Genomic DNA, 114,557 nt, shown 5'->3' with positions numbered 1-114,557 from the left:
CAGCTGAACTTCCGCTTCTTCCAGTTTGGCGACAAGGCGTTCGCGCTGCCACTGCAGCACTTCCGGCATATGGGCGCGGACTTTCGCCACTTCGGTGCTCACGCCTTCAAGGCGCTGCTCAATCATCGCTTTCAGCGCCTGACCTTCGGTTTCGCGGGCAACGATAAAGTCGTCGAGCGTGCCGTCGAGGGCTGCCAGGATTTCAGCGGCAATGGCATCCAGATCCTGCTCACCGGCGGCCATGACGCCAGGCCAGCGCAGAATATCAACCGGGTTGATTTCACCTTCATCGCTCTGCATTTTGACCCAGTTCGCCGCATTCACGAGCTGTTTCGCCAGTTTTTCGTTGAGGATCAGCTCGCCCTGTGCGCTGGCATCAGGCTCAAAGCGCAGGTTACATTCCACTTTACCGCGCGTCAGACGCGTACGAATACGCTCGCGTACAACAGGCTCAAGGCTGCGGAACTGCTCCGGCATACGGAAATACGTTTCCAGGTAACGCTGGTTTACCGAGCGCATTTCCCATGTGGCGCTACCCCAGCTACCCTTGATTTCACGCCGGGCGTAGGCGGTCATACTGCGGATCATAGACATTCCCGTTTTTAAAGGAGAGATGGGGGGATTATAGCTTTCGGGGGCTTCTCAGGATAGGAATAAGCGTCCTTTATCCGTATAATGCGCAGCCACATTCGTTTCAAGCCGGAGAATCCATCATGCGTCCATCAGGTCGTAGCGCCAACCAGGTGCGTCCCGTCATCCTGACCCGTAACTATACAAAACACGCAGAAGGCTCCGTGCTGGTTGAGTTTGGTGACACTAAAGTGCTGTGCACTGCCTCCATCGAAGAAGGCGTTCCGCGCTTCCTGAAAGGTCAGGGGCAGGGCTGGATCACCGCAGAATACGGCATGCTGCCGCGTGCGACCCATACCCGTAATGCCCGTGAAGCGGCAAAGGGTAAGCAGGGCGGTCGTACCATGGAGATTCAGCGTCTGATCGCGCGCGCGCTTCGCGCTGCCGTTGACCTGAAAATCCTTGGCGAATTCACCATCACTCTCGATTGCGACGTAATTCAGGCAGACGGCGGTACGCGTACCGCATCCATTACCGGTGCCTGCGTGGCGCTGGCGGACGCTCTGAACAAGCTGGTTGCGGCCGGCAAGCTGAAAACCAACCCAATGAAAGGCATGGTTGCGGCGGTTTCTGTCGGTATCGTTAACGGCGAAGCGCTTTGCGATCTGGAATACGTTGAAGATTCCGCAGCCGAAACCGACATGAACGTGGTGATGACCGAAGACGGTCGCATCATTGAAGTACAGGGTACGGCGGAAGGCGAGCCGTTCACCCACGAAGAACTTCTCTCTCTCCTGGCGTTGGCCCGAGGGGGAATCGAATCTATTGTAACGACGCAGAAAGCGGCGTTAGAAAATTGATTTTAAAGGCGACCAATGAGTCGCCTTTTTTTTGCCTGTAAGACAGAAAAACCAAAGGAGCAAATCCATGAAATCGTATCAGCGCCAGTTTATTGAGTTTGCGCTCAACAAGCAGGTACTCAAGTTTGGCGAATTTACGCTGAAATCCGGGCGTAAGAGTCCCTATTTCTTCAACGCCGGGCTGTTTAATACCGGGCGCGATCTGGCATTGTTAGGCCGTTTCTATGCCGAAGCGCTGGTGGATTCCGGGATTGATTTTGACCTGCTGTTTGGCCCGGCCTATAAAGGCATTCCGATTGCGACCACCACCGCGGTGGCGCTGGCGGAACACCATGACCGTGACGTGCCGTACTGCTTTAACCGCAAAGAGGCTAAAACCCACGGTGAAGGCGGGAATCTGGTTGGCAGCCCGCTGCAGGGCCGCGTGATGCTGGTGGACGACGTGATCACCGCGGGTACGGCGATCCGCGAATCAATGGAGATCATTCAGGCCAACGGTGCGACGCTTGCTGGCGTGCTGATTTCTCTGGATCGTCAGGAACGTGGTCGCGGGGAAATTTCCGCTATTCAGGAAGTCGAGCGCGATTACAGCTGCAAAGTGACGTCGATTATCACTCTGAAAGACCTGATTGCGTATCTGGAAGAGAAGCCTGAGATGGCGGACCATCTGGCGGCGGTACGTGCGTACCGGGAAGCGTTCGGGGTGTAGTTAAATTGCCCGGTGGCGCTACGCTTAACGGGCCTGCGCATTTCGTAGGCCCGTTAAGGCGAAGCCGCCACCCGGCAACGGTGTTACTGCAACTGAGCAGCCACTAACGGCCAGCGGGCGTCAAAATCGTCCGTTGGACAGTATTTGAACTCGCTGCGCACAAAGCGAGAGAGCATCCCTTCACAAAACGCCAGAATCTGGCTCGCCAGCAGCGTTTCATCAATGCTGTAACCTTCGCCTTCACGCATTTTCTTTTCGCGCAGTACCTGGCGCAGCTGAGCTTCAATGCGTTCGAAAAGCTGGTTAATGCGGCCCTGCAGTCTGTCCTGCTCAAACATCAGCGCGTGGCCGGTGAGGATACGAGTTAAGCCCGGATTGCGTTCACCGAAGCCCAGGATTAACAGCACAATCAGACGCAGACGCGCTGTGGTGTCTTTTTCGTCTTTCAGAATCAGGTTGATGCGCGTGATCAGGCTGTCTTCAATAAACTCGATCAGGCTGTCGAACATCCGGGTCTTGCTCGGAAAATGACGGTACAGCGCCGCCTCAGACACGCCCACAGAGGCGGCCAGTTTAGCGGTGGTGATGCGTTGACTGCCATCGCTGGATTCAAGCATCAGAGCCAGAGATTGAAGTATTTCTTCGCGACGATTCCTTTTCGCGGTTTGTTTTTCTGCCATGTTACAAAATACCCCTGAAAATAAGCACTTGCCAGGCTGGCATCCACACAGCGACCGCAAACGGGCGTTTGCGGTTTGTTATTGCATTATGACGCTGTGAGATACGTGTCTGTCGGGCCGTTATTTGCGCCCGGAATGGCCGAAGCCGCCTTCGCCGCGGTCGGTGGCGTCAAAGTCTGCCACCAGGTTAAATTCTGCCTGTACCACCGGTACAAAGACCATCTGTGCGATACGCTCACCCGGTTCAATGGTGAAGCTGTCCTGACCACGGTTCCAGACGGAGACCATCAGCTGACCCTGGTAGTCGGAGTCGATCAGGCCGACCAGGTTCCCCAGCACAACGCCATGCTTATGGCCCAGGCCAGAACGCGGCAGGATCACCGCCGCCAGCGACGGGTCAGCAATGTGAATGGCCAGGCCAGTTGGAACCAGGGTAGTGGCACCCGGAGCCAGTTCTACGGCGTCATCGAGACAGGCGCGCAGGTCAAGACCGGCAGAGCCGGAGGTGGCATAGGTTGGCAGCGGGAATTGCTCGCCAACACGCGGGTCCAGAATCTTAACGTCGATTTTTTTCATCATAACGGGTAACGATCTCGTCGAGTAATTGTTGGCCCAGGAGTTCCTTGCGCTCAAGCGGTAAGACTTTATCTCCATCCTGCCAGAAAAGGTGCAGTGCGTTGCTGTCGCTGTTAAATCCTTGTGTGGCCAGCGATACGTCGTTCGCGCAAATCAAATCGAGGTTTTTGCGGGTACGTTTTTGCCGGGCATATTCTTCCACATTATTCGTTTCTGCGGCAAACCCAACAACGTATGGACGGTGGCTTTTTAGTGCGGCGACACCGGCAACAATGTCCGGGTTTTTTACCATTTTTAGTGTTAATTCATCGCCTTGCTTTTTAATTTTAGCCTCGGCGATCGTCTCGGCACGATAATCTGCGACGGCCGCACAGCCGATAAAAATTTGCTGGCTTTGCGCATGAGCCTGTACGGCGGCTTCCATCTCCAGCGCGGTAGTAACGTCAATTCGCTTCACAAACGCAGGGGTAGGCAGCGAGACCGGGCCGCTCACCAGCGTGACGTTCGCGCCACGCTTCGCAGCGGCGGCGGCAATCGCAAAGCCCATTTTACCGGAGCTGTGGTTGGTGATGTAGCGCACCGGATCCAGCGGCTCGCGCGTGGGGCCCGCGGTAATCATGATGTTGAGATGTTGCAGATCGTTGACAGGCGAAAAATGGGCTGCGGCCATATCAACAATCGTCAGCGGGTCAAGCATGCGACCCGGGCCAACATCGCCGCAGGCCTGGCTGCCGCTGTCCGGACCCCAGATAAGCAGGCCGCGTGAGGCCAGCGTCTCCAGATTGTGCTGGGTGGCCGCGTTACGGTACATCTGCTGGTTCATGGCAGGAACGACGGCAACAGGGGCAGGCGTGGCCAGACAAATGGTAGAGACCAGATCGTTTGCCATACCGGCCGCCACCCGGGCGATTAAATCAGCCGTGGCGGGGGCAAGGATAACCAGGTCAGCCCATTTACCCAGCTCAATATGGCCCATCGCGGCTTCGGCGGCCGGATCGAGCAGGCTGTCAGATACCGGGTATCCTGAAACGGCCTGCAGGCTCAGAGGAGTGATAAAGGCTTTACCGCCTTCGGTTATCGCGACCCGCACATCTGCCCCGCGCTCGCGCAGACGACGCACCAGCTCTGGCGCTTTGTAGGCAGCAATGCCGCCGCTCACGCCAAGAACGATTTTTTTACCGGCCAGGCTCATCATGATTCTTTCCTGTTGGGTTTCACCAGAGAGCAGGCATTTTATCACAATCCCCAAAGCGGGGTGATTTTGTCCTTCGACCACTTTGCGAGGCTCTACGCAAGAACGCAACGTGACCGTCGAGCGCCGGATTGGCGTGTGGCAGCATGCGGTTAAAAAAAGGAGAAAGAGCATGGAAGAAGAGGATGAGCAGCTGCTGCCGCGCGAAAAACTGCTGCGCTATGACGTCACCCTGTTAAAAGATGATGAACTGCTGGCGCTCTTTTTACGTACCGGAACGCCCGGAAAAACGGTATTTACGCTGGCAAAAGAGCTGATAGCACGTTTCGGTTCGCTGTACGGTTTACTGACCGCCGATCTGGCGCAGTTTACGCACGTTGAGGGGATCGGCGTGGCGAAATATGCCCAGCTGCGGGCCATTGCCGAACTTGCCCGCCGTTTTTACAATGTCCGCATGGAGAAGGACGATCCGATCCTGACGCCCGCGATGACGCGCGAATTCCTGCAAAGCCAGTTAACCGATATTGAACGCGAGATCTTTATGGTGATCTTTGTTGATAACAGAAATCGGGTGCTGAAACATAGCTGTCTCTTTGCGGGCACTTTGAGCCACGTTGAGGTGCATCCGCGTGAAATTGTGCGGGAAGCGATAAAAGTGAATGCAGCGGGCGTGATCCTCGCGCATAATCACCCCTCTGGCTGTGCAGAACCGAGCAGAGCGGACAAAGAAATCACCGAACGCATTATCAAATGCTGTCAATTCATGGACATTCGTGTGCTGGACCATCTGATAATTGGCCGCGGTGAGTACATTTCTTTCGCAGAACATGGCTGGATTTAGGCTATTTCTCGCGATCCATCGGGATCTTTGTCTGTTCGGGACTTGAGCACACCGCCGAGTCAGCGTATACTACGCCACCTTTGAGAATCTCGGGTTTGGCATTTGGGCCTGGCAATCGAGAGTTCACTTAGAACTATGCGATGACCGGGCTGTAAAGCCTGACGAGGCGCCGATACCCCATACGAAGCTCGAGCTAATTTGATTTTTGGAGAATAGACATGTCCCGAGTCTGCCAAGTTACTGGCAAGCGTCCGGTGACCGGTAACAACCGTTCCCACGCACTGAACGCGACTAAACGCCGTTTCCTGCCGAACCTGCACTCTCACCGTTTCTGGGTTGAGAGCGAGAAGCGTTTTGTCACCCTGCGTGTATCTGCTAAAGGTATGCGTGTAATCGATAAGAAAGGCATCGATACAGTTCTGTCTGAACTGCGTGCCCGTGGCGAAAAGTACTAAGTACTTAAAGAGGAAATAAATCATGGCTAAAGGTATTCGCGAGAAAATCAAGCTGGTTTCTTCTGCTGGTACAGGTCACTTCTACACCACCACGAAGAACAAACGTACTAAGCCGGAAAAACTGGAACTGAAAAAATTCGATCCAGTTGTACGCCAGCACGTACTGTACAAAGAAGCTAAAATCAAATAATTTTAGTCTCCTTGTATCGAAAAACCCCGCAACTGCGGGGTTTTTTGCATTCTGTATCTCAACGGAGGAACCATGCCTGAATTACCTGAGGTAGAAACCAGCCGTCGCGGCATTGAGCCCCATCTGGTCGGCGCGACGATTCTTCACGCGGTTGTCCGTAACGGTCGTCTGCGCTGGCCGGTGTCCGATGAGATCCATGCCCTGAGCGATAAACCCGTCCTTAGCGTACAGCGCCGTGCTAAGTACCTGCTGCTGGAGCTGCCCGACGGCTGGATTATTATCCACCTGGGGATGTCCGGGAGCCTGCGCATTCTTACCGAAGAACTGCCTGCTGAAAAGCACGACCACGTCGATCTGGTGATGAGCAACGGCAAAGTGCTCCGTTACACCGACCCACGGCGCTTTGGCGCGTGGCTGTGGACGAAGGAGCTGGAAGGGCATAACGTGCTGGCACATCTGGGCCCGGAGCCGCTCTCAGACGCGTTTAACGCAGAATACCTCAAGGCGAAGTGCGCGAAGAAGAAAAGCCCGATTAAGCCCTGGCTGATGGATAACAAGCTGGTGGTCGGCGTGGGGAATATCTATGCCAGCGAATCGCTGTTTGCCGCCGGGATCCATCCCGATCGGCTGGCCTCTTCGCTGTCGGCGCAGGAGTGTGAGCTGCTGGTCCGGGTGATTAAAGCCGTATTACTTCGCTCGATTGAGCAGGGCGGGACAACGCTGAAGGACTTCCTGCAAAGTGACGGCAAGCCGGGCTATTTTGCCCAGGAGCTTCAGGTGTATGGCCGTAAGGGCGAACCGTGCAGAGTCTGCGGCACGCCAGTTATTGCCACGAAGCACGCCCAGCGCGCCACGTTCTACTGCCGTCAGTGCCAGAAATAGGGTTACTTTAGCTTTTCCATCAACGCCTGGTGGACGTTAACCGGCAGGAAATGGGTAACGTCCCCGTGATGACGCGCCACCTCTTTCACCAGCGTGGACGAGATAAACGACCACTCTTTGGAGGGCATCAGGAACACGCTCTCCAGCTCCGGCATCAGGTGGCGGTTCATGTGCGCCAGCTGCATCTCATACTCGAAGTCTGCCACCGCGCGTAAACCACGGATCAGAATGTTTGCCTGCTGAGCGCGGGCGAAGTTAGCCATCAGGTCGCTAAATCCGACCACCTCAACATTCGGCAGGTGCGAAATGGCATCGGTGGCAAGCTGCACGCGCTCGTTGAGGTCAAACATCGGCTTTTTGCTGGGGCTGGCGGCTATGGCCAGGATCACCTTGTCGAACATGCACGCCGCACGGGTGATGATATCAAGATGACCGTTGGTGATCGGATCGAAGGTACCCGGATAAATCGCTTTTGTGCTCATGGCTCACGTTTTCTCTGAGTAGCCGCGGCAGAGCGCCCACAGCTCGGTGTATTTGTTGAAAGTATACTGGGCATTCACTACCGCGAGTAACCAGCCCTGCTTACCGTCCAGTACGCCGCCGCGCAGCAGCAGCGTTTTCAGGAACGCGCCCAGCGTGTGGGTAAAGATACCCGTCAGCGAGGCCTTCTTGCCGCGTTGGTGACGCTCCTGCGCCCATGCGGTGGCATAGTTGAGCTGTTTACGCTGGAAGCTGGCGAAATCGCGGCAGGTCAGGTGCAGCAAATCGCCCGTCAGGGGGATCACCTGGGCGTTATCGCAGCTCAGGGATTCATGCACCAGATTATCGTTGTACTGATACCGCTCGCGCTCGTAGAGGCGCATCACGCGGTCAGGATACCAGCCGCTGTGGCGCATAAAACGGCCAAGGAAGTAGTTGCGGCGGGCAATGCTGTATACGGCGCCAGGCTGGGGCGAGGAAAGTACCGCCTGAATGGCCTGCTGAAGTTCTGGCGTAATGCGCTCGTCAGTATCGAGCATCAGGACATACTCACCGGTGGCATACCCCTGCGCGCGCTGGCGCTGGATGCCATAGCCTTGCCAGTCAGCGTCGACAAACACTTTTACCCCCGCTGCCCGGGCAACGTCCACCGTGTTGTCCGTACTTCCGGAGTCAAGAATGACTATCTCGTCAGCCCAGGCAACGGAGGCCAGGCAGTCCGGAAGCAGGTCGGCGGCGTTTTTGGCGATCATCACGACCGACAGACGCGTTGACATTAATGGCTCCGCTGGGGCAGGTAAGGTTGCAGAAGCTGCAGCAGACGGGTCAGGGCGCCCTGGTTCTGGTGCAGCACTTCGACCGCATGGCGCCCGTACCACAGGCGATAATCTTCGTCAGTCAGAAGGGTCGATACCTCTTTGACTACTGAATCTGCATCGGTCACGGTAATCAAACCATCGGCCTGCTGTAATTTCGCGCAGATATCTTTGAAGTTAAACGTGTGCGGCCCCATCAGCACCGGAATGGCGTGGGCTGCCGGCTCCAGCGGGTTATGTCCGCCACGCTCGACCAGGCTGCCACCGACAAACGCGAGGTCAGCAATGCCGTACAGCAGCATCAGTTCGCCCATCGTATCGCCAATCACCACCTGGGTGCTGCCGGAAGGGATCTCACCGCTGCTGCGCAACGTGAAGCTGAAACCGCCTTTCTGCACCATTTCACGGGCATCTTTGAAACGCTCCGGATGGCGGGGCACGAGGATCAGCAGTAAATCAGGGAAGCTTTCCAGCAGCTTGCGGTGAGCCTGCAGGATGATCTCTTCTTCACCGTCATGGGTACTGGTCGCAATCCAGACCTGACGACGCGGGGCCCACTGGCGACGCAGCGTGATCGCACGGGCAGCGAGCTCAGGGGTAACCGAAATATCAAATTTCAGGCTGCCCGTCACCGCGAGCTGGTTGCGTTTGAGGCCCAGAGAGACAAAGCGTGCCGCATCTTCTTCATTCTGCGCGGCGATCAGCGTGATCTTGCTCAGCAGGCGGCGCATAAATTTACCCAGCTTGCCGTAGCCTTTCGCCGAGCGCTCTGACAGGCGCGCGTTGGCAATCACCAGCGGAATTTTGCGGGCATGCAGGGCGGAAATCATGTTCGGCCACAGTTCGGTTTCCATCACAATCACCAGCTTCGGGCGCACGATGTTGAGGAAACGATTCATGGCGCAGGGCAGATCGTAAGGGAGATAGACGTGATGGACGTCTTTGCCAAAAGCGGATAACGCGCGCTCCGAGCCGGTTGGCGTCATCGTCGTGACGGTAATTGGCAGCGACGGGTAGCGGTGACGCAGGGCGCGAACCAGCGGGATTGCCGCCAGCGTTTCACCGACAGAAACGGAATGCAGCAAAATACCGTCCGGAGCGACTTTATTGCGGCAGAAGCCATAGCGTTCAGCCCAGCGTTTACGATACGCAGGCGCTTTACGGCTACGAAGCAACAGCCTCAGCCACACCAGTGGCTGAATGATGTAGAGCAGAGCGGTATACAACAATTCCAAGCGATTATCCGTTTTTTTAGTTTCGGCGGGCAAATTCTAAGCATTTAGGCCAGGTAAAGCTATCTCTTATGCCAGATACCGTTTCAAACGGAAATAACGGCGACCCAGCCGCCAGTGCTGGCGCAGTCCACGGGCATTTTTCCAGATGAGTGCCCAGATACCGCGGTCGAACAGTTCTCGGATGATTTCGCGTTTTTTGCTGAGATCGCCGATGTTGTTAATAGCGTGCAGAATGCCCAGCCCCTCTTTTGCAATTTGCCACCTGCAGGCCGGCACCCGGCGCACGGCCTCCGGGTAGCGCTGGTTGATAACATCCAGCATTTCCAGGATTTTCATGTAGTGACGGGCGTTACGCATACGCGTGTCATCCGTTCCTGGCGTGTGCGAGACGGAGGCGGAATGAATCAGGTAGTCGTAGAACGTTTCGTCAGTGTACTGCACGCGTTTTGCAGTAAGCAGCACTTCAGTGGTCCACGGGATATCCTGATGACGCAGACCATGCTCAAAGGTGAAACCCTGCTCTTTAATAAATGCGTGGCGATAAATATTCAGCCAGGTAACGTGCAGGAATTTACGCGACGCCAGCGCGCGCTGTAGCCACGTTGGGCCATCCAGCACGTCTGTAGATTGCAGTTTGTCGGACGGGAAGATTTTCTTCGACGGCCTGCCGTCATCGTAGATATACGTGCCGTTGCAGGTAGCCACATCGAGATTGTTATTTTTGGCCATTTCAAGCAGTCGCGGATACATGCCCGGATAAATGACATCGTCGATATCCGGGAACGCGACGTACTCGCCTGTCGCTTGCGCCAGACCCGTATTACGGGCCGCCGAGACGCCCTGGTTCGCCTGGTCAATGACCTTGTAGAACGGGAATTCTCCGGCGTACTGCGCAATGATGGCCGAGGAGTTGTCGCTTGACCCGTCGTTCACAACGACCAGTTCCAGACTGTCCAGATGTTGAGCTTTGATACTGTCGAAAAATGCGCTGAGGAATTTTTCACCGTTATAGACGGCGACTACAAGGCTCAATAAAGGTGTGTCGGACATGCTTTCTCCGTTGTGTTCAGGGCAGGCCACCCAATATGGTGATACCATTCGTGCTGTATTATATCTGGTGGATACTAAAAACATATGCCTGGAGGGACAAAGATCCTGCCAGGCGGCAAATTAGCGTCACGCGGACGAGATTCTTAACAGGAAATGTATGCATATTGTTCACACTGAAGCAGACGGTGGCAAAGGCGGACAGCCTCTGCGCATTATCAACGAATCGCTTGGGATGATTCAGCGTGGCCATCAGGTTACTCTCCTTTGTCCGGAAACCGCGCCGCTGCATGCGCTGGCGCGCAATGCCGGATTGACGGTTGTCACGATGCCGTTGAAGCGCAAGAACCTTAAAAATCTGCGGTTGCTGCGTCGCTGGCTGAAGGATAACCGTCAGTCGATTGACGTTATCAACAGTCACAACTCTGCCGATACATGGCTGGTGGCGCTGGCGAATCTGACGCTCGCCAACCCTGTGCCGCTGGTCCGCACCCGTCATGCGTCAGGCGTACCGCGCAACAACTGGACGACCCGCTGGCTGTTCCGCACGGCCTGTGCGCATATCGTGACCACGGGGGAGGCGTTGCGTCATCAGGTGGCAAATATTGGCGTGCCGATGTCCCAGAGTACCTCGGTGCCAAGCGGTGTCGATACGCAGCGTTTTCACCCGGGAGATAAGCACGAAGCCCGCGCGCATTGTGGCCTGTCCGGAGACGATTTCTGGCTGGGCGTGGTGTCGCATTTGCGTCCGAACAAAGGCCATAGCGTACTGTTGCGCGCCCTGGCGAAAATCGACAACCCACACATCAAGCTGGCGATTGTCGGCGAAGGCCCGCACAAGGCGACGCTGGAACAGGAAATCGCCGCGCTGGGATTACAGCAGCGCGTGGTCATGGCGGGACATCAACCCGATCCGGAACGCTGGTTTCCGGCCTTTGATATTGCGCTGAGTCCTTCGCACGATATGGAAGGTGTTCCACAGGGCGTACTGCAATCATTAGCCACCCGTATTGCAACTATTGCGACGGACGCCGGTGGAACGGGAGATGCGGTGATTAACGGGCAGACGGGCATTTTAATCGCGCAGCGCGACGAAAACGCACTGCACGATGCCATAATGAAACTCTATGACGACTCAGCCCTTCGCGAGACGCTCGCGCAACAGGGGTATGACTATCTGAGTACACATTTTACCCGCGAATGTATGCTGGACGCGATGGAGAAGGTCTTCTCCGATGCGGCTCAGCGCAGCAGATCGCGATAAAGTGCCTGCAGCTCTTTCGCCATTCTGTCCAGGGTGAAGGGCTCTGCAGTTGCACGCGCAGCAGCGGAGTAATCGACACCCTGTTCACGGCCTTTCAGCCATTGAGATATGGCCTGCTGGTAGCCTTCGCTGTCAAGCGCATCACGCACCCAGCCGTTTTTACCCTCGTTTATCCACTCCGCCGCACCGCAGCCGTGGCTGGTAAGCAGCGGCAGACCGCAGGCCAGCGCTTCCACGCAGACGTTCGGGAAGGGATCGTAAAGCGTCGGCAGGATCAGAGCATCAGCCGTCCCATAGACTTCGCGCACGTTGGCAACGGGTCCCAGGAACTTCACGCGTGAGGAAACCCCCAGAGCCTGTGCCAGTTTTTCAAACTTCCGCGCATGTTTATCGCGTCCGGCAATTAGCAGCCAGACGTCAGAATGCGGCACAATGGCGCGTAGCGCGGTGGCAACACCTTTACGGCTGAAACCTGACCCAACATACGCCAGTACCGGTGCGTTACGGGGAATGCCCAGTGCATCACGCTGCGAAAGGGCGCGGACCTCAGGGCTAAACTGAACGGTGTCTACGCCGTTGTAGATCACCGTCAGCTTGTCTTCCGACAGCCCGAAGCGACGGGCAATATCATCGCGCACCATCTTCGAATTACAGATCACCTTGCGCAGCTGCGGATGGGTAAACATCTGCGTCTCAGCCTGCAGAATGTAGCGGTGATAGCGGCTCAGATATTGCGCCCAGCGCGCCAGTGGCGAGAGGATGCGGCCATATTGCTCAAGCCAGGCGGCGTGAACCCCGTCCCCGGCCCGGAAAATGGTCGCTCCCGGTATGCGCTCGTGGCTTTGCACAATATCAAACTGCGCAAAATGCGAAGCGGCTTCGGTGGCAAAGCCGGATTCACGGGCGATACGGTTACGGAACGGCGGATTGACCGTCAGCGTTTTCCAGCCGGTGGCGTCTTCCCACTGGCGGGCAATCAGCGTCACGTCCAGGGACGTGTCCTGCGACAGCACGTTAAGCGCGCGCGAGACGAAACGCTCTGCACCACCGTTGGGGTTGTAGGTTTGTCGGACTATCGCCAGCTTCATGCAGGATTTTCCAGGAGCATCGTGTCGATGGCGCTCAGCACCTGCTGTGGGGTGATGGCTGTGATGCAGTCTGAGACACCGCTGTCTCCGCAGCCCGCTTTACCGCACGGCTGGCAGGTAAACCCGGCAACGATTACGCGATAGTTCACCCCCCACGGTGCCCACTTGATGGCGCCGGTAGGGCCAAAGATGGCGACGGTAGGGGTACCGACGGCGCTTGCAAGGTGCATCGGCATGGAGTCCACACCGAAATAGACCCGCGCGTGCTTCATCAGCGCGCCCAGTTCTTTCAGGTTCAACTGACCGCTCAAATCAAAGACCGGCTGGGTGAGCGCAGCGCGCAGCTCGTCCATGTAGGCCTTCTCTTCTTTTGACGGTGCGGCGGAAAGGATAATTGGCAAGCCGCGCGCGGCCAGGTTATCAATGGTCGCTGCCAGCTTTTTGATATCCCAGGCCTTAAACATCCAACGCGAGGTCGGGTGAACCAGAATGTAGGATTTACTCGTGAGCCCAAACCCGGCCAGTTTTTCGGCCACAGAGGCTTCTGCCGCGTCACCAGGCACAAAAAGCGTATGCTTGTCTTCGTCGGACTGCGGATGAATACCAATCCGGCGCAGGGCGTCAAGATTGACCTCCACCATATGGCGGCTGTTGTCCTGAATCGCCGGGTAGAGCGTGGTGAACGACTTCACCCAGCGACGACGTGCCAGGCCCCCGCGTTTATCCGGCTTAAAGCCGACGGAGACGCGCGGTTTCAGGCGACGCGCCAGGCGCGCGCCGTGCCAGTGTTCGGTCAGATTAATCAGCACGTCATACTGACGGCCTTTCAGGGTATTCAGCAGGGTGCGGTAAAGGCGGAATTGTTCGAACCACCCCTTTTTGCGCCAGTTGCGCCCAATAGTATGGACCTGGTCGATATGCGGGTGGCTGGTCAGCATCGCCTGCGTGTCGTCATAGACCAGCGCGTCGACCTCCACGTTGGGCCAGTTCTTTTTCAGCACGGTAAAAACCGGCGAGGTAAGCAGAACGTCACCGTGGTGACGCAGCTTAATAATCAGCACGCGCTTTGGCGGGCGCTCCGCTGAGAAAAAATCAGACATAGGCTCTCTCTGCTGCCAGCAAAGGCTCTAATTGCGCAAATACCGCAGCGGCGCTGAGATCGCTCAGCTGCGATGAGTGTTCCGGGCGGCAGATATACTGATTTTTTCCATAGCCGCCGATCAGGCCCGGGTCCGTTGGGCCGTAAAGCGTGATGTTAGGACGGTCCAGCGCCGCCGTCAGGTGGCTGAGGCCCGTATCCACGGAGACCACAGCCGTAGCGCCTGCCAGCGCCTGAGCGACGCCGTCAAGTTTCATGCGTGGCAGAACGTCCACGTAATCAAACCCTTCTGCCAGACGTTTGGCCCGTGCCTCTTCGTGCGGTGCGCCCCACGGGAGTTTAATACGCAGCCCCGCGCTTGCCAGCAGGCCGATCAGTTCGCGCCAGTACGCTTCCGGCCAGTGCTTGTCATCGCGGGTTGTCGCGTGAAGGAAAATCAAATAAGGGTCGCTTTTCTGCGATGAGGCGTGCAGGAAATGCCGGGAAATTGCATAGTCGCCCTGGGTTTCCGGTTTCGCATAGCCCAGGCTTTTGGCAAACAGCTCGCGGGTACGTTCCACCGCATGCTGTTGCTTTGCGATGTGATGACGACGGTTATAAAACAGGCTCGCCAGCGGTTCGCGGGCGCTGTGCCAGTCCATCCCGTGCTTTACGCCGTGTGCCAGACGCGTGACCAGCGCGGCGCTTTTCACCAGCCCCTGGGCGTCGATGATGGCGTCGTAACGCTGTGCCTGCACCGCCTCACGGAAGGCTTTGCGTTCGGCTTTAATCGGCGCGGAGAACCACGCTTTGCGCCAGCGGCGAATCGCCACCGGGATCACGCGGTCAACCGCTTCATGCCAGGTGGGGATCTGCGCGAAGCCTTCCTCCACCACCCAGTCAAAACGAATACCGGGAATGGCCCGCATGGCGTCCGTCAGTGACGGCAGCGTATGCAGAACATCGCCCATCGAAGAAGTTTTAACGATCAGTACCCGCATTCGTTATCCTTCTTCGCTCAACAGCAGCTCGTTAAGCTCTTCGAGAACGCGCGCTGGCGTAATGTCGATCAGGCTCTGATGGTAGCCTTCTGCGGCATCGCCTTTGCGCACTTTGTGGTAGCCGGTGATCAGGCGGATGACGCGCGCTTTATGAGAAAGCGGGGGCGTGAAGTCCGGGCTACTTGGGCCATACAGCGCCACCAGTGGGCGGTTGAGCGCAGCGGCGACGTGCATCAGGCCAGAGTCGTTAGTGACCACCGCTTTACAGGCGGCAATCAGGATAACAGCCTGTTCAAGCTGTGTTTCTCCCGCCAGATTGCGGCACCAGGCCTGCTGTTCGTTACTGAGCGTGGCGAGAATTTCGTTGCCAGCCTCGTGATCTTTTGCCGAACCGAACAGGACAATCTGGTAGCCTTCGTCAATCAGCTGTTTCGCCAGCTCCGCATAGTGATAGTGCGGCCAGCGTTTTGCCGGGCCGAACTCGGCGCCTGGGCAGAAGCCAATCATCAGGCGTTCAGACGAAAGACCAAACGTGTTGCAGGTCTGGGATTTTTCACCGTCGTTAACCTGAAGCTGTGGCCAGAGCAGCGGCTGCGGCAGATCTTTCGCGCTGCGCATCACGCCTTTGTCATAGGCCAGCGCCACATAGCGCTCCACCATCAGCGGCCAGGCTTCTTTATCCAGCACCCGCGCATCGTTCAGCAGACCGTAGCGCATTTCACCGCGCCAGCCGGTGCGATGTGGGATGCCCGCAAAGAAGGGCACCAGGGCGGATTTAAAGGAGTTTGGCAGGACATACGCGCGATCGTAGCGCTTCTCGCGCAGGCTATGACCGAGCTTGCGGCGTTCGCCGATTTCCAGCGCCCCGTGGCCGAGTGGCATCGGGATGGCTTCATTCACTTCCGGCATACGCGATAACAGCGGACGGCACCATGCGGGTGCCATCACGTCGATTATCGCCTGGGGATAACGCGCCTTGAGCGTGCGATAGAGACTTTGCGACATCATCATGTCGCCCACCCATGACGGGCCGATCACCAGAATTCTCATACTTACGCGTCGCGGTTCAGCCAGGCCATATATTCCGTTACGCCTTCGGCAACGGTCTTGAACGGCTTGTCGTAGCCTGCGGCGCGCAGGTTGGTCAGATCGGCCTGCGTGAACGCCTGATAACGGCCTTTCAGTTTTTCCGGGAACGGAATGTACTCGATGCTGCCTTTTTTGTGATACGCCAGCGTGGCGTCAGCCACTGCCTGGAAGGATTCCGCACGGCCGGTACCGAGGTTGAAGATGCCGGACACGCCGTTTTCCCAGAACCACAGGTTTACGGCCGCCACGTCGCCCACGTAAACGAAGTCGCGCTTAAAGCCGTCGCTGCCTTCGAACAGTTTTGGACTTTCACCGTTATTCAGTTGGGTGTTCAGGTGGAACGCCACGCTTGCCATGCTGCCTTTGTGGCCTTCACGCGGTCCGTAGACGTTGAAGTAGCGGAAACCAACGATCTGCGAGTTCGCTTCTGGCAGAACCTGACGCACGTACTCGTCGAACAGGAATTTAGAATAACCGTAGACGTTCAGCGGCTGCTCATATTCGCGGGATTCGATGAAGTCCGAGGTGCGGCCGCCGTAGGTTGCCGCGGAGGAGGCGTACAGGAACGGAATCTCACGCTCCAGGCAGTAGTGCAGGATCTCTTTAGAGTACTGATAGTTGTTGTCCATCATGTACTTACCATCCCACTCGGTGGTGGAAGAACACGCACCTTCGTGGAAGATGGCTTCGATCTCGCCGAACTCTTCGCCTGCCATAATCTGGATAAGGAAGTCTTCTTTATCCATGTAGTCAGCGATGTTCAGATCCACCAGGTTGACGAACTTAGTGCCATCTTTCAGGTTGTCAACCACCAGGATGTCGGTGATGCCTTTGTCATTGAGAGCCTTAACAATATTACTGCCGATAAAGCCTGCGCCGCCGGTAACGATGATCATAACTGTAACCTTTGAAGTGTGGAGCCCGGGGACAATCCCGGACGCTAATGTCTCTATCATATCATTAGTATGGCTGCCCTTCAGCCATTCACCTTCACAGTGCAGGGGTACGCGTGATTTATGCTGCAAAAACGATAAGAGATGACGTGTCATCTCGTCATGAACTATAGGTTTGGGTAATATGTCCCGAAATTTGCCGAGTCTGGAGAATTGCAATGCGTGGTGATTTTTACAAACAGTTAAACAGCGACCTCGACACCGCACGTGCGGAAGGGTTGTTCAAGGAAGAGCGTATTATCACGTCTGCCCAGCAGGCGGACATCACCGTTGCCGACGGCAGCCATGTGATTAACTTTTGTGCGAACAACTACTTAGGTCTTGCGAATCATCCTGAGCTGATTGCCGCTGCAAAAAACGGCATGGACACCCACGGTTTCGGCATGGCCTCCGTACGCTTTATCTGCGGTACCCAGGACAGCCACAAGCAGCTTGAGCAAAAGCTGGCGAGCTTCCTCGGAATGGAAGACGCGATTCTGTACTCCTCCTGCTTCGATGCCAACGGCGGTCTGTTTGAGACCCTGCTCGGCGCAGAAGATGCGATTATCTCCGACGCCCTGAACCACGCCTCCATCATCGACGGCGTACGCCTGTGTAAAGCGAAGCGTTTCCGCTACGCCAACAACGACATGGTTGAGCTGGAAGCACGCCTGAAAGAGGCTCGTGAAGCGGGTGCCCGCCACGTGCTGATCGCCACCGACGGCGTGTTCTCCATGGACGGTGTGATCGCTAACCTGAAGGGCGTGTGCGACCTGGCAGACAAATACGACGCGCTGGTGATGGTCGATGACTCTCACGCGGTCGGCTTTGTCGGCGAAAACGGCCGCGGTTCCCACGAATACTGTGACGTGATGGGCCGCGTGGACATCATCACCGGTACGCTGGGCAAAGCGCTCGGCGGCGCCTCCGGCGGCTATACCGCCGCGCGTAAAGAAGTGGTTGAGTGGCTGCGCCAGCGCTCCCGACCGTATCTGTTCTCCAACTCCCTGGCGCCGGCGATTGTTGCCGCCTCCATCAAAGTGCTGGAGATGGTGGAGTCTGGCGCTGAGCTGCGCGACCGTCTGTGGTCCAACGCCCGTCTGTTCCGTGAAAAAATGAGCGCCGCAGGTTTCACCCTGGCCGGTGCTGACCACGCGATCATTCCGGTGATGCTGGGTGATGCGGTCGTCGCGCAGCAATTTGCCCGCGAACTGCAGAAAGAAGGTATTTACGTCACCGGGTTCTTCTTCCCGGTGGTGCCAAAAGGTCAGGCGCGTATCCGCACCCAGATGTCTGCGGCGCATACGCCTGAACAAATTGAACGTGCGGTGGAAGCCTTTACCCGCATCGGCAAACAGCTGGGCGTCATTGCCTGAGGACGTGTGATGAAAGCGTTATCCAAACTGAAAGCGGAAGAAGGGATTTGGATGACCGACGTGCCGGAACCGGAAGTCGGTCATAACGATCTGCTGATCAAAATTCGTAAAACGGCTATCTGCGGTACTGACGTTCACATCTACAACTGGGACCAGTGGTCGCAGAAAACCATTCCGGTACCGATGGTTGTCGGTCACGAATATGTCGGCGAAGTGGTGGGCATCGGCCAGGAAGTAAAAGGTTTTAAAATTGGCGACCGCGTCTCCGGTGAAGGCCATATTACCTGTGGTCACTGCCGTAACTGCCGCGGCGGACGTACGCACCTGTGCCGTAATACCATCGGCGTGGGCGTGAACCGTCCGGGCTGCTTCGCGGAATACCTGGTGATCCCGGCCTTTAACGCCTTCAAAATCCCGGACAATATTTCTGACGATCTGGCCTCCATCTTCGATCCGTTCGGCAACGCGGTACACACCGCGCTCTCCTTCGACCTGGTCGGTGAAGACGTGCTGGTCTCCGGCGCGGGCCCAATCGGCATTATGGCGGCAGCCGTGGCGAAGCACGTGGGTGCGCGCAACGTTGTGATCACCGACGTGAACGAATACCGTCTGTCTCTGGCGCGCAAAATGGGGGTCACCCGCGCGGTGGATGTCTCGAAAGAGAGCCTGACCGACGTGATGGAAGAGCTGGGCATGACCGAAGGCTTTGACGTGGGCCTGGAGATGTCCGGTGCACCGCCGGCGTTCCGCACCATGCTCGACACCATGAACCACGGCGGTCGTATCGCGATGCTGGGCATTCCGCCGTCGGATATGTCTATCGACTGGAACAAAGTGATCTTCAAGGGGCTGTTCATCAAGGGCATCTATGGCCGCGAGATGTTTGAGACCTGGTACAAGATGGCGGCATTAATTCAGTCCGGTCTGGATCTGTCCCCGATTATTACTCACCGTTTCTCCATCGATGAGTTCCAGCAGGGCTTTGACGCGATGCGTTCCGGCCAGTCAGGGAAGGTGATCCTGAGCTGGGAGTAACCTGTCTGCTGGCATCGCTTTTACGGGTGCCAGCGCTCTTTCTTAGCGGTTTGACTTTCCAGAAGTTACTTGTTAACTTCTGGCGAAATTTCATCCATTCTGTCTTCTCCGCACGTTCATTCTTGCAATCAAAATGATTTCGTCAGGAAAGATATTGCCAGGCTAATCAGGTCATTATGTCCACACTGTTTTCACAGAAGTTGGTTGAGACACCTTCGCGATTTACCGCTTTCTTTACTGTCGTTATTTCTCTGCTAATAGTCATTGGCGTTAATATTATACATGCTAAATATAATGCGGTGATTAACCGCACGTTGGTTTTCGCGCTGATATTGCTGACATTAAAATGTATAAACAATAAATTAATCAGGAATGTACTGGCGATTATTTTATTAATTCCGGTTGCAGCAGATATTACTTTACAGCTATACGCCTGGAGTAATTTCAATTCTGCGTTTAGTTATGGTTTTGCGCTGAGCGTACTCAATACGACACCGGGTGAAGCAAGTTCGATGCTCGGTTTGTACTGGCGCGATTGCCTGATCTTTATCGCCCTGTCCGCGTTGTTCATTTATACCGCGAATACCGGCAAATGGCCTGTCGCGCCGCGTTTTCGTCGCTGGCCCGCCGTTGCGCTTGCCGTCACGCTGCTGGCTTTTTATGGTCAGGCCTTGCAGCATCAACTCAGGAAAAGCAGCGTCGAAAGCCTGGCACAGCGCGTGGTTCAGGCGACGCCTGTTAGCACATCAAAAGTCTTTATGCAGGCAATTGAAGATAATGCCGTGGTGGCCAATATCGGCAAAAATATTCCTGATTATAAAATCACGTTATCCGATACCGGCATCGAAAACTATGTGCTGATCATTGGTGAGTCTGAGCGAACGGCAAATATGAGTATCTATGGTTATCAACGAGATACTACTCCAGAGCTGGAAAAGCAAAAATCGCAGCTCTTACTGTTCCGCAATGCCGTTACGCCTGCACCGGTCACGATTATGGCGGTACCGCTGGCGTTAACCGCGGATACTGTGAATGCACGCGATCCGCGTAAGTATGGCGATAACGTCATCAATATCGCTAATAATGCGGGATATGATACGTACTGGTTTAGTCGTCAGGGTAAAGGAGGGGCGCATAATAACGTCATTACCGGCATTGCTCTGAACACGAAACAGCATGAATGGATTGACGGGGGCTTCGACGAAGACCTTTTGCCGCTGTTGCAGAATGCGCTTAAAGCGCCGGGCAAGAAATTAATTGTTCTGCATTTGTACGGAAGTCACGAACCTTCCTGTCGACGCTTCCCTGCCAGCCAGGCGGTTTTGCACGGTGATAATGAAGCCGATGACTGTTATGACAACTCTGTGCGATATACGGATACGTTGATGGGCAAGGTCTTTAGCCTTCTGGAAAACTCGCGCTCATCCGTCATGTATTTCTCCGATCATGGCCTCATTCGCGATCCGAAACGTGCTGTAGCTTACTCCCACGGTAACGTTAATCCTCCACGAGAGGCGCTGCATATCCCGGTGTTTATCTGGTACGGACATCAGGTGGATTCTGGTAAGCAATATACCGGAGATTACAATACCGTATGGTCAGCTGATGATATTAATACGCTGGCAGAGCTGTGGCTTGGGATCCATCGCCAGGGGGAGCCTGTCCAGTCGGTACAGTCCTGGCTTACCGGTTACAATAAGAACGTTTCCGTGCTGGACACGACCGGGAAGTCCTATGACTGGCGTAATATTCGTTAACACTGGTGCGATAAACTTGCATTTAGCAGTGTGCTAGCCTGCTTTGCCTTCTTAGTAAATGGAATAATGATGATTAATGTAGAACGAGATAAGGTCCAGTTTGCGTTGTTGCAATTACTCTTTGGACTGTGTGCTATCGCTTTTGGTTGCGTAGTTGTTTCACCCAATTTATCTGCCAAAATTTTGGGCCTGGCGGGTGTTACCGCATTCGTTATTTTCTTGTTGGATATTAAAAATTTCAGAAAGAATGATGCATTCTGGCTTTGTCTGGTCCTGTTGATCATCGGGATTTGCGATCTGGTCTGGTATCGAATGTATAAGGTTGATAGTGCGGCGATCAACTCATATCGCGCTTATCTTGAAGTCGGGAAAATCTGCCTGTTCGGAGCATTTTCCATCTTCGTGTTTGTGAACCGTAATCAGCTCAAAGTAGGTAGCAATAAGATTCATATGCTGCTGGCTATCGCATTGCAGGTGATGATTGTTGTCTACGCCGGGTACCAGCACCTGTTTCTTGAAAACCAAAGGGTAACGCTCTCCCTTGCTGGTGGAGCTGATGCAACAGGAGCTGCCTATACCATTGCGTTTATCTCGTTCTATACGATTCTGGTGCTACAACACAGTTCAAGTCGATGGAAAGAGCTGTTTATACTCGCGCACTTCTTTATTACCTTCCTGGTACTGGTGGCGACAGAAACGCGGGCAGCTATTTTGACCTATCCGATTATTTTCTTCGGCTTGATGGTATTTAAGCTGTACCGGGACAAGCATATTCCGTGGAAGGGGGTGTCTGTTTTTCTGATCGCTTTGCTGGCAGGCGCATTTATGATGAAAGACAGTCTGACACAGCGTTATAATGACTTTAATAATGACATCGCTTCCTATGATAAAGCGAACAGTGCCACTTCTGTTGGGGCTCGTTTTGCTATGTGGAAGGTGGGATTAGCTGCATCTAAAAATAGTTATTTATGGCAGTCTACTGATGAGCGAAACGCAAAAATAATTGATGAAGTTAATAAAGATCCAAGCCTGTCAGGTGCACTGGATCACATTCGTGGTCATCTTCATAATGAAATCGTTGAAACGCTTTCTGTAAAAGGTCCTTCAGGCGTTATTCTCTATATTCTGTTTGTTATATCGCTTGGCTGGTATGCATTACGTATCCGTAAAAGTATTATTCTTTTCGCTTTCCTGGTCTCGATTGTTATGTTCGGAGTAGGTGGCGTGATGTTCTATTCAAAAACAACCCCTGTAGCCTGGATGCTGACGTTGATAATGTCGATTGTTTTCCTTGAACAGAACAAACACCATAAGGTCATTAAGTAATCGTTTTGATTCTCCATCGGGAAAAAGGTATTCTCCCGATGGAGAAATACCTTTTACCAGACGAGCATGCCATGAACGAACTGATTTCAGTAATCATCACCACCTACAACAGAGAGGCGTTGCTGGAGCGCGCAATTCGTTCAGTTATTGCTCAGACATACCCTGCGGTAGAATTGGTTATTGTCGATGATTGTTCTAATGAGCAAACCGCTCAACTTATCGAGCGTATGCGCGCGGAGTGTGAAGCGCGTTTTGTGCATTTCATCTACGAACGTAACGAAAAGAACAGCGGTTCAAACTTCAGCCGTAACCGGGGGTATGCGCTATCGCACGGCGTGTTTGTGACGGGGCTGGATGATGACGATTATTTCCTGCCAGAACGTCTGACGAAACTCGCTGAGCGGTATGATGATAAGTATGCCTTTGTGACGGATACCCCCGCCCGGCTGGATAAAACCCACCGCACTTATCCGGATACTGATGATAAAAGGATAATTGCGCTACAGGATATTTTGTGCGAAAACGTGGTGGGCAATCAGGTCTTGACCACTAAAGAAAAACTATTAGGGGTAGGCGGATTTTCTCCTGAAATTAAACAACAGCAAGATCGCGACGTCTGGATTAAATTAATTCTGAAATATGGTCCAGGTATCAAGTACAGCTTCAGTACGGCGATGGTGGATGCTGAACACGGGAGCGATCGGATTACGTCGCAAGTTAAAAAATACAATGCGTACCGTAAGCTCTATTTTAAATATCGACAGTACATGTCTGAAGTTACTCGCAGTAATAACTTGTTCCAGCTCATGTCTTTTCGTGGGTTTAAATCGACTCGTATGAATTGTTTATTACGAGGGCGTAAAAAAGACGCTAAGTTAAAAATGAAACTGCTTCGCCGTACGCTAAAAGAGCTATTCTGAATTTATTAAGGTGAAATGATGAATCTCAATGCAACGAATAAGTTCATCAAGAAAACCCGACGCTGGCACAAAAAAACGGGTTTTTCTCTTTTTCAGCGTGCGGCCAGCCATTTTGAGCGGAAGAAAAAAGAGACAATTTTTAGCGTTATTGATGATCTGCATGTTCAGCCTGACGCTGCGCAACTAACTGAATCGGAACAATCACGCGTCATCTGGATCTGCTGGTTCCAGGGGCTCGATAGCGCGCCTGAGTTGGTGAAACGATGCATTGCATCTGTTCAAGCAAACACGCCGGATGCGCAGGTCATTATCCTGACGGATGAGAATATCCCTGACTACCTTACTCTCCCTGAACACATCAAAACGAAATACCAGGCGGGGCTGATTAGTAAGGCGCAATACTCTGATATTGTTCGCTGTTCTCTGCTGTATCAATATGGCGGGATCTGGATGGACGCCACGGTGTTCATGACGAAGCCGGTGCCGGAAACATTTTTTGAGAACACCTTCTCATCACTACGTTTTGATTCACCTGAAAACGCATTGAGCCAGGGTTACTGGACGGCCTATTTTCTTGCAGCCCAAAAGGGATGCTCACTGGTAAAGACGGTTCGGGATATTCTGTATCGCTACTGGCAACACCACGATATCCTGATTGAATACTTCCTGATTGATTACAGTTTCTTATATGCGCGCGAGTGCTATCCGCAGTTTCGTCAGATCATGGATCAACAGCCGGTCACCGGGAATAATCGCTTTCTGATTCGCCAGTTCATCTCAGCGAAACCTGATTTGACGGCCATGGCGATGCTAAATAATGATCCCGTGGGCATTTATAAGCTCTCGCACAAAGAACAATACCAAACTACAGACAACGGCCAGCCGACGTTGTATAGCCAGATCCTCGACGGTTCTTTCGAACTGAAGTGATAAAAAAGCCACCATGACGGTGGCTTTTTTATCGTCAGGCTTTCTTACCCCATCCCTGCCACTGCTGCTGGACGTATTTCACCAGCGTGCTGTTGCTGATGCTGTCTCCGATAACAGAGAAGAAGCGGGTCGCATAGACCGGTTCAGGCGGTTGCTTCGGTACACAGCGCTTCACGCCGCGGAACGGATTACGCGGCGCTGTAGGGACGGGCTGCGCAGAATTCGGTGTGGAGGTATCCACCTGCGGCTCGTTCAGCAGATCGCTCGGACGTACAAGCGTGATATCGGAAGGCAAGGTCGGCAGCATTTGCTGCAGGACGCGAACGGTAGACGGGTGCGGGTGACCGATGGCAATGGCCGAGCCATTACGGCGGGCCAGCTGTACCGCGCGATTAAACTGCATGCGGATATCAGCTTCGTTCTGGGTATCATCCAGGAACACCTTACGCTTAATCACCTTTACGCCCGTTCCCTGAGCGGCGCGCATCGCCTGGCTGTTGCCGATGGTCATGCTGTCGAGGAAGTAGAGGTTATAACGCTCCAGCGCCTGCATCACTTTGAGCATCCCGTACAGGCTGGAGGTCATCGCACTGCCCATGTGATTGTTCAGCCCAACGGCGTACGGCACTTTGTTGTAGGCGTCGCGGATGATGCGCTCGATCTCCTCGCTGCTCATATCCGGGCGCAGGGTATCTTTTTCCAGCGGCTGCTTGCTGAGCGGTGCCATGGGCAGGTGGATGAGAACCTGATGACCGCTGCTGTGGGCTTTGGTCGCCATCTCACGCGCGTGAGGGGCATTCGGAAGGACGGCGACAGAGATGGCCGACGGCATCGCCAGCACCTGATTTTCATAGTGTGGACGATAACCGAAGTCATCAATCACGATAGCGAGTTTACCTGCGTATACCGGTGCAGCCAGCGCCAGCGCGCTGACGACGGAGAAAACGATTCGACGAAATTGAAGCAAAACTTATCTTCCCAACCACGGCTGTGGATTGACCGCCTGACCCTGACGACGAATTTCGAAATAGAGTGACGGGCGGCCCTGACCGCCACTGCTGCCCACAAGGGCGATGGGTTGGCCGGCGCGCACCTGTGTGCCGACGCTGACCAGCGCGCTCTGGTTGTAGCCGTAAAGACTCATATCACCTTTACCGTGTTCGACCACCACCACCAGTCCGTAACCCTGCAGCCAGTCGGCCAGAATCACGCGGCCATCGGCAATGGCTTTCACTTCGCTACCTTCAGACGCACCGATAACGATCCCTTTCCAACGTAGCTCACCCTGCAGCTGTTCGCCATAGCGATGCAGAATTGAACCGCGAACGGGCCAGAAAGCCTGACCGCGAGGCGAGCCTAAACCGCCGGTACGCGACATCAGGGAACGTTCGCTCTCGCTTGGCTTGTAGGTGGTCCCTTTGCGGGACGCTTCCTGCTGCTTATCGCGAACGGCCTGCGCCTCGCGAGCCTCTTTTTCGGCGCGCGCTTTCGCCGCCGCTTCTGCCCGGGCAATGCTGTTACGCAGTTTGGATTCGTTGGCGCGCATTTCGCTTAGCTGGCTTTGACCTTCCTGAATGGAGGATTCAAGGCCGGAAAGGGTTTTCTTACGTTCGTTGCGAGCCTGCTCAAGCTTCGCCTGCTGGGCCTGCTGATCGTAGAGCAGCGTCTGCTGCTGGCTCTGCTTCTCTTCCAGCTCGGCTTTTTGTGTGGAGACCTCTTCGCGCGTCTGCTTCAGCTGCGCGATCGTCTCCTGACGCGCCTGGTTGAGATAGCCAAAGTAGGCCTGCAGGCGCTGGCCGCGCTGGCTCTCTTCGCCGCTGAGGATCAGCTGGAGTCCGGTATGTTCACCCTGGCGGAATGCGGCATCAAGCTGTGCGGCAAGATTGCGCTCTTGCGCATCGCGCTGGCGCTCCAGTTTGGCAATTGACGCGTTCATCTCGTCGATCTGTTTATTCAACTGGGCGAGGGTGTTTTGCGTTTCACGGAGTTTACGCGTGGCGGCGGAGATCGCCTCTTCCTGCTGCTTGAGCTGGGCGAGCAGGGTGGAGCGCTGCTGCTGCTGCTGGCGCACCGCACGCTCTTTGGCGGCGATATCGGCCTGAATAGATTTCAGCTGGTCGCGGTCATCCGCATGGGCGGATGCGGCGCACAGCAATACGCCAGCGCTGAGTGCGCTGGCGTAAAACAGAGGTCTGACTGATAACCTAAGCGGCTTCACGACCCATGTGATTGAAAAAATCGCCTTTCCCCTCATGGGGAGCGATTATTCCACGATGAACAGCGGCTTACCAGTCATCTCTTCAGGGATCGGCATCCCCATCAGCGACAACATGGTTGGCGCGATGTCAGAAAGCTTGCCGCCTTCCACTGCTTTCAGTGATTTATCACCCACATAAATCAGCGGAACAGGCAGGTTGGTATGGGCCGTGTGCGCCTGGCCGGTCGCCGGGTCGCGCATCTGTTCAGCGTTTCCGTGATCCGCGGTGATCAGCAGCTGGCCGCCAACGGATTCAACCGCTTTCGCAACCTGCTCAACGCAGTGGTCCAGCGCTTCAACCGCTTTCACTGCCGCTTCCATCACCCCGGTATGACCGACCATGTCACCGTTCGGGTAGTTACAGATGATGGTGTCGTACTTACCGCTCTTGATGGCCGCAACCAGTTTTTCAGTCAATTCTGCAGAGCTCATCTCTGGCTGCAGATCGTAGGTGGCCACTTTCGGGGAGTTGATCAGAATGCGGTCTTCGCCTTTGAACGGCTCTTCAACGCCGCCGTTAAAGAAGAAGGTGACGTGCGCGTACTTCTCGGTTTCAGAGATACGCAGCTGCGTTTTGTCGTTCTTCGCCATCCACTCGCCGAAGGTATTGGCCAGCGAGGCGGGTGGATACGCGCATGGGGCTTTGATGTCTGCCGCGTATTCGGTCAACTGGATGAAGTCGAGTTTCACCACTTTCTTACGGGCAAAACCGTCGAAGTCGCTGTTGACGAACGCACGGGTGATTTCGCGCGCGCGGTCAGCGCGGAAGTTCATGAAGATCAGCGCATCGCCGTCTTCCATGGCGGCATCAGCCTGGCCTTCAGCACGGATTACGGACGCTTTCACGAATTCGTCATTTTCATCACGTGCATAAGCCGCTTCCAGGGCCTCAACGGCGGTCGCGAACTGGAATTCCCCTTTTGCCAGGGTCAGCAGGTCATAGGCCTGTTCAACGCGATCCCAGCGGTTGTCGCGGTCCATGGCGTAGTAACGACCAATGATGGAGGCAACGCGGCCTTTACCCAGCGCGGCGAATTTGTCTTCGAAGGATTTCAGGGAGCCTTCTGCACTGCGTGGTGGCGTGTCGCGACCGTCCAGGAAGGCGTGCAGATAGATTTTTTCCGCACCGCGTTCAGCGGCCAGCTCAACCATCGCCATGATGTGATCTTCGTGGCTGTGAACGCCGCCTGCAGAGAGCAGGCCCATGATGTGAACGGCCTTGCCAGCGGCAACGGCTTTATCAACCGCGCCAGACAGCGTTGGGTTGGAGAAGAAGGTGCGTTCTTTGATTTCAACATCCAGACGCGTCAGATCCTGATACACAATACGCCCGGCGCCCAGGTTAACGTGACCAACTTCGGAGTTGCCCATCTGGCGGTCCGGCAGGCCCACTTCCAGGCCAGACGCGTCAATCAGCGTATGCGGACGTTTTGCCCACAGGGCATCCATGACCGGGGTTTTGGCGTTGAAAATAGCGTTATCCTGGCTGTCTTCACGGTAGCCATAGCCATCCAGAATCACCAGTACCATAGGTTTTTTAGAAACCGACATTGCGACAACCTCATGCTCAAGAGTCAAAATTTGCGTAATTTTACTACAGCTGAATCGATCAAATAGCCGCAGAAGATCAAAGAAAGCGCAGGGGCAAGGTGCTGACCAGACCATTTTGAGGCATTTTTTTAGGTGGCATGCCGCAGAAAATGGATTAGGTTAGGGTCGCTGGCTGTATTTGCCAGAACGCACAGGTATACTCCTGTCCTGGTTTTTTTTATCACTTAGTCGGGAGTAGTTACCCTCCATGCAAGAAATTATGCAATTCGTTAGCCGCCATCCGGTTCTGAGCATCGCGTGGATTGGCCTGCTGGCTGCTGTGCTGTTCACCACATTTAAGAGCCTGACGTCTAAGATTAAGGTTATCACCCGTGGTGAAGCGACGCGTCTGATTAACAAAGAAGATGCCGTCGTTGTCGATCTGCGTCAGCGTGACGATTTCCGCAAAGGTCACATTGCGGGCGCAATCAACCTGTTGCCAGCTGAAATCAAAGCGAACAACGTCGGTGAGCTTGAAAAACACAAAGCCCAGCCGATTATCGTTGTGGATGCGACCGGCATGCAGGCACAGGAATCTGCCAGCGCGCTTCATAAAGCAGGCTTCGAAAACGTAACGGTGCTGAAAGAAGGTATTTCCGGCTGGAGCGGGGAAAATCTTCCTTTGGTGCGCGGTAAATAAGGAGTTCAGTCATGGCCCATATTGAGATCTATACCAAAGCGACGTGCCCGTTCTGCCATCGTGCGAAAGCGCTGCTGAACAGCAAAGGCGTCACGTTCCAGGAACTGCCGATCGACGGTGACGCGATTAAACGCGAAGAGATGATCCAACGTAGTGGTCGTACGACGGTTCCACAGATTTTTATTGATGCGCAGCACATTGGCGGCTGTGATGACTTGTATGCGCTCGACGCCCGTGGTGGACTCGATCCGCTGCTGAGCTAAGAGACTTTAGGACAATTAAAAAGGGTATTTCCATGTCAGAACAAAACAACACCGAAATGACTTTCCAGATCCAGCGTATCTACACCAAGGATGTCTCTTTCGAAGCGCCAAATGCGCCACACGTTTTCCAGAAAGATTGGCAGCCAGAGGTTAAACTTGATCTGGATACCGCATCTACCCAACTGGCAGATGACGTGTATGAAGTCGTGCTGCGTGTGACCGTTACCGCGTCTCTGGGCGAAGAAACTGCATTCCTGTGTGAAGTACAGCAGGGCGGCATCTTCTCTATCGGCGGTATCGAAGGCAACCAGATGGCGCATTGCCTGGGTGCGTACTGCCCGAACATTCTGTTCCCGTATGCACGTGAATGCATCACCAGCCTGGTTTCTCGCGGTACATTCCCGCAACTGAACCTTGCGCCAGTTAACTTTGATGCGCTGTTCATGAACTATCTGCAGCAGCAGGCTGGCGAAGGTGCTGAACAACATCAGGATGCCTGATGAGCACTGTTAATGCGTCAATGACTGTGATCGGTGCCGGTTCATACGGCACCGCTCTTGCTATCATGCTGGCAAGAAATGGTCACGACGTGGTCCTGTGGGGCCACGACCCAAAACATATCGCTACGCTGCAGCGCGATCGTTGCAACGTCGCGTTTCTCCCGGACGTTCCGTTCCCTGACTCCCTGCACCTTGAAAGCGACCTTGCGACCGCGCTGGCGGCCAGCCGCAACATTCTGATTGTGGTTCCGAGCCATGTCTTTGGCGACGTACTGCGTCAGATTAAGCCGCTGATGCGCCCGGATGCGCGCATTGTCTGGGCGACAAAAGGACTGGAGGCCGAAACCGGACGCCTGCTGCAGGACGTTGCCCGCGAAGCGCTGGGTGATGAGATCCCGCTGGCGGTCATCTCCGGCCCGACCTTTGCCAAAGAGCTGGCCGCTGGCCTGCCGACGGCGATTTCGCTGGCCTCCACCGACCAGGCCTTCTCCGACGATCTCCAGCAATTGCTGCACTGCGGCAAGAGCTTCCGCGTCTACAGCAACCCCGATTTTATCGGCGTGCAGCTGGGCGGGGCGGTGAAGAACGTGATTGCGATTGGCGCCGGGATGTCAGACGGCATTGGTTTTGGTGCCAATGCGCGTACGGCGCTGATCACCCGCGGGCTGACCGAAATGTCCCGCCTGGGCGAAGCGCTGGGTGCCGATCCGGCCACCTTTATGGGGATGGCAGGCCTGGGCGACCTGGTGCTGACCTGTACCGACAACCAGTCTCGTAACCGCCGCTTTGGCATGATGCTCGGACAGGGCAGCGATGTAAAAGGCGCGCAGGAGAAGATTGGTCAGGTGGTTGAAGGCTACCGCAATACCAAAGAAGTCCGCGAGTTGGCACACCGTTTCGGTGTCGAAATGCCAATAACCGAGGAAATTTATCAGGTATTGTATTGCGGAAAAAATGCGCGCGAGGCAGCATTGACCTTATTAGGTCGTGCGCGCAAGGACGAGCGCAGCAGTAACTAGTCGGAACCGTTGTCATCTGAATGACCCAGCCAGCGCAGAACTGGCTGGTCATTAACTATCGTCTGGAGTAAGCAATGCCGTGTGAAGAACTGGATATCGTCTGGAACAATATTAAAGCCGAAGCCCGGGCGCTGGCCGACTGTGAGCCTATGCTGGCCAGTTTCTACCACGCAACGCTACTCAAGCACGAAAACCTCGGCAGCGCGCTCAGCTATATGCTCGCCAACAAGCTGGCGTCCTCGATCATGCCTGCTATCGCCATTCGTGAGGTGGTGGAGGAAGCGTACGCCGCAGACCCGGAAATGATCGCCTCTGCCGCATGCGATATCCAGGCCGTGCGCACGCGTGACCCGGCGGTCGATAAATATTCTACGCCACTGCTGTACCTGAAAGGCTTCCACGCCCTGCAGGCTTACCGCATCGGCCACTGGTTGTGGAATGAAGGCCGCCGCGCGCTGGCGATCTTCCTGCAAAACCAGGTTTCCGTGACCTTCCAGGTCGATATTCACCCGGCGGCAAAGATTGGCCGCGGGATCATGCTCGACCACGCCACCGGGATTGTCGTCGGGGAAACGGCGGTGATTGAAGATGACGTCTCGATCCTGCAGTCGGTCACCCTGGGCGGTACCGGTAAAACCAGCGGCGATCGCCATCCAAAAATTCGTGAAGGGGTGATGATTGGCGCGGGCGCCAAGATCCTCGGCAATATCGAAGTCGGGCGCGGCGCGAAGATCGGTGCAGGCTCCGTGGTGCTCCAGCCTGTGCCACCGCATACCACCGCCGCTGGCGTACCGGCGCGCATCGTCGGTAAACCAGACAGCGATAAGCCGTCCATGGACATGGATCAGCACTTCAACGGTATTCACCATACGTTTGAGTATGGTGACGGCATTTAACTTCTGAGAATGGCGCCCGGATAACCCAGCTGGCGCCATGCTTCATACACCACGACCGACACCGCGTTCGACAGGTTCATGCTGCGGCTGTCCGGCATCATCGGAATACGGATTTTCTGCTCGGCGGGCAGGGCATCCAGGATCGTGGCCGGCAGGCCGCGGGTTTCCGGGCCAAACATCAGATAGTCACCTGCCTGATAGCTCACGGCGCTGTGTGCTGGCGTGCCTTTGGTGGTCAGGGCGAACATGCGCTGCGGCTTCTCTGCTTCCAGAAACGCGGCGTAATCGTGGTGGCGAATAACGGCGGTAAATTCATGATAATCCAGCCCTGCGCGACGCAGACGTTTGTCGTCCCACGTAAAGCCCATCGGCTCAATGATATGCAGACGAAAACCGGTGTTGGCACACAGGCGGATGATATTGCCGGTATTTGGCGGAATTTCTGGTTCGAATAAAACGATGTTAAGCATGCTGCCCCCTTAATTGCGGGGGCAGAATAGCAGAAAAGAGAGGAACTACGCGACGCCGGGTTCCTGCGAGCGGCTGTACAGCATTTTGTAGACGGTTGCCGCAGCGGCCACCAGGGCGGGCACGCTGAGGATCATTAAAATACTGTCTGCCTGCCACTGCATCGAAAGAAGCTGCGCGCTGGTCATGGTGCCCGCCACGCCGCCAAAGCGGCCGATCCCCTGCATCCAGGCGATACCCGTCGCGCGGCACTCGGTAGGGTAAAAGGTGGCGGCCAGGGTTTGCATGCCCGACTGCGCGCCGTTCATCGCGATCCCCATCAGGAAAATCAACCCGCCAAACAGGGCGATATGGTTATGCTCAATGCCGAGCAAAAGAATAAGGCCCATCGTCAGCACGAAACCACACGCAACCACCCTGTGCGCTTCCCAGCGGTCCATCATCCAACCTGCAAGCAGGATGCCGGCGGTGCCGCCGAAGGTGAACAGCGAGGTGAGCCATGCGGATTCCTTCAGCGCATAACCCATCCCCTGCATCAGCGTCGGCATCCAGCTCAGCAGGACGTAGTAAATGACCAGTCCCATAAAATAGGTCACCCACAGCATCAGGGTGCCGGGCAGCCAGGGCATGGAAAACAGCTGCGACACGCTCCCTTTTTTAGACGCGATTTTCTCCTCCGCCAGGAAAAAGCCCGAGACGCTCTCCAGCGTGCCGCGGGCGAACCGGCTGGCAATGCGGCGGACCTGCATGACGTCTCTCCCGCGCTGCACCAGAAACTTCACGGACTCCGGTAAAAACAGCGCCAGCAGCAGCGTTAAAATCAGCGGCGCAATCGCGCCGGTCAGCAGCACGCTTCGCCAGCCGTGGTGGGGGATAAGCCAGGACGAGATCGCGCCGCCGCCCGCCGCGCCCAGAGGGAAGCCGCAGTACATGGTATTAATCGCCATGGCGCGGCAGCGCTGGGGGGCAAACTCGGAGATCAGCGTAATGGCGTTCGGCATGGCGGCGCCGAGCCCCAGGCCCGTCAGAAAGCGCCACAGCGTCAGGGTATTGAGGCTTTGCGCCCAGGCCGTGCCCAGGCTTGCCAGGCCGAAGAACAGACACGAAAAGACCAGCACCCGCTTGCGCCCCATCCGGTCCGATACCGGACCTGCGATCAGCGCGCCCAACGACAGCCCCAGCAGCGCTGCGCTCAGCACCGGCCCCAGATCCTGTTTGTGTATCCCCCATTCTGCCGACAGCGTAGGCGCGATGTAACCCATCGCTGCCGTATCAAAGCCATCGATCGCCAGAACCAGAAAGCCCAGCACAATGAGCAGCCAGTGAAACCCTGAAAAGCGACTCTCGTCGATCACCTGCTGAATATCCACCTTACCTGAATACGCCATACGCTCCACTCCGATCTGATGTTGTTTTTGTGTTCTTGTATTTGCTTGTCTATACAATTGCGTGCGGCAGGTGGATGTCAAATTTTCTTATCCAATATGTTATCTGGGTGTTATTTTTGGCATAAAAAAGCGCCCGAGGGGGACTTCGGGCGCATGAGAAAGGGGGAGTAACCGGAGAAGGTCAGGCCGCGTTTCCCTGAGCAAGGGGAGCCAGCGCTGCCGGTAATTTGCTTAACTCCTGCACCAGGGAATCCTTACTGATTTCGCTAATCGTTTTCGCACCGGTCAGCGTCATCGCCACCTTCATCTCTTTTTCGATCAGGTTAAGCAGATTCGCCACGCCTGCCTGGCCCGCCGTCGCCAGGGCGTACAGATACGCGCGTCCCAGCAGCACGCTGTCAGCACCCAGCGCAATCATGCGCACCACGTCCAGCCCGTTGCGGATGCCGCTGTCGGCCAGGATGGCGATATCGCCTTTCACCGCATCGGCAATGGCCGGCAGGGCGCGAGCGGAGGAGAGCACCCCGTCAAGCTGGCGTCCGCCGTGGTTAGAGACCACAATCCCGTCTGCGCCAAAGCGTACCGCATCGCGGGCATCTTCCGGGTCGAGGATCCCCTTGATCACCATCGGGCCTTCCCAGAACTCGCGGATCCACTCCAGGTCTTTCCACGAGATGGACGGATCGAAGTTGTTCGCCAGCCAGCCGATGTAATCCTCCAGCCCGGTCGGTTTACCGAGGTAAGCCGAGATATTCCCGAGATCGTGAGGCCGACCGTTCAGGCCGACATCCCACGCCCACTGGGGGTGGGTCACGGCCTGCCAGTAACGACGGAGCGCAGCATTCGGGCCGCTCATGCCGGAGTGCGCATCGCGGTAGCGCGCGCCGGGGGTCGGCATATCGACGGTAAAGACCAGCGTGGAGCAGCCCGCCGCTTTCGCGCGCTCGAGCGCGTTACGCATAAAGCCGCGATCGCGCAGGACGTACAGCTGGAACCACATCGGCCGCTTGATGGTTGGGGCAACCTCTTCAATCGGGCAGACGGACACGGTGGAAAGGGTAAACGGAATGCCTTTAGCATCTGCGGCGGCGGCGGCCTGCACTTCACCGCGACGGGCATACATCCCGCATAAGCCTACAGGCGCGAGCGCCACCGGCATGGAGAGCGTTTCGTTGAACAGTTTTGTCTCAAGGCTCAGGTCAGACATATTCTTCAGCACGCGCTGGCGCAGAGCCACCTCCGACAGATCTTCCACGTTGCGTCGCAGGGTGTATTCGGCATACGCCCCGCCGTCGATGTAGTGGAACAGGAACGGCGGCAAAATGCGCTGCGCCGCGGCGCGATAGTCACTGGCTGCTGAAATAATCATGCTTTGTTCTCCCTGGAAATATCACTGTCGCCAGGCAGACGGGTAATACGCGCCTGTCGGGCCTGGTCTTCATCGAATCGTTTGATGGTGGTGTGCACGAAGCCGAGATGCGCCATCATCGCTTTGCGTGCGGCCTCGGCATCACCGGCCAGAATGGCGTTGAGCACCGCCTCGTGCTGTTCGGTCAGTTGGGCAAACACCGGCGGAACCAGATACATGCGCTGGCGGCTCTGCTTCACGGAGGATTGCAGCAGGTCGAAGAACCCGCGCATGGTCTGGAGCAGCACCACGTTGTGCGACGCCTCGGCAATCGCCAGGTGAAAACGCACGTCCGCCTGGGAGGCGATATCCGGATCGCTGCTTTGCGTGGCCTCAAAGCAGGCGATGAGTTTCTCTTTGTCGGCGTCGGTTGCCCGCATGGCCGCGTGCCAGGCGGTACTGGTTTCGATGGCGTGACGCGCTTCAAGGATGTCGAAGCTGTAGTCCGGATCGTTCTCCATCAGCGTCTTCAGCGGTTGAACGATGTTTTGCTCGGACCAGTCGTCATGCTGCCAGCGCACAAAGGTGCCGCCGCCGCGACGGCTCACCAGTACCCCTTCACTGACCAGCGTCGCCAGCGCCTCACGCAGTGAATTGCGCGACACGCCAAGCTGGGCGGCAAGCTGGCGTTCGGCGGGCAACTTCATGCCCGCTTCCAGCTGTTGTTCTTCAATCAGCGCCCGCACGCGAGAGGCAATCTCGTCGGACAGGCGTCTGGGCATCACTATCATGGGATCATCCAGGTTAAGACATAGGCCTGCAGGGTGGTGATCACCCCCACCATGCAGGTGAATATCAGGCTGTGTTTCACGGTAAAGCGGAACAGGTCCGACTCTTTACCGACCAGTCCCACCGCCGCACAGGCAATGGCGATGGATTGTGGGGAGATCATTTTCCCGGTCACGCCACCGGTGGTATTCGCGGCCACCAGCAGGACGTCCGATACGCCAATCTGCTGGGCTGCCGTTGCCTGCAGCGCGGCAAACAGGGCGTTCGACGAGGTATCGGAACCGGTCAGGAACACCCCCAGCCAGCCGAGGAACGGCGAGAAGAAGGTGAAGGCGTGGCTGGTATGCGCCAGCGCCAGTGCCAGCGTCGATGACAGGCCGGAGTAGTTCGCGATAAACGCGAACGCCAGCACCATGCCGATGGAGTAGATCGGCAGCATCAGCTTTTTAATGGTCGCCGCAAAAGTCTGCACCGCAGCCGCAGGCTTCATGCGCAGCCATACCACGGAAAGGATAGCGGCAAACAGGATGGCGGTCCCGGTGGCGGAGAACCAGTCGAATTTATAGACCGCGGCATACGGCGTGGCGGCGTGCACCACCGGCGGCATACGGGCGACCATCTTGTCGAGGAACGGCACGGAAATATTAATCACCATGTCGTACAGCGCCCCGCCCGGGGCGAACAGGGCTTTAAACGGCGGGATGCTCCATAGCGTCACGGTGGCGGTCAGGAACAGGAACGGCGACCAGGCGCGGATCACCTGTCCTGCCGTATAGCCTGTGCGGGCCAGGGTTTGATCAACCTGTGAGGCGCCCATATCGGCGAAGCGGAAAATACGCACCGGCTGCCAGCGTTTCAGGAAAAGCGTCAGACAGACCAGCGACACCAGCGAAGAGATGATGTCCGGCAGCTCCGGGCCGAGGAAGTTCGAACTGAGGTACTGAGCGATAGCGAACGAACCGCCCGCCACCATCACCGCAGGCCAGGTCTCCTTCACGCCGCGCCAGCCGTCCATAATCGCCATGATCCAGAACAGGACGATAATGGTCAGGAACGGCAGCTGGCGACCCACCATCTGGCCAATCTCAAAGCTGTCCAGCCCGGTGACCTGTCCGGCCACCAGAATCGGAATACCCATCGCGCCAAACGCCACTGGCGCGGTGTTCACAATCAGGCACAGGCCCGCGGCATACAGCGGGTTGAAGCCCAGACCCACCAGCAGCGCGGCGGTGATCGCCACCGGTGCGCCAAAGCCTGCCGCACCTTCCAGAAACGCCCCGAAGGAGAAGCCGACAATCAGCATCTGCAGGCGCTGGTCCGGCGTGATGGAGAGGATTGACGAGCGGATAATGTCGAACTGCCCGGTTTTCACCGAGATTTTATAGACAAAGACCGCGGCGATGATGATCCACGCAATCGGCCACAGGCCGTAGAAGAAACCGTAGACGGCGGAGGCCAGCGCGCGATCGACCGGCATTTTGTAGAAGAGCAGCGCCACCAGCAGGGCGATGGCGACGGTGTACGTCGCGGCAAGGTAGCCCTTCAGCTTGAGCTTAATCAGCGCAAAGAAGAAGAACAGGATCGGAAGCGATGCGATCAGGCTCGACAGCCAGATATTGCCGGCCGGGTCGTAGTTTTGTTGCCAGAGGCTCATGCAGGTCTCCTGGGGACCAGACAGCCTGCGCTGCGGGTGAGTCTCCGCTCATCTCTGCATCACAGTCTGTGTAAAAGTGGTCCTGCCAATGTTGTGTTGTAGGGTTAATGACAATGAATGGTTAACCAGATGTTATGAGCTAGCAATGATTTTGTGAGCGGAAATAATGGAATTGTGAACCAGGGGAGAAAGAAAAGGGGGATTGGTTGGGCCAATTTGAGGCGGGGTGGGGCCTGATGCCCTCACCCCGACCCTCTCCCACGGGGAGAGGGAGAAAACCGCACCGTACAGTCCCCTCGCCCCTTTGGGGAGAGGGTTAGGGTGAGGGGGATAAGTATCAGAACGCCGTCTTACAAAAACCCGTCATCTCTTTCAGGCCCATTTCGCGGCCAAGCTCGGTCATCGGGTGTACCACCACCAGACCACGGACGCTTTTCTTCAGCTTGCCCATGTCGGCCTGCTCTTTTTTGGTGATCGCACGACGGTGCGGCATGTTCATCAGCTTCTGCGCTTCTTTGCTCAGCTTCTGGCCTTTCACTTCGCGCAGGCGCTCGATTTCTGTTTCCAGCCTGGCGACCTCTTTTTCCAGCTCGGCGTACTTCTCGGCGGAATCGACCAGTGACAGGCCCGCCATCTGGTGACGGATCAGATCCAGGCGGTCGCTCAGGCGTTTAATTTCGTTCTTTTCGACTTCTTTCATGACAAATAACTCTGAAAACGGGGAATTTACAGGGAAGGATACACCAATGTGAGCAGGCTTACTTCTGAAACGCTTTTTTTAAGCTGATTCGTGAAATCAGCTCAGTCAGGGAGAGAACCATCGTGGAACGGACAACCTGTTGATAACGCAGCTTTTGCATCGCGTAGAGCTCAGGGTCGCTGTTATCAAAATGGGGAGCAGGGGGCAGAGCGGTGACGCAGTGCAGCTCGCCGAAGGGCCCCAGGATCTCATCATCGGTAAAGATGTACTCATTACCGTCATGATTGAGTTCTTCGCGCAGCGCCATTAACAGCTCCGCATCTTCATACTCTTGCCGGTTAAGTACGCCAAGACCATAAATCAGCTTCAGACGCACGGATAAATCGCCCAGCGGTCCGTCTCCGTCCAGTAACGGTTCTACAGCATATTTTACCGCGTAGTCGTCTTTGCGAAACACCTGAAGCACCAGGATATTCACCGCCTCGGTTAACAGCTCGACGGCGGCAATCAGGAAACTTCGTACGGTTTTGCCAGCATTCAGACGCTCAAGCACACGATTTTCAAAGGCCTGGGTTTGTTCCATTATTGCCTGCATATCTGACAATCTGTTATCCGGGCGCAGGCTAACCTGCGCCTCACTGTGCATCATTTGGTTGCGTTGTATGCGTTAACCGCCTCCACAACCACGTCGCTGTTGGCGTCCAGACCGGAAATCTGCGCCAGCGCAGCCTGTGCGCCTTTGGTATCAATCAGCTGAGCCAGTTCCTGTGCCTGCGGGTCCTGCTCGCTGCGGTAGTGCATTGCGGCGGCAATCCCTTTCACCAGGTTGGCGTGCGGCAGGCCGTATTCCAGCGTGCCCAGCAGCGGCTTAATCAGACGATCGCCCGCGCTCAGTTTGCGCAGAGGCTGACGGCCCACGCGCTCAACGTCATCTTTCAGATACGGGTTTTCAAAGCGACCGAGGATTTTCTGGATGTATGCTGCGTGTTTCTCAGCATCAAAACCGTAGCGTTTGATCAGCACCGCCCCGCTCTCTTCCATTGCCCCTTTTACCACCGCGCGGATCTTCTCATCGAGGATCGCGTCACGAATGGTCTGATGACCGGCCAATTTTCCGAGGTACGCGGTTATAGCATGCCCGGTGTTCAGCGTGAAGAGTTTGCGTTCGACAAATGCCATCAGGTTATCGGTTAATTCCATTCCCGGAATGGTCGGCAGCGCGCCTTTAAACTGGGTTTTATCGACGATCCACTCGCTGAAGGTTTCTACGGTCACTTCCAGCGGATCGTTGGTCGCGGATTCGGAAGGCGGAACGATGCGATCCACGGCGGAATCCACAAAACCCACGTGCGCTTCAACCCAGGCTTTGTCTTCGTCTGCCACAGCGTTGAGCACGTGGCCTTTCAGCTGCGTGGTGCCGCGCACCATGTTTTCACAGGCGATGATGTTCAGCGGGGTATCGATACCCTGCGCTTTACGTTTTGCGAGGCCTTTCGCGACCGCAGGGGCGATGCGCTCAAGCACAACCGGACCCACGGCGGTGGTGACCAGATCGACGCTGGCGATAAGGTCAATAACGTCGTCGCCGATGCTGCTGACCGCGTTGACGCCAGATACCGTCTCAACCTGCTCGTTTTCACCGACCACATGGACCTGATAGCTATGACGGGCATTCAGGGCATCCAGGACAACCTGATTCACATCGGCGAATGTCAGGGTAATGCCCGCGTCTGCCAGCAGTTTACCGATAAATCCACGACCGATATTACCTGCGCCAAAATGTAATGCTTTCATAGTGTTAACCTTCATCAATGTTTTTACCCGAGAGGGCTGGGGTGAGGAACGTTTTCCCCTCACCCTAGCCCTCTCCCCGGGGGGAGAGGGAGGTGTACCGTTATTTGTTAAGCAGAGCCAGAACTTCTTCAACGCTGGTGGTGTTGGCCAGACGCTCAATGACGGACTCATCATCCAGCGCGTTGGTCAGGCTGGTAATCACCTGAATGTGCTCGTTGTTGCGAGCGGCGATACCAATCACCAGACGGGCGATGTCGTCTTCTTCTTCACCGAAGCGCACGCCCTGCGGATACTGACAGAATACGACGCCGGTTTTCAGGACACGATCTTTCGCTTCAACCGTACCGTGCGGCACCGCGATGGATTCGCCCAGGTAGGTCGGGGTCAGTTTTTCGCGTTCCAGCATCGCGTCGACATATTCAGGCTGAACGTAGCCGCCTTTCACCAGCTGCTCACCGGCAAAGCGAATCGCTTCTTCTTTGGTGGCCGCGGTACGACCGAGGAAGATGTTTTCCGCACCCAGCTTAAACAGGTGGGCGTTGCTCTCGTCAAAGCTGTCCTGCAGGCTGGAGCGCACTTTCACTTCGTTGTCTTCGTGACGCTGCGCGGCAACCAGACGTTCGGTCAGGCTGGTATACAGGCCGCTGTCGAGGAAGTTGGTCAGCGAAATGTGCTGTGCCTGTGGTACCTGACGCATGGCGCGTTCGGTCAGATCGCGGTGCGTGATAACCAGGTCAACATCCGGTGGCAGGCTGTTAATGGCGCTGTTGGTCACGGAGATGTTGGTCAGGCCCGCATCCTGCACTTTCTTACGCAGCACGCCTGCACCCATTGCGCTGGAACCCATACCGGCGTCGCAGGCAACGATGATTTTACGCACGTGGCTCAGGTCGTTAGAGACATCACCGGCTGCCAGTGGCGTCGCGCCTTTGGATTCGGCTTTCATGTCGTGCATACGACGGGTTGCGGCTTCGATGTCATCATCTTCTTTCACTTTGCTGGTTTTCAGCAGGATAGAAGAGACCACGAAGGAGACGGCCATTGCCGCAAAGATAGCCGCGAGGTTCGCGAAGTAAGCGCCTTTTGGCGTCATCGCCAGTACCGCCAGGATAGACCCCGGAGAGGCTGGAGAAACCAGACCACCGCCCAGCACGCTCAGGGTGAACACACCGGTCATACCGCCGAGGATAACGGCCAGGATCAGACGTGGGTTCATCAGCACGTACGGGAAGTAAATTTCGTGGATACCGCCCAGGAAGTGGATGATCGCCGCACCGCCAGCAGACTGTTTTGCGCTGCCGCGGCCAAAGAAGATATACGCCAGCAGAACACCCATACCTGGGCCTGGGTTGGCTTCGATCAGGAAGAAGATAGACTTGCCGAGATCGTGAGACTGCTGAATACCCAGCGGCGAGAAGATGCCGTGGTTGATGGCGTTGTTCAGGAACAGGATTTTCGCCGGTTCAACAAAGATAGACGCCAGCGGCAGCATGTCGTGCGCAACCATGAAGTTAACGCCTGCCGCCAGAATTTTAGACAGCACTTCAACCGCAGGACCGATGCCGAGGAACGCCAGAATGGCGAGGATCATCCCGATGATGCCCGCAGAGAAGTTGTTCACCAGCATTTCGAAGCCGGATTTGATCTTACCATCAACCCAGACGTCGAATTTCTTAATCGCCCAGCCGCCCAGAGGACCGGCAATCATCGCCCCGAGGAACATCGGCATATCCGCACCGACGATAACACCCATGGTGGTGATAGCACCCACGACGCCACCACGGTCACCGCCCACCAGACGACCCCCGGTGAAACCGATGAGCAGCGGCAGGAGATAGGTAATCATTGGGCCAACAAGTTTCGCCAGCGTTTCGTTAGGCAACCACCCTGTCGGAATGAACAATGCGGTGATGATACCCCACGCGATAAACGCGCCGATATTTGGCATCACCATGTTGCTGAGGAAACGACCAAAGCTTTGAACTTTGATCTTGAAATCGGATGACATAAAACACCCCTTCTTCTGTTTACGCTTAGGCTTGCGGCCCGAGGTTTATTGTTAATGAGGCGGCAGAGGTAGCCGGACCCTGTTCTGATGCTGTGAAATCTGGCACTGAATCGTTCAACTGTCCAGACAGCGAAAATTTGTGTGACGCATGTCACGTAAATGTAGGGGGTGTGGACATCAATGAGGTGATCTTAATCACAAAACAGGTGTGCAAAAAAAATACGATGGCGAGAAATACGGCAAAAACCACCCCTTTTCGTGATGTTTGTCACATTTTGATTTTATGTGTTTGTTTCTGGATTGTGACTGATTTCACAAAATATTTTTATGCGGATTTCTCCGGCTGTGATCGGCGGCAAACTCTGATTCGCGATTCAGCGCCAGGATGATATTGCGCGACACGATAAGCTAAAAAACCACTTTTCATGTGTGGTATGGCGAAAAGTTAAAAGGTGGATTACGCTCATATTGTAAGGTTAAGTCTATTATTATTCAGGATATATTTTGACACGCTTATAAACTTGCATGGAGATATTATAAAAATACATACTTCCCGGCCCTGGGAATAATGAACACAACCCCGTGTTTATAAAAATTAATTAGGTTGCGTACCGTTTTATTAATTTAATGAGTTGACGTTGTTTAAGTGAGGAGAATATGTTTCTCAACTATTTTGCGCTGGGCGTATTGATTTTTGTATTTCTGGTTCTGTTTTACGGAATCATCGCCATTCATGACATCCCTTACAATATGGCCAAAAAGCGTAACCATCCGCATGCCGATGCAATTCACACGGCAGGGTGGATTAGCCTGTTTACGCTCCATGCCATCTGGCCGTTCCTGTGGATTTGGGCCACCCTGTACCGCGAAGATCGTGGCTGGGGTATGCAAAACCACATTACAAAGCCTGATGAGGTCCCGGGCATGGATGCGCTCGCCAAACGCGTGGCGGAACTCGAACAAAAGCTGGCCGCGGTAAAGCCTGCTGCTGATAAGAACACGCTGGAGCGCTAATCATGGATCTGTTGATTATTTTGACCTACGTGGCATTTGCCTGGGCCATCTTTAAAATATTCCGAATTCCGGTCAACCAGTGGACGCTTGCCACCGCAACATTAGGCGGCGTATTTATTGTTGCCGGACTTATTCTGTTAATGAACTATAACCACCCGTATACCTTTACGGCGCAAAAAGCGGTTATTTCTATTCCAATCACGCCGCAGGTGACCGGTGTGGTCAGCGAAGTGACCGATAAAAATAATCAGCTCATTAAAAAAGGCGAAGTGTTATTTAAACTGGATCCTGGCCGCTACCAGGCACGCGTCGACAGACTTCAGGCCGACCTGGTAACCGCGACGCACAATATCGATAATCTGAAAGCGCAGCTGGCGGAAGCCGTTGCCAATACCACGCGCGTCTCCGCTGAACGCGATCGCCTCTATAAAGATTATCAGCGCTACCTGAAAGGCAGCCAGGCGAAGGTGAATCCGTTCTCTGAAAGCGATATCGACAACGCGCGGCAGAACTATCTGGCGCAGGATGCGCTGGTGAAAGGCTCCGTGGCTGAACAGGTGCAGATCCAAAGCCAGTTAGACAGCATGGTGAACGGTGAACAGTCGCAGATTGCCTCCTTACGCGCCCAGCTTGCCGAAGCCAAATACAATCTGGATCAGACCGTGGTGCGTGCACCAAGCAATGGTTACATCACCCAGGTGCTGATCCGTCCGGGAACCTATGCCGCCGCGCTGCCTCTGCGCCCGGTGATGGTCTTTATTCCTGAACAGAAGCGTCAGATTGTGGCCCAGTTCCGTCAGAACTCGCTGCTGCGTCTGAAGCCGGGTGATGAAGCGGAAGTGGTGTTTAACGCGCTGCCGGGCCAGGTGTTCTCCGGGAAGCTCACCAGTATTCTGCCGGTGGTGCCGGGGGGGACCTATCAGGCGCAGGGCGCGCTGCAGTCGCTGACGGTCACTCCGGGTAGTGATGGTGTGCAGGCCATCATTGAGCTGAACCCTAACGCGGAGGTCGATGCGCTGCCAGACGGTATTTTTGCCCAGGTGGCGGTCTATTCGGACCACTTCGCCCACGTCTCGGTCATGCGTAAAGTGCTGCTCCGTATGACCAGCTGGATGCACTACCTCTACCTCGATCACTAATCCTTCCAGGGCAGGAATGCGACACGCAGACCTGCCCTTTTTTCATCGCTTGATCCATACTGACTTTTTTCCGGCATCAAGGATCAGGCAATGAAACTCATCGGTAGCTACACCAGTCCCTTCGTGCGAAAGATCTCGATTCTCCTGCTGGAGAAGGGGATTGAATTTGAATTCGTGAATGAACAGCCCTACAACGCGGAAAACGGCGTTGCGCAGTACAACCCGCTGGGGAAAGTCCCGGCGCTGGTGACGGACGAGGGCGAATACTGGTTCGATTCCCCGATAATTGCCGAGTATATCGAGCTGCTGGGCGTTGCCCCGGCCATGCTGCCGGCTGACCCAAAAGCGGCGCTGGCAGTGAAGCAAATCGAAGCCCTGGCCGATGGCATTATGGATGCGGCGTTAACCTCCGTACGGGAACAGGCCAGACCCGCCGCCCAGCAGTCGGAAACGGAACTGTTACGCCAGCGGGAAAAAATCAGCCGCAGCCTGGACAGGTGCGAGCAGCTTATCCGGGAGGGTAAGATTCACCCCGACAGCCTGAACCTGGGGACCATCGCCATCGCCTGCGCCATCGGCTATCTCAACTTCCGCCGCGTCTCCCCGGGCTGGTGCGTCGACCGTCCGCTGCTGGTGAAACTGGCAGACACGCTGTTTAGCCGCGAGAGCTTTGCCCGTACCGAACCGCCAAAGGCTTGACGCGGGTTATAACACTTCGGCGTCGGAGGCGGTACAATCCCTCCACATGTTAACTCCCTCTCCCGTCGGGAGGGGGGAAGATATTTACTCGCCAGGCGCTTTCATGACTACTCATCATTTGCTGTACAGCCAGATCCCCGCTATCGACCGACTTCTTCGCGAGCCCCGCATTCATGCTGTTGTTGAGCGCTTCGGCCATACCGCGACGGTGGAGATGTTACGCCTGCTTCAGGACGAAGCCCGATGCGCTATTCAGTCAGAAAACGCCTTGCCCGACTGGTGCGCGGCGTGGGAGCAGGAAGTTGAACGCCGGCTGGATGAGAAAGCGCAAAGCGCGTTACGCCCGGTGATAAACCTGACCGGTACCGTACTGCATACCAACCTGGGCCGCGCGCAGCAGGCAGAAGAGGCTGTCGAGGCGGTTGTGCAGGCCATGCGAGCGCCCGTGACGCTGGAGTACGATCTGGACGGCGCCGGACGCGGGCACCGCGACCGGGCGCTGGCGGAGCTGCTGTGCCAGCTGACCGGCGCGGAAGATGCCTGCATTGTGAATAACAACGCCGCCGCGGTGCTGCTGATGCTGGCGGCCACCGCCAGCGGCAAAGAGGTGGTGGTTTCCCGCGGCGAGCTGGTGGAGATTGGCGGAGCGTTTCGTATCCCGGACGTGATGCGCCAGGCAGGCTGCACGCTACATGAAGTGGGCACCACCAATCGCACCCATGCGAAAGATTATCGCGCGGCGGTGAATGAAAATACCGCCCTGCTGATGAAGGTCCACACCAGTAATTACCATATTGAAGGCTTCACCAAAACGGTTGACGAGGCGGAGCTGGCGGAAATCGGGCGTGAGCTGGATATCCCGGTAATTGCCGATCTTGGCAGCGGCTCGCTGGTGGATCTGAGTCTTTACGGGCTGCCGAAAGAGCCGATGCCGCAGGAGATGATTGCGGCGGGCGTTAGCCTGGTCAGCTTTTCTGGTGACAAGCTGCTTGGCGGGCCGCAGGCCGGGATTATCGTCGGCAAGCGCGAGCTGATTGCGCAGCTGCAGCAGCATCCGCTCAAGCGCGCCCTGCGCGCCGATAAAATGACGCTTGCCGCGCTGGAGGCGACGCTGCGGCTCTATCTCCATCCGGAAAAACTGGCCGACCGCCTGCCCACGCTGCGCCTGTTAAGCCGCGATGCCGCCTCGATTCGCGCCCAGGCCGAACTGCTGCTGCCGCGCATTGCCCCGCACTACCCCGATTTTGACGTTCGCATTGAGCCCTGCCAGTCGCAGATTGGCAGCGGTTCGCTGCCGGTGGACAGGCTGCCGAGTGAAGCACTCACGTTCACCCCGCGTGACGGGCGCGGCAGCCATCTTGACGCCCTGTCGTCGCGCTGGCGTGGCCTGCCTGCGCCGGTTATCGGGCGGATTTACGACGGCCGAATGTGGCTGGATCTGCGCTGCCTTGAAGATGAAGAGCGATTTCTGGAGATGTTGTTGAAATGATTATTGCCACCGCCGGTCATGTCGACCACGGAAAAACCACGTTGCTGCAGGCGATTACTGGCATTAACGCCGACCGCCTGCCGGAAGAGAAAAAGCGCGGCATGACCATCGATCTTGGCTATGCCTACTGGCCCCAGCCTGATGGCCGCGTGCTGGGCTTTATAGATGTTCCGGGGCATGAAAAGTTTCTGTCCAACATGCTGGCGGGAGTGGGGGGCATCGATCATGCCCTGCTGGTGGTGGCCTGCGATGATGGCGTCATGGCGCAAACCCGTGAGCACCTGGCGATCCTACAGCTGACCGGCAACCCGCAGCTGACCGTGGCGCTGACCAAAGCCGATCGCGTGGATGACGCACGCGTCCGCGAGGTGCGCGAAACGGTCCAGGCGACCTTACGGGAGTATGGTTTTGCCGACGCGTCGCTTTTTGTCACCGTGGCGACAGAAGGGCGGGGTATCGAGGAACTTCGCCACCACTTACAGCAGCTTTCGTCGCGCAATCACGCCAGCCATCACCGCTTCCGTCTGGCGATTGATCGGGCGTTTACCGTCAAAGGCGCGGGTCTGGTGGTTACCGGCACGGCGCTGAGTGGTGAAGTCAGCGTGGGAGATTCGCTCTGGCTGACGGGCGTGAACAAACCGATGCGCGTGCGCGGGCTGCACGCGCAAAACCAGCCCGCTGAACGTGCCCGTGCCGGACAGCGTATCGCGCTGAACATTGCCGGGGATGCGGAAAAAGAGCAGCTTAATCGCGGAGACTGGCTGCTGGCCGATGCCCCGCCGGAACCGTCTGAACGCGTGATTGTCTCCCTGCAGACACACATGCCGCTGACCCAGTGGCAGCCGCTGCATATTCACCACGCGGCCAGCCATATCACCGGGCGCGTGTCGCTGCTGGAAAACGACCTTGCCGAACTGGTATTCGATTCCCCGCTCTGGCTGGCAGACAACGATCGTCTGGTACTGCGTGATATTTCCGCGCGGGAAACGCTGGCCGGGGCGCGGGTCGTCGCGCTGAATCCACCGCGACGCGGCAAGCGTAAACCTGAATATCTGCAGTGGCTGGCCGCGCTGGCGCTGGCCAGCGATGATAACGCCGCGCTGCGGGTACATCTCGATCGCGGCGCGGTAAGTCTGCGTGATTTTGCATGGGCACGCCAGCTGAGCGAGGAAGGCCTAATCCAGCTGACCCGGCAGCCGGGCTTTATTCAGGCTGGAAACAGTCTGCTTAATGCCCCGGTTGCGGCACACTGGCAGCGTAAGATATTGAATACGCTGGCGACGTACCATGAACAGCATCAGGACGAGCCAGGCCCGGGCCGTGAGCGTCTGCGACGCATGGCGTTGCCGATGGAAGACGACGCGCTGGTGCTGCTGCTGATTGAAAACATGCGCGAAAGCGGGGTGATTAAAAGCCACCACGGCTGGCTGCATCTGCCGGATCACAAGGCCGGGTTCACCGCAGAGCAAGAGGCGATATGGCAAAAAGTCGCCACGCTGTTTGGTGATGAGCCGTGGTGGGTTCGCGATCTGGCTCGCGAAACCAACACCGATGAACAGGTGATGCGTCAGGTATTGCGCCATGCGGCGCAGCAGGGACTGATAGTCGCGATCGTGAAAGATCGTTATTACCGTAACGATCGCATTGTGGCGTTTGCCAACCTGATCCGCGAGCTGGATCAGGCGCGGGGCTCCACCTGCGCGGCCGATTTCCGCGACCGGCTGAACGTGGGCCGCAAGCTGGCGATTCAGATCCTGGAGTATTTCAACCGCATCGGCTTTACCCGCCGTCGCGGTAACGATCATTTATTGCGAGATTCGTTGCTATTTCCTGAAACTCCGTGACCTCCGTCGTAAACACCGTTACCGGCTGGCGAGAAAATCGCCAGCCGGAACTACCCTTGTTGTACACCAACAGCAAGGAGACGGTCATGACAAACAATCCTCCCTCATCGCGTATCCAGCCCGGCGAGTATGGTTTTCCCCTCAAGCTGAAGCCCCGTTATGACAACTTTATTGGCGGCGACTGGGTCGCTCCCGTCGACGGCGAATACTATTCCAACCTGACCCCGGTTACCGGCCAGCCGCTGTGTGAGATTGCCAGCTCCGGCAAGCGCGATATCGACCTGGCGCTGGATGCGGCGCACAAAGCGAAAGAGAAATGGGCTCATACCTCCGTTCAGGACCGCGCGGCCATTTTGTTCAAAATCGCCGACCGGATGGAGCAAAATCTTGAGCTGCTGGCGACGGCGGAAACCTGGGATAACGGCAAGCCTATCCGCGAAACGATGGCGGCTGACGTGCCGCTGGCCATCGACCACTTCCGCTATTTTGCCTCCTGTATTCGCGCTCAGGAGGGTGGAATAAGCGAGGTAGACAGCGACACCGTGGCGTATCACTTCCACGAGCCGCTGGGCGTCGTCGGGCAAATTATTCCGTGGAACTTCCCGCTACTGATGGCGAGCTGGAAAATGGCGCCCGCGCTGGCGGCCGGGAACTGTATTGTGCTGAAACCGGCGCGTCTGACGCCGCTCTCGGTGCTGCTGCTGATGGAAATCGTTGGCGATCTTCTGCCGCCGGGCGTGATTAACGTGGTCAACGGTGCTGGCGGTGAGATAGGGGAATATCTGGCGACCTCGAAACGGATCGCTAAAGTGGCGTTTACCGGGTCGACGGAAGTGGGCCAGCAGATCATGCAGTACGCTACGCAAAACATCATTCCGGTGACCCTGGAGCTGGGCGGGAAATCCCCGAACATCTTCTTCGCGGACGTGATGGAGGAAGAGGATGCCTTCTTCGATAAAGCCCTGGAAGGGTTTGCGCTGTTTGCGTTTAACCAGGGCGAAGTCTGCACCTGCCCAAGCCGCGCGCTGGTGCAGGAGTCCATCTATGAGCGCTTTATGGAGCGGGCCATTCGCCGCGTTGAGTCTATCCGCAGCGGTAATCCGCTCGATAACGTCACGCAGATGGGCGCGCAGGTTTCACACGGACAGCTGGAGACTATCCTCAACTACATCGACATCGGCAAGAAAGAAGGGGCGGATATTCTGACCGGCGGACGCCGTAAAGTGCTGGGAGGAGATCTGCAGGAAGGGTATTACCTTGAGCCGACGATCCTCTTCGGTCAGAACAACATGCGCGTCTTCCAGGAGGAAATTTTCGGACCGGTGCTGGCCGTGACCACCTTTAAAACGATGGAGGAGGCGCTGGAGATTGCCAACGACACGCCGTATGGCCTGGGGGCAGGCGTCTGGAGCCGCAACGGTAATCTGGCCTATAAAATGGGCCGCGGCATTCAGGCCGGGCGCGTCTGGACCAACTGCTACCACGCCTATCCGGCGCACGCGGCCTTTGGCGGTTATAAGCAGTCGGGCATCGGGCGTGAAACCCACAAGATGATGCTGGAGCATTACCAGCAGACGAAATGTTTGCTGGTCAGCTACTCCGATAAACCGCTGGGGCTGTTCTAATCGCCCAGCTCAGGCCGTCCATGGGCGGCCTGAGCAATTTGCTGGCGCAGGCAGTTCAGAACGCCGTCCAGGACGTATTGCACACGCCAGGGCTGGTATTCACGTTTGCGGAAGATGGCCGTCAGATCGAGCCACCACTCCTCCTGATGCGGGAAGCAGGGGACCAGCATCCCCCGCGTTAATTCTTTCTTCAGACTCTCTTTGGGTGCAAAAACAATCCCAAGATTATTTCTTGCCAGCTCCAGGGCCGTCTGCGTATTGTCGCAAATATAATTACCGGTCACCCGGTAGTCGTGCACGTTATCACTGCCGTGCACGCGGAAACGCCAGATGTTCGCATCATCGACCAGCATGGAATCAATAAGAATGCAGGAGTGATTAATTAAATCTTCAGGTCCCGTTAAGGGATGTTTATTTAAATACTCTACGGTTGCGAATGCCGTAACGGAATATTTTGTCAACACGCTGGCGACCAGGCTTTCGTCTTTCGGTTGCGCATAGGTAATTAAAATATCGCAGTCATCAGGAAAGGAAACGCCTTCTGAAAATTCATTCCGGTCCAGATTGTAGGTTTTCAGGGAGATGCGAATGTCACCGATGTCTTCTATCTGATGGATCACGTGGCGCGCGAGATAGGTCACGATACCTGTGGGGGCATAGATTGTGACCTTTCCGCGCTTTTCATGCTTATAATCAGCAATGAAATTAACGAGTTGACTGTTCTTATCCAGCGTGGCATTAACGTAAGGGAGTAACGCTTCACCAAACTGGGTCAGGGCCAGCTGGCGCGTGGTGCGCTCAAACACCTTCAGTCCAACCCGCGTTTCAAAATCAGACAGATATTTACTGACGTTGGCCTGCGCCATGCCCAGCAGGGCCGCGGCATCACCAATGCTGTGGGTGGCTGCGATGACGGATATAATTTTTAATTCGCGTGGCTTTAGCTGTAATTTATTCATCATGCGCACCCATCTATATGATTTTATATATAATATTATATAAACCGCAGCGTTGCATTGGCAAATTTGTAACCATTATTATGCGCCTCGCTTGTTTGGCATTTTAATGGATTACATGTAATGACTATTAAATACAATTTACTCATCGCTGCCACGTTATTTGCAACATCCTCAGCAATGGCCGGTGACTTTTCACTTGGAGCGGGGGCTGTATTTAATGAGTCTCCTTACAAAGGCTATAACGAAAATACTACCGCAGTACCGTTAATAAGCTATGAAGGCGATCGTTTCTATGTTCGTCAGACCACTGGCGGATGGATCCTGTGGAAAGACGCAAAAAATGAATTCAGTCTGACAGCGTCGTGGATGCCGCTGCATTTCGATCCTGATGACAACGACGACCATCAGATGAAGCAGCTGGATGAGCGTAAAGCGTCTGCCTTCCTCGGCGGCGCGTACTACCGCCATGAGAGCTGGGGTTCGCTCAAAGTGGCGGTCTCTGGTGATGCCATGGATGAAAGCGGTGGCGTGATCGGCGAGGTATCTTACTTCCGTCCAATCAGGATGGAGCGCCTGACCCTGACGCCTTCTGTTGGTGTGTTCTACAGCGACGAAAGCTATAACGACTACTACTATGGCGTATCCGGCAGCGAGTCTCGCCGCTCAGGACTGGATCAATACACCGCTGGTGACAGCTGGACGCCATACGTTGGGCTGGCGGCTAAATATCAGTTAACCCAGAAGCTGTACCTCAACGCCAGCGCGGTCTACACCGTGTTGCCTGACGACGTGAAGAACAGCCCGATGATCGACCGCGACGACAGCTTCGCGCTGATGACCGGCCTGACCTGGCGTTTCTGATGGGGTAAAGCCTGTTTACTCCCTCTCCCGTGGGAGAGGGATGGGGTGAGGGCAACAGGCCGCAGAAATTCAACCTTCATCCACCCAGATCCGCATTTCTCCTTCTCCCCGGTTAGCCCAGCTAAACCAGGGAATAAAGGTCAGCGTGCGGGGCTGACGTTGTACCGGCGAGCGATCGTACTGCCACAGCGCATCCGTGTCCTCCACGTGACACCCAATCCCCTCTGCCTGTACTAGCATCTTGTGCGCGAAAATCCCTTTCCCTTCAAAGACCCTGAACTCGCTGTTTTCAGGCAGAGAAAGGTGATGCAGATTGGCGCCGTTATCGGCCTCTTCCAGGCAATAAACCAGAGGTCCGCGTTGTAGGGCGACTTTCCCCGCCTGCTGGCGGACCTGTGGGTTGCCATACACACGGCGAACCGGCATAGGTAACGTTAGCGTAATGTCGTCACCCTCCTGCCAGCTGCGGGTGAGATAAAGGTATCCACGGGAGATCTCGCCCGTTACCGCTTCTCCATTTAATGAAACGTCAGGCGCGGCACACCAGTCTGGCAGCCTCAGGGCTAGCGTATGCGTGACGGGAACAGGCGAGGTAATGTCGATTTTTACCTGTTCATGCCACGGATAGTTACCGCTAATTCGCAGCGCCAGGGTTTCGTCTCCAACCGGTATGGCAACATCGTTGCCCACGTAAAGGTTAATAAAAAGCGCATCCTGGCGGACGGTATAAATGTAGTGCCCCAGTGACGTCAGCACGCGGGCGATATTCGGCGGGCAGCAGGCGCAGCCAAACCAGCGCTGGCGGACGGGCTTCACGTGATCGTAGATATGGTTGAACGCCAGGGTTTTCGGATGGACTTCCAGCGGGTTCACATAGAAGAAATGCTTACCATCCAGCGCCATTCCACCCAGTACCGTGTTGTATAGCGCGCGCTCCATTACGTCGGCGTAGTGGCCGTCGGCCTCCATCTCCAGCATCCGGCGGGCAAACATCATCAGGCCGATGGAGGCGCAGCTTTCGGCATACACCGTATCGTTGGGCAGATCGTAATCGCTGCTGAACGCCTCGCCGCTGCTTTGTGAGCCGATTCCACCGGTAATATACAGCTGGCGCTGCGCCATGTTTTTCCACAGCCGCAGACAGTCCTGTCGTTTACCCTCGTCATGACTCAGGCGCGCCAGATGCGCCATGCCCGCCATCAGATAGACAAAACGCACCGCATGGCCGACGGCCGTTTGTTGTTCCGAAAGCGGCTGATGCGCCTGGCTGTAGGCTTTGTCTTTGACCATCCAGGCCGGGCCATAGGTGTTCCAGTACGACGTTCTGCCGCGCTTCTCGTATTCGATATCGTAGAAGTGAGGCTGAACGCCGCGTTGCTCGATGAAATATTTCACCAGAGTGAGATAGCGGGGCTCCTGCGTGATGTCGTAAAGCCGCATCAGCGCCAGTTCGATTTCCGGATGGCCCGGATAACCGTGTAGCTGGTTCTCGCCGGGGCCAAACACGCTGTCGATATGGTCTGCCAGCCTGCACACCACCTCCAGCAGACGGCGTTTTCCGGTGCCCTGAAAATACGCTACGCCCGCTTCTATCATATGTCCGGCACAGTACAGCTCGTGACACTCGGCCAGATTCGTCCAGCGTTCGCCCGGTGCCTTTACCGTGAAGTACGTGTTGAGATAACCGTCTTCACACTGCGCCGCAGCGACCAGCTCAATCACCTCGTCGGCGGTTTTCTCCAGTTCAGCATCAGGCTTCTGGCACAGCGACCACGCCACGGCTTCCAGCCATTTCGCCACGTCGCTGTCCTGAAATACCATGCCGTAGAATTCACCCTGTTCCAGACCCGCCGCAATGCGGAAGTTGGTGATGGCGTGGCTGGGTTCGGCTTCCGTCACGCGGTCGTTTAGCGCATCCCACTGGTAGGGGATCACCACCTCACGTACCAGACGTTGATACTGCCCGAGAAACGGGTCGTTAATTTTCAGTTTATGCAGATTGGCTTCCATTATGGACATCGTGTTCTCCTCAGGAGGGTACGTGACGCTGGCGCAGGTTGGTAGCAATGCGCGACATCATAGGGTTGTTGAGTCTGCACCAGCGGATAGAGACGGCCAGCAGCAGATGGAAAAGGGCGGGGAGCAGCGTCTCCATGGCGGTGATGCCCTGCAGCGAAGCAGGCGTCTGGTTGCCCGCACCGGGCTGGTAGGCCACGGCGATAAACACAAGGCTGATGATCCCGGCGCTGGAGGCCCACGCGAGCTTGATGAAAAACAGGTTGAAGGCGAAGTTCATGCCCGACGAACGCACCCCGGTTTTCCACTCGCCATAGTCGTCGGCAAAGGCCATCAGCGAGAAGTGCAGCGGCAGGGTAAACCCGAGAATGACGCCGTTGCTCAAAATGACGATTAGCCACAGCGTCTGGTGCGCCGGGCCGCCAGGCAGGAACCACATTCCCACCGCGAGCGCGGCGAGCGCCAGGTTGGTGTAGTAATAGAGTTTGACGGTATCAATACGGCGCGACAGCGGGCTGACGATGACCGCCCCCAGAATGGCCGCAAAGGTCACCATGGTGAAAAACAGCGAGGTATAGGCGGTACTGCCCTGCAGCACATATGTGATGAAGTACATATACCCGCCGCCGCGAATGTTGAAGACGTTAATCAGCAGAAATGACATCACCAGCATCAGCAGCAGCTGATCGTTTTTACGCAGACCGGCCAGATGCTCGCGCAGGGTAAATTTCCCCATCAGCGCCAGCGGAACACGCTCGCGTACCCAGAAGAAGCAGCACAGGAACATCACCACCGCGATGGCGCACAGCACCCCGACGCCAAGCTGATACCCTTTCGCGGCATCTCCCTGGCCTAACTCCGCGACCAGCCACGGCAGGCCCACGGAGACCAAAAACCCCGCCACGCCGCAGAGCACAAAGCGCCATGACTGGCAGGAGATCACCTCATTGTGACGGGTGGTCATGGTGTTAATCAGCGCACAGTAGGGAACGTTGATGGCGGTATAGCCGACGGACAACAGCAGATAGGTCCCGAATGCCCAGGCGATTTTCACGCCCATGCTGGCTTCCGGAACGGTGAAGGTCAGCACGCCGATAATGCCGATCGGGAAGGCGACCCACAGCTGCCACGGACGAAAGCGCCCCCAGCGGCTTTGCGTGCGGTCGGCAATAATGCCCATTACCGGGTCGGAAATGGCGTCAAATACACGTAAGGCAATAAACAGCGTGCCCACGAGCGCAGGGGTCAGGCCAAAGACATCAGTATAGAAAAAGGTCAGAAAATTCATGATCAGGCAGGTAATCACCGTCCCGCCCGCGTCGCCCAGGCCGTAGCCAATTTTTTCGCGCACGGACAAGTGGCCCTCTGTTGCCCCTTGTGTCACGTCTGATTCTGTAATCGGTGTGGAAGTCATGAAGTAACTCCTCGGTAATCGAATTTATTATCGTATTTGTGCAAGGTACGCATTTATTCTGCACCGAACGGAAAGGCCAACAAGGGAAGGGAAAAGTATAAAAAGATGACGATTCCGACCTGATGATAAAAATGTGATTCCGATCGGACAGTTATTCGAATATTGATTAATAATCAAAGCGTAAGTTGAATATCAACGGCAATACAAGCGGAATGGTGAATATCCATGCTTGAATTATCCATAGCGCTTCCGATTAAAGTCCAAAATGGCGGGTTATTTATCTCCCGGGGCGTGGGCCGCCACCCTGCGCGAAAATTAACGTCGTGGGAGATTATTTTTGTCGAAAAAGGGACATTAACGATTCAGGAAGAAAACACGTTATTTGAGGTAAAAGCAGGAGAGAGTTTGCTGCTTTGGCCAGACCGACGCCATGTGGGCGTGGGCGACTTTCCGGCCGATCTTAAATTTTACTGGCTGCATTTTGAGGTTGAGCATCATCCGCACCGGTTGCCCAATCTGGCAATCGAACAACACTGCCGCGTGAGGGATGCACAGTATGTAATTTCTCTTTTTCGCCAGTTCCTGAGCGAGCAGGAGAAATTACAGCGAAGCGTGGCGCTGGAAATCATTTTATTACTGATTTTGCAGCAAATTTCTATTTCATCAGGCTATGAAGATAACGCAGATGAAGCCGGTGCGGCAATGGCGTGGAAGGCGAAACAGCTTATTCGCACGCAGTTTCATTTACCGCTTTCTACCTCGCAGCTGGCAAAAGCGTTGCACTGCAATGCCGATTATCTCGGACGTGTGTTTCGCCGGACGTTCCATTTAACCCTGACGGAGGCAATACATCGCCAGCGCGTCAGGGCGGCGGAAAAGCTGTTGCTGGATGGTTCTGCCTCGCTTACCGAAGTGGCGACCCGCTGCGGCTTTAATGACGTGGGCTATTTTCGGCAGATCTTTTCGAAGCACACCGGGCTAACACCCGCCGTCTGGAAACGGCGGTACTGTAAAGAGCATATCAATTCCGGATGATCACTGCCCGTAATAGGCATTCACCCCGTGCTTGCGCAGATAATGCTTGTCGAGCAGCTCCTGCTGCATAACCGGAAGCTGTGGCGCGAGCTGGCGAGAGAACAGGCCCATATAGGCGCACTCTTCCAGCACGACGGCATTGTGGACCGCATCGGCAGCGTCTTTACCCCAGGCGAACGGGCCGTGGGAGTGGACCAGCACCGCCGGGATCTGCATCGGGCTGAGATCGCGCTCCTCGAAGGTTTTGATGATCACTTCACCCGTCTGATATTCGTATTCTCCGGCAATCTCTGCCGCGGTCATCAGGCGCGTGCAGGGGATCGCCCCGTAGAAATAATCCGCGTGCGTTGTGCCCCTGGCGGGTAAATCCTGTCCTGCCTGCGACCAGATGGTGGCGTGGCGGGAGTGGGTATGCACGATGCCGCCAATCTCCGGATAACGACGGTACAGCGCAAGATGGGTGGGCGTGTCTGAAGAGGGTTTTTTATTTCCCTCGACCACTTCGCCGGTAGCGATATTCACCACCACCATATCCTCCACCGTCATCACGTCATACTCCACGCCGGAGGGCTTAATCACCATCATGTCGCTTTCACGGTCAACCGCGCTGACGTTGCCCCAGGTGAACGTCACCAGTTGGTGGGCGGGCAGCGCCAGGTTAGCCGCCAGTACCTCGGCTTTAAGTTCGTCTAGCATGTCATGCCTCCTTCCTGCATACGGGCTTCAATCCAGCGGCGCGCCTGGATAATCTCCAGCACCGGCTCTTTTGCTTTTTCAGTCCACATCTCAATCAGAAACGCGCCACGATAGTTCAGTTGATTCAGCGTGTTAAACACGCCGACAAAATCGACGCAGCCCTCGCCAAACGGCACGTCGCGGAACTGCCCGGGGCTTTGCGCGGTGACGGGCTGGGTGTCTTTCAGGTGAATAGCCGCAATGCGGTCAATGCCCAGCGTCAGCTCGGCGGTGACGTCGTTGCCCCACGCGCTCAGGTTGCCAACGTCCGGATAAACGCTGAACCACGGCGAGGCGAGCATGTCGTCCCACTTTTTCCATTTGCTGATGGAGTTCATAAACGCGGTATCCATGATCTCTACCGCCAGCATTACCTGCGCGGCGGCGGCCTGCTCTACCGCCCACGCCAGCCCGTCGGCAAAGCGCTGCTGCGTGCCTTCGTCGTGCTCTTCGTAGTACACGTCATAACCCGCAAGCTGGATGGTGCGAATGCCTAAGTCACGCGCCAGCCTGATGGCTTTGATCATGATTTCGCGGGCGCGTAGGCGCACGGTTTCATCGCGGCTGCCAAACGGGAAGCGACGGTGGGCAGACAGGCACATGGACGGGATAGACACCCCGGTTTCCAGCATCGCTTCAACCAGAGAGGCACGCTGCGTGGTGCTCCAGTCGAGGCGCGATAATCGCTCGTCGGTTTCATCGACAGACATCTCAACAAAATCGAACCCGCAGCTTTTCGCCAGTACCAGCCGCTCGGGCCAGGAGAGATCTTTTGGCAGCGCTTTTTCGTAAATCCCTAACGGATGCTGACGCATGGTTACGCTCCCCAGATGTCGCGAATGTGCGAATGGAATGCCTGCGCCACCTGCGGCGGATTTTCTGCTCCAGCCAGCGCGCGCCCGGCAATAAAGGCTTTAACGTTGATCTGCTTAAACAGCGGCAGGTCGGCGGGGGTGATGCCGCCGGTAATCGAAAGCTGTAAACCGATGTCGGAGAGCGCTTTCATTTTCGCGAGATCCGCTTCACCCCACTGCTGACCGCTCGCCTGTGCGTCGCGCCCGCGGTGGTAGATTGCCTGTTTCACGCCGACGCGATGCCACGCGCGCGCGTCGTCCAGCGTCCAGTTACCAAAGAGCTCCATCTGGATTTCACCGCCGCGGCGCAGGGCCACCTCGTGGCCTCGTTCAACGGTTGCCAGCGGGGCGGCGCAGATGATGGTCATCCAGTTCGCGCCCGCGCCAAACGCCTGTTCTGCCAGCGTTTCTCCGGCGTCGGCCACTTTCCAGTCCGCAACGATGATTTTATCCGGGCACTGCTCGCGCAGGGCGCGCACGGCGTTTAGCCCTTCGGTCAGGCACAAAATGGTGCCCGCTTCGACGATATCAACGTGATCGGCAAGCGTCGCGACGTCACGCTGCGCGGCCTGAAGAGAGGTATGGTCGAGCGCCAGCTGCAGTAATGGTCGGCTCATAGGTTGTTCTCCTTAACTCGGGCGTGATAGCCCTGTAGTGCTGAAATCAGTAGCTGATAGCGGTGATACTTGCGCTGATAGGCCGCATGGGCGCGCATGTCGGGCTCGATGACCCGGATGCCATGTTTGAGTGCACGCTGCGCTGAGTGGAAGTCGGTGAATACACCGGTACCCACCATCGCCGCCAGCGCCGCGCCGGAGCAGCCGGTCTCTTCCACCTGCGGCAGCTCAATCGCCAGCCCGCTGACGTCCGCGAGCATTTGCATCCACACGTCCGAATGGGTCGGGCCACCCGTCACGCGCAGCGCCTGCACCTGAGTAAAGCGCTCAAGCATGCGGTTGAGGTGGGTCATGTGGCAGAACACCACCCCCTCATAAACCGCCTGTAGCAGGTGCGCGCGGGTGTGTAGCGCCTGCATCCCGTAGAAGCCGCTGGTCATCTCCAGCCCGGCGTTGCTGCCGTAGAGGAACGGCAGGAAGTACACATCGCTTTCGGCTTTCGGAAGGCTGGCGACGGCGTGGTTGATCTCGCTGAACGACATGTCACCCCACTGTGCGGTGAGCCACTCAAGGTTGCCGGACGAGGTGGGGCTGGCTTCGTGAACGATATACTGCTGCGGGTGCACGTAGCGGCCATAGACGTACGGGAAGGGTTCGTTGTCGCGAAGCGCACTGGCGATCCCGCTGGTGACGGCCCAGGTGCCCAGCACGGCGTTCAGCGTGTGCTCGTCCTGCAGTCCGGCGCAGAGCGCGGTGGAAACCACATCAAACAGTCCACCCACGACGGGCGTGCCCGCCGCGAGACCGGTAAGGGCGGCTGCCTGAGCGGTGATTTCCCCGCAGATTTCTGCTGAACCGACAATCGGCGGCAGGGCGCCGTCAATCTCGCTGATGCCGAGCCAGCGCGTAAGCTGTGGGTCGTATTTCCCGGTATTCATGTTGTAGAGATTGGACTCGGAGATGTTGCTCTCTTCGCAGCCCTTCACGCCGGTCAGGCACCAGCGCAGATAGTCGTGTGCCATCATTACGCTACCAATCTGCTGATAGCGCTGCGGCTCATTCTCTTTGACCCAGCGCAGAAGCGAGGCCGGGTGCCCGGTCCACAGCGTCTGGCGCGTATGCGGGTAGAGTTTTTCGGGAATGCCGTCCTGCAGCCAGCGCTGCACAATCTCCAGCGCACGGCGATCGGAGGAGAGTATGGCGTTACCCAGCGGTTGGTCCTGTTTATCGAGCAGAAACAGTCCCTTGCCTTGAGCAGAAATGCCGACGCCTTTGATCCGGTTGCCGTTTACGCCGGAATTTTTGAGCAGCGTGGCGACGGTTGCATGGCAGTGCTGCCACAACTCATGCATATCCCGCTCGGCGTAGCCCGCTCGCGGGCTGAGCGTGGCAACGGAGCGGCGTTCGATACTGACTTCCTTGCCCTGGCTGTTGTATAAACCGGCTTTCAGATAAGTACCGCCACAATCGATACCCAGCCAGAAGGGCTCTTTTTCACTCATCTTCATCTCGCTTATTCGCCGGGTGGCGCTTCGCTTACCCGGCCTACGGTTCGGTTTTCTCCCTCTCCCTGTGGGAGAGGGCTGGGGTGAGGGCATCACGCCGCACGCTTGTGTGGAGTCACCGTGGGATTAGGCTCTGCCCCGGCATCGCATTTCGCCGGTAACAGCAGAGCCAGCAGCGACGCCAGGGCGAGGGAAACGGCCAGGCAGTAAACGCCAGCATCTTTGCTGTACAGGGTGATCAGCACGCCAACGGCATACGGGCCGCAGAAGCCACCGAGGTTGCCCAGGGCGTTGATCACGCCGCGCGCGCCGCCCGCCATCTCTGCGCTGAACAGTCGCGCCGGAATGGTCCAGAAGACGCCCGCGGCGGATTGCAGGAAGAACCCGCAGCCCACCAGTGCGGCATAGGCCAGCCAGGTACTCTCCTTCAGCGCCACGGAAAGGAACATGCAGAGCGCGAAGCCAATCAACGGCAGGGAGACAAACAGCTTGCGCTTGCCGGCGCGGTCAGAGAGCGTGGAGAACAGGAACATGCCCGCAATGGCCCCGATGTAAGGCAGGATGGCGAGCATGCCCACCTGACCGATGCTGGTGTGCGTCAGCTCTTTCAGGATGGTCGGCAGCCAGAGCGTGTAGCCGTAAATCCCGGTCTGATAGAAGAAGTTCAGGGCGATCAGTTGCCACATGGTTTTGTCGGACAGCACTGCGCCGAGTGACGCGTTTTTCACCTCTTTGCCAGCGATGGCCTGCTGTTCAGCCGCCAGCGTTTGCACCAGATAGTTTTTCTCCGCCTCTGAAATCCAGCGCGCTTCCTGCGGCCGGTCGTACACGGTGAACGCCCACAGCACCAGCACAACGACGGACATTAAACCTTCAATAATGAACAGCCAGCGCCAGTCGAGCGCGGTGATGATCCAGCCCGACAGCGGGGCGGTGATGATCCCGGCGATGGGCACGAACATGATTACAATCGCGTTGGCGCGACCGCGCTCGGCGTCCGGGAACCAGTTGCTGATCATGGTGAGCACAACGGGCAGCATCCCGCCTTCCGCCACGCCGAGTAAGAAGCGCAGCACCAGCAGCTGATACTGATTCGTCACGAGACCCGTAAGCACAGAGATCACCGCCCAGGCAACCAGCGACCAGCCGATAAACTTCTTGCCGCTGCCGTGCACGGCAATCTTGCCGCCGGGAACCTGCAGGAACAGATAGCCGATAAAGAAGATCCCGCCCGCCAGGCCTGCCATTGTTGCGGTAATACCTAATTCTTCATCCATACCACCCGGCATCGCAAATGCGATATTCACGCGGTCCATATATGAAATAATGCAGGCGATAAGAATGGGAGGAATGATTCTTAGCCAGCGCTGGCGCGGAATGTCCGCATGTAGAGCATGAGTAGAAATATTCATAGTTAATCTCTCAGTAAGGTAACCGGAATAAACTTTTCTTATTGTTATTGCGTTGCTTTATTCATTGCGCTGATACCGTCGCGTAAAATGGCGATGCGATGGCTGACATCAGCATTAGCATTTATTTCCAGTAATTTAATACCGGAGAATTTCAACGTTGCGGTGCTCGCCGCAGTAAAGAGTGATTTTGCGTGTTCAGTTGTCATCAAACTGTCGGCACAGAATGAGGAAAACGGCGCGTGCAGATCCTGCCATTCTCCGTACTCCCCGTGGGTGGTCGTGCCCGAAAACATCAATGCACCCAGTTTCCCGGCATTGAGCGCGGCCTGCACATGGTCAAGCGGAAGGGTGGTATTACGGCCTTCGATGGCCGAACGCGCCCAATTGATGCAGACGCTGATATCCGTCTCTTTCACCACCTCCAGCACCTGCTCTAAGGGCAGGAAACCCTTGCGCGGTGCCGGGCCGTTCATGGCATCGCAGTGTTCCAGCACCAGATCGCAGCCCCAGTCCCAGCCTGTAATTTCACGGATGGAGCGGGAAAACGCCTCGGTGGCTTGTTCGACGGAAACATTGCCCGCCTGCGGGGCTGCCTGCATTTCCAGGGCTATCACTTTGCCCGGATAACGGGCGTTCACGGCGTTAACTTTCTGGTGCAGATGCCGGTAAAAGTCCACGCATGCTTTACGCTGCGTTTCATCGGCTGACGCCAGGCCAAATGCGCTGTTGATACCGCGGCGGCGCATGGTTTCCATCACTGCCGTGACCACAATTTGCCATTCACCTGGCGTATGGCGGAACAGCCATTCGTCGCCAAGAGGATGAAGATTTTCAAGGCACGGCTGTTCCAGCCCGCGAATATTCGGCGTGTCGGAAAGTTCCCGCCAGAAGGTTTGTTCTTCTTGTTCTCCTTTCTGGTGAAACGAGGGTGCGCAGGGGTACGCACCAATAATAAAACTGGTGTTGGACATTTTGCGTTCCTGTATTTATCAGTAAATTAATCTAATTCGCTGACGGCCACTTTCACCACAATTTTACGAATTGCGGCTTCCTTGTTCTTAATACAGGCAGGACGATGCACATCCTGCGGGAAAAATAGGGCATAGCTGCCGGGTGTCATTTCGATAAAGGATTCATTTTCGCTGTCGTGATAAAAAATAATATCCCGCTGTTCCAGTAATGATTCGCTTATTTCGTTATTACCGGTATCAATGGCAATACCGATTTTTTCTTCACCCCATGCTAAAAACTGAATATCCAGATAGCGGCGGTGCACTTCCGGGCGGTTCTCGTGCTGTTCCCGGGTGGTGAGATCCAGCACCTGGGCAAAGATGTTGCGTCCCTCAATTTCAACCACACCCGGCTTTAGCATGCTGAAATCCGTGGTACGCAGAAAATCTAACGCTTTTTCAATCGCCCGCGGCAGGCGGCACGGATTTGGCTGAGAAATATGTCCGAATATCATGGCCCACTCCTTACAGAGACTGGATTTTCGCCCACACGCTGTCGTCGATGGTGATGCCGTCGCGGCGGTTCTCTTCCAGCAGGCGCGTGAATTCATGCCCCGGAAGGCGGACGGCAACGTTTTCATCTGACCGCTGCGCGGTGGTGATGAAGTCCATAATGCGCTGCAGTTTGGCATCGCGAGTTGGGCCGTCGATCAGGCGATCCACCTCAATGGCGATAAAGATCTGCGACACGCCATACTCGTCGCTGTTGTCCTGGGTCACTTCCGCGACGGAAGATCCGTTGGAGAGCAGAGTGGCGATCATGTCGAGCACGATGGATAAGCCGGACCCTTTCCAGTAGCCCATCGGCAGAATACGGCGGTTTTTCTCGATCACGCCCGGCTCTCGGGTGAGGTTACCTTCGTCGTCAAAGCCGCCGTCGACCGGCAGCTCGCGCCCGGCCAGGCGATTCACCTCCAGCATGCCGTAGGAGAACATTGACATCGACATGTCGACCATGGTGATCGGGTTAGAGGGAATAGCCACGATCAGCGGATTGGTGCCGATGCAGCACTCTTTTGATCCCCACGCGGGCATCACGGCAATCGAGTTGGTCCAGCAAATGCCGATATAGCCCTTCTCCGCCGCCTGCCAGCCGTAGCTACCGCCGCGCATCCAGTGGTTCGCGTTACGCAGTGCCACCAGACCAATACCGTGATCGGACGCCAGCTCGGTGGCGCGATCCATCATCTTTTTCGCCGTCAGGTTGCCAATGGAGCGCTGGGCATCCCACTGTTCGATGGCGCCTAATGTCATCACCCGTTTGGGCTGAGCATCGGGAATGATATCGCCTGCATCAAGCTGCTGAATAAAGCGTGGGAAGCGGTTCACACCATGCGAATAGACGCCGGACTCCGTGGTGCGAGCGAACATGTCGGCGCAGGCGTCTGCGGTTTCCGCTTTCACGCCGCGATCGAGCAGAACCCGATTAAACGCCGCTTTCAACTCTTCGAAGGTCACTTTCATCCCTGTTCTCCTGTTCTTTTAAGGGCAAGTGCGAGTGCTTTTTTATCGCTAAATTTCACTATACGAAATCTGATTTCAAATATAGCGATCAAATTTTGTCAGATCAACGACATTCATGTTTTTCAAAATCGATTAAAATCAACTGGTTGTGTTTTTTCTGTTGAGATCGTGAACTGACCCACACTTTGCGCTACCATCAGGACGCGCTAAACAGGAGCCATGTAATGAGCATGAAAGAGAGCGAAATGACGCAAGAGAAAGAGAGGCCAGCAGGCAGCCAGAGCTTGTTTCGCGGCCTGATGCTGATTGAGATCCTCAGCAACTATCCGAACGGGTGTCCACTTGCGCATTTATCGGAACTGGCGGGGCTGAATAAAAGCACCGTGCACCGCTTGCTGCAGGGGCTACAGTCGTGCGGGTACGTGACCCCGGCACCCGCGGCGGGCAGCTATCGCCTGACCACCAAATTTATCGCCGTCGGGCAAAAAGCGCTGTCGTCGCTGAATATCATTCACGTGGCCGCTCCGCACCTCGAAGCGCTGAACATTGCGACCGGCGAGACGGTGAACTTCTCCAGCCGGGAAGATGACCACGCGATCCTGATTTACAAGCTCGAACCGACAACCGGTATGCTGCGCACGCGCGCCTATATCGGCCAGCATATGCCGCTCTACTGCTCCGCAATGGGCAAGATCTACATGGCGTTTGGTCATCAGGATTACGTGGCGAGCTACTGGGAGAGCCATCAGGAACAGATCCAACCTTTGACGCGCAACACCATCACTGAGCTGAGCGCGATGTATGATGAGCTGGCGGAAATTCGCGATCGCAGCATGGCGATGGACAAAGAAGAGAACGAGCTAGGCGTTTCCTGTATTGCCGTGCCGGTGTTTGATATCCACGGCCGCGTCCCGTATGCGATCTCCATTTCGCTGTCGACGTCGCGCATGAAGCAGGTGGGTGAGAAGAACTTGCTCAAGCCGCTGCGCGAAACGGCAGAGGCTATCTCAAAAGAGCTGGGTTTTAACGTGCGCGAGGCGTAACTGATGAACCGATTTATCATGGCGGATGCGGGAAAATGCATCGGGTGCCGCACCTGTGAAGTAGCCTGTGCGGTCGCGCATCAGGACGATTTCACCGCGCAGGCTTTTACCTCCCGCCTTCGGGTGGTGAAAGGGGACGACTTCACAACGGCGGTGGGGTGCCATCAGTGCGAGGACGCCCCCTGTGCCAACGTCTGCCCAACCCATGCCATCAGCCGTACGGCGGGCGCCTGGCTTGTTGAGCAGACGCGCTGTATTGGCTGCAAGAGCTGTATGGTCGCCTGTCCGTTTGGGGCGATGCAGGTACGGTTGGTGGGAAACAGGGCACAAGCGCTGAAATGTGATTTGTGCCGTCATCGCGAAGGCGGACCGGCCTGCGTGGAGGCCTGTCCAACCCACGCACTGCGCTGCGTTGATCCTGTCAGTATTCGGGCTGAAAGGCTTACTGCATTTTATTGAAATTCCACGTAAACGTCAGACTGTAGCGCCAGTCTCTGTTGCGACTGTCTGTCGGAACATCCCCTACGGGTCTTGCCGCCTCAACCGTGACGCTATAGTGGCGGGTATCGCCTACCATCACGCCGGCCGCCACTGACCCGAGCCGCTGATGAGGCAAACCTGAGGTGTTAAACCAGGTTTGCGCGGTATCGGCCAGGATGTAGGGCTGGATTGTGGCAAGCCAGGTACTCTCTTTTCGCATCTGGATATAGCGCAGTTCTACCTGCCCGCCATAGCCGTAATCACCGCTTGCTTCACTGTCCTGGTATCCACGGCCAAACCGCTGGGCACCGAAGCTAACGCGTTCGGGTTCTGGCAACGTGTTATTTGACCAGTCTCCCTCCCAGGATGTTGAAAGCCGCCACTTGTCGGCAAACAGCCAGGCTGCGTCCAGATAGCTTTTCGTGAGCGTAAAATTCATATCGGGTCTGGGGGCCGAGACGATATCCGCACCCATCGCATCAATGCCCTGACGGACGTTGAGCCTGCCGCTGATGCTGGCGGTTGTGAATTGATGTGCACCATTAATGCCCACTTCCAGCGCGGGATAACGCGCGTGTTGGTTGACGGAGTCCAGTTGATAGGTTTTGCCCTGCAGTCTGGCCTGTAGGGCATAATCATCCTGGCGGTCGGTGTAATCAAAACCGCCGGTCAGATTAATTTGTGATTTTTGCGTCAGCAGCAGGGGATAGCCAAACGTCACGCCCCCGTTGTATTGCGTTGTTTTTTGCTTCGAATCGACTTTGATATTGTTCGGCAAAGAGAGCAGGGGAGAAAAATCTCGCGGATCTTCACGGTAATAGCTGCCTTTTAGCTGCATGGTCAGCCCTTCATCGTTTAAAAACTGCTGCCAGTTGAGACCGACATAGTTTTTTCGCGTGTTGCTATCTAACGGTACAAGCGTGGCCACGCCAAGCTGATCGCCATAGCTTGTCATGTTGCTGAGCGTGCCGTTCAGCATCATTAAATCTTGCCCTTTACGGGTATCGATGGTGGAAGCGATATTCCAGCTCCGCTCCTGATTACCGGTTATCTGCATCGCCGCCGCGCCATAGATATTGGTTGGCAGCTGCGCGTTGGCCGTGACCGGAACGTTAGGGGTACGGGTCATCAGCTGGCTATAGCGATCGAACGTATCCTGTGACAGCGGTTTTTCCGCCATGATTTTTTCTGACAATCGTTTAAGACGCTCGGCGATATGAGGGTTATTACTGGTGATGTCGCTGTGAGCGACATACCCTTCAACCAGAACAATTTTAATATTGCCCTGCTGGAAATTATCATCCGGCAGCCAGGCATAGGAGAGCGGAAAACCGTCGGCCTTATAGCGCGCCGTAATATCATTTACCAGCCCGGTGAGCGTTTTTAGCGGCACGGTTTTTCCGGCGTACGGCCTGAAGGGCTGAAGCAATTCCTGCAAGGGATAACGCGTGCCGCCAATAAATTGAATGTGATGAATGGTAATGGGCGTTTCAGGCGTCAGCGTTGACTGCGGTTTTTCTATTTTGACTTTCGGCTGGGGGACAGCCTCAGTTTGTTCTGGGGCAACGTTACGAGAGACTTGCGCCGGGTTATCAGGGTTAATAATAGAGGGCAGTGTATCGGCGCGGGCCATGCTCAGCACAACCAGCCCCGTCAGCGAAAAAAGGAAGTGGTGTTTCATCGCGCTATCCCTGTTCATCATTCCCGGTTAGGGGGAGTGTCGCCGTATAAAGCGCCCCTGAACCAGGGGCGCAGAATGACAATAAGCAGATTACTGTTTGACCGGTGGTTAATGTGTTGTTGCTGTGGCCGTAACGCCCGACGTCAGGGTACTGAGGGTCGTATTGACCGTTGCACCCAAACTGTTGTTCGTGGCCGCCACATTTGCATTGGCTGTGAGAGCGCCTGAACCTCCTCCGGTCGTCGAGGTGGCGGGTTTAACCAGCGTGCCGCTATCCGTCACCGTCTGGCCGACGTTCTGGACGACCTGACCCACGCCGTTAAGCCCGCTATTACTGTTGCTGACGTTGGTCCCCACGCCGCTCACGGTGTTACCCACCTGGGTCAGCAGACCGTTGACCGGTGTGCCGAGACCCGTCGTGGTGCCCACGCTTTGCGTCACGCCCTGTACTCCGCCCAGCGTCTTGTTAGCCACGGTCGTGGTATCGGTTGTTACCTGAGTGACCGCAGGGCTGCTTACCGTGTTGGTGAGACCCGTGCCGGTGTTACTGACCAGTTGCCCGGTACTGTTGACCACGCTGCCCGTCAGGCCAGTTACACCGCTGACCGGTGTTCCGGAAGTGGAGCTCGCCAGGCCCGTGCCTACCGTTGAAACGGTATTGCCAAGGGAGGTGACCGACGTGGTCACGCCTTTGACCGTTGTGCCCACACCGTTCGCGTTGTTTGGATCGCCAACGCCAGTCGTGACGCCTGTCCCCACGGTGGACACAGCACTGCCAACACCGCTGACGGTGGTTGAAACGGTTGACGTGACGGGATTATTTGTCGGCAGCTGGCTTCCAAGACCATCCACCGTAGAGCCGACGCTGGTTACTGTTTTACCGGCATCACCCAGTATGGTATTTGCGCCTGCGGTAGTGGTTCCGCCACCGCCCGTGTTGCCTGTTCCGGTTCCTCCGCTGCCATTGCCTCCTGAGCCCGATCCTGATCCAGAACCCGTTCCGCCACCCGCGCCTGTCCCGGTACCCGAGCCGTTGCTGCCCGAACCGCCATTGCTCGCGGTCGAGCCACTTCCATCACCTGAGCCGCTGCTGCTTCCAGTCGCAGGGTTATTTTTGGCCGTTGAGTGATGAGAGCCGCCACCGCTTCCACTACAGGCAGAAAGAGAGAACGCGAGCAGTACCGCAACAGCAATAGCGCTGATGCGACTAACATTATTAGGTAGCATATGAATACTCCACGCAAAAGAACGCCGAGCGGCGTATTAGTGAGTATATGCAGTATTTTTAAATATGCATGAAAGTGACTTAATAAGGTATTTTGCGGTGTTGCAGGTGGTTATTTCAAAATAACAATAAGTTAAGATCTTTAATTGATGCTTAATTATTGACGGGAAAGTTAGTGAGCGTAAATTAAAGGAATATTCCTAAGGAAACTCAAGAGAGATGATGAATTAAACGCTACAGGATATATCCTTAATATAAGATTCAGATCACGGAAAAATAAGGCTCTTCATTTGAAGAGCCTTATTATTTAACAATTTCCTTCGCGCCAGGCTTTTTCGATCTCTTCGGCGAGAATTTTAACACCCGCTTCGATTTTTTCCGGATCGGGGACGTAGTTCATGCGCATGCACTGATGGGTATGCGGCCACGGCTTATCCAGACCCGGGAAGAAATAATCGCCCGGCACCATCAGTACGCCGCGCTTTTTCAGGCGCTGGTAAAGCAGTTCGGTGGTGATAGGTAAATCCTTAAACCACAGCCAAAGGAAAATCGCCCCTTCCGGTTTATGGATTAGGCAGCGTTCTTCCGGCAAGTAGCGGCGAATTGTCGCAATCGTCTCCTGAACGCGCTGGTAATAGAAAGGCTTGATCACGTCATTCGACAGGCGCAGCAGGTCCTTGCGTTTGATCATTTCGCACATCATTGCCGGGCCAATGCCGCCCGGTGAAAGGCTGATAATGCCGTTCATATTGGTGATGGCGGTGATGATTTTCTCATTGGCAATGATGATGCCGCAGCGGCTGCCCGGCAGACCCAGCTTAGAAAGGCTCATGCACAGGACGATGTTCGGGTTCCACAGCGGGCGTGCTTCGCTGAAGATAATGCCCGGGAACGGTACGCCGTAGGCGTTATCGATCACCAGCGGGATGCCGTGCTGATTTGCCAGTACATCCAGCTTCATCAGTTCGTCGTCGGTGATCACGTTGCCCGTTGGGTTAGTCGGACGCGATACGCAGATCATGCCCGTCTCTTCGCCAATATGCAGGTGTTCAAAATCGACGTGATATTTGAACTGGCCTTCCGGCAGCAGCTCAATATTCGGGCGCGCGGAGACGAACAGATCCTCTTCCAGGCCGGAATCAGCGTAGCCGATATACTCCGGTGCCAGCGGGAACAGCACTTTTTTGGTGGTGCCGTCGGCGCGACGCCCTGCGAACAGGTTAAACAAGTAGAAAAACGCGCTCTGGCTGCCGTTTGTCAGTGCAATATTCTGTGGTTCGATATCCCAACCCAGCTCGTCACGCAGCATTTCGGCGAGGAGTGCCAGCAGCTCGGTTTTACCCTGCGGGCCGTCGTAATTGCAAAGCGCATCGGTTGCTTTGCCGCTTTCCAGCATCTGAGCGAGCAGCGTCTGGAAATAGGTCGTCATCTCCGGGATTTGAGCCGGGTTTCCGCCGCCGAGCATGATTGCGCCCGGTGTGCGCAGCCCGTCGTTGAGGTCCTCCATCAGGCGAGTAATGCCTGAATGGCGGGTAAATTTGTCGCCGAAAAGTGAAAACGTCATAGCAGGTGATCTGTCGAGCTTATTTTGAAAGTGGGTAACCATAACGCTAGCACCGTGCTGGTGCAAATCGGGTGATGTGGTCGGATTTGTTGTTTTATAGGGCGGGAGTGGATTTGGGTAGTGAATAGTTCTGGTGGGATTTCCCCTCACCCCGGCCCTCTCCCCAAAGGGGCGAGGGGGAAAAGACGGCGCCGTACGGTTCCCTCTCCCCTGCGGGGAGAGGGTTAGGGTGAGGGGGATAATTATTGATTACCCGCCCATACCACCATCACCTTATCGCCCTTGTGCTCGCGCACGAAGCCATACCCCTCTTTCAGCGACAGCGTGGTTTGTTTGCCTTCACCGATCGCCGGATGGCGGGCACGGAACTGACCCAGCGTTTGCCAGTGGGCGACGGTTAGGGCCTGCTTGCCCGTGACGTCCTGCCAGTTCATATCTGACCGGGTACCCTGCAGCGGGTCGGAGCCTGTCGGCCCGAACGGACGTTCAGATTCATCGCCGTAGTAAATCTGCACGCTGCCCGGTGCCAGCAGGAGCAGCTCCGCCGCGCGCTGGCCTCCTTCGCGGAACAGACGCGTATCGTGTGATGAGAGATAGCTCAGCACGTTGAAGCTTTGCAGCTTCTCCGCCATCTGCTGCCAGGTGAGATCCATATCGGCCAGGCAATCCACCGCTTTTGCCGCCTGCTCCTGATAGTCAAAGTTGATCATCGCATCAAAACCGTGGCGGTAATAATCGCTTTGCATCACCCCGTGGCCCCAGGATTCCCCGGTCATCCAGAACGGTGCGTTGTCGAGCTTTTTGTCCGGGTTCGCCCCTTTCCAGGCGGCCAGCGCCTGGCTTGCCTGGTCTTTCAGCTGTTGCCAGGCCGCAAGCTCAACGTGTTTAGCCGTATCCACCCGGAAACCGTCGATGCCGTAGTCACGGACCCACTGGCTGAGCCAGTGGGTAAGGTAGTCGCGCGGGGTATATCCCTTGATGGCCTTCGCGTGGGTATCGGGCTTGTGTTGGTAAAAGTTTGGCAATCCGGAAGGCGTCGTGGATTCCGTTTTCAGATCCGGCAGAAATGCCAGCGACATGGTTAAATCATCGAAGCCGGGGTTATCGTAATCACCGATGTCGGTGCGGATCCACTTTTTACCCCACCATTTTTCCCATGCGGCTTTGTCGCTAAAGTTGATGTAGTCGTTAAAGCTGTGCCAGGTCTGGCCTGCGCCCGGCTTCCAGTCCGTCCAGCGTTCTCCCAGCGTCTTTTTCAGCTCATCACCCTGCAGGTACAGGGCACCAAACTGATATTCCTGCATGTCTGCCAGCGTGGCATAACCAACGTGGTTCATGACGATATCGAAAAGAACGCGGATCCCGCGCTTGTGCGCTTCGTCGACAAGCTGGCGTAAATCATCTTCAGTTCCCATATTGGCGTCGAGCGTTGTCCAGTCCTGGGTGTAGTAGCCATGATAGGCATAATGCGGGAAATCACCTTTGGTTCCGCCGCCTACCCAGCCGTGGATCTGCTCAAGCGGGGAGCTTATCCAGAGCGCATTCACCCCCAGCTGCTGCAGGTAATCGAGCTTGCTGGTCAGCCCCTTCAGATCGCCACCGTGGAACGTGCCAATCTCCTGCATGCCGTCTTTATGGCGGCCATAGCTGTTGTCGTTGCTCGGATCGCCATTCACATAGCGGTCGGTCAGTACAAAATAGACGGTGGCGTTTTGCCAGCTAAACGGTGCCGGCTTGTCGGTTTCGGCGCGCTCAAGCAGCAGCAGGCCGTTACTGTTGGCGGCTGGCTGCAGGGTTATTTTTCCATTCTGCACCGTCGCCGTCTGTTTACTGTAGTAGTCGCGCACGACGGAGCCTTCCGGGAAGGTATGGCTGACGTCCAGCGTCAGCGGCTTACCGTCCCACTTCGGACACTGGCGGATGACGTTTGCAACCGGCTGTTCTGCGGCACTCTGAATCGTCAGCAGCAGGGTGGGCGTTCCGGAACGGGTATCAATCCGCATCAGGTAGTCGCCGTCGCGGAAAAGTCGCCACTGCGGCGGCGTGCCGTCACAGGGCTTGAGCGACAGCATCTCATTGAGTTTTATCGCGCCTGTGGGCTGCCAGCACGTCTTGTCAAAACTCAGCGTAAGAGGACGCGTACCCTTCGCAAGCTTTGCCTGGCTGGTGAAGACTCCGGTGCCTTCGGCGCTAAATGCGCTAAACCCCGGAGATGACCAGTCGGCATGTGCCAGTGCGGGTAACATCAGAAAGGCTAATGCGGTGCGTTTCATTCCTTTTTCCTGTCGCGGCATTTTTGACCAGTGTGCCAGCAGGCAGAGGGGAAAAACTCATCCCCTGTCGCTTTCTGCCGGGAGGATGCGTGAGGATGAGTGATCTTGCGCAAAATTAGGCAGTTATCTGCGAGAACGCACACATATTTTCGGAAATGATGTTTTTATGAGCAAGTTTCAGGTGACATAGTTTCGGAATTGGACTATTTCTATACGTGCTCTTGAAGTCTATTTTTGATATGATTTGAGATTCCGCTCTCAAATTTGTGAAAAAAATAAGGTGTTGGGATGATTACATCCGACCAGGAGACCTAATGATATCGACTCCCATTCGACGATATGGGGCTGCGATACTCATGTTACTCACCACGGCATTTTCGGGTGAGGTGCTTGCGAAGACGCACACGGATACAACGAGTAAGAAAGCCCACGTAATAAAGACGACAAGTAGTAAGGTTAGCAGTAAACAAGAGTATTCTCGCAATAGTGCAAAGAGTAGTTCACTTCCTGATTTGCGAAAATACCCTTCCGGAACACCAAGGAAAAAAGCGTTTCTCCGGACGGTAATGCCTTACATCACGAGTCAAAATGCCGCGATTACTGCGGATCGTAACTGGTTGATCTCCAAACAGTACGATAGCCGCTGGTCGCCGTCAGAACGCGCGCGTCTGAAAGATATCACGCAGCGCTACAAGCTGAGCTGGAACGGTAACACGCGTCGTGTGCCGTGGAATGCTCTCCTTGAGCGTGTGGATATCATCCCGGGCAGCATGGTTGCGACCATGGCTGCTGCCGAAAGCGGCTGGGGGACTTCTAAGCTTGCGCGTAGCAACAACAACCTTTTCGGCATGAAGTGCGTGAAAGGTCGTTGTAACAATGCCCCTGGCAAGGTTAAAGGCTATTCGCAGTTTGAATCTGTGAAAGATTCCGTCAGCGCCTACGTGGTGAATCTGAATACGCACCCGGCCTACTCATCGTTCCGTAAATCACGCGCTCAGCTGCGTAAAGCGGACCAGGAAGTGACGGCCAGTACGATGATCCACAAGCTGAAAGGTTATTCGACGAAGGGACAGAGCTATAACAACTATCTGTTCGCCATGTACCAGGATAACCAGCGCTTAATCGCCGCCCATATGTAATCTCAAAAAAACGCCTTCCACTGGAAGGCGTTTTCTTTTCTATATCAGCACCTCGCTGTGGCGATCCCGATACTCCTTCGGCGTGGTGTCATACTCTTTGCGGAACACCGAATAGAAATATTGCAGGGACGGGTAACCGCACATCTGCGAGATTTCGTTGATCGACAGTGACGTGGAGATGAGCAGGCTGCGTGCCTTTTCCAGCTTCTCAGCATGGATAACGGCATGAATGGTTTCGCCCACCTCTTCTTTGAACCGCTTCTCCAGATTCGAACGCGAAATGCCCACCGAATCCAGCACCTGATCGACCTTAATCCCTTTGCAGGCGTGGTTGCGAATATAGTGCATTGCCTGAATGACGGCCGGGTCGCTTAAGGAGCGATAATCGGTTGAGCGACGTTCTACGACGCGAACAGGAGGCACCAGCAGGCGTTGAAGCGGCAGAGATTCTTTATCCAGCAGGCGATGCAGCAGCTTCGCCGCCTGATAGCCCATCTGGCGCGTGCCCTGGGCAACGGAGGAGAGCGCCACGCGGGAAAGGTAGCGGGTCAGTTCTTCGTTATCAATGCCAATCACGCACAGCTTTTCGGGCACCGGAATGTGTAAATGTTCGCAGACCTGCAGCACGTGGCGCGCGCGGGCGTCCGTTACGGCAATAATACCGGTTTGCGGCGGCAGCGTTTGCAGCCAGTCCGCCAGGCGGTTTTGCGCGTGCTGCCAGTTTTCCGGCGCGGTCTCCAGCCCCTGATACACCACGCCGCGATACTTCTCCTGCGCGACCAGCTGGCAAAACGCGTGTTCGCGCTCAACGGCCCAGCGCTTGCCGCTGGTGGCGGGTAAACCATAAAAAGCGAAGCGATGGACGCCTTTCTCTTTTAAATGGAGAAAGGCGGCCTCGACCAGGGCATGGTTATCGGTGGCAATATAGTGGACTGGCGGATAGTGTTCGGGCGAGTGGTAGGAGCCGCCGACGCCCACGATCGGCACGTCGACGTCGGTCAGCAGTTGCTCAATGACGGGGTCGTCATAGTCGGCGATAACGCCATCGCCAAGCCAGTCTTTGATGTTCTCCAGACGGGTGCGAAAATCTTCCTCAATAAAGATATCCCACTCGGATTGCGACGCCTGCAAATATTCACCCACGCCTTCTACCACCTGACGGTCGTAGGCTTTGTTGGCATTGAATAACAACGTAATGCGGTGACGCTTTTCAAACATGGCTCACTTCCCAATTAAGTCACAATACCGTTATCAGGCCCGTCGCTTGGTGGCCGAGTCCATCCAGACTGCCAGTAAAAGAATGGCCCCCTTGACGATATACTGCCAAAACGTCGGGACGTCCATCATACTCATCCCGTTATCCAACGACGCCATGATAAATGCCCCCATCACCGCGCCCGCGACGCTGCCGATACCCCCTGCGAGGCTGGTGCCGCCAATAACGCAGGCGGCGATAGCATCCAGCTCGGCGATGTTACCGGCGGAGGGGGAACCCGCCCCCAGACGCGAGCTGAGGATCAACCCGGCGATGGCGACCATCAGGCCGTTAATGGCGAAGACCGCGAGTTTGGTGCGTTCAACATTAATGCCCGAGAGGCGAGCAGCCTCAAGGTTGCCGCCGATGGCATAAATACGGCGGCCAAACGCGGTGCGCGTGGCCATAAACATGCCGCCCAGCAGTAAAAGCGTCAGCAGCAGCACGGGGGTCGGAACACCGCGATAGTCGTTTAAAAGCCAGATGGCGCCCAGCACAATGACGGCCGTGAGCGCCTGACGTCCCACCATCGACGTGGATGCTGGCGACGCCAGCCCCAGCGCCTGACGACGCATGCGTCCACGCCACTGCCACGCGACAAAGGCCAGTAACCCAATCACACCGAGGGTAAAGCCCACGCTATCTGAGAGATAACTCTGGCCGATCTGCGACATGGCTGCACTGGTCGGGGAGACGGTAGTGCCGTTAGTGATGCCGATTAAGATCCCGCGGAAGGCCAGCATCCCTGCCAGGGTGACGATGAACGACGGCACTTTACGGTAAGCTACCCACCAGCCGTTCCAGGCTCCCAGTACCAGCCCCAATACCAGCGTGACCGCCACGGTCAGCGGCAGCGGCCAGCCGAGCCAGACGTCAAAAATCGCCGCCACGCCGCCGAGGAGCCCCATCATCGAACCAACCGACAGGTCGATTTCCGCGGAGATAATCACGAACACCATGCCGACGGCGAGAATGCCGGTGATAGCGGTCTGGCGGAGCAGGTTGGAGACGTTACGCGCGCTTAAGTACGAGCCATCGGTCATCCAGGTAAAGAACAGCATGATGACGATAATCGCCGCAATCATCACGAAAACCTGCAGGTTAAGCGCTTTTAGCCCCGCGAACGCACCGGGCGTCGGAACGGCGACTTTGATATCAGACGGATTGCTTTTCGACATGACGTTCGCTCCTTAAAGCGGCTTCCATCACCTGCTCCTGCGTCAGGTTCTGGTTAATCAGGTTGGCTTTCAGTTTTCCCTCGTGCATGACCAGCACGCGGTCGCTCAGGCCGAGCACTTCGGGTAACTCAGACGAAATGACAATGACGGCAATCCCTTGCTGTACAAGCTGATTAATCAGTTTGTAGATTTCATATTTGGCACCGATATCAATCCCGCGCGTGGGCTCATCAAGGATTAATATGCGTGGATTGAGAAGCAGGCAGCGCGCCAGAATTGCCTTCTGCTGGTTGCCGCCGCTCAGACGGCCAATGGCCAGTTCTGGTGAGGAGGTTTTGACCTTCAGCCGGGCAAGTGACTGGAGAATGCACTGCTGCTCGGCGGCATCGTCCAGGCTGCTCAACGCGCCGGAGAACCGATCGAGCGCCGCAAGCGTAATGTTTTTTCCCACCGCCATAACCGGCACGATGCCGTCTTTTTTGCGGTCTTCCGGCACCATGGCAATGCCGCGGGCGATCGCCTGCTGACAGTTGTCGATTTTCACCGGCTGGCCGTCGATATAAATCGTGCCCTCCCAGCGCCCTGGCCACACGCCAAACAGACACTGTACGGCCTCCGTGCGCCCGGCGCCGACTAACCCGGCGATACCGAGGATTTCGCCGCTGTGCAGAGAAAACGAGACGTTATTCACACGCTTGATGTGGCGGTTAACGGGGTGCCACGCGGTCAGATTTTCCACGCGCAGCACTTCATCACCTTTGGTGTGAGGCTCATTCGGGTAGAGCGCCGTCAGCTCGCGGCCCACCATCATGGTGATGATGTCATCTTCGCTCATGCCCGCGGCTTCACGCGTGCCGATGTGCTGCCCGTCGCGGATCACGCAGATGGTGTCCGAAATGGCTTTAACCTCGTTCAGCTTGTGTGAAATATAGATGCAGGCGATGCCGTGATTTTGCAGGTCGCGGATGATATTGAGCAGAACCGCAGTTTCCTGCTCGGTGAGCGAGGCCGTTGGCTCATCAAGGATCAGCAGTCTGACCTGTTTATTGAGCGCTTTCGCGATTTCGACCAGCTGCTGTTGCCCGAGGCCCAGATCCCCCACGCGGGTATCCGGTGAAATGTTGAGGCTCACCTGCGCCAGCAGCTTTTCGCAGCGGAGCGTCATGGTGTCGTAATCCAGCACGCCGTGGCGGGAAATTTCGGCCCCGAGGAAAATGTTCTCCAGCACGGTGAGATGCTTCACCAGCGCCAGCTCCTGGTGGATGATGGCGATGCCTTTGCGTTCGGTATCGCGGATGTGTGTCGCCTGGATAACTTCACCGGCAAAGACGATTTCGCCTTCGTAGCTGCCGTGTGGGTAGATCCCGCACAACACTTTCATCAGCGTCGACTTGCCCGAACCGTTCTCACCGCACAGCGAAATCACTTCGCCGGGGTTCAACCGGAGGCTGACGTTGTCGACGGCTTTCACCGTGCCGAAGCGTTTGGTGATGCTTTTCATTTCAAGTAAATAAGGCATAACTGCTCCACATAACCCGAGGGAAGAACAGTACAACGTGATGCGCCCCCGCAGAGCAGGGGCCGCGCCGGATTACAGTTCGCTCTTCTTGTGGAAGCCGTCTTTAACGACGGTGGCGTCAATGTTCTCTTTGTTGACTTCAATCGGTGTGAGCAGGCGAGCCGGAACGTCTTTCAGCCCGTTATTCAGCGTTGCGTCTGCTTTAGGTTGCTTACCGTTGCCCAGCTCTACAGCGATTTCCGCCGCCGTATTGGCAAGCTCGGTAATCGGTTTGTAGACCGTCATGGTTTGGGTGCCTGCGATAATGCGTTTTACGCCAGCCAGATCGGCATCCTGTCCTGAAATAGCGACTTTACCGGCCAGCCCCTGTGCACTCAGGGCCTGGATAGCACCGCCTGCGGTGGCATCGTTGGAGGCCACAACCGCATCAATTTTGTTGTTGTTGGCCGTCAGCGCGTTTTCCATAATCTTCAGCGCGTTTTCTGGCAGCCAGCCGTCGGCCCACTGATCGCCGACCACTTTAATTTTCCCGTTGTCGATATACGGCTTAAGGACTTTCATTTGTCCTTCACGGAACAGTTTGGCGTTGTTATCCACCGGAGAGCCGCCCATCAGGAAATAATTGCCCTGAGGCACTTTGTCGATCAGGCTTTGCGCCTGTAATTCCCCGACTTTTTCATTGTCGAACGAAATATAATAATCAATGTCCGCATTATTAATCATGCGGTCATAGGCCAGCACTTTTATGCCTTCCTGTTTGGCTTCTTTCACCACGTTACTTAATACCTGGCCGTTATAGGGGATAATGACCAGCACATCGACGCCACGGTTGATCATATTCTCGATCTGCGACATTTGTGTTTCTTCGTTGCCGTTAGCCGACTGAACAAACACGCTGGCGCCGAGGGATTCTGCTTTTTTAACAAAAATATCGCGATCTTTTTGCCAGCGCTCCAGACGCAGGTCGTCAATCGCCATGCCAATTTTGACCTCTTTGGCATGTCCTGCAATGCTTGCAAGGAGGAGCGTAGTGCAGAGCGTTAGAGTCAGGTTCTTTATCTTCATAATTATTAGGCCTTTTTGTAGGGGTATGTGTTGCTGAGATAAAAGAAACATTCACTGCTGAGACGCAGCAAATTTTTAACGCGGAAAGACGGGCTGGCAATTACAGATTTTTATCTTCCCATTATGATATTTGGTTTATTTCTGAATTTATGACCGCGATCGGATTTTAAAATACGTAACGTCTTAATTACATTTGATTCTGGAATACGCGCCGAGAAATAGTTTGTCTGCGCATTATTTTGCGAGCCAGCGCACAGTTGTGCATTCTCTCAATAGCAGTGTGAAATAACGTAATTGAGCAACCCAAAATGTCTATTCACTATTACTCCTGTATCAACGACTCGCCGCATACCCTGATTATGGAGCTCAATATGCAAGCTTATTTCGACCAACTCGATCGTGTTCGTTACGAAGGCCCAAAAACGACCAATCCTTTAGCATTTCGTCACTACAACCCGGATGAGCTGGTGCTGGGTAAGCGCATGGAAGATCATCTGCGCTTTGCCGCCTGTTACTGGCATACCTTCTGCTGGAACGGCGCCGATATGTTCGGCGTGGGTTCCTTTGACCGCCCGTGGCAGCAGCCGGGTGAGGCCCTTGAACTGGCGAAACGCAAAGCCGATGTCGCGTTTGAGTTCTTCCACAAGCTGAACGTGCCGTACTACTGCTTCCATGACGTGGACGTGTCACCGGAAGGCGCATCGCTGAAAGAGTATCTGAACAACTTTGCGCAGATGGTGGATGTACTGGCGGCGAAACAGCAGCAAAGCGGCGTGAAGCTGCTGTGGGGCACGGCAAACTGCTTTACCAACCCTCGCTACGGCGCGGGCGCGGCAACCAACCCGGATCCAGAAGTGTTTAGCTGGGCGGCCACGCAGGTGGTGACGGCAATGAACGCCACGCATCAGTTGGGTGGTGAAAACTATGTCCTGTGGGGCGGACGTGAAGGCTATGAAACCCTGCTCAACACCGATCTGCGTCAGGAGCGCGAGCAGATTGGCCGCTTTATGCAGATGGTTGTCGACCATAAGCACAAAATCGGCTTCCGCGGCACGCTGCTGATTGAGCCGAAGCCGCAGGAACCGACGAAGCACCAGTATGACTACGACGTGGCGACGGTGTATGGCTTCCTGAAGCAGTTCGGTCTGGAAAAAGAGATCAAAGTTAACATTGAAGCCAACCACGCCACGCTGGCGGGCCACTCTTTCCACCACGAGATCGCGTCTGCGATTGCGCTGGGCATCTTCGGCTCGGTCGATGCTAACCGCGGCGACGCGCAGCTGGGCTGGGACACCGACCAGTTCCCGAACAGCGTGGAAGAGAATGCGCTGGTGATGTACGAAATCATCAAAGCGGGTGGTTTCACTACCGGCGGCCTGAACTTTGACGCCAAAGTGCGTCGCCAGAGCACCGACAAATACGATCTGTTCTACGGCCACATTGGCGCGATGGACACCATGGCGCTGGCGCTGAAAGTGGCGGCACGTATGATTGAAGACGGCGAGCTCGATAAACGCGTGGCGAAGCGTTACAGCGGCTGGAACAGTGAGCTGGGCCAGCAAATTTTGAAAGGTCAGTTATCACTTGCGGAGATCGCGAAGTACGCTGAACAACATCAGCTGGCACCGCAGCACCAGAGCGGGCACCAGGAGCTGTTGGAAAATCTGGTCAATCACTACCTGTTCGATAAATAACAGCACGTAGGCCCGGTAAGCGTTAGCGCCACCGGGCATTTCTGTTAAAGGAGTCACCGTAATGTATATCGGGATCGATCTTGGCACATCGGGTGTGAAAGCCATCCTGTTAAGCGAACAGGGCGAGGTGTTAGCAACGCAGACGGAAAAGCTGCAGGTTTCACGTCCGCATCCGCTGTGGTCGGAACAGGATCCGGAGCAGTGGTGGCAGGCGACGGATCGCGCAATCAAAGCCTTAGGCGAGCAGCACAGCCTGCGCGACGTGAAAGCGCTGGGGATTGCCGGGCAAATGCACGGCGCGACGCTGCTCGATAGCCAGCATCGCGTGTTGCGACCCGCCATTCTCTGGAACGATGGCCGCTGTGCAGAAGAGTGCGCGCTTCTTGAGGCGCGTGTACCCACGTCTCGTGAGATCACCGGCAACCTGATGATGCCCGGCTTTACCGCGCCCAAGCTGCTGTGGGTGCAGCGACACGAGCCGGAGATTTTCCGGCAGGTGGCGAAAGTCCTGCTGCCGAAAGACTATCTGCGCTTTCGTATGACGGGCGATTTTGCCTCCGACATGTCCGATGCCGCAGGCACAATGTGGCTCGACGTGGCGAAGCGCGACTGGAGCGAGGCGATGCTGGATGCCTGCCATCTGACCCGTGAACACATGCCCGCGCTGTTCGAAGGCTGTGAGGTGACGGGCGCACTGCTGCCAGACGTTGCAGAACGCTGGAATATGCCTGCCGTACCGGTGGTGGCTGGAGGTGGCGACAATGCCGCGGGTGCTGTCGGTGTCGGCATGGTTGAGGCGGGCCAGGCGATGCTGTCGCTGGGAACGTCTGGCGTCTATTTTGCCGTCAGCGACGGATATCGCAGTAATCCCGAAAGCGCTGTGCACAGTTTCTGTCATGCCCTTCCGGGTAAATGGCATTTGATGTCGGTGATGCTCAGCGCGGCGTCCTGCCTGGACTGGGCGGCAAAACTCACCGGCATGGCCGACGTTCCGGCGCTCATTTCTGCGGCGCAGCAGGCGGATGACGCTGCGGGTACCGTCTGGTTTTTACCGTATCTTTCTGGAGAACGTACGCCGCACAACAACCCGGAAGCGAAAGGGGTGTTCTTTGGCTTAACCCATCAGCATGGCCCTGCAGAACTGGCGCGTGCGGTTCTGGAAGGCGTGGGCTATGCCCTGGCCGACGGGATGGACGTGGTGCATGACTGCGGCCTGAAACCGACGAGCGTCACCCTGATTGGCGGCGGTGCGCGAAGCCCTTACTGGCGACAGATGCTCTCGGATATCAGCGGTTTGCAGCTGGATTTCCGCACAGGAGGGGATGTTGGCCCCGCGCTCGGCGCCGCGCGTCTGGCGCAAATAGCCATTCATCCGGAACAACCGCTTTCGCAACTGCTGCCGCAGCTTACCCTTGAACAGGCGCATGTACCTGACGCGGTGCGCCATGCGCGATACGCGGAAAGGCGCGACGTGTTCCGCAAAATCTACCAGCAGCTGCTGCCGCTGATGTCGTAAATACGCTTGTCCGGGAGAGGCACGAGGATGTCCTTTTTTGGTCTGTGCGTGCCTTTATTTCCTTGCCAGTATGGTGTTACACCCACGGGCAAGGAGATTCATCATGTCACGCATTGCATTAATCAACATCGATACTCAGCAGTCATTTCACCACCGCAATTACTGGCAGGAAAGCGATATCCCTGCCTTTCAGCAGGCGATGCTGGGGCTGATTGAAGGCTGCCAGGCGCGCAATATTCCGGTTGTTGATATTTTTCATGTGGATGAAGACGGTCCCTTTACCCTGGAGAGCGGGTTTGTCAAACCGATGGCCTTTTTACGTCATCAGCCGGATGTGGTTTTCCAGAAACACGTCCATAATGCCTTCACGGATACCGGGCTCGATCGCTGGCTGCGCGAGCGTGATATCAACCAGCTGATTATCTGCGGCATTCGCACTGAGCAATGCTGCGAAACCACCGCCCGGGTGGCATCCGATCTGGGTTATGCTGTGACCTTTGTCAGTGAGGCAACGCTGACGTTTCCGATGACGTACAGGGGCATTACCCTGAGCGCAGCGGAAATTCGCCACCGTACCGAGACGGTACTTTCGGGGCGTTTTGCCGAGATTAAAACGGTAGCGGAGACGCTGGAGTCCCTGTAATGAGCATCGACGTTTGGTTCGTGATGTTGCCCGGTGTGCTGTCATTAGACATGACCGGCCCGGCAGAGACCTTTGTGCTGGCTGGCGACGCGTTTCGTCTGCATTACATCGGCCCACAAGCGGAGGTTCCGACGTCGATAGGCCTGACGATGAGCGGCATCCAGCCGTTACCGGAAAGGCTTCCTGAGGGGAGCCTGCTGGTATTGCCCGGCGTGAGCGACTCCCGCAGTCAGTTTTCGACACCACAGGCGTTACAGATACAGCACTGGCTGATGCGCCTGCAGCCGGTCATTCAGCGCCGGGATATCACGGTGATGTGCGTCTGTTCCGGAGCCTTACTGGCGGCGAAGTCGGGCCTGCTGAACAATCGGCAGTGCACCACCCACCATGACGTTATCAGCCGTTTACGCACCGCAGCTCCCACGGCGACGATTAAAGAAAACCGCATCTTTGTGCAGGATGAGAACATCTGGACCAGCGCGGGGATCACGTCTGGCATCGATCTGGCGCTGCATATGATTAACCGCCTGTGCGGTCCCGAAAAGGCGCTGGCCGTGGCGCGCGAGATGGTGGTCTGGTTCCGCCGTTCCGGTGACGATCCCCAGCTCTCCCCGTGGCTACGCTACCGCAATCATCTTCATCCGGCGATTCATCGGGCGCAGGATGCGCTCACGGCCGAGCCACAAAAAACGTGGAGCTTGCCTGATATCGCCGCGCTGGCGCACGTCAGCCCGCGCCATCTCACCCGGCTTTTTCAGTCACATTTAGGGATTAGCGTTCGCGATTATCTGGAGCAACTGCGTCTGGCGGTAGCGGAGCAGTGGCTATTGCAGGGGCGCGGCGTGGAGCAGGCTTCACTGGCGGCAGGGTTTTCCTCCCCGCGCCAGTATCATCGCGCCCGGCAGCGAAGCATTAGCTGACGAAGCGGCGAGCGTCGATTTTTTGCAGCAGCATCGACAGCAGCAGGCTGATCGCCAGCGTGGCGGCAAAAATCCAGACGATATCCAGCGCCGGCCAGCTTTTTAGCTCAATGCCTCTCGTGCGCAGCGCGTGGATCACCAGCGCGTGAAAACCGTAAATCCCGAGAGAGTGCTGCGAGATAAGACTCAGCACGGGCAGGGGACGCGCGTTCAGGGTGTTTTTGGCGAGCGTGAGCAGCGAGACGGCACAGATAAAGACCATCGGCCCGCAATACAGATACCAGGTATCGGCAAAATTGCCGCGCCACTGCAGCTCGTGCAGCGTCCCGCGTGAAATCACCGCCACCCCAGCGATAAACAGCGCCCCGCAGAGCCAGTTCAGACCGCGTTTTTGCGTATCCATCATCCCGATGGCACGCCCCAGCATGCCGTAAAGCACGTAGTAAAAAGTATCGCCGTTGATATAGAGATTGACCGGCAGCCACTCAAATCCGTCGATTTTCTGTGAGAGCGTATTCGGGTTGGCAATAATGCCAGCCACCACCATCAGGGCCAGCAGCATTTTACCGCTGACGTTTTTTACCTGGATGAGCGGGGAGACCAGATAGATAACGATAATGGCGAAGAAGAACCACAGGTGGTAGAACACCGGTTTTTGCAGCACGTATTTCAGCGATAGTCCGGCGTTTATTGAGGTGAACAGAGTGATATAGAGCAAGGCAACGGCACTGTAGAACCCCAGGCAGGCCGCGATGCGGATGAAGTGCCTCGGCTGCGCGCTGCGCTCGCCAAAAAAGAGAAAGCCGGAAATCATAAAGAACAGCGGCACGCTGACGCGCGACGCAGAGTTGAGAATATTGGCGATATCCCAGTTAACGGGGCTGATGCTGTGCGCATTCGTGACATACCAGGTCGTCGTGTGGATCATGACCACCATCAGACAGGCTATTCCTCGCAGGTTATCAATCCAGTTAATTTTTGACTGCATCAGTTCCTCGTATTCCCTGTAAATTGAGTGTGACTCCCATTGTCCAAATGTCTTCGTTTGGAAAATTCTGAGTTTTATTCCGCAGGCTTGTCGGGAGGCCACGAGATTCGCAGAATGCCGGACCATAATCTATAAAAGCGTTGATACTAAAAATAACAGCCACTGACCAGGGCGGTAATAAAAATGATGATGAAGCGTGTGGCGTCACTCTTTCTGCTGTTGATCCTGGCGGGATGCAGTGCGCCACAGGAAGCCCCTGTGCAAAAAGCGCAGCAGGGTAAAATGAGCCCGGAACGTTCACTGAATATGGAAGCGCTCTGTAAAGATCGGGCTGCTCGCCGCTATAACTCGGACGTGCAGAAAATTGATGTCACCGGCTTTGAACGTTTTCAGGGCAGCTATGAGCTGCGGGGCCATACGTCGCGCAAAGAGGGCTTTGTCTGCTCGTTTGATGCGGACGGCCAGTTTTTACACCTCTCCATGCGCTAGCCTGCTCGTATAATCAACAGCCAGACGCCGTCAGCGTTCTGGCCGGAAGGCTTATTTCCCAATTTTCCCTAAACAACCCCGTTTCGTACTGTATATCTTGCAGCCAGCGGGTATACTGGTCCCTTCCATTTAAAACCACACGTATCCAGCACGAAATACTATGCAAAAGTTTGATACCAAGACCTTCCAGGGCCTGATCCTGACCTTACAGGATTACTGGGCTCGTCAGGGCTGTACCATTGTTCAACCTTTGGACATGGAAGTCGGCGCCGGCACTTCACACCCGATGACCAGCTTACGCGCGTTGGGTCCAGAGCCAATGGCGACTGCTTATGTGCAGCCTTCCCGTCGTCCGACCGATGGTCGTTACGGTGAGAACCCGAACCGTCTGCAGCATTACTATCAGTTCCAGGTGGTGATTAAGCCATCACCCGACAACATTCAGGAACTGTACCTCGGGTCGCTGAAAGAGCTGGGTATGGATCCAACCATCCACGACATCCGTTTCGTGGAAGATAACTGGGAAAACCCAACGCTGGGTGCCTGGGGTCTGGGTTGGGAAGTGTGGCTGAACGGCATGGAAGTGACCCAGTTCACCTACTTCCAGCAGGTGGGTGGTCTGGAATGTAAGCCGATCACCGGTGAAATCACCTACGGTCTGGAACGTCTGGCGATGTACATTCAGGGCGTAGACAGCGTTTACGACCTGGTCTGGAGCGACGGCCCGCTGGGTAAAACCACCTACGGCGACGTGTTCCATCAGAACGAAGTGGAGCAATCCACCTATAACTTCGAATACGCAGACGTGGACTTCCTGTTCACCTGCTTCGAGCAGTACGAGAAAGAAGCGCAGCAGCTGCTGGCGCTGGAGACTCCGCTGCCGCTGCCTGCCTACGAGCGTATTCTGAAGGCCGCCCACAGCTTCAACCTGCTGGACGCCCGCAAAGCCATCTCCGTGACTGAACGTCAGCGCTACATCCTGCGTATTCGTACCCTGACCAAAGCCGTTGCAGAAGCTTACTACGCGTCCCGTGAAGCCCTTGGCTTCCCGATGTGCAACCGAAACAAATAAGAGGCGGCCATGTCTGAGAAAACTTTCCTGGTGGAAATCGGCACCGAAGAGCTGCCACCAAAAGCCCTGCGCAGCCTGGCTGAATCTTTCGCTGCGAACGTGACTGCCGAGCTGGATAACGCTGGCCTGGCACACGGTAACATTGAGTGGTTTGCTGCACCGCGCCGTCTGGCGCTGAAAGTGGCAAATCTGGCGGCGTCTCAGCCGGATCGCGAAGTCGAAAAACGTGGCCCGGCGATTGCCCAGGCCTTTGACGCGGAAGGCAAACCGAGCAAAGCGGCTGAAGGCTGGGCGCGCGGCTGCGGCATCACCGTTGATCAGGCCGAGCGTTTGACCACGGATAAAGGCGAGTGGCTGCTGTACCGTGCGCACGTGAAGGGCGAAAGCGCGGAAGCGCTGCTGCCGGACATGATTGCCACGTCTCTGGCGAAGCTGCCGATTCCTAAGCTGATGCGCTGGGGCGCGTCTGACGTGCACTTCGTGCGTCCGGTTCACACCGTGACCCTGCTGCTGGGCGACACCGTTATTCCGGCCACCATTCTGGGCGTGGCGTCCGATCGCGTGATCCGCGGCCACCGCTTTATGGGCGAGCCTGAGTTCACTATCGACAATGCCGACCAGTATCCGCAAATCCTGCTGGAGCGCGGTAAAGTTATTGCCGACTACGAACAGCGTAAAGCCAAAATCAAAGCGGATGCCGAAGAAGCGGCGCGCCAGATTGGCGGTAACGCCGACCTGAGCGAAAGCCTGCTGGAAGAAGTGACCTCTCTGGTTGAATGGCCGGTTGTGCTGACCGCGAAGTTTGAAGAGAAATTCCTGGCCGTACCGGCTGAAGCGCTGGTGTACACCATGAAGGGTGACCAGAAGTACTTCCCGGTCTATGCCAACGACGGCAAGCTGCTGCCAAACTTCATCTTTGTGGCGAACATCGAATCGAAAGATCCGATCCAGATTATCTCCGGTAACGAGAAAGTGGTGCGCCCACGTCTGGCGGATGCCGAGTTCTTCTTCAATACCGACCGTAAAAAACGTCTGGAAGATAACCTGCCGCGCCTGCAGACCGTGCTGTTCCAGCAGCAACTGGGTACTCTGCGCGACAAGACCGACCGTATCGCGGAGCTGTCCGGCTGGATTGCCCGTGAAATTGGTGCGGACGTTAACCACGCGACGCGTGCGGGTCTGCTGTCCAAGTGCGACCTGATGACCAACATGGTGTTCGAATTTACCGACACCCAGGGCGTCATGGGCATGCACTACGCGCGTCACGATGGCGAAGCGGAAGACGTGGCTGTGGCCCTGAACGAGCAGTATCAGCCGCGCTTTGCGGGTGACGAACTGCCGTCCAACCCGGTTGCCTGTGCTGTAGCGATTGCCGATAAGATGGACACCCTGGCGGGTATCTTTGGTATCGGTCAGCATCCGAAAGGCGACAAAGACCCGTTTGCGCTGCGTCGTGCTGCGCTCGGCGTGCTGCGTATCATCGTTGAGAAGAACCTGAACCTGGATCTGCAGACCTTGACCGAAGAAGCGGTGCGTCTGTACGGCGACAAGTTGACCAACGCGAACGTGGTGGATGACGTGATCGACTTCATGCTCGGTCGTTTCCGTGCGTGGTATCAGGACGAAGGTTACACCGTTGACACCATCCAGGCAGTGCTGGCGCGTCGTCCGACCCGTCCGGCTGATTTCGATGCGCGTATGAAGGCGGTTTCCCACTTCCGTACGCTGGAAGCGGCATCTGCCCTGGCCGCGGCCAACAAGCGTGTATCCAACATTCTGGCGAAATCCGACGAGACGCTGAACGAGCGCGTAAACGCCGCGACGCTGAAAGAGCCGGAAGAGATCGCCCTGGCGATGCAGGTTGTGGTGCTGCGCGACAAGCTCGAGCCGTACTTCGCGGAAGGTCGCTACCAGGAAGCGCTGGTGGAGCTGGCTGAGCTGCGTGACGTTATCGACGCCTTCTTCGAGAAAGTGATGGTGAACGTAGAAGATAAAGAGCTGCGTATTAACCGTCTCTCTATGCTCGAGAAACTGCGTGAGCTGTTCCTGCGCGTGGCGGATATTTCGCTGCTGCAGTAATGTATCCGCTGTTACACATGCTAAAAACCCGCTTCGGCGGGTTTTTTTATGGGTCTTTTGTAGGCCGGATAAGCGCAGCGCCATCCGGCAGGTTTAGCCGATCTCGATTGTGCCTTCGTCTGTCTGCAGCCAGCGCGGTGCCTTCAGCGTATCAGCAAAGTAGCTGACCAGCTCGCACAGCAAATCTTCCATCACGATTTCAGATTGTCGCGGCAGTGAGCCGTTCATCAGCATCTGCGTAAGCTCCTGACAGTAGCGCCCCAGCTGATCGCACTCGGGTTCAAAAGCCGGAACGCGTGACGGGAGTTCCTTCACGGTCAGGCTGGCTTTTAAAGCGTCCGGAATAGGTTCCAGAAGCGTGGGTTGCAGAAGATTCAGACAGGCATAAAGTCTGCCGTAAAGCGCCATTTTTGGGGCGGGTTCTTCGCAATCTACCAGTGCGTCGGTAAAACGTTCGCAGTTATCCGCCAGTTCGGTGAAGTCGGTGGCGTGGTTGAAGGGCAGGGTGAATAAAGAATGAGCTTGGGTTGGGGTAGTAGCCATATTGGCAGCCTCCGATAAGTGATAAAGCTTCCACCACCGGAAATGCTAACTTCGCTGGTGGTGGACTGAACAGAGTTAGCATTACCGGCCTTATCGGATACCGGCGCATCTTTCGATGCCCCTGCTCAGCCCACCATTGAGATGTAGCAAAGCATGCTGCACATAATGTGCCGCCGATAAGATAAGCCAGGATGCTAAACCCGGCACCTGATTTTGCAGGTGCAAAGAGAACTTACTGCTCATCAAGACAGGCGGCAATAGATTTGAGCTATGCCACTGAGGATATTACCATTTCTGGAAAGAGACTCGCAAAATTACCGCAATGAAAAGCATACTGCGGGCAGAGGTCTTACAGCGACGCTATGGTCCGGCTTTAAATCGCTGAGGCGTTTCCTGCAGGCCGGGGCGAGGCGCATGGATGCGCCGAGAGGGCGGGCTTTACAGGGATGTTACCTCCGCCCGTCCCCGATAAGCCGGAAGGAATAAGCCGAAGGTACCGCGTAGCGGCGATTTACCGCCGGGAGCCCGGGTAGCCAGGGTGGTGGCGACTGAGCCACCCTGGCACGTTCACGGGTATTGTCGTTACAGAGTAGCAAGGAACATAAAGTGAACGGAATGACCACCAGAGCCGTATGCTCCCCCTCACCCTAACCCTCTCCCCAAAGGGGCGAGGGGATTGTTCACTGCTCGCATTAATTTGTGGGGATCCCTCAGCCCAAAGGGAGAGGGTGTATAAGTCGCCCAAAATTTAACCTTGAAATGGTCAACCCATTACCGCTATCCTTATCCCGTTAACTTTCTCGCGCTGGAGCGCCCCCCAAAAATGAACAAACACGACTGATGAATTTCGATCCTTGCTAAACGCTACCGCGTCGGCAGGGGATGTTTTGATTTCATTCAGGAGTGCTATGGCTCATTTTGCGCAGTCCCCTTCTTTTATTTTGCATCAGGTCACCTGTCAGTTTCCGACGGGCGATATTCTTTTTGGTCCGCTGAATCTCACGCTGGAACCCTCCCTGTGCGCGCTGGTTGGCCGCAACGGCAGCGGGAAAACGCGTCTGCTGCGTCTGCTGGCGGGGATGGACGAACCGGCTACCGGTCATATTGAACGCTTTGGCTCGCATGCCTGGGTGGCGCAGCAGCACGCTATTTCTCCGCAGACGGCGCTGGCTGAACTGCTCGGGTATGACGCGATTTTTAAGGCGCGTAAGCGCATCGACAGCGGCGATTACCAGCCTGACGATCTGGCGTTGCTCGATGGCCACTGGGATGTCGCTGAGCGCCTGGGCGAGGCGTTTATGAATGCGCAGCTCCCACCGTTTGATCCGGATAAGCCCGCCATTGAACTCAGCGGCGGCGAGCGCATTCGCGCCCTGCTGTGTGGGGCGTTTACGGCGAAAGCGGATTTCCTGCTGCTGGACGAACCCACTAACCATCTGGATCGACAAGGCCGGGCGTGGTTCTACGACCAGTTGAGTCGGTATCAGGGCGGAGTACTGGTGGCCTCCCATGACCGTGAGTTACTGGCTCAGGTACCCCGTATCCTTGAGCTGAGCGCCTCGGGTCTGCGCAGCTACGGCGGGAATTATGCGGATTATCAAACCCAGCGCGATGCCGAACAGCAGGCGGCCCGCGCGGCGCTGGAGCATGCTGCAACCGAGCGAAAACGCACTCGGGTACGCATGCAAAAAGAGCATGACGACAGCCAGCGGCGTTCGGCAAAGACATTGCGCACCGTCGATACCCTGAATATCGCGTCGTTCGAGCGGGTCAAATATAAAGGCGCGGCAAAGGAGCGGATCGGCTCCTGGAAAAAACAGCACAGCGAGCAAAATGAAGCGCTGAACGCCGCGGTTAACAAGGCGCGTGAACGCGTTGAAGACGATAACCCGGTCATGTTCACCCTGCCGGGGAGTCAGATCCCGGAGGGGAAGCAGGTATTGGTGCTGGAGGATCTGGTGCTGCCGCATGTGCCTGTTCCTCCGCTCAACTGGCGGATGGATGGACCGATGCGCGTGGCGTTAAAGGGGCCGAACGGCTGCGGAAAATCGACGCTGTTAAAAACCCTCCTCGGCGAGATTGCTCCCCGTTCGGGTACCTGTAAGGTATCCGTCAGCTGCGCTTATCTCGATCAACATCTGTCCCGGCTCGATCTTTCGCAGTCGGTCATGACGCATCTCAACCTGAATCATACGCCTCTGGAAGAGGGGGTATTGCGAACCCGTCTGGCGCAGCTTCAACTGGGAGCTGACAAAGTGATGCTCCCGCTGGCGGAGCTCAGCGGCGGCGAGCGTCTTAAGGCCGCCCTGGCCTGCGTGCTGTGGCGCGCGGAGTCCACGCAGCTTCTGCTGCTGGATGAACCGACCAACCATCTGGATCTGGCCTCGGTCCAGGCCATTGAAGCCGCGCTGGCCGGTTTCCCCGGGGCTCTGCTGGTGGTATCACACGATGAGGCTTTTCTAAGAGGATTAACATTAACGCATGAGCTGGTGTGGGAAGAGGCGGGCTGGCGTTGTGATAGCCTTTAAAACACAAGCCCCCGCAAAGGCGGGGGCATTCAATCTTCACTACGCTATCTGTTTGCTGAGTGCAGGGTTGGCCTGAATCAGGCGCATCAGCCTTAACTCGGTTGGGGTGGGTTTCTCTCGTTTTGACTCCCACTCCTGCACCATAGCCACGCTGACACCCATCGCTCTGGCGAATTCTTCCGTTTTCAATCCTGTCCCTTTGCGCAATTGCTCATATTCTGTAAAGGGATTGGATTTTTGTTGCAGGGTAATCGTCTGCGGTACATCTTTAAAAATGATCTGTTCCAGACTGCTCAGCAGTTCAAACTCAGGATCTTTATATTCCATTGAGGACTCCTCTTAAATCTCACATCGTGATCAAGAACATCAGAGAGCCAATTAAGAATAGTCCCTAATACCAACCCAGGATCGTCACGGGTGTGATTAATCGTGCGGTAACGATCGCTGTATCCGATTCAGCAATATGGATAGTTATGCTAATTCCCTGATTAGTCATATGTCGGCTTCGCCAGGTATTTTTTTGTAAATGGTAAGAAATAAATCGGCAATAGCCGTTTTGCATGAAAAGAGTATCTTGCAAGGCTGACCTGGACTATCCTTGTCAGCGTCGGGCACGCGTGTGCCGGTGTGCGCTTTTTTGGGTGAAAGGAGTAATAAAATGGCGACAGGAAAGTCCTGCTCTCGCTGGTTTGCGCCTATTGCGGCGTTGTTGATGGTTGTTAGCCTGAGTGGGTGTTTTGATAAAGAAGGCGATCAGCGCAAAGCGTTTATCGATTTTCTGCAGAATACAGTGATGCGCAGCGGCGAACGGTTGCCGACGCTGACTGCGGATCAGAAAAAACAGTTTGGCCCCTTCGTGTCCGATTACGCCATTCTATATGGTTATTCACAGCAGGTGAGCCAGGCGATGGATTCCGGTATCCGTCCCGTGGTGGATAGCGTGAACGCCATTCGCGTTCCGCAGGATTACATGACGCAGCGTGAACCGCTTCGCCAGTCCAACGGTGCGCTTGGCGTGCTGAGCCAGCAGTTGCAGAATGCGAAAATGCAGGCTGACGCGTCACGTTCTGCGCTGAAGCAGGGCGACGATCTCAAACCGGTCTTCGACAAAGTGTATGAGAAAGTGGTGACCAAGCCGTCTGAAGCGCTGCAACCGCTGATCCCGGCCGCGCAAATCTTCACGCAGCAGCTGGTCCAGGTGGGTGACTTTATCGCCCAGCAGAATACGCAGGTAAGCTTTGTTGCCAACGGTATTCAGTTCCCGACCTCGCAGCAGGCAAGCCAGTACAATACGCTGATTGGGCCGCTGGCCTCCCAGCATCAGGCCTTTAGCCAGGCCTGGAGTGCCGCAGTCACTGCCACAGAATAAACCGAAAAACCCCGCTTCTGGCGGGGTTTTTTATGCATAGCGAAAATAACGCTTGTCATTCCTCTACCACATCGGTATAACTATCCCCGTCGGTTTGTTACACAGACCTAAAGCAGTTTAGTAAAGCAGTCCAGATTGTTATCCATAGATACCCTTCGTTGTGACCCTTCCTTCATCGCTTAAAAATCTGTAACGCAATCCATCAAGCCGGAAGGCACAATATATTTGTTAATAAGGTAATTTCTATGTCTGCTAAAATGACTGGTCTGGTTAAATGGTTCAACGCTGATAAAGGTTTCGGCTTCATCACTCCTGACGATGGCTCTAAAGACGTGTTCGTACACTTCTCTGCTATCCAGAACGATGGCTACAAATCTCTGGACGAAGGTCAGAAAGTGTCCTTCACCATCGAAAGCGGCGCTAAAGGCCCAGCAGCTGGTAACGTTGTAAGCCTGTAAGCTTCCAACCCAGTAGCACAAAATTCAAAAACCCGCCTTCTGGCGGGTTTTTTCGTTTCTATCGTTGCACCTGCGGGTTCACGCAGTTTATCTCCACCTTTCCGCTAAGGGCGGCGATGAGATTATCGACCGCAGTGGCCGCCATGTTGTAGCGCGTCTCATGGGTGGCTGAGCCGATGTGCGGCAACGCAACCACGTTAGGCAGCGAAAGCAGTGGCGAATCCACCGGCAGCGGCTCCTGCTCAAAGACGTCCAGACCTGCTGCATGGATCTCACCTTTCTGCAGGGCCTCAATCAGCGCCTTCTCATCTACCACCGGGCCACGACCCGCGTTGATGAAAATGGCTGACGTCTTCATCTTTTCAAAAGCCTCTTTGCCAATCAGATGACGGGTTTCGTCCGTCAGCGGCAGGACAAGGCAGACAAAATCGGCCTCCTGCAGCAGGGTATCCAGCTCGCAGTAACGGGCGTTGAAGCGTTCTTCGGCTTCACTGTGGTGGCGACGCGCGTTATACAGAATCGGCATGTTAAAACCAAAATGCGCGCGCTGCGCCAGTGCCAGCCCGATACGCCCCATACCGACAATGCCCAGCGTTTTACCGTGAACGTCCACGCCGAACCAGTCCGGACCAATGCTTTTTGTCCACTCGCCCGCTTTGACGCGCTCGGCGACTTCCACTACGCGACGGGCTGTGGTGAGCATCAGTGCCATCAGCGTGTCGGCCACGGTTTCCGTCAGGGCATGCGGCGTATGCATCAGCAGGATCTTGCGGACGTTAAGGGCGTCCACATCAAAGTTGTCGTAACCCACGGAAACGGTAGAGGTAGCACGAAGCTTCGGCATTTTCTCCAGCAGGGCGACATCCACTTTCTCGCTTGAACCCAGCAGGCCTTCGGCGCTGGCGAACGCGTCGGCGTGCTGTGCCACGGTTTCCGGGCGCAGGTTCTTCACCTGGGTGACGGTGAAGTGTTCTTCAAGACGTTTCTGCAGGTCTTCCGGCAGTGCTTTATACAAAATGACGGACGGCTTCATGCTAATCTCCGTTGATTTTTTTAAGGATTCAGGCGTGGCGAGCGCCGACAGGGTGTTGTTGATTATTAGCAGGCTTAACAATCAGAGTAAGCCACACCGAGGCGAAAAGCGCCACCCCCATAAAGATGTAAGATGCGGACGGACTGCCGGTGGCACCGTTCAGGTAACCGACGAACCAGGAGCCGCAGAACGAGCCCAGTGCCCCCATGCTGTTAATCAATGCCATTGCACCACCCGCAACGTTACGCGGCAGCATCTCCGGAATGATGGCAAAGAACGGTCCGTAAGGGGCGTACATGGCCGCACCGGCAATCACCAGCAGGGTATAAGAGGCCCAGAAATGGTTTGCGCCCACGGCCCAGGAGCCAATAAAGGCGAAGGCAGCAATCAGCAGCAGCGGCCAGACAAACAGCTTGCGGTTCTGCAGCTTGTCCGACGCCCAGGAAACGATAATCATCGCGATGGTTGCCGCCAGATACGGTACGGATGACAGCCAGCCTACTTCGACCATGCCGAGGTTTTCACCGCCGCTGCGGATAATGGACGGCAGCCACAGCACAAAACCGTACACGCCAATGCTCCAGGTAAAGTACTGCGCGCAGAGCAGGATCACGTTGCGCGAGCGGAAGGCTTCACCATAGTTACGTACCGCCTTCAGACCTTGCTGTTCTTTGTCCAGCTGCGCCTGCAGCGCCGCTTTTTCATCTTCGGAAAGCCATTTCGCCTGGGCAGGTTTATCTTTCACCAGCACCCACCAGCAGAAGGCCCAGATAATCGCCGGCACCCCTTCGATGATAAACATTTCGCGCCAGCCGAAGGACTGGATCAGGTAGCCGGAGACCACCGACATCCACAGTACCGTGACCGGGTTACCGAGGATCAGGAAGGTATTCGCGCGCGAGCGTTCAGATTTGGTAAACCAGTTGCTGATGTAGATCAGCATCGCGGGCATAACCGCCGCCTCAACGACGCCGAGGATAAAGCGAATGGCGGCCAGGGCAGGAATATTGTTCACCATGCCGGTCAGTGACGCGCAGGCGCCCCACAGGATCAGACAGATGAAGATCAGCTTACGCACGCTGCGGCGTTCCGCATAAATCGCGCCGGGGATCTGGAAGAAGAAGTAGCCCAGGAAGAAAAGGGCACCCAGCAGGGAGGAGATACCTTTTGTGATGCCAAGGTCCTCTGTGATCCCCGCCGCGGACGCGAAGCTGAAGTTGGCACGGTCAAGGTACGCCAGGCTGTACGTGATAAACACGATTGGCATGATGTACCACCAGCGTTTTACTGCATTGGTCGAACTGTTCATAGGCTTGCCTCTGTTGTTGAGGTTGTTACCGCCGTTGTCTGTAGGGTACACGGTGGCTTAATTATCTGGTGCGGCTTGTTGCCCTCACCCTGGCCCTCTCCCACCGGGAGAGGGAATTCATACTCCAAGCTGTGCTCGGGTGGGTAATCCTTCGCTGTCGCCCTGCACCTGAATGGCCAGCGAGCCAATCTTGTTGCCCCGCGCGACGGCCTGCTGCAGCGTTTTGCCTTCCAGCAGGGCGCTAATTACGCCAACGGCAAAACCGTCGCCCGCGCCGACCGTGTCGACAACGTTCTCAACCTTCACCGCCGCGACCGCGCCCTGTTCGCCGTTGGCCGTCTTGAACCATGCGCCATCGGCACCGGTCTTCAGCACTACCGCTTTTACCCCTTTATTCAGATAGAAATCAGCAATGCCTTCCGGCGTATTTTCACCCGTCAGGATCATCCCTTCTTTCAGCCCCGGCAGAACCCAGTCCGCTCTGAACGCCAGACGGTTCAGTTTCTCGACCATTTCCGCTTCGCTTTTCCAGAGCACCGGACGCAGGTTAGGATCGAACGAGATCGTTTTTCCCTGGGCTTTCAGAGTGGCTGCCGCATGATCCAGCAGTTCATACGAGCTGGCAGAGAGCGCTGCCGCCACGCCGCTCAGATGCAGGTGGCGCGCGGAGGCGAAATAGTCTGCGTGGTAATCCGCAACAGAGAGGTGACTTGCGGCCGATCCTTTGCGGAAATACTCCACGATGGGATCGGTTCCATTTTCGACCTTGGATTTAAGCTGAAACCCGGTAGGGAAGCGTCCGTCGAGGGTGACACCTGCGGCATCGATACCCTCTTTTTTCAGAGAATCGAGGACGAAATGGCCAAAGCTGTCATCCCCCACGCGGCTGACCCAGCCCACGTTCAGGCCGAGACGTGCCAGGCCGGTCGCGACGTTCAGCTCTGCGCCTGCGACGCGCTTGATAAAGTGCTCTACCGCGCTCAGTTCGCCCGTTTCAGTGGCGACAAACATCGCCATGGCTTCGCCGATCGTGATGACATCCAGCGTCTTGTGCATGATTTACTCCTCGCGCAGCAGGTTGACGTAATGGCGGGTAACGGCGGTTAAATCCGTCCCTTCCAGCGGGAACTCGATCCCGCGTGGGGCATCGGCAGGCAGCTGGCCGAGCAGATCCAGCCAGCGCGCATCGGCGTGGTCCGGTGCCACGGCGCGGAAGTTATCTTTATGCGGCACGGCGGCTTTAACGTGGATATAGCTCACCGCAGGGGCCAGATGACGTGCGGCTTCTTCAGGCGAATCGCCAACCCACAGCCAGTTGCCCATGTCGAAGGTCAGCGTGACGGGGAGCGCCATTTCCCGGCAGGCGGCCTGGAAGCGCTGCATGGGGGCGAGCTGTCCGCAGTCGGTCTGATCGTTCTCCACGACCAGCACCATGCCGCTTGCGTTCAGCAGGCTACGCAGGGCGTCGAGAGGCTGCGCGTCGCGGAAATGGCCAAGGGAAACCTTCAGCCACAGGGCGTTCAGGGTGCTGGCCTCAGAGAGATAGCGGGTCAGGTCCGGGTTGAGGGTGCCGTCGGGCATAAACAGGGCGGCGGGGGCGGAGTAGCACGCCAGCAGGCCGAGCAGCTCAATGGATTCTCCCAGCGCCGGCAGCGCCAGCAGCTCGTCGCTGCTGAACAGTTCCCGGCGGATCTCCACGCCGTCTGCCCCTGCGCCTGCAATTACGGGCAGCATCGCCCGCTGACCGCCCGCCTGTCGCACCTGTTCCGCACCGTACGCGGCGGTGACCACCATAATTTTCCTGCCCATCTTCGGACTCCATCGCAACATATCAATACTATTACGCTAGATGGAACCGGTTCCAAAGAAAAGGTCAGGATGTTGAATTTATGATCGCTATCACAAGGGAAATTTAACGCGCGGTGGAGCCGCGAACGATCAACTCGCCGGAGAAGACCTGCTCGCGAACGGCATCGCTGGTGCCTTCAATACGACGAACCACTTGTTCAACAGCAGCATAGCCAATCTGCCAGGTGGGTTGTTTGAGTGTCGTAATGCCGACGCCGGCCAGCTCCGCCCACTCCAGCTCATCAAACCCCAGCAGACCGATATCGCTGCCCCAGTGCAGGCCAATACGCTTGAGCGAGCGGGCGACCTGGAGCGTCAGCGCCCCGTTGGCGGAGATAACGGCTTTGCGCATCCCGCGATGGCGCGTGTGGAACTGACGCAGGGTGTTGTCGAGCTGCCCCGCTTCGTGAAGCGGCGTTTCGGCATTTTCGGCTATCACGCCGGGATATCGCTCCAGCGTGGCGCGAAATGCGCTCAGGCGCTCGCGACGGGTGTTGACCATCCCCAGCGGTTCACTCAGAAACAGAATGGCCTCGAAGCCCTGCTCAATCAGATGTTCGGTGGCGGTCGTGGCGGCCTGGGTGTTATCCAGCCCGACCACATCGCAGGCAAATTCCGGGATTTTACGGTCGATAAGGACCATCGGCAGGGAGGATTGCTGCAGGCGGTTTAACCCCTCTTCGCGCATGCCCACCGCGTTAACCACGATCCCTTCCACCTGATAGCTGCGCAGCAGGTCGAGGTAATGCAGCTCCTGATCGACTTCGTTGTTGGTATTACAGACCAGCGGCGTGAAACCCTTCTCACGACAGGCGGCTTCAATACCGCTAAGCACGTTCACGGAATAGGGGTTGGTGATATCGGCGATGATAAGCCCGATAAGGCGGGTGCGACCGCGTTTAAGCCCGCGCGCCATGAGGCTGGGACGATAGTCGAGATCGGCAATGGCTTGTTCAATACGCGCCAGCAATGCGTCGGACAACAGGTGTTTCTCGCCATTGAGGTAGCGCGAAATGCTGGTTTTACCGGTTTTGGCGGCTTTCGCCACGTCGCTGATGGTGGCCCGGGCTGGTTTGCTCATCGCTGATTTCCCTGAATTTAGTGAGAATACCTTAGCGGGAAAATCGGACGAATCAAGTAATTTGCCCGGTGGCGCTGCGCTTACCTGGGGTGCGGTCTGGTGCCCTCACCCCAACCCTCTCCCACGGGGAGAGGGGGAAATGCGATTACTGAATTGGGCTTAACGTAATCTCAACGCGGCGGTTCTGCGCTTTGCCTTCCGCCGTGCTGTTGCTGGCGATAGGGTTGGCAGGGCCCATGCCGCTGGTGCGGATGCGGTTCGCTTCAACGCCCTGGGTGATCAGCGAGCTGGCCACGGCATCGGCGCGCTGCTGGGACAGACGCATGTTCAGATCCTGGCTGCCGGTGCTGTCGGTGTAGCCCATCACGTTTACAGCGGTCTTGTTGTACTCTTTCAGCACCATCGCCACGCCGGTCAGGGTATTCGCACCCGCCGGTTTCAGCGTTGCGCTGCTGCTGTCGAAGGTCACGTTGTTCGGCATGTTCAGGATGATGTTATCGCCGCTGCGCGTCACGCTCACGCCGGTTCCCTTCATTTTGTCGCGCAGCTTCGCTTCCTGCACGTCCATGTAATAGCCTACGCCGCCGCCAAGCGCTGCGCCTGCCGCTGCGCCAATCAGCGCGCCTTTGCCGCGGTCTTTCTTGGAGGAGGAGAGCGCCCCAACGCCTGCGCCGACCAGCGAGCCGATACCTGCGCCAATGCCGGATTTACCCGCTTCGCGTTCACCGGTGTAAGGGTTGGTTGTGCAGCCAGAAACAGCCAGGGCACCGCTCACCAGAGCGGCAATAACGAGTACGCGTTTTTTCATCTTCTTTCCTTAATCCTTTTTATTCTTTGCCACGGCGAGCGTGGCAGTTGATTATGACGTCCAGATACGGAGAAAATTCCGGGTATAACTCTGAAATTTGTGACAAACCATAAACTGCCTCAGCAAGAAGGCCGTAAAACCTGCACGCAACCAGGAGCGCACGCTTGAGCACCTCAACGAAAACCATTCTGACCGCCGCCCACTGGGGACCGATGCTGGTCGAAACTGATGGCGAAAATGTTCTGTCGTCCCGCGGGGCACTGCCAACCCAACATCCCAACTCGTTACAGACCGTCGTTCGCGATCAGGTGCATAGCAAAACGCGCGTGCGCTGGCCGATGGTGCGTAAAGGTTTTCTGGCCTCGCCGGACAAGCCGCAGGGAGTTCGCGGTCAGGATGAGTTTGTTCGCGTGAGCTGGGATGACGCGCTGGCGCTTATCCACGCCCAGCACAAGCGCATTCGCGACAGTTACGGTCCGTCGTCCATTTTCGCCGGGTCCTACGGCTGGCGTTCTAACGGGGTTCTGCATAAGGCTTCAACGCTGCTGCAGCGCTATATGAGCCTGGCAGGAGGCTATACCGGTCATCTCGGAGATTACTCCACCGGTGCGGCGCAGGCGATCATGCCGTACGTCGTGGGGGGGAACGAAGTGTACCAGCAGCAGACCAGCTGGCCGCTTGTGCTGGAGCATACCGATGTGGTCGTGCTCTGGAGCGCTAACCCCCTTAACACATTGAAAATTGCCTGGAATGCCAGCGACGAGCAGGGCATTGGGTATTTCGACGCGCTGCGCAAAAGCGGCAAGCGCATCATCTGCATTGACCCAATGCGCTCTGAAACCATGGATTTCTTCGGCGACAGCGCCGAGTGGATTGCCCCCCATATGGGCACCGACGTGGCAATGATGCTGGGTATCGCCCATACGCTGGTCGAAAACGGCTGGCACGATGTCGAATTCCTGACGCGCTGTACCACCGGCTTCGATAAATTCGCCGACTACCTGACGGGCCAGTCCGATGGGGTGGCGAAAACGGCAGCGTGGGCAGCAGCGATTTGTGGCGTTTCTGCAGAGAAGCTCCGCGAACTGGCGGCATTGTTCCATAAAAACACCACGATGTTAATGTCCGGTTGGGGGATGCAGCGCCAGCAGTTTGGTGAGCAGAAACACTGGATGCTGGTGACCCTTGCCGCGATGCTTGGGCAGATCGGTACGCCGGGCGGCGGTTTTGGTCTCTCCTATCATTTTGCCAATGGCGGTAACCCCACGCGTAAAGCGGCGGTGCTGGCGTCTCTGCAAGGCTCGGTGCAGGGCGGCGTGGATGCGGTGGATAAAATTCCGGTGGCGCGTATTGTTGAGGCCCTGGAGAATCCGGGCGGTTTTTATCAGCACAATGGTCTCGACCGCCACTTCCCGGATATTAAATTTGTCTGGTGGGCGGGCGGGTCGAACTTCACGCACCATCAGGATACCAACCGCCTGATCCGCGCCTGGCAAAAGCCGGAGCTGGTGGTGATTTCCGAGTGCTTCTGGACCGGCTCGGCCAAACACGCCGACATCGTGCTCCCGGCGACCACCTCGTTTGAGCGTAACGATCTCACCATGACCGGCGACTACAGCAACCAGCATATGGTCCCGATGAAGCGCGTAGTGGCCCCGCGAGATGAAGCACGTGATGATTTTGACGTGTTTGCTGAACTGAGCGAGCTGTGGGAAGCGGGCGGTCGCGCGCGTTTTACCGAAGGGAAAAGCGATCTGCAATGGCTGGAGACCTTCTACCAGATTGCCGGACAGCGCGGCGCGGCGCAGGGCGTGACGCTTCCGCCCTTTGCTGAGTTCTGGGAGGCGAACCAGATCGTCGAGATGCCGGAGAGTGAACAGAACGCGAAGTTTGTCCGTTTTGCCGATTTCCGCCGCGACCCCGAGAACCACCCGCTGAAAACCGAGAGCGGAAAGATTGTGATCCACAGCGAGCGCATCGCCAGCTTTGGTTATGCCGACTGCCCGCCACACCCTATGTGGCTTGAGCCGGACGAGTGGCACGGTAATGCCCGGCCGGAGCAGCTGCAGGTGTTGTCAGCGCATCCCGCGCACCGTTTGCACAGCCAGCTTAACTATACCTCCCTGCGCGAGCAGTATGCGGTCGCCGGGCGAGAGCCGATCACGCTGAATACCCTCGATGCGCAGGCCCGCGGGATTGCGGACGGCGACGTGGTGCGCGTCTGGAACTCGCGTGGGCAGGTGCTGGCAGGGGCGGTGGTGAGCGACGGGATTAAACAGGGCGTGATCTGCATTCATCAGGGCGCATGGCCTGACCTTGATCTCGCCGAAGGTGGTATCTGTAAAAACGGGGCGGTTAACGTGCTGACCAAAGATCTCCCCAGCTCGAAGCTGGGGAACGGTTGTGCAGGGAATACGGCCCTGGCCTGGGTCGAGAAATATCAGGGGCCCGCGCTTACCTTAACGGCGTTTGATCCGCCTGCCAGCTCATGATCCACGTCGGGTGCTGGGTGTCATCCTGCCAGGCGCTGTCTTCAATGCGAAAGCCCTGCGCATGGTAGAAGTTCACCGCCCGAACATTTTTCTGGTACACCTCCAGGCTTAAGTGCGGGAAGCGCTGTTGAACATAGTTCAGCAGCGCGCGCCCGATGCCTTTCCCGATGCATGACGGTGCGACAAACAGCGCGCCGACAAACTGAGACTGCATCACGCTGATAAATCCGCAAGGTTTGCCATCCTGTTCCCAGACCCAGGTTTCGGCTGACGGCAGGTAAACATCCCGCACCATGGCCTCGTTCTCTTTCCAGTAACCCGGCTCGATAAACGGATGTGCTTCCGTGGTGCTTTCAAGCCACAGGCTCAGAAGCGGCGCGGTATTTTCACTTTGCCATTTGCGGATCATGATGGTCTCCCGGATGACAGAAGCAGCCGGTAACGTGGTCGTTGACCAGGCCACAGGCCTGCATAAAGGCGTAGCAGATGGTGGAGCCGACAAACTTAAAGCCGCGTTTTTTCAGGGCCTTCGAGAGCGCATCCGAGGCCGGGGTGGAGGCCGGGATTTCCGCGAGCGTGGCGGCCTGGGTAACCTGAGGATCGTTGTTCACAAACGTCCAGACAAAATCTGAAAATGATTCGCCGTTTTGCTCCATCGCCAGATAAGCGCGTGCGTTACCGATGATGGCCTGGATCTTACCGCGATGGCGGATGATGCCGGCATCCTGCACCAGTCGCTCAACGTCCTCATCGGTCATCGCAGCGACGGCGACAGGATCGAACTGGTGAAAGGCGTTGCGATAGTTTTCGCGTTTTTTCAATACCGTAATCCACGATAACCCCGCCTGCTGGCCCTCCAGGCAGATCATCTCAAAGAGCTTTTTGCCATCCGTTTCGGGCACGCCCCATTCCCGATCGTGATAGTCGATATAAAGCTGATCCTGGCTCACCCAACCGCAACGTTCCATCCGTCATCTCCCTTATTGATACTGATTTCGCAAAAATTTCGTTCTGACTGGCTTGACGTGTTTACTATAAAGACAATAGTTAATACAGGGCTATATGCTCTCTAAAGTCTTCCTGAATAACGACAAATATCGCCGAATTCGGCTCTCTCTGGGGTCGCGTTGATGATGATAAAAAAAATCAGTGGTCGCCATGCTGCTTCTGGCCTGGTGGGAATTTCAGCCTGCCTGTTTTTTTGTAATACAGCGTCTGCCTGGCAACAGGAATATATCGTTTCAGACGCCCAAAATAATATGGCGGAACGCTATACATGGGACGCGGATCACCAACCGCGTTATGAGGATATTCTGGCGGAGCGTATCCAGTCTTCGCAAAACGCGCCAGGTCTTGCCCTGAATATTCCGTCAGGCGGCACCACGGAGGGGGCGATGAGCATGGGCTGGAATTTTCCGGTTTCAGCGCGTATCACCACCGGGCCGGTAGTGGCGTGGCGGTACGACGGCACGGCTCCCATGATGATCAACGAGTTTGGTGATAGCGCGTCGACGCAGGCACTCACCGACCCGCTCTGGCATGCCAGCGTCAGCACGCTGGGGTGGCGCGTGAATACCCAGTACGGCGATCTCCGTCCCTGGGCGCAGATCAGCTACAACCAGCAGTTTGGTGAAAATCAGTGGAAATCGCAGTTTGGCATGCCGCAAACGCCAGCTCCTGCCCAAAACGGTAGCTGGATGGATGTCACCGTGGGAACGGATATTCCCTTTAATACGCACATGGCGGCGTATGCGTCGCTGGCTCAGGGGGAACACACCTCCACCGGTGAGGAGTTTTTATACACCCTTGGCGTTAGCGCAAATTTCTAGAGTTGTTACTTTTTTAAACGTTACGATAACATCTCGAATACAACAACCACGGGCTTTACAGCGATAGCAGATACTAACAGGCTATCGCTTTATTCCCATGACAGGCCATTCATTCCCGATTCCAGGCATTTCATTCCGTTCCGCCTGCATTTCATGCCGTTTTACCCCAGGCGTATTAAGGTTTTGTTTATCGTTGTCCTCAGCGAACTTCCTTAATTTCTCTTGCAGGACAACTGCCATGAACACATCAACCTATAACCGCACGCGCTGGCTCACGCTCTTTGGTACCATCGTCACCCAGTTTGCGCTGGGGTCGGTCTATACCTGGAGCCTGTTTAACAGCGCGCTTTCCGACAAACTCGGCGCGCCGGTCAGCCAGGTCGCGTTCTCCTTTGGTCTGCTGAGCCTGGGTCTGGCGATTTCATCTTCCGTCGCGGGCAAGCTGCAGGAGCGTTTTGGCGTGAAGCGCGTGACCATGGCGTCCGGCATTCTGCTGGGGCTGGGCTTTTTCCTGACGGCGCATTCCAGCAACCTGATGATGCTGTGGCTGAGCGCCGGCGTGCTGGTGGGGCTGGCCGATGGCGCGGGGTACCTGCTGACGCTGTCAAACTGCGTGAAGTGGTTCCCGGAACGTAAAGGCTTAATCTCCGCGTTTGCCATTGGTTCTTACGGTTTGGGCAGCCTCGGGTTCAAATTTATCGACGCCCACCTGCTGGCGTCCGTTGGCCTCGAAAAAACCTTTATGATCTGGGGCGCAATTGTTCTGGTGATGATTCTGTTCGGCTCCACGCTGATGAAAGATGCGCCGCAGCAGGAGGTTAAATCCGTGAACGGCGTGGTGGAGAACGACTTTACCCTCGCGCAGTCCATGCGTAAGCCACAGTACTGGATGCTGGCGGTGATGTTCCTGACGGCCTGCATGAGCGGTCTGTATGTCATCGGCGTGGCGAAAGATATCGCGCAGGGGATGGTGAAACTGGATGCCGCCACGGCGGCCAACGCGGTGACCGTGATCTCCATTGCTAACCTCTCGGGTCGTCTGGTCCTTGGTATTCTGTCTGACAAAATTGCCCGCATCCGCGTGATCACGATTGGGCAGGTGGTCTCGCTGGTCGGTATGGCGGCGCTGCTGTTCGCTCCGCTGAATGAAGCCACCTTCTTCGCGGCGATTGCCTGCGTGGCCTTTAACTTCGGCGGCACCATCACCGTCTTCCCGTCACTGGTAAGCGAGTTCTTTGGCCTGAATAATCTCGCGAAAAACTACGGCGTTATCTATCTGGGCTTCGGGATCGGCAGTATCTGCGGCTCGCTGATTGCCTCCCTCTTCGGCGGGTTCTACGTGACCTTCTGCGTGATATTTGCCTTGCTGATTATCTCGCTGGCGCTCTCGACCACGATTCGTCAGCCGCAGCGCGAAGTGTTCAAAGAGGTGCATGCTTAATGACGATGAAAAAGGCCGGTTATCCGGCCTTTTTCTTGTGTAAAAACTGATGATCTGGGTAAACCGTCTCGTTCTTAATTTTTTGTAAATATCTGTACCGATCACACACTCTGCTGCCACTTTTTCTTTTCCCTGTGGTCTACTTACCACGCGGGTAGACGTTTCCGATAACGACTTCTTAAGCGATTCTTTAACCTATTCATTTTTAAAACAAAAATGATCGGTGATTTCGTCCCTTTTTCCGGGTAGTTTGCATGAAATACATTAAATCGATGGCACAACAAAAGCTCTGCTTTTTGCTGGCGTTGTACATCGGCCTGTTTATGAATGGCGCAGTTTTCATCCGTCGGTTTGACGGTTACGCGCATGATTTTACCGTCTGGAAAGGAATTGCAGCGGTTGTCGAATTGGTCGCTGCTGTACTGGTCACCTTCTTTTTATTCCGCATTCTTACCCTGTTTGGCCGTCGCGTGTGGCGAGTGCTGGCTACGTTTATCGTGCTGTGCTCGGCGGGTGCCAGCTATTACATGACCTTTATGAACGTGGTGATTGGCTACGGCATTATTGCCTCAGTGATGACCACGGATATCGACCTCTCTAAAGAGGTTGTAGGGCTGCACTTTATTCTCTGGCTGGTAGCCGTCAGTGCCTTACCGCTGCTGCTCATCTGGAGCAACCGTTGCCGGTACACGCTAGTGCACCAGATTCGCACGCCAGGCAAACGTTTCAGAAGCGTCGCGATAGTCCTGCTGGCCGGTTTGATGGTCTGGGGACCAATTCGTCTGCTGGAAGTGAAGCAAAAGCATGATGAGCGTACCTCAGGCGTGGATATGCCAAGCTACGGCGGTGTAGTGGCGAACTCGTATTTACCGTCTAACTGGATTTCCGCGCTGGGGCTGTATGCGTGGGCGCAGGTGGATGAATCTTCCGGTAACAAATCGCTGATGAACCCGGTGAAGAAGTTTACCTACGTCGCACCAAAAGATATCGACGATACCTATGTCGTCTTTATTATCGGAGAAACCACGCGCTGGGATCATATGGGTATTCTTGGCTATAACCGTGATACCACGCCGAAACTGGCGCAGGAGAAAAACCTGATTGCCTATCGTGGCTATTCTTGTGATACCGCCACCAAGCTCTCACTGCGCTGTATGTTTGTGCGCGAGGGCGGGGCGAGCGACAACCCGCAGCGTACGCTGAAAGAGCAAAACGTCTTCTCGGTGCTGCATCAGCTTGGGTTCACGTCTGCCCTCTATGCGATGCAGAGCGAAATGTGGTTCTACAGCAATACCATGGCGCAGAACATTGCATACCGTGAGCAGATTGGCGCAGAGCCGCGTAACCGTGGCAAATCTGTCGATGACATGCTGCTGATTGATGAGATGAAACTGTCCCTGAGCGATAATCCTGATGGTAAGCATCTGATTATTCTTCATACCAAAGGGTCGCACTTTAACTACACCCAACGTTACCCGCGTAACTTTGCCAAATGGAAGCCTGAGTGCGTCGGGGTGGATAAAGACTGTACCAAAGCGCAGCTGATCAACTCCTACGACAACTCCGTACTGTATGTGGATCACTTTATTGATTCGGTGATTGACCAGGTACGCGATAAGAAAGCGATTGTGTTCTATGCGGCGGACCACGGTGAATCCATCAATGAGTATGAGCATCTGCACGGTACGCCGCGCAAGATGGCACCGCCGGAGCAGTTCCGTGTACCGATGATGGTGTGGATGTCTGACAAGTATCTGGAAGACCCGGAGAAAGCGAAGATGTTTGCTCAACTAAAGAAAGAGGCGGAGATGAAGGTGCCGCGTCGTCACGTTGAGCTGTACGACACCATTATGGGTTGTCTCGGCTATACCTCACCGAATGGTGGGATTAACGAAAACAACAACTGGTGTAAACTCCCTGATAACACCGCAAAAGCCGCGCAGTAGCTGCTCTGGCGAGAATATCGCCAGTTGAATGGCTTTTTGAAAATAAGGGATTGACGGGGGCGCACCTCAGCAGTAAGATGCGCTCCGCATTCGGCGAGTAGCGCAGCTTGGTAGCGCAACTGGTTTGGGACCAGTGGGTCGGAGGTTCGAATCCTCTCTCGCCGACCACATTCTGAAAAGGGCTAACCGCAAGGTTAGCCCTTTTTGCATTATGGCCTTATCTCGTCAGAGTATCCAAAACGCCCCTTAGACCTGCTTCCACCTGCCTGTTAACGATTTTGTGACATAATCCATTGTATTTTTTTATATATAGATTGATCTTTTTTCGCGTTGCTTATGGATAACCTCAGCATTTTTCGCTGTGCGTTTTAACGTTCGCGGTATTTAGTGCTCAGATAATCACCATTCTGCAAGAAAATTTACCCATTCTGAATAAAAGTTAATCACTGATTGTGGCGAAATAGGGAGAGAGTTGTGCTGCAACATGGCGAGTAGCATAAATTTCCCTGCTGAAAACTGGCGTACATAGTTTTTTTAATCTTTGTTTGCGGTTTCTCACACTCAGCGTAAATCCCCGTCACCTGTATTGACGTTTTCACATTCTGTTGACAGATTGTAGGGCATGAGGGGCATTTCAGGGACGATCTGCGCTGCAACTCAAACGCTCTTCTGAAAGGATTCTCCATCCCTTTAAAGCCTTCGGGCATCACCGACCGGACCGGGTAAAAAATAAATAAAGGTCTGGCGGCGTAACACAACAAAGCAAAACATCACATTGGAGCAGAATAATGAGTATTTCCTTGAAGAAGTCAGGGATGCTGAAGCTTGGTCTGAGCCTGGTGGCTATGACCGTGGCAGCAAGCGTACAGGCAAAAACCCTGGTTTACTGTTCTGAAGGCTCGCCGGAAGGCTTTAACCCACAGCTCTTTACCTCTGGTACGACTTACGACGCAAGCTCTGTACCGATCTATAACCGTCTGGTTGAATTCAAAACCGGTACCACGGAAGTGATTCCGGGTCTGGCCGAGAAGTGGGACGTCAGCGAAGACGGTAAAACCTATACCTTCCACCTGCGCCAGGGCGTGAAGTGGCAGGACAGCAAAGAGTTCAAACCAACGCGTGACTTTAACGCCGACGACGTGGTGTTCTCCTTCGACCGTCAGAAAAACGCCCAGAACCCGTACCACAAAGTGTCTGGCGGCAGCTATGAATACTTCGAAGGGATGGGTCTGCCGGACCTGATCTCTGAAGTGAAAAAAGTGGACGATAATACCGTTCAGTTCGTGCTGACGCGTCCGGAAGCACCGTTCCTGGCTGACCTGGCCATGGACTTCGCCTCAATCCTCTCTAAAGAGTATGCGGACAACATGCTCAAAGCCGGTACGCCGGAGAAAGTCGACCTGAACCCAATCGGTACCGGTCCATTCCAGCTGCTGCAGTACCAGAAAGACTCCCGCATTCTGTATAAAGCGTTCGAAGGCTACTGGGGCACCAAGCCGAAGATCGACCGCCTGGTCTTCTCCATCACGCCTGATGCGTCAGTGCGTTACGCAAAACTGCAGAAAAATGAATGCCAGGTGATGCCTTACCCGAACCCGGCTGACATCGCCCGCATGAAGCAGGACAAGAACATCAACCTGCTGGAGCAGGCTGGCCTGAACGTGGGCTATCTCTCCTTCAACACCGAGAAGAAACCGTTTGATGACGTGAAAGTGCGTCAGGCACTGACCTACGCGGTGAACAAAGAAGCGATCATCAAGGCGGTTTACCAGGGTGCAGGCGTTGCAGCCAAAAACCTGATTCCACCAACCATGTGGGGCTATAACGACGACGTTAAGGACTACAGCTACGATCCTGAGAAAGCGAAAGCGCTGCTGAAAGAAGCGGGCCAGGATAAAGGCTTTACCGTTGAGCTGTGGGCGATGCCGGTACAGCGTCCGTACAACCCGAACGCACGCCGTATGGCAGAAATGGTTCAGGCAGACTGGGCTAAGATTGGCGTTCAGGCCAAGATTGTGACCTACGAGTGGGGCGAGTACCTGAAGCGCGCCAAAGCGGGTGAGCACCAGGCAGTCATGATGGGCTGGACCGGTGATAACGGGGATCCGGACAACTTCTTCGCCACCCTGTTCAGCTGCGCGGCGGCAAAAGACGGTTCTAACTACTCTCGCTGGTGCTACAAGCCGTTTGAAGACCTGATCCAGCCGGCGCGTGCGACCGACGATCACAACAAACGTATTGAACTGTACAAGCAGGCGCAGGTTGTTATGCACGATCAGGCTCCGGCGCTGATTGTTGCTCACTCCACCGTGTACGAGCCAGTGCGTAAAGAAGTGAAAGGCTACGTGGTTGATCCACTGGGCAAACACCACTTCGAAAACGTATCTGTTGAATAATAAGTAGGGTGTTCTCCCTCTCCCTCTGGGAGAGGGCAGGGGTGAGGGGCGTGCATGCATCCCCTCACCCTAACCCTCTCCCGAAGGGAGAGGGAATTTACATTTGTGAGCAATACAGACGTCACGCCACTGGTCGTGCGTCATCAGAGAGAATCCGGGTTATGTTGCAGTTCATCCTCCGACGTCTGGGACTTGTTATCCCCACGTTTATCGGTATCACCCTTCTCACTTTTGCCTTCGTCCATATGATCCCCGGCGACCCGGTAATGATTATGGCGGGCGAGCGTGGTATTTCCCCTGAGCGCCATGCACAGCTGCTGGCGGAACTCGGTCTCGATAAGCCGATGTGGCAGCAGTACCTCCATTATATCTGGGGCGTGTTGCACGGTGATTTAGGGATTTCGCTGAAAAGCCGTCTTCCGGTGTGGGACGAGTTCGTGCCGCGTTTTAAAGCGACACTGGAGCTTGGCGTCTGCGCCATGATTTTCGCCACTGCGGTGGGTATTCCTGTCGGGGTACTGGCTGCCGTCAAGCGTGGCTCTATTTTCGACCATACCGCCGTGGGCCTGGCGCTGACCGGCTACTCCATGCCTATCTTCTGGTGGGGCATGATGCTGATCATGCTGGTCTCGGTGCAGCTTAACCTGACACCGGTCTCCGGGCGCGTCAGCGATATGGTTTTCCTGGATGACACCAACCCGCTCACCGGCTTTATGCTGATTGATACGGCTATCTGGGGTGAAGAGGGTAACTTCATGGATGCCGTCGCGCATATGATCCTGCCTGCCATGGTGCTGGGCACCATTCCTCTGGCGGTGATCGTACGTATGACCCGTTCATCGATGCTGGAAGTGCTGGGCGAGGATTACATCCGCACCGCCCGCGCCAAGGGCCTGACGCGTATGCGCGTCATTATCGTCCATGCGCTGCGTAACGCCATGCTGCCGGTTGTGACCGTTATCGGTCTCCAGGTGGGGACGTTGCTGGCGGGGGCGATCCTGACCGAAACCATCTTCTCCTGGCCGGGCCTGGGACGCTGGCTGATTGACGCGCTGCAACGCCGTGATTATCCGGTAGTGCAGGGCGGTGTACTGCTGGTCGCGACGATGATTATCCTCGTCAACCTGCTGGTCGATTTGCTGTACGGCGTGGTGAACCCGCGTATTCGTCATAAGAAGTAAGGGGCCATCATGTCACAGGTTTCTGAAAACAAAGTTGTTGCTGCACCGGTTCCGATGACGCCGATGCAGGAGTTCTGGCACTACTTCAAGCGCAACAAAGGCGCGGTGGTGGGGCTGGTGTATGTCGCAATCATGATCCTGATTGCGGTGTTTGCAAACGTGCTTGCGCCGTATAACCCGGCGGATCAGTTCCGCGATGCGCTGCTCTCCCCTCCTGCATGGCAGGATGGCGGCAGCCTGGCGCACCTGCTGGGTACCGATGATGTGGGGCGCGATGTGCTGTCCCGTCTCATGTACGGCGCGCGCCTGTCGCTGCTGGTCGGCTGCCTGGTTGTTGTGCTGTCGCTGATCATGGGCGTCGTACTCGGCCTGGTTGCCGGCTACTTCGGCGGCATCGTTGATAACATTATCATGCGTATCGTCGACATCATGCTGGCGCTGCCAAGCCTGCTGCTGGCGCTGGTGCTGGTGGCGATCTTCGGCCCGTCGATCGGTAACGCCGCGCTGGCGCTGACCTTCGTGGCGCTTCCTCACTACGTGCGTTTAACCCGCGCGGCGGTGCTGGTGGAAGTGAACCGCGACTACGTCACCGCGTCTCGCGTAGCGGGTGCCGGTGCGATGCGCCAGATGTTCGTTAATATCTTCCCTAACTGCCTTGCGCCGCTGATTGTTCAGGCGTCGCTCGGTTTCTCTAACGCCATTCTTGATATGGCCGCTCTTGGCTTCCTGGGCATGGGTGCGCAGCCGCCAACACCGGAGTGGGGCACCATGCTCTCCGACGTGTTGCAGTTCGCACAAAGCGCCTGGTGGGTTGTCACCTTCCCGGGTCTGGCAATCCTGCTGACGGTGCTGGCATTTAACCTGATGGGTGATGGCCTGCGTGATGCGCTTGATCCCAAACTGAAGCAGTAAGAGGCACGAGATGGCGTTATTAAATGTAGATAAATTATCGGTGCACTTTGGCGACGAAGGCACTCCGTTTCGCGCCGTGGACCGCATCAGCTACAGCGTAAATCAGGGCGAAGTGGTTGGTATCGTCGGGGAGTCCGGTTCCGGTAAGTCAGTGAGCTCGCTGGCGATCATGGGGCTGATTGATTACCCGGGCCGCGTGATGGCGGAAAACCTGCAGTTCAACGGTCAGGACCTGAAGCGCATTTCTGAAAAACAGCGCCGCCAGCTGGTGGGGGCCGAAGTGGCGATGATTTTCCAGGATCCGATGACCAGCCTGAACCCATGCTACACCGTCGGTTTCCAGATTATGGAAGCGATTAAGGTGCATCAGGGCGGGAATAAGAAAACCCGTCGTCAGCGCGCGATCGATCTGCTCAACCAGGTAGGTATTCCTGACCCAGCTTCGCGTCTGGACGTTTACCCGCACCAGCTCTCAGGCGGGATGAGCCAGCGCGTGATGATCGCGATGGCGATTGCCTGCCGACCAAAACTGCTGATTGCGGATGAACCGACGACGGCGCTGGATGTGACCATCCAGGCACAGATCATCGAGCTGCTGCTGGAGCTGCAGCAGAAAGAGAATATGGCGCTGGTGCTGATTACGCACGATCTGGCGCTGGTGGCCGAAGCCGCGCACAAAATCATCGTGATGTATGCCGGCCAGGTGGTCGAGACCGGAAATTCGCACGATATCTTCCGCGCGCCGCGTCACCCGTATACCCAGGCGCTTTTACGCGCGCTGCCGGAGTTTGCTCAGGATAAAGCGCGTCTGGCGTCGCTGCCGGGTGTGGTGCCGGGTAAATATGACCGTCCGCAGGGCTGTCTGCTCAATCCGCGCTGTCCGTATGCGACGGACAAATGCCGGGCGGAAGAGCCAGAGCTGAACCAGCTTGCTGACGGTCGTCAGTCGAAATGCCACTACCCACTCGATGATGCCGGGAGGCCAACACTATGAGTACGCAACAGGCCACCACGCAACAACCGCTGTTGCAGGCCATCGATCTGAAAAAATACTACCCGGTGAAGAAGGGATTGTTTGCCCCTGAACGCCTGGTGAAAGCGCTGGACGGCGTCTCTTTTAACCTCGAACGCGGTAAAACGCTGGCGGTGGTGGGGGAGTCAGGCTGCGGTAAATCCACGCTGGGCCGTCTGCTGACGATGATTGAAGTGCCGACCGGCGGGGAGCTTTATTATCAGGGGCAGGATCTGCTCAAGCACGATCCGCAGGCGCAGAAGCTGCGCCGCCAGAAAATCCAGATTGTGTTCCAGAACCCGTATGGTTCTTTGAACCCGCGTAAAAAAGTCGGACAGATTCTGGAAGAGCCGCTGCTGATCAACAGTAATCTGAGCAAGGAGCAGCGTCGTGAAAAAGCGCTGGCGATGATGGCGAAGGTCGGCCTCAAAACCGAGCATTACGATCGCTATCCGCACATGTTCTCCGGCGGCCAGCGTCAGCGTATCGCGATTGCTCGCGGGCTGATGCTCGATCCGGACGTGGTGATTGCCGATGAGCCGGTCTCCGCGCTCGACGTATCCGTGCGTGCGCAGGTACTGAACCTGATGATGGATCTCCAGCAGGAGCTGGGGCTGTCTTACGTGTTCATCTCCCACGACCTGTCGGTGGTGGAGCATATTGCTGATGAGGTAATGGTGATGTACCTGGGGCGCTGCGTGGAGAAGGGGACCAAAGACCAGATCTTTAATAATCCTCGCCATCCGTACACCCAGGCGCTGCTGTCTGCGACGCCGCGTCTCAACCCGGACGATCGTCGTGAACGTATTAAGCTGACGGGTGAGCTGCCAAGTCCGCTGAATCCGCCGCCGGGATGTGCATTCAACGCCCGCTGCAGCCGTCGTTTTGGCCCCTGCACCCAGCTCCAGCCGCAGCTGAAGGATTATGGCGGCCAACTGGTTGCCTGCTTCGCGGTCGATCAGGATGAAAATGGCGAGAAGCCACAGGCATAACGAAAAAACCGGCGCTAAGCCGGTTTTTTTATGTCTGCTTGATTATTTCCGCAGGCGAATCTGGTCTACGGCGTGCTTCTCGCTCTTGGTGAGGATCAGGCTCGCGCGCTCGCGCGTCGGCAGGATGTTCTCTTTGAGGTTCACGTAGTTGATCTCATTCCACAGCCCCGTTGCCACATTGATCGCTTCTTCTTCAGAAAGTTGGGCGTAATGGTGGAAATAGGAGTCCGGGTCGGTGAACGCCCCTTCGCGGAACTTCAGGAAGCGGTTGATGTACCAGTTCTGCAGCAGGTCTTCCGGCGCATCGACATAGATAGAGAAATCGACGAAATCCGAGACGAATACGTGATGCGGGTCGTGAGGATAGTCCATCCCGCTTTGCAGTACGTTCAGACCTTCCAGAATCAGGATGTCCGGCTGGACCACCGTTTTATCCCCACCCGGGATGCGATCGTAGATCAGATGCGAATAGACTGGCGCAGTGACGTGCGGTACGCCGGATTTCAGGTCAGAGACAAATTTCACCAGACGATGCATATCATAAGAGAGCGGGAAGCCCTTCTTCTTCATCAGCCCGCGTTCTTTTAACACTTCGTTCGGGTGCAGGAAGCCGTCGGTGGTGATCAGCTCCACGCTGCGGTGTTCTGGCCAGCGGCTCAACAGCGCCTGCAGGACACGCGCGGTGGTACTTTTACCCACGGCCACGCTGCCTGCGATACTAATGATATAAGGAATGCGTTGACCGTTCGTCCCGAGAAACTGCTCCAGCACGGCCTGACGGCGCAGGTTCGAACTGATATAGAAGTTAAGCAAGCGAGAGAGGGGGAGATAAATTTCTGCCACCTCTTCCAGGGACAGATCTTCGTTTATCCCTTTTAACCGTGCGATTTCACCTTCCGTCAGCGTCATAGGGACGGAATCACGCAGGGCAGCCCACTGGCTGCGGTTAAAGTGAAGATAAGGCGTCATTAACGTTTGCTCTTTTTTGCTCATAAGCATGCTTCAGTGAGCCAGCGCTACACTGCCGGATCGTGGCTCATCACACAGTTAATTTTGGACAATGGGCAGGAGGTTAACACCAGATGGCAGGAATAATAAGAAAAAAGATGGATAGCGCTGCGTTACGCGGAAGCCGTCACGCTATGGTGTATACGGTGTAAATCACGCGTGCATGTTGATTATTTGACCCGTAATGACTACTTTTACAGCGCTTAGCGCTTCGTTCGCATAAAATGTGAGCGAAAGAACGTTTTATGCAAATTTTTAGTTGCATGACCGCGCAGGTATCCATAGAATGCGCGCTACTTGATGCCGACTTAGCTCAGTAGGTAGAGCAACTGACTTGTAATCAGTAGGTCACCAGTTCGATTCCGGTAGTCGGCACCATCAAGTCCGGTGGGGTTCCCGAGCGGCCAAAGGGAGCAGACTGTAAATCTGCCGTCATCGACTTCGAAGGTTCGAATCCTTCCCCCACCACCACTTTCTGGCAGCGTAAATGCCGCCGGAGCTGGTTGGAAAAATTAGCCAGCTCAAACTGAAAAAGAGAGAAATCTCTTTTTTTGTTACAGAAAGAACTGGGTAGCCGAGTTTCAGGATGCGGGCATCGTATAATGGCTATTACCTCAGCCTTCCAAGCTGATGATGCGGGTTCGATTCCCGCTGCCCGCTCCAATACGTGCTGATATGGCTCAGTTGGTAGAGCGCACCCTTGGTAAGGGTGAGGTCCCCAGTTCGACTCTGGGTATCAGCACCACTTCACTTCTCCTTCCCGTTTCTCTCTGTTTCAATTTTACTGTATTCAACAATTCAGGCATTTCGCCTGGTTGATGTGGTGATATCACCGATTTATCCGTGTCTTAGAGGGACAATCGATGTCTAAAGAAAAGTTTGAACGTACAAAACCGCACGTTAACGTCGGTACTATCGGCCACGTTGACCATGGTAAAACAACGCTGACCGCTGCAATCACTACCGTTCTGGCAAAAACCTACGGTGGTTCTGCTCGCGCATTCGACCAGATCGATAACGCACCAGAAGAAAAAGCTCGTGGTATCACCATCAACACCTCTCACGTTGAGTACGACACCCCGACTCGCCACTACGCACACGTAGACTGCCCAGGCCACGCCGACTATGTTAAAAACATGATCACCGGTGCTGCGCAGATGGACGGCGCGATCCTGGTTGTTGCTGCGACTGACGGCCCAATGCCTCAGACTCGT

At 56.0% G+C, this 114,557-nt stretch carries 105 protein-coding genes, 5 tRNA genes and 1 pseudogene (1 of these 111 running past the window's edge); 54 read left to right on the top strand and 57 right to left on the bottom strand.

Features of this window, described 5'->3' with window-relative positions:
- A protein-coding gene (locus AC0TN7_RS05615; RefSeq protein WP_090420358.1) for a YicC/YloC family endoribonuclease crosses the window boundary here: on the bottom strand, positions 1–588 show its 5' portion. Its footprint begins 276 nt before the window's first position; 588 of the gene's 864 nt are visible here — the first part of the coding sequence; the start codon lies at positions 586–588; the stop codon falls past the left edge of the window.
- A gap of 125 nt (positions 589–713) precedes the next feature.
- Here AC0TN7_RS05615 and rph point away from each other — a divergent pair, with 125 nt between their 5' ends.
- Positions 714–1,430, top strand: a complete 717-nt coding sequence (gene rph / locus AC0TN7_RS05610) for a ribonuclease PH (protein WP_024906632.1) — start codon at positions 714–716, stop codon at positions 1,428–1,430.
- A 67-nt stretch (positions 1,431–1,497) separates the two neighbouring features.
- On the top strand, positions 1,498–2,139 hold the full coding sequence (pyrE, locus tag AC0TN7_RS05605) for an orotate phosphoribosyltransferase (protein WP_024906631.1): 642 nt from the start codon (positions 1,498–1,500) through the stop codon (positions 2,137–2,139).
- Between the two features lie 83 nt (positions 2,140–2,222).
- Here pyrE and slmA read toward each other — a convergent pair whose 3' ends face one another.
- The 3 genes from slmA to coaBC form a co-directional block, all read right to left on the bottom strand.
- Positions 2,223–2,819 (bottom strand): nucleoid occlusion factor SlmA, encoded by a 597-nt coding sequence (gene slmA, locus AC0TN7_RS05600; protein ID WP_024906630.1) that lies wholly within the window; start codon positions 2,817–2,819, stop codon positions 2,223–2,225.
- Between the two features lie 120 nt (positions 2,820–2,939).
- A complete protein-coding gene (dut, locus tag AC0TN7_RS05595) occupies positions 2,940–3,398 on the bottom strand; it encodes a dUTP diphosphatase (RefSeq protein ID WP_008502691.1) in 459 nt (152 codons plus the stop codon).
- Positions 3,376–4,587 carry a bifunctional phosphopantothenoylcysteine decarboxylase/phosphopantothenate--cysteine ligase CoaBC gene (coaBC, locus tag AC0TN7_RS05590; protein WP_024906629.1) on the bottom strand — a complete coding sequence of 404 codons (1,212 nt, stop codon included), beginning with the start codon at positions 4,585–4,587 and terminating at the stop codon, positions 3,376–3,378. The genes dut and coaBC overlap by 23 nt, the downstream gene beginning before the upstream one ends.
- Positions 4,588–4,759: 172 nt before the next feature.
- Between coaBC and radC the strand changes: the two genes are divergently transcribed.
- The 4 genes from radC (at position 4,760) to mutM (ending at position 6,955) form a co-directional block, all read left to right on the top strand.
- A complete protein-coding gene (gene radC, locus AC0TN7_RS05585) occupies positions 4,760–5,428 on the top strand; it encodes a RadC family protein (protein ID WP_024906628.1) in 669 nt (222 codons plus the stop codon).
- Positions 5,429–5,646: 218 nt separating this feature from the next.
- On the top strand, positions 5,647–5,883 hold the full coding sequence (gene rpmB, locus AC0TN7_RS05580) for a 50S ribosomal protein L28 (RefSeq protein ID WP_002436699.1): 237 nt from the start codon (positions 5,647–5,649) through the stop codon (positions 5,881–5,883).
- A 22-nt stretch (positions 5,884–5,905) separates the two neighbouring features.
- Positions 5,906–6,073, top strand: a complete 168-nt coding sequence (gene rpmG / locus AC0TN7_RS05575; protein WP_003024094.1) for a 50S ribosomal protein L33 — start codon at positions 5,906–5,908, stop codon at positions 6,071–6,073.
- A gap of 72 nt (positions 6,074–6,145) precedes the next feature.
- The gene (mutM, locus tag AC0TN7_RS05570; protein ID WP_023309890.1) at positions 6,146–6,955 is read left to right on the top strand and encodes a bifunctional DNA-formamidopyrimidine glycosylase/DNA-(apurinic or apyrimidinic site) lyase; all 810 of its coding nucleotides are present in this window, start codon (positions 6,146–6,148) and stop codon (positions 6,953–6,955) included.
- A 2-nt stretch (positions 6,956–6,957) separates the two neighbouring features.
- Here the strand turns inward: mutM and coaD are convergent, their stop codons facing one another.
- The 4 genes from coaD to AC0TN7_RS05550 form a co-directional block, all read right to left on the bottom strand.
- Positions 6,958–7,437 (bottom strand): pantetheine-phosphate adenylyltransferase, encoded by a 480-nt coding sequence (gene coaD, locus AC0TN7_RS05565; protein WP_024906627.1) that lies wholly within the window; start codon positions 7,435–7,437, stop codon positions 6,958–6,960.
- A 3-nt stretch (positions 7,438–7,440) separates the two neighbouring features.
- Entirely contained in the window at positions 7,441–8,211 is a 771-nt protein-coding gene (locus AC0TN7_RS05560; RefSeq protein WP_024906626.1) for a glycosyltransferase family 2 protein, read from the bottom strand.
- Positions 8,211–9,485, bottom strand: a complete 1,275-nt coding sequence (gene waaA, locus AC0TN7_RS05555; protein WP_473701910.1) for a lipid IV(A) 3-deoxy-D-manno-octulosonic acid transferase — start codon at positions 9,483–9,485, stop codon at positions 8,211–8,213. Before waaA ends, AC0TN7_RS05560 begins: the two co-directional genes overlap by 1 nt.
- A 66-nt stretch (positions 9,486–9,551) precedes the next feature.
- Positions 9,552–10,535, bottom strand: coding sequence for a glycosyltransferase (locus AC0TN7_RS05550; RefSeq protein ID WP_024906624.1), 984 nt, complete (start codon positions 10,533–10,535; stop codon positions 9,552–9,554).
- Between the two features lie 157 nt (positions 10,536–10,692).
- On the opposite strand from AC0TN7_RS05550, the gene AC0TN7_RS05545 reads away from it, so the two are divergent.
- Positions 10,693–11,796: a glycosyltransferase family 4 protein gene (locus AC0TN7_RS05545; RefSeq protein ID WP_024906623.1), complete on the top strand. Its 1,104-nt coding sequence runs from the start codon at positions 10,693–10,695 to the stop codon at positions 11,794–11,796.
- Here AC0TN7_RS05545 and AC0TN7_RS05540 read toward each other — a convergent pair.
- Genes AC0TN7_RS05540 through rfaD form a run of 5 tightly spaced genes read right to left on the bottom strand, consistent with a single transcriptional unit; the run spans position 11,775 to position 16,948 of the window.
- Positions 11,775–12,884 carry a glycosyltransferase family 4 protein gene (locus tag AC0TN7_RS05540; RefSeq protein ID WP_024906622.1) on the bottom strand — a complete coding sequence of 370 codons (1,110 nt, stop codon included), beginning with the start codon at positions 12,882–12,884 and terminating at the stop codon, positions 11,775–11,777. The two genes, AC0TN7_RS05545 and AC0TN7_RS05540, sit on opposite strands and share 22 nt — an antisense overlap.
- On the bottom strand, positions 12,881–13,984 hold the full coding sequence (gene rfaQ, locus AC0TN7_RS05535) for a putative lipopolysaccharide heptosyltransferase III (RefSeq protein ID WP_267217731.1): 1,104 nt from the start codon (positions 13,982–13,984) through the stop codon (positions 12,881–12,883). The genes AC0TN7_RS05540 and rfaQ overlap by 4 nt, the downstream gene beginning before the upstream one ends.
- Positions 13,977–14,963, bottom strand: a complete 987-nt coding sequence (rfaC, locus tag AC0TN7_RS05530; protein ID WP_024906620.1) for a lipopolysaccharide heptosyltransferase RfaC — start codon at positions 14,961–14,963, stop codon at positions 13,977–13,979. Before rfaC ends, rfaQ begins: the two co-directional genes overlap by 8 nt.
- Before the next feature lie 3 nt (positions 14,964–14,966).
- On the bottom strand, positions 14,967–16,013 hold the full coding sequence (gene rfaF, locus AC0TN7_RS05525) for an ADP-heptose--LPS heptosyltransferase RfaF (protein ID WP_473701909.1): 1,047 nt from the start codon (positions 16,011–16,013) through the stop codon (positions 14,967–14,969).
- A gap of 2 nt (positions 16,014–16,015) precedes the next feature.
- Positions 16,016–16,948, bottom strand: coding sequence for an ADP-glyceromanno-heptose 6-epimerase (gene rfaD / locus AC0TN7_RS05520; RefSeq protein WP_024906618.1), 933 nt, complete (start codon positions 16,946–16,948; stop codon positions 16,016–16,018).
- A gap of 215 nt (positions 16,949–17,163) precedes the next feature.
- Between rfaD and kbl the strand changes: the two genes are divergently transcribed.
- The 6 genes from kbl (at position 17,164) to AC0TN7_RS05490 (ending at position 24,328) form a co-directional block, all read left to right on the top strand.
- Positions 17,164–18,360 (top strand): glycine C-acetyltransferase, encoded by a 1,197-nt coding sequence (gene kbl / locus AC0TN7_RS05515; RefSeq protein WP_024906617.1) that lies wholly within the window; start codon positions 17,164–17,166, stop codon positions 18,358–18,360.
- A 9-nt stretch (positions 18,361–18,369) separates the two neighbouring features.
- A complete protein-coding gene (gene tdh / locus AC0TN7_RS05510; protein ID WP_024906616.1) occupies positions 18,370–19,395 on the top strand; it encodes an L-threonine 3-dehydrogenase in 1,026 nt (341 codons plus the stop codon).
- A 176-nt stretch (positions 19,396–19,571) separates the two neighbouring features.
- Positions 19,572–21,152 carry a phosphoethanolamine transferase family gene (locus AC0TN7_RS05505; protein WP_473701908.1) on the top strand — a complete coding sequence of 527 codons (1,581 nt, stop codon included), beginning with the start codon at positions 19,572–19,574 and terminating at the stop codon, positions 21,150–21,152.
- A gap of 69 nt (positions 21,153–21,221) precedes the next feature.
- The gene (locus AC0TN7_RS05500) at positions 21,222–22,478 is read left to right on the top strand and encodes an O-antigen ligase family protein (RefSeq protein WP_048992820.1); all 1,257 of its coding nucleotides are present in this window, start codon (positions 21,222–21,224) and stop codon (positions 22,476–22,478) included.
- Between the two features lie 71 nt (positions 22,479–22,549).
- Entirely contained in the window at positions 22,550–23,398 is an 849-nt protein-coding gene (locus tag AC0TN7_RS05495; RefSeq protein ID WP_024906613.1) for a glycosyltransferase, read from the top strand.
- A gap of 15 nt (positions 23,399–23,413) precedes the next feature.
- Complete coding sequence (locus AC0TN7_RS05490) at positions 23,414–24,328, top strand: capsular polysaccharide synthesis protein (RefSeq protein ID WP_473701907.1); 915 nt, start codon at positions 23,414–23,416, stop codon at positions 24,326–24,328.
- A 34-nt stretch (positions 24,329–24,362) separates the two neighbouring features.
- Here the strand turns inward: AC0TN7_RS05490 and AC0TN7_RS05485 are convergent, their stop codons facing one another.
- The 3 genes from AC0TN7_RS05485 to gpmM are packed head-to-tail and all read right to left on the bottom strand — an operon-like array spanning position 24,363 to position 28,136.
- Positions 24,363–25,295 carry a divergent polysaccharide deacetylase family protein gene (locus tag AC0TN7_RS05485; protein WP_061716213.1) on the bottom strand — a complete coding sequence of 311 codons (933 nt, stop codon included), beginning with the start codon at positions 25,293–25,295 and terminating at the stop codon, positions 24,363–24,365.
- 3 nt (positions 25,296–25,298) lie between these two features.
- Complete coding sequence (gene envC, locus AC0TN7_RS05480) at positions 25,299–26,558, bottom strand: murein hydrolase activator EnvC (protein WP_024906610.1); 1,260 nt, start codon at positions 26,556–26,558, stop codon at positions 25,299–25,301.
- Positions 26,559–26,591: 33 nt separating this feature from the next.
- A complete protein-coding gene (gene gpmM / locus AC0TN7_RS05475) occupies positions 26,592–28,136 on the bottom strand; it encodes a 2,3-bisphosphoglycerate-independent phosphoglycerate mutase (RefSeq protein ID WP_407859287.1) in 1,545 nt (514 codons plus the stop codon).
- A 247-nt stretch (positions 28,137–28,383) separates the two neighbouring features.
- Here gpmM and AC0TN7_RS05470 point away from each other — a divergent pair, with 247 nt between their 5' ends.
- From AC0TN7_RS05470 to cysE, 5 genes are all read left to right on the top strand, one after another.
- Positions 28,384–28,815, top strand: a complete 432-nt coding sequence (locus tag AC0TN7_RS05470) for a rhodanese-like domain-containing protein (RefSeq protein WP_023309913.1) — start codon at positions 28,384–28,386, stop codon at positions 28,813–28,815.
- A gap of 11 nt (positions 28,816–28,826) precedes the next feature.
- Positions 28,827–29,078, top strand: a complete 252-nt coding sequence (gene grxC, locus AC0TN7_RS05465; protein WP_008502715.1) for a glutaredoxin 3 — start codon at positions 28,827–28,829, stop codon at positions 29,076–29,078.
- A 32-nt stretch (positions 29,079–29,110) separates the two neighbouring features.
- On the top strand, positions 29,111–29,578 hold the full coding sequence (gene secB, locus AC0TN7_RS05460) for a protein-export chaperone SecB (RefSeq protein WP_003860835.1): 468 nt from the start codon (positions 29,111–29,113) through the stop codon (positions 29,576–29,578).
- On the top strand, positions 29,578–30,597 hold the full coding sequence (gpsA, locus tag AC0TN7_RS05455) for an NAD(P)H-dependent glycerol-3-phosphate dehydrogenase (protein ID WP_248273223.1): 1,020 nt from the start codon (positions 29,578–29,580) through the stop codon (positions 30,595–30,597). The genes secB and gpsA overlap by 1 nt, the downstream gene beginning before the upstream one ends.
- 74 nt (positions 30,598–30,671) lie before the next feature.
- Positions 30,672–31,493: a serine O-acetyltransferase gene (gene cysE / locus AC0TN7_RS05450; protein WP_008502718.1), complete on the top strand. Its 822-nt coding sequence runs from the start codon at positions 30,672–30,674 to the stop codon at positions 31,491–31,493.
- On the opposite strand, the gene trmL is transcribed toward cysE, so the two are convergent.
- From trmL to AC0TN7_RS05405, 9 genes are all read right to left on the bottom strand, one after another.
- On the bottom strand, positions 31,490–31,963 hold the full coding sequence (trmL, locus tag AC0TN7_RS05445; RefSeq protein WP_023345212.1) for a tRNA (uridine(34)/cytosine(34)/5-carboxymethylaminomethyluridine(34)-2'-O)-methyltransferase TrmL: 474 nt from the start codon (positions 31,961–31,963) through the stop codon (positions 31,490–31,492). The genes cysE and trmL overlap by 4 nt on opposite strands.
- A gap of 45 nt (positions 31,964–32,008) precedes the next feature.
- Entirely contained in the window at positions 32,009–33,349 is a 1,341-nt protein-coding gene (locus AC0TN7_RS05440; RefSeq protein ID WP_370884525.1) for an MFS transporter, read from the bottom strand.
- A gap of 181 nt (positions 33,350–33,530) precedes the next feature.
- A complete protein-coding gene (lldD, locus tag AC0TN7_RS05435; RefSeq protein WP_473701906.1) occupies positions 33,531–34,718 on the bottom strand; it encodes a quinone-dependent L-lactate dehydrogenase in 1,188 nt (395 codons plus the stop codon).
- Positions 34,715–35,488, bottom strand: coding sequence for a transcriptional regulator LldR (gene lldR / locus AC0TN7_RS05430; RefSeq protein WP_023294814.1), 774 nt, complete (start codon positions 35,486–35,488; stop codon positions 34,715–34,717). Before lldR ends, lldD begins: the two co-directional genes overlap by 4 nt.
- Positions 35,485–37,140 carry an L-lactate permease gene (gene lldP / locus AC0TN7_RS05425; RefSeq protein ID WP_473701905.1) on the bottom strand — a complete coding sequence of 552 codons (1,656 nt, stop codon included), beginning with the start codon at positions 37,138–37,140 and terminating at the stop codon, positions 35,485–35,487. Before lldP ends, lldR begins: the two co-directional genes overlap by 4 nt.
- A gap of 337 nt (positions 37,141–37,477) precedes the next feature.
- Positions 37,478–37,840: a YibL family ribosome-associated protein gene (locus AC0TN7_RS05420; protein ID WP_473701904.1), complete on the bottom strand. Its 363-nt coding sequence runs from the start codon at positions 37,838–37,840 to the stop codon at positions 37,478–37,480.
- 58 nt (positions 37,841–37,898) lie between these two features.
- Positions 37,899–38,489 (bottom strand): mannitol operon repressor MtlR, encoded by a 591-nt coding sequence (gene mtlR, locus AC0TN7_RS05415; protein ID WP_473701903.1) that lies wholly within the window; start codon positions 38,487–38,489, stop codon positions 37,899–37,901.
- Positions 38,486–39,634 (bottom strand): mannitol-1-phosphate 5-dehydrogenase, encoded by a 1,149-nt coding sequence (gene mtlD / locus AC0TN7_RS05410; RefSeq protein WP_148770344.1) that lies wholly within the window; start codon positions 39,632–39,634, stop codon positions 38,486–38,488. Before mtlD ends, mtlR begins: the two co-directional genes overlap by 4 nt.
- Before the next feature lie 100 nt (positions 39,635–39,734).
- Complete coding sequence (locus AC0TN7_RS05405) at positions 39,735–41,642, bottom strand: PTS mannitol transporter subunit IICBA (protein WP_290094246.1); 1,908 nt, start codon at positions 41,640–41,642, stop codon at positions 39,735–39,737.
- Between the two features lie 657 nt (positions 41,643–42,299).
- Here AC0TN7_RS05405 and AC0TN7_RS05400 point away from each other — a divergent pair.
- The 6 genes from AC0TN7_RS05400 (at position 42,300) to aldB (ending at position 49,452) form a co-directional block, all read left to right on the top strand.
- On the top strand, positions 42,300–42,656 hold the full coding sequence (locus AC0TN7_RS05400) for a DUF3302 domain-containing protein (protein ID WP_024906600.1): 357 nt from the start codon (positions 42,300–42,302) through the stop codon (positions 42,654–42,656).
- Between the two features lie 2 nt (positions 42,657–42,658).
- Entirely contained in the window at positions 42,659–43,795 is a 1,137-nt protein-coding gene (locus AC0TN7_RS05395) for an HlyD family secretion protein (protein WP_048992837.1), read from the top strand.
- Between the two features lie 90 nt (positions 43,796–43,885).
- On the top strand, positions 43,886–44,494 hold the full coding sequence (locus tag AC0TN7_RS05390) for a glutathione S-transferase (RefSeq protein ID WP_024906598.1): 609 nt from the start codon (positions 43,886–43,888) through the stop codon (positions 44,492–44,494).
- A gap of 103 nt (positions 44,495–44,597) precedes the next feature.
- The gene (gene selA, locus AC0TN7_RS05385) at positions 44,598–45,983 is read left to right on the top strand and encodes an L-seryl-tRNA(Sec) selenium transferase (protein WP_473701902.1); all 1,386 of its coding nucleotides are present in this window, start codon (positions 44,598–44,600) and stop codon (positions 45,981–45,983) included.
- Entirely contained in the window at positions 45,980–47,827 is a 1,848-nt protein-coding gene (gene selB, locus AC0TN7_RS05380; protein ID WP_473701901.1) for a selenocysteine-specific translation elongation factor, read from the top strand. Before selA ends, selB begins: the two co-directional genes overlap by 4 nt.
- Before the next feature lie 86 nt (positions 47,828–47,913).
- Complete coding sequence (gene aldB / locus AC0TN7_RS05375; RefSeq protein WP_024906595.1) at positions 47,914–49,452, top strand: aldehyde dehydrogenase AldB; 1,539 nt, start codon at positions 47,914–47,916, stop codon at positions 49,450–49,452.
- Here the strand turns inward: aldB and AC0TN7_RS05370 are convergent.
- Positions 49,449–50,414 (bottom strand): LysR family transcriptional regulator, encoded by a 966-nt coding sequence (locus tag AC0TN7_RS05370; RefSeq protein WP_071994444.1) that lies wholly within the window; start codon positions 50,412–50,414, stop codon positions 49,449–49,451. The genes aldB and AC0TN7_RS05370 overlap by 4 nt on opposite strands.
- A 117-nt stretch (positions 50,415–50,531) precedes the next feature.
- Here AC0TN7_RS05370 and AC0TN7_RS05365 point away from each other — a divergent pair, with 117 nt between their 5' ends.
- Positions 50,532–51,272, top strand: a complete 741-nt coding sequence (locus AC0TN7_RS05365; protein ID WP_024906593.1) for a MipA/OmpV family protein — start codon at positions 50,532–50,534, stop codon at positions 51,270–51,272.
- Positions 51,273–51,341: 69 nt separating this feature from the next.
- On the opposite strand, the gene AC0TN7_RS05360 is transcribed toward AC0TN7_RS05365, so the two are convergent.
- Both AC0TN7_RS05360 and AC0TN7_RS05355 read right to left on the bottom strand, forming a co-directional pair.
- The gene (locus AC0TN7_RS05360) at positions 51,342–53,291 is read right to left on the bottom strand and encodes a glycoside hydrolase family 127 protein (protein ID WP_024906592.1); all 1,950 of its coding nucleotides are present in this window, start codon (positions 53,289–53,291) and stop codon (positions 51,342–51,344) included.
- A 10-nt stretch (positions 53,292–53,301) separates the two neighbouring features.
- Positions 53,302–54,702, bottom strand: coding sequence for an MFS transporter (locus AC0TN7_RS05355; RefSeq protein WP_473701900.1), 1,401 nt, complete (start codon positions 54,700–54,702; stop codon positions 53,302–53,304).
- Between the two features lie 225 nt (positions 54,703–54,927).
- Between AC0TN7_RS05355 and AC0TN7_RS05350 the strand changes: the two genes are divergently transcribed.
- Positions 54,928–55,737 (top strand): AraC family transcriptional regulator, encoded by an 810-nt coding sequence (locus AC0TN7_RS05350; RefSeq protein WP_032650777.1) that lies wholly within the window; start codon positions 54,928–54,930, stop codon positions 55,735–55,737.
- Here AC0TN7_RS05350 and araD read toward each other — a convergent pair whose 3' ends face one another.
- The 8 genes from araD to yiaK all read right to left on the bottom strand — a co-directional run bounded on the left by araD (position 55,738) and on the right by yiaK (position 63,334).
- Entirely contained in the window at positions 55,738–56,433 is a 696-nt protein-coding gene (araD, locus tag AC0TN7_RS05345; RefSeq protein WP_473701899.1) for an L-ribulose-5-phosphate 4-epimerase, read from the bottom strand.
- Entirely contained in the window at positions 56,427–57,287 is an 861-nt protein-coding gene (locus tag AC0TN7_RS05340) for an L-ribulose-5-phosphate 3-epimerase (protein WP_463727232.1), read from the bottom strand. The genes araD and AC0TN7_RS05340 overlap by 7 nt, the downstream gene beginning before the upstream one ends.
- A gap of 2 nt (positions 57,288–57,289) precedes the next feature.
- The gene (gene ulaD, locus AC0TN7_RS05335; protein WP_290094253.1) at positions 57,290–57,943 is read right to left on the bottom strand and encodes a 3-keto-L-gulonate-6-phosphate decarboxylase UlaD; all 654 of its coding nucleotides are present in this window, start codon (positions 57,941–57,943) and stop codon (positions 57,290–57,292) included.
- Complete coding sequence (locus AC0TN7_RS05330) at positions 57,940–59,445, bottom strand: FGGY-family carbohydrate kinase (protein ID WP_463727234.1); 1,506 nt, start codon at positions 59,443–59,445, stop codon at positions 57,940–57,942. Before AC0TN7_RS05330 ends, ulaD begins: the two co-directional genes overlap by 4 nt.
- Before the next feature lie 95 nt (positions 59,446–59,540).
- On the bottom strand, positions 59,541–60,860 hold the full coding sequence (locus AC0TN7_RS05325; RefSeq protein ID WP_463727235.1) for an MFS transporter: 1,320 nt from the start codon (positions 60,858–60,860) through the stop codon (positions 59,541–59,543).
- Positions 60,861–60,904: 44 nt separating this feature from the next.
- Positions 60,905–61,831, bottom strand: a complete 927-nt coding sequence (locus AC0TN7_RS05320; RefSeq protein ID WP_473701898.1) for a DUF4862 family protein — start codon at positions 61,829–61,831, stop codon at positions 60,905–60,907.
- Positions 61,832–61,857: 26 nt separating this feature from the next.
- Positions 61,858–62,325 (bottom strand): YhcH/YjgK/YiaL family protein, encoded by a 468-nt coding sequence (locus AC0TN7_RS05315; RefSeq protein ID WP_473701897.1) that lies wholly within the window; start codon positions 62,323–62,325, stop codon positions 61,858–61,860.
- 10 nt (positions 62,326–62,335) lie between these two features.
- A complete protein-coding gene (gene yiaK / locus AC0TN7_RS05310; protein ID WP_463727237.1) occupies positions 62,336–63,334 on the bottom strand; it encodes a 3-dehydro-L-gulonate 2-dehydrogenase in 999 nt (332 codons plus the stop codon).
- Positions 63,335–63,558: 224 nt separating this feature from the next.
- On the opposite strand from yiaK, the gene yiaJ reads away from it, so the two are divergent.
- Together yiaJ and AC0TN7_RS05300 are read left to right on the top strand one after the other, a co-directional pair.
- Complete coding sequence (gene yiaJ / locus AC0TN7_RS05305; RefSeq protein WP_021242452.1) at positions 63,559–64,377, top strand: IclR family transcriptional regulator YiaJ; 819 nt, start codon at positions 63,559–63,561, stop codon at positions 64,375–64,377.
- Positions 64,378–64,380: 3 nt separating this feature from the next.
- Positions 64,381–64,836 carry a 4Fe-4S dicluster domain-containing protein gene (locus tag AC0TN7_RS05300; protein ID WP_473701896.1) on the top strand — a complete coding sequence of 152 codons (456 nt, stop codon included), beginning with the start codon at positions 64,381–64,383 and terminating at the stop codon, positions 64,834–64,836.
- On the opposite strand, the gene AC0TN7_RS05295 is transcribed toward AC0TN7_RS05300, so the two are convergent.
- From AC0TN7_RS05295 to AC0TN7_RS05280, 4 genes are all read right to left on the bottom strand, one after another.
- On the bottom strand, positions 64,820–66,538 hold the full coding sequence (locus tag AC0TN7_RS05295) for a POTRA domain-containing protein (RefSeq protein WP_024909057.1): 1,719 nt from the start codon (positions 66,536–66,538) through the stop codon (positions 64,820–64,822). The two genes, AC0TN7_RS05300 and AC0TN7_RS05295, sit on opposite strands and share 17 nt — an antisense overlap.
- 108 nt (positions 66,539–66,646) lie before the next feature.
- Positions 66,647–67,765: a collagen-like triple helix repeat-containing protein gene (locus tag AC0TN7_RS05290; protein ID WP_267215388.1), complete on the bottom strand. Its 1,119-nt coding sequence runs from the start codon at positions 67,763–67,765 to the stop codon at positions 66,647–66,649.
- A 305-nt stretch (positions 67,766–68,070) separates the two neighbouring features.
- A complete protein-coding gene (gene avtA / locus AC0TN7_RS05285; protein ID WP_048992863.1) occupies positions 68,071–69,327 on the bottom strand; it encodes a valine--pyruvate transaminase in 1,257 nt (418 codons plus the stop codon).
- Between the two features lie 242 nt (positions 69,328–69,569).
- Positions 69,570–71,600 carry an alpha-amylase gene (locus AC0TN7_RS05280; protein WP_473701895.1) on the bottom strand — a complete coding sequence of 677 codons (2,031 nt, stop codon included), beginning with the start codon at positions 71,598–71,600 and terminating at the stop codon, positions 69,570–69,572.
- A gap of 314 nt (positions 71,601–71,914) precedes the next feature.
- Between AC0TN7_RS05280 and AC0TN7_RS05275 the strand changes: the two genes are divergently transcribed.
- Positions 71,915–72,739 carry a protein bax gene (locus tag AC0TN7_RS05275; protein WP_032645431.1) on the top strand — a complete coding sequence of 275 codons (825 nt, stop codon included), beginning with the start codon at positions 71,915–71,917 and terminating at the stop codon, positions 72,737–72,739.
- A gap of 39 nt (positions 72,740–72,778) precedes the next feature.
- Here the strand turns inward: AC0TN7_RS05275 and xylR are convergent, their stop codons facing one another.
- The 4 genes from xylR to xylF all read right to left on the bottom strand — a co-directional run bounded on the left by xylR (position 72,779) and on the right by xylF (position 77,756).
- Entirely contained in the window at positions 72,779–73,957 is a 1,179-nt protein-coding gene (xylR, locus tag AC0TN7_RS05270) for a D-xylose utilization transcriptional activator XylR (protein ID WP_021242460.1), read from the bottom strand.
- Between the two features lie 33 nt (positions 73,958–73,990).
- Positions 73,991–75,172 carry a xylose ABC transporter permease XylH gene (xylH, locus tag AC0TN7_RS05265; RefSeq protein ID WP_473701894.1) on the bottom strand — a complete coding sequence of 394 codons (1,182 nt, stop codon included), beginning with the start codon at positions 75,170–75,172 and terminating at the stop codon, positions 73,991–73,993.
- Positions 75,150–76,691 (bottom strand): xylose ABC transporter ATP-binding protein, encoded by a 1,542-nt coding sequence (locus AC0TN7_RS05260; protein WP_407859302.1) that lies wholly within the window; start codon positions 76,689–76,691, stop codon positions 75,150–75,152. Before AC0TN7_RS05260 ends, xylH begins: the two co-directional genes overlap by 23 nt.
- Positions 76,692–76,763: 72 nt before the next feature.
- Positions 76,764–77,756: a D-xylose ABC transporter substrate-binding protein gene (xylF, locus tag AC0TN7_RS05255; protein WP_024909065.1), complete on the bottom strand. Its 993-nt coding sequence runs from the start codon at positions 77,754–77,756 to the stop codon at positions 76,764–76,766.
- 371 nt (positions 77,757–78,127) lie between these two features.
- Here xylF and xylA point away from each other — a divergent pair, with 371 nt between their 5' ends.
- The 4 genes from xylA (at position 78,128) to AC0TN7_RS05235 (ending at position 82,529) form a co-directional block, all read left to right on the top strand.
- On the top strand, positions 78,128–79,450 hold the full coding sequence (gene xylA / locus AC0TN7_RS05250) for a xylose isomerase (protein ID WP_090420479.1): 1,323 nt from the start codon (positions 78,128–78,130) through the stop codon (positions 79,448–79,450).
- Between the two features lie 61 nt (positions 79,451–79,511).
- A complete protein-coding gene (xylB, locus tag AC0TN7_RS05245; RefSeq protein WP_024909067.1) occupies positions 79,512–80,966 on the top strand; it encodes a xylulokinase in 1,455 nt (484 codons plus the stop codon).
- A gap of 103 nt (positions 80,967–81,069) precedes the next feature.
- Entirely contained in the window at positions 81,070–81,609 is a 540-nt protein-coding gene (locus tag AC0TN7_RS05240; RefSeq protein WP_463727243.1) for an isochorismatase family protein, read from the top strand.
- The gene (locus tag AC0TN7_RS05235) at positions 81,609–82,529 is read left to right on the top strand and encodes a GlxA family transcriptional regulator (RefSeq protein WP_024909069.1); all 921 of its coding nucleotides are present in this window, start codon (positions 81,609–81,611) and stop codon (positions 82,527–82,529) included. Before AC0TN7_RS05240 ends, AC0TN7_RS05235 begins: the two co-directional genes overlap by 1 nt.
- Here the strand turns inward: AC0TN7_RS05235 and AC0TN7_RS05230 are convergent.
- Positions 82,522–83,517: an acyltransferase gene (locus tag AC0TN7_RS05230; protein ID WP_024909070.1), complete on the bottom strand. Its 996-nt coding sequence runs from the start codon at positions 83,515–83,517 to the stop codon at positions 82,522–82,524. The two genes, AC0TN7_RS05235 and AC0TN7_RS05230, sit on opposite strands and share 8 nt — an antisense overlap.
- A gap of 183 nt (positions 83,518–83,700) precedes the next feature.
- On the opposite strand from AC0TN7_RS05230, the gene AC0TN7_RS05225 reads away from it, so the two are divergent.
- From AC0TN7_RS05225 to glyS, 3 genes are all read left to right on the top strand, one after another.
- The gene (locus tag AC0TN7_RS05225; RefSeq protein WP_024909071.1) at positions 83,701–84,006 is read left to right on the top strand and encodes a YsaB family lipoprotein; all 306 of its coding nucleotides are present in this window, start codon (positions 83,701–83,703) and stop codon (positions 84,004–84,006) included.
- Between the two features lie 160 nt (positions 84,007–84,166).
- The gene (glyQ, locus tag AC0TN7_RS05220) at positions 84,167–85,078 is read left to right on the top strand and encodes a glycine--tRNA ligase subunit alpha (protein WP_003860141.1); all 912 of its coding nucleotides are present in this window, start codon (positions 84,167–84,169) and stop codon (positions 85,076–85,078) included.
- 9 nt (positions 85,079–85,087) lie between these two features.
- On the top strand, positions 85,088–87,157 hold the full coding sequence (gene glyS / locus AC0TN7_RS05215; protein WP_024909072.1) for a glycine--tRNA ligase subunit beta: 2,070 nt from the start codon (positions 85,088–85,090) through the stop codon (positions 87,155–87,157).
- Between the two features lie 93 nt (positions 87,158–87,250).
- Here the strand turns inward: glyS and AC0TN7_RS05210 are convergent, their stop codons facing one another.
- Entirely contained in the window at positions 87,251–87,628 is a 378-nt protein-coding gene (locus tag AC0TN7_RS05210) for a hypothetical protein (protein ID WP_473701929.1), read from the bottom strand.
- Positions 87,589–87,768 (bottom strand): annotated as a pseudogene (locus AC0TN7_RS05205) (hypothetical protein); the annotation flags it as partial. The gene AC0TN7_RS05210 and the pseudogene AC0TN7_RS05205, both read right to left, overlap by 40 nt.
- Positions 87,769–88,608: 840 nt before the next feature.
- Here AC0TN7_RS05205 and AC0TN7_RS05200 point away from each other — a divergent pair.
- Positions 88,609–90,228, top strand: coding sequence for an ABC-F family ATP-binding cassette domain-containing protein (locus AC0TN7_RS05200; RefSeq protein WP_473701893.1), 1,620 nt, complete (start codon positions 88,609–88,611; stop codon positions 90,226–90,228).
- Positions 90,229–90,267: 39 nt separating this feature from the next.
- Here the strand turns inward: AC0TN7_RS05200 and AC0TN7_RS05195 are convergent, their stop codons facing one another.
- Positions 90,268–90,555 (bottom strand): HTH-type transcriptional regulator, encoded by a 288-nt coding sequence (locus tag AC0TN7_RS05195; protein WP_008502755.1) that lies wholly within the window; start codon positions 90,553–90,555, stop codon positions 90,268–90,270.
- A gap of 331 nt (positions 90,556–90,886) precedes the next feature.
- Here AC0TN7_RS05195 and AC0TN7_RS05190 point away from each other — a divergent pair, with 331 nt between their 5' ends.
- Both AC0TN7_RS05190 and cspE read left to right on the top strand, forming a co-directional pair.
- On the top strand, positions 90,887–91,597 hold the full coding sequence (locus tag AC0TN7_RS05190; protein WP_024909075.1) for a DUF3053 domain-containing protein: 711 nt from the start codon (positions 90,887–90,889) through the stop codon (positions 91,595–91,597).
- 245 nt (positions 91,598–91,842) lie between these two features.
- Positions 91,843–92,055, top strand: a complete 213-nt coding sequence (cspE, locus tag AC0TN7_RS05185; protein WP_003860775.1) for a transcription antiterminator/RNA stability regulator CspE — start codon at positions 91,843–91,845, stop codon at positions 92,053–92,055.
- Positions 92,056–92,113: 58 nt separating this feature from the next.
- Here cspE and ghrB read toward each other — a convergent pair whose 3' ends face one another.
- From ghrB to AC0TN7_RS05155, 6 genes are all read right to left on the bottom strand, one after another.
- Complete coding sequence (gene ghrB / locus AC0TN7_RS05180) at positions 92,114–93,088, bottom strand: glyoxylate/hydroxypyruvate reductase GhrB (RefSeq protein WP_420277638.1); 975 nt, start codon at positions 93,086–93,088, stop codon at positions 92,114–92,116.
- A 28-nt stretch (positions 93,089–93,116) separates the two neighbouring features.
- Positions 93,117–94,397 carry an MFS transporter gene (locus AC0TN7_RS05175; RefSeq protein ID WP_370884544.1) on the bottom strand — a complete coding sequence of 427 codons (1,281 nt, stop codon included), beginning with the start codon at positions 94,395–94,397 and terminating at the stop codon, positions 93,117–93,119.
- A 117-nt stretch (positions 94,398–94,514) separates the two neighbouring features.
- Positions 94,515–95,453, bottom strand: a complete 939-nt coding sequence (locus AC0TN7_RS05170; RefSeq protein WP_032650801.1) for a sugar kinase — start codon at positions 95,451–95,453, stop codon at positions 94,515–94,517.
- A gap of 3 nt (positions 95,454–95,456) precedes the next feature.
- Entirely contained in the window at positions 95,457–96,206 is a 750-nt protein-coding gene (locus AC0TN7_RS05165) for a sugar phosphate isomerase/epimerase family protein (RefSeq protein WP_473701892.1), read from the bottom strand.
- A gap of 103 nt (positions 96,207–96,309) precedes the next feature.
- Positions 96,310–97,326, bottom strand: a complete 1,017-nt coding sequence (locus tag AC0TN7_RS05160) for a LacI family DNA-binding transcriptional regulator (RefSeq protein WP_008502761.1) — start codon at positions 97,324–97,326, stop codon at positions 96,310–96,312.
- 145 nt (positions 97,327–97,471) lie between these two features.
- On the bottom strand, positions 97,472–98,134 hold the full coding sequence (locus tag AC0TN7_RS05155; protein WP_024909080.1) for an OmpA family lipoprotein: 663 nt from the start codon (positions 98,132–98,134) through the stop codon (positions 97,472–97,474).
- A gap of 212 nt (positions 98,135–98,346) precedes the next feature.
- Here AC0TN7_RS05155 and AC0TN7_RS05150 point away from each other — a divergent pair, with 212 nt between their 5' ends.
- The gene (locus AC0TN7_RS05150) at positions 98,347–100,626 is read left to right on the top strand and encodes a molybdopterin guanine dinucleotide-containing S/N-oxide reductase (protein WP_473701928.1); all 2,280 of its coding nucleotides are present in this window, start codon (positions 98,347–98,349) and stop codon (positions 100,624–100,626) included.
- On the opposite strand, the gene AC0TN7_RS05145 is transcribed toward AC0TN7_RS05150, so the two are convergent.
- Complete coding sequence (locus tag AC0TN7_RS05145) at positions 100,589–101,035, bottom strand: N-acetyltransferase (protein WP_024909082.1); 447 nt, start codon at positions 101,033–101,035, stop codon at positions 100,589–100,591. The two genes, AC0TN7_RS05150 and AC0TN7_RS05145, sit on opposite strands and share 38 nt — an antisense overlap.
- Positions 101,013–101,594: a DNA-3-methyladenine glycosylase I gene (gene tag / locus AC0TN7_RS05140; RefSeq protein WP_456198908.1), complete on the bottom strand. Its 582-nt coding sequence runs from the start codon at positions 101,592–101,594 to the stop codon at positions 101,013–101,015. The genes AC0TN7_RS05145 and tag overlap by 23 nt, the downstream gene beginning before the upstream one ends.
- Positions 101,595–101,756: 162 nt before the next feature.
- On the opposite strand from tag, the gene AC0TN7_RS05135 reads away from it, so the two are divergent.
- The 9 genes from AC0TN7_RS05135 (at position 101,757) to dppF (ending at position 112,335) form a co-directional block, all read left to right on the top strand.
- Complete coding sequence (locus tag AC0TN7_RS05135; RefSeq protein ID WP_420277640.1) at positions 101,757–102,455, top strand: autotransporter domain-containing protein; 699 nt, start codon at positions 101,757–101,759, stop codon at positions 102,453–102,455.
- 238 nt (positions 102,456–102,693) lie between these two features.
- A complete protein-coding gene (locus AC0TN7_RS05130; protein WP_473701891.1) occupies positions 102,694–103,896 on the top strand; it encodes an L-lactate MFS transporter in 1,203 nt (400 codons plus the stop codon).
- 254 nt (positions 103,897–104,150) lie between these two features.
- Positions 104,151–105,842: a kdo(2)-lipid A phosphoethanolamine 7''-transferase gene (gene eptB, locus AC0TN7_RS05125; protein WP_024909086.1), complete on the top strand. Its 1,692-nt coding sequence runs from the start codon at positions 104,151–104,153 to the stop codon at positions 105,840–105,842.
- Positions 105,843–105,933: 91 nt separating this feature from the next.
- Positions 105,934–106,010: transfer RNA gene (locus AC0TN7_RS05120), tRNA-Pro, on the top strand.
- Between the two features lie 620 nt (positions 106,011–106,630).
- Entirely contained in the window at positions 106,631–108,238 is a 1,608-nt protein-coding gene (dppA, locus tag AC0TN7_RS05115; RefSeq protein ID WP_023334096.1) for a dipeptide ABC transporter periplasmic-binding protein DppA, read from the top strand.
- 161 nt (positions 108,239–108,399) lie between these two features.
- Complete coding sequence (gene dppB, locus AC0TN7_RS05110) at positions 108,400–109,419, top strand: dipeptide ABC transporter permease DppB (RefSeq protein ID WP_024909087.1); 1,020 nt, start codon at positions 108,400–108,402, stop codon at positions 109,417–109,419.
- A 9-nt stretch (positions 109,420–109,428) separates the two neighbouring features.
- Positions 109,429–110,331, top strand: coding sequence for a dipeptide ABC transporter permease DppC (gene dppC, locus AC0TN7_RS05105; RefSeq protein WP_157188458.1), 903 nt, complete (start codon positions 109,429–109,431; stop codon positions 110,329–110,331).
- A gap of 10 nt (positions 110,332–110,341) precedes the next feature.
- Positions 110,342–111,325 (top strand): dipeptide ABC transporter ATP-binding protein, encoded by a 984-nt coding sequence (dppD, locus tag AC0TN7_RS05100; protein WP_008502772.1) that lies wholly within the window; start codon positions 110,342–110,344, stop codon positions 111,323–111,325.
- Entirely contained in the window at positions 111,322–112,335 is a 1,014-nt protein-coding gene (gene dppF / locus AC0TN7_RS05095; RefSeq protein WP_023309965.1) for a dipeptide ABC transporter ATP-binding subunit DppF, read from the top strand. The genes dppD and dppF overlap by 4 nt, the downstream gene beginning before the upstream one ends.
- A gap of 42 nt (positions 112,336–112,377) precedes the next feature.
- Here the strand turns inward: dppF and coaA are convergent, their stop codons facing one another.
- On the bottom strand, positions 112,378–113,328 hold the full coding sequence (coaA, locus tag AC0TN7_RS05090; protein ID WP_021242480.1) for a type I pantothenate kinase: 951 nt from the start codon (positions 113,326–113,328) through the stop codon (positions 112,378–112,380).
- A 317-nt stretch (positions 113,329–113,645) separates the two neighbouring features.
- Here coaA and AC0TN7_RS05085 point away from each other — a divergent pair.
- The 5 genes from AC0TN7_RS05085 to AC0TN7_RS05065 form a co-directional block, all read left to right on the top strand.
- Positions 113,646–113,721, top strand: a tRNA-Thr gene (locus AC0TN7_RS05085).
- Positions 113,722–113,729: 8 nt separating this feature from the next.
- A tRNA-Tyr gene (locus AC0TN7_RS05080) sits at positions 113,730–113,814 on the top strand.
- 117 nt (positions 113,815–113,931) lie between these two features.
- Positions 113,932–114,006: transfer RNA gene (locus AC0TN7_RS05075), tRNA-Gly, on the top strand.
- Between the two features lie 6 nt (positions 114,007–114,012).
- A tRNA-Thr gene (locus tag AC0TN7_RS05070) sits at positions 114,013–114,088 on the top strand.
- A 118-nt stretch (positions 114,089–114,206) separates the two neighbouring features.
- Positions 114,207–114,557, top strand: a 351-nt coding sequence (locus AC0TN7_RS05065) for a GTP-binding protein (RefSeq protein WP_171048787.1), incomplete at its 3' end; no start/stop codon positions are given.

It is taken from the genome of Enterobacter sp. PL_is511, from assembly GCF_055816065.1.
The sequence above is the reverse complement of the archived record's forward strand: the minus strand, read 5'-3'. Positions and strand labels throughout refer to the sequence as shown.

Bases quoted from the DNA above. Each gene is read 5' to 3' on its own strand.
- xylR (WP_021242460.1), bottom strand. From the start codon at position 73,957: ATGTTTGAAAAGCGTCACCGCATTACGTTGTTATTCAATGCCAACAAA.
- AC0TN7_RS05360 (WP_024906592.1), bottom strand. From the start codon at position 53,291: ATGTCCATAATGGAAGCCAATCTGCATAAACTGAAAATTAACGACCCG.
- coaA (WP_021242480.1), bottom strand. From the start codon at position 113,328: ATGAGCAAAAAAGAGCAAACGTTAATGACGCCTTATCTTCACTTTAAC.
- AC0TN7_RS05545 (WP_024906623.1), top strand. From the start codon at position 10,693: ATGCATATTGTTCACACTGAAGCAGACGGTGGCAAAGGCGGACAGCCT.
- slmA (WP_024906630.1), bottom strand. From the start codon at position 2,819: ATGGCAGAAAAACAAACCGCGAAAAGGAATCGTCGCGAAGAAATACTT.
- AC0TN7_RS05150 (WP_473701928.1), top strand. From the start codon at position 98,347: ATGCTGGTCGAAACTGATGGCGAAAATGTTCTGTCGTCCCGCGGGGCA.
- AC0TN7_RS05280 (WP_473701895.1), bottom strand. From the start codon at position 71,600: ATGAAACGCACCGCATTAGCCTTTCTGATGTTACCCGCACTGGCACAT.
- gpsA (WP_248273223.1), top strand. From the start codon at position 29,578: ATGAGCACTGTTAATGCGTCAATGACTGTGATCGGTGCCGGTTCATAC.
- glyS (WP_024909072.1), top strand. From the start codon at position 85,088: ATGTCTGAGAAAACTTTCCTGGTGGAAATCGGCACCGAAGAGCTGCCA.
- grxC (WP_008502715.1), top strand. From the start codon at position 28,827: ATGGCCCATATTGAGATCTATACCAAAGCGACGTGCCCGTTCTGCCAT.
- ghrB (WP_420277638.1), bottom strand. From the start codon at position 93,088: ATGAAGCCGTCCGTCATTTTGTATAAAGCACTGCCGGAAGACCTGCAG.
- AC0TN7_RS05195 (WP_008502755.1), bottom strand. From the start codon at position 90,555: ATGGAATATAAAGATCCTGAGTTTGAACTGCTGAGCAGTCTGGAACAG.
- dppF (WP_023309965.1), top strand. From the start codon at position 111,322: ATGAGTACGCAACAGGCCACCACGCAACAACCGCTGTTGCAGGCCATC.
- lldD (WP_473701906.1), bottom strand. From the start codon at position 34,718: ATGATTATTTCAGCAGCCAGTGACTATCGCGCCGCGGCGCAGCGCATT.
- mtlD (WP_148770344.1), bottom strand. From the start codon at position 39,634: ATGAAAGCATTACATTTTGGCGCAGGTAATATCGGTCGTGGATTTATC.
- AC0TN7_RS05290 (WP_267215388.1), bottom strand. From the start codon at position 67,765: ATGCTACCTAATAATGTTAGTCGCATCAGCGCTATTGCTGTTGCGGTA.
- AC0TN7_RS05275 (WP_032645431.1), top strand. From the start codon at position 71,915: ATGATATCGACTCCCATTCGACGATATGGGGCTGCGATACTCATGTTA.
- coaD (WP_024906627.1), bottom strand. From the start codon at position 7,437: ATGAGCACAAAAGCGATTTATCCGGGTACCTTCGATCCGATCACCAAC.
- xylH (WP_473701894.1), bottom strand. From the start codon at position 75,172: ATGTCGAAAAGCAATCCGTCTGATATCAAAGTCGCCGTTCCGACGCCC.
- aldB (WP_024906595.1), top strand. From the start codon at position 47,914: ATGACAAACAATCCTCCCTCATCGCGTATCCAGCCCGGCGAGTATGGT.
- glyQ (WP_003860141.1), top strand. From the start codon at position 84,167: ATGCAAAAGTTTGATACCAAGACCTTCCAGGGCCTGATCCTGACCTTA.
- dppC (WP_157188458.1), top strand. From the start codon at position 109,429: ATGTCACAGGTTTCTGAAAACAAAGTTGTTGCTGCACCGGTTCCGATG.
- gpmM (WP_407859287.1), bottom strand. From the start codon at position 28,136: ATGTCGGTTTCTAAAAAACCTATGGTACTGGTGATTCTGGATGGCTAT.
- AC0TN7_RS05225 (WP_024909071.1), top strand. From the start codon at position 83,701: ATGATGATGAAGCGTGTGGCGTCACTCTTTCTGCTGTTGATCCTGGCG.
- cspE (WP_003860775.1), top strand. From the start codon at position 91,843: ATGTCTGCTAAAATGACTGGTCTGGTTAAATGGTTCAACGCTGATAAA.
- AC0TN7_RS05260 (WP_407859302.1), bottom strand. From the start codon at position 76,691: ATGCCTTATTTACTTGAAATGAAAAGCATCACCAAACGCTTCGGCACG.
- rpmG (WP_003024094.1), top strand. From the start codon at position 5,906: ATGGCTAAAGGTATTCGCGAGAAAATCAAGCTGGTTTCTTCTGCTGGT.
- AC0TN7_RS05200 (WP_473701893.1), top strand. From the start codon at position 88,609: ATGGCTCATTTTGCGCAGTCCCCTTCTTTTATTTTGCATCAGGTCACC.
- trmL (WP_023345212.1), bottom strand. From the start codon at position 31,963: ATGCTTAACATCGTTTTATTCGAACCAGAAATTCCGCCAAATACCGGC.
- yiaJ (WP_021242452.1), top strand. From the start codon at position 63,559: ATGAGCATGAAAGAGAGCGAAATGACGCAAGAGAAAGAGAGGCCAGCA.
- AC0TN7_RS05155 (WP_024909080.1), bottom strand. From the start codon at position 98,134: ATGAAAAAACGCGTACTCGTTATTGCCGCTCTGGTGAGCGGTGCCCTG.
- AC0TN7_RS05230 (WP_024909070.1), bottom strand. From the start codon at position 83,517: ATGCAGTCAAAAATTAACTGGATTGATAACCTGCGAGGAATAGCCTGT.
- AC0TN7_RS05420 (WP_473701904.1), bottom strand. From the start codon at position 37,840: ATGAAAGAAGTCGAAAAGAACGAAATTAAACGCCTGAGCGACCGCCTG.
- radC (WP_024906628.1), top strand. From the start codon at position 4,760: ATGGAAGAAGAGGATGAGCAGCTGCTGCCGCGCGAAAAACTGCTGCGC.
- AC0TN7_RS05350 (WP_032650777.1), top strand. From the start codon at position 54,928: ATGCTTGAATTATCCATAGCGCTTCCGATTAAAGTCCAAAATGGCGGG.
- AC0TN7_RS05370 (WP_071994444.1), bottom strand. From the start codon at position 50,414: ATGATGAATAAATTACAGCTAAAGCCACGCGAATTAAAAATTATATCC.
- AC0TN7_RS05170 (WP_032650801.1), bottom strand. From the start codon at position 95,453: ATGCACAAGACGCTGGATGTCATCACGATCGGCGAAGCCATGGCGATG.
- avtA (WP_048992863.1), bottom strand. From the start codon at position 69,327: ATGACGTTTTCACTTTTCGGCGACAAATTTACCCGCCATTCAGGCATT.
- AC0TN7_RS05145 (WP_024909082.1), bottom strand. From the start codon at position 101,035: ATGATCCGCAAATGGCAAAGTGAAAATACCGCGCCGCTTCTGAGCCTG.
- AC0TN7_RS05355 (WP_473701900.1), bottom strand. From the start codon at position 54,702: ATGACTTCCACACCGATTACAGAATCAGACGTGACACAAGGGGCAACA.
- rph (WP_024906632.1), top strand. From the start codon at position 714: ATGCGTCCATCAGGTCGTAGCGCCAACCAGGTGCGTCCCGTCATCCTG.
- AC0TN7_RS05550 (WP_024906624.1), bottom strand. From the start codon at position 10,535: ATGTCCGACACACCTTTATTGAGCCTTGTAGTCGCCGTCTATAACGGT.
- AC0TN7_RS05315 (WP_473701897.1), bottom strand. From the start codon at position 62,325: ATGATATTCGGACATATTTCTCAGCCAAATCCGTGCCGCCTGCCGCGG.
- AC0TN7_RS05330 (WP_463727234.1), bottom strand. From the start codon at position 59,445: ATGAGTGAAAAAGAGCCCTTCTGGCTGGGTATCGATTGTGGCGGTACT.
- AC0TN7_RS05340 (WP_463727232.1), bottom strand. From the start codon at position 57,287: ATGCGTCAGCATCCGTTAGGGATTTACGAAAAAGCGCTGCCAAAAGAT.
- AC0TN7_RS05135 (WP_420277640.1), top strand. From the start codon at position 101,757: ATGATGATAAAAAAAATCAGTGGTCGCCATGCTGCTTCTGGCCTGGTG.
- AC0TN7_RS05190 (WP_024909075.1), top strand. From the start codon at position 90,887: ATGGCGACAGGAAAGTCCTGCTCTCGCTGGTTTGCGCCTATTGCGGCG.
- AC0TN7_RS05325 (WP_463727235.1), bottom strand. From the start codon at position 60,860: ATGAATATTTCTACTCATGCTCTACATGCGGACATTCCGCGCCAGCGC.
- kbl (WP_024906617.1), top strand. From the start codon at position 17,164: ATGCGTGGTGATTTTTACAAACAGTTAAACAGCGACCTCGACACCGCA.
- AC0TN7_RS05500 (WP_048992820.1), top strand. From the start codon at position 21,222: ATGATTAATGTAGAACGAGATAAGGTCCAGTTTGCGTTGTTGCAATTA.
- AC0TN7_RS05165 (WP_473701892.1), bottom strand. From the start codon at position 96,206: ATGGGCAGGAAAATTATGGTGGTCACCGCCGCGTACGGTGCGGAACAG.
- AC0TN7_RS05390 (WP_024906598.1), top strand. From the start codon at position 43,886: ATGAAACTCATCGGTAGCTACACCAGTCCCTTCGTGCGAAAGATCTCG.
- AC0TN7_RS05560 (WP_024906626.1), bottom strand. From the start codon at position 8,211: ATGTCAACGCGTCTGTCGGTCGTGATGATCGCCAAAAACGCCGCCGAC.
- eptB (WP_024909086.1), top strand. From the start codon at position 104,151: ATGAAATACATTAAATCGATGGCACAACAAAAGCTCTGCTTTTTGCTG.
- AC0TN7_RS05495 (WP_024906613.1), top strand. From the start codon at position 22,550: ATGAACGAACTGATTTCAGTAATCATCACCACCTACAACAGAGAGGCG.
- AC0TN7_RS05490 (WP_473701907.1), top strand. From the start codon at position 23,414: ATGATGAATCTCAATGCAACGAATAAGTTCATCAAGAAAACCCGACGC.
- rfaD (WP_024906618.1), bottom strand. From the start codon at position 16,948: ATGATCATCGTTACCGGCGGCGCAGGCTTTATCGGCAGTAATATTGTT.
- rfaQ (WP_267217731.1), bottom strand. From the start codon at position 13,984: ATGTCTGATTTTTTCTCAGCGGAGCGCCCGCCAAAGCGCGTGCTGATT.
- dut (WP_008502691.1), bottom strand. From the start codon at position 3,398: ATGATGAAAAAAATCGACGTTAAGATTCTGGACCCGCGTGTTGGCGAG.
- araD (WP_473701899.1), bottom strand. From the start codon at position 56,433: ATGCTAGACGAACTTAAAGCCGAGGTACTGGCGGCTAACCTGGCGCTG.
- pyrE (WP_024906631.1), top strand. From the start codon at position 1,498: ATGAAATCGTATCAGCGCCAGTTTATTGAGTTTGCGCTCAACAAGCAG.
- AC0TN7_RS05470 (WP_023309913.1), top strand. From the start codon at position 28,384: ATGCAAGAAATTATGCAATTCGTTAGCCGCCATCCGGTTCTGAGCATC.
- tdh (WP_024906616.1), top strand. From the start codon at position 18,370: ATGAAAGCGTTATCCAAACTGAAAGCGGAAGAAGGGATTTGGATGACC.
- mutM (WP_023309890.1), top strand. From the start codon at position 6,146: ATGCCTGAATTACCTGAGGTAGAAACCAGCCGTCGCGGCATTGAGCCC.
- cysE (WP_008502718.1), top strand. From the start codon at position 30,672: ATGCCGTGTGAAGAACTGGATATCGTCTGGAACAATATTAAAGCCGAA.
- lldR (WP_023294814.1), bottom strand. From the start codon at position 35,488: ATGATAGTGATGCCCAGACGCCTGTCCGACGAGATTGCCTCTCGCGTG.
- AC0TN7_RS05240 (WP_463727243.1), top strand. From the start codon at position 81,070: ATGTCACGCATTGCATTAATCAACATCGATACTCAGCAGTCATTTCAC.
- rfaF (WP_473701909.1), bottom strand. From the start codon at position 16,013: ATGAGAATTCTGGTGATCGGCCCGTCATGGGTGGGCGACATGATGATG.
- coaBC (WP_024906629.1), bottom strand. From the start codon at position 4,587: ATGAGCCTGGCCGGTAAAAAAATCGTTCTTGGCGTGAGCGGCGGCATT.
- tag (WP_456198908.1), bottom strand. From the start codon at position 101,594: ATGGAACGTTGCGGTTGGGTGAGCCAGGATCAGCTTTATATCGACTAT.
- dppA (WP_023334096.1), top strand. From the start codon at position 106,631: ATGAGTATTTCCTTGAAGAAGTCAGGGATGCTGAAGCTTGGTCTGAGC.
- rpmB (WP_002436699.1), top strand. From the start codon at position 5,647: ATGTCCCGAGTCTGCCAAGTTACTGGCAAGCGTCCGGTGACCGGTAAC.
- rfaC (WP_024906620.1), bottom strand. From the start codon at position 14,963: ATGCGGGTACTGATCGTTAAAACTTCTTCGATGGGCGATGTTCTGCAT.
- AC0TN7_RS05160 (WP_008502761.1), bottom strand. From the start codon at position 97,326: ATGAGCAAACCAGCCCGGGCCACCATCAGCGACGTGGCGAAAGCCGCC.
- AC0TN7_RS05400 (WP_024906600.1), top strand. From the start codon at position 42,300: ATGTTTCTCAACTATTTTGCGCTGGGCGTATTGATTTTTGTATTTCTG.
- lldP (WP_473701905.1), bottom strand. From the start codon at position 37,140: ATGAGCCTCTGGCAACAAAACTACGACCCGGCCGGCAATATCTGGCTG.
- xylF (WP_024909065.1), bottom strand. From the start codon at position 77,756: ATGAAGATAAAGAACCTGACTCTAACGCTCTGCACTACGCTCCTCCTT.
- AC0TN7_RS05505 (WP_473701908.1), top strand. From the start codon at position 19,572: ATGTCCACACTGTTTTCACAGAAGTTGGTTGAGACACCTTCGCGATTT.
- AC0TN7_RS05130 (WP_473701891.1), top strand. From the start codon at position 102,694: ATGAACACATCAACCTATAACCGCACGCGCTGGCTCACGCTCTTTGGT.
- AC0TN7_RS05540 (WP_024906622.1), bottom strand. From the start codon at position 12,884: ATGAAGCTGGCGATAGTCCGACAAACCTACAACCCCAACGGTGGTGCA.
- AC0TN7_RS05300 (WP_473701896.1), top strand. From the start codon at position 64,381: ATGAACCGATTTATCATGGCGGATGCGGGAAAATGCATCGGGTGCCGC.
- AC0TN7_RS05235 (WP_024909069.1), top strand. From the start codon at position 81,609: ATGAGCATCGACGTTTGGTTCGTGATGTTGCCCGGTGTGCTGTCATTA.
- secB (WP_003860835.1), top strand. From the start codon at position 29,111: ATGTCAGAACAAAACAACACCGAAATGACTTTCCAGATCCAGCGTATC.
- xylB (WP_024909067.1), top strand. From the start codon at position 79,512: ATGTATATCGGGATCGATCTTGGCACATCGGGTGTGAAAGCCATCCTG.
- selA (WP_473701902.1), top strand. From the start codon at position 44,598: ATGACTACTCATCATTTGCTGTACAGCCAGATCCCCGCTATCGACCGA.
- AC0TN7_RS05405 (WP_290094246.1), bottom strand. From the start codon at position 41,642: ATGTCATCCGATTTCAAGATCAAAGTTCAAAGCTTTGGTCGTTTCCTC.
- AC0TN7_RS05320 (WP_473701898.1), bottom strand. From the start codon at position 61,831: ATGTCCAACACCAGTTTTATTATTGGTGCGTACCCCTGCGCACCCTCG.
- selB (WP_473701901.1), top strand. From the start codon at position 45,980: ATGATTATTGCCACCGCCGGTCATGTCGACCACGGAAAAACCACGTTG.
- AC0TN7_RS05175 (WP_370884544.1), bottom strand. From the start codon at position 94,397: ATGAACAGTTCGACCAATGCAGTAAAACGCTGGTGGTACATCATGCCA.
- AC0TN7_RS05365 (WP_024906593.1), top strand. From the start codon at position 50,532: ATGACTATTAAATACAATTTACTCATCGCTGCCACGTTATTTGCAACA.
- dppD (WP_008502772.1), top strand. From the start codon at position 110,342: ATGGCGTTATTAAATGTAGATAAATTATCGGTGCACTTTGGCGACGAA.
- AC0TN7_RS05440 (WP_370884525.1), bottom strand. From the start codon at position 33,349: ATGGCGTATTCAGGTAAGGTGGATATTCAGCAGGTGATCGACGAGAGT.
- yiaK (WP_463727237.1), bottom strand. From the start codon at position 63,334: ATGAAAGTGACCTTCGAAGAGTTGAAAGCGGCGTTTAATCGGGTTCTG.
- mtlR (WP_473701903.1), bottom strand. From the start codon at position 38,489: ATGATGCACAGTGAGGCGCAGGTTAGCCTGCGCCCGGATAACAGATTG.
- AC0TN7_RS05395 (WP_048992837.1), top strand. From the start codon at position 42,659: ATGGATCTGTTGATTATTTTGACCTACGTGGCATTTGCCTGGGCCATC.
- xylA (WP_090420479.1), top strand. From the start codon at position 78,128: ATGCAAGCTTATTTCGACCAACTCGATCGTGTTCGTTACGAAGGCCCA.
- dppB (WP_024909087.1), top strand. From the start codon at position 108,400: ATGTTGCAGTTCATCCTCCGACGTCTGGGACTTGTTATCCCCACGTTT.
- ulaD (WP_290094253.1), bottom strand. From the start codon at position 57,943: ATGAGCCGACCATTACTGCAGCTGGCGCTCGACCATACCTCTCTTCAG.
- AC0TN7_RS05295 (WP_024909057.1), bottom strand. From the start codon at position 66,538: ATGAAACACCACTTCCTTTTTTCGCTGACGGGGCTGGTTGTGCTGAGC.